Below are 114,075 nucleotides of genomic sequence, written 5' to 3' on the forward strand. Positions count from 1 at the left end.
GACCGGGACTATGTGTCCGTCACCGTCCACAGCACCACCCCCGCCACCGAGGGGGACAACTCCGCCCTGCGGGCCGAGAGCTATCAGGAGCTGGTGAACATCCTCACCTATCTGGTGTCCCAAAACATGCCCTCCGCCTCCATCCGCCTGTATGAGAGCGAGGACGTCCAGGCGGATTTAGAGCGGGCCTGCGTGGAGGTGGCCCAGGAGTATCCCCTGGGGGCCTATGCGGTGGACTATATCCAGTATCACGTCTCCCCCATCCTCTCCTATCACGAGGCGGAGGTGCAGATCACCTATCGCCGGACCAAGGAGCAGATGGACGCCATCGTCTCCGCCACCGGCATCACCGCCATCCGCAGCCAGCTGGAGTCCGCCCTAGAGCAGTTCTCCCCGGAGTGTACCCTGAGCATCAGCTATTTCGACGGGGGCGTGGAGGACATCCAGGCTCTGTTCCGCCAAGCCTATTTCGCCGTGCCCGACGCGGCGGAGGACCTGCCCGACGTGTCCGTGTCCCTCTATCCCGACAGCGGGCGGCAGCGCATCGTGGAGCTGGAGCTGAACTATCACCTGTCCCAGGAGGAGCTGCTCCGGCGGCAGGAGACCACCCGCTATCAGTGCCAGGAGCTGGCCCGGGACCTGAAGAGCTACACCGGCGACCTGCGCATCTCCGCCGCGGGACAGACCGTCCTGCGGGTGTGCAGCTACACCTCCGACGGGGGCAGCACGCCCTATCTGGCCCTCACCGATGGCCGGGCCAACAGCCAGGGGCTGGCCCTGTTCATGGCCGCCCTGTGCCAGCAGCTGGACGTGGACTGCATGGTGGTGGAAGGCAGCCAGAATGGCCGTCCCCACTTCTGGAACGTGGTATCCACTCAGAACGGCTGGCGGCATCTGGACCTGGCCATGGTGGAAAACTGGATCTCCCCCTATCAGACCGACGCCCAGATGACCGCGGCGGGCTATGTCTGGGACGGCCAGTCTGTCCCCCAGTGCCCCGCCCCCTTCCCCGCGTCGTAACTGCATTTAGCCCAAAAAATCGGGCCGGCGGCGGCGCTGCAAAACAGCGTCTCCGGCGGCCCAAAATTTTTTCGATTTATGCTTGACATTTTTCGATTCTCTGCTATAATAATCACTGTTGTTGCGAGTGTAGCTCATCTGGTAGAGCGCCACCTTGCCAAGGTGGAGGTAGCGAGTTCGAGCCTCGTCACTCGCTCCAAAATCGACAAGTTTCAAAAGAAACTTGTCGATTTTTTATTTTATTCAATCGTTTCTTTCCGCAGCAGATCTTTGAACAAGACGCTCATGTAATCGCTGCGGCCATAGAGGATGCGGTCAACGTAGACATTGCTGCCCTGCACGCGGTAGAACACCATGTAGCTGCCGCTGACAAGAAACCGATGATTCGTTCCAACATCTGCGATAGAGGACAGCGGGGTCCCCATCTCTGCAAAGTTTTTCAGCTGGTCGACTGCGTCCAGAATGCGGTCAGTCACGCGCTCTGCGGCAGAGCGATTTTGAAGCTCTGATACGATGTAGTCCCAGATATCATCCAGATCACGGCGGGCCTCGGTCGAGTAATAAATTCTATTCTTCATTCGCTCTTGCGCTTCAGATGCGCCCTCACCTCGTCCGGCGTCAGCCAGCCTTCCGTCTCGCCGGAGTGGCGGCCTTTTGCCAGCTCATTCATCAGGCGGATGGTCGCCTGCGCTCTCTCATAATCCTGCATATCCACAATGGCGTACCGTCCGCGTCCGTTCTTTGTCAAAAAAACAGGAGCGCCCACAGCCACGTCGTGCAGGACCTCGCTGTAATTGCGCAGGTCGGAAATGGGTTTAATGTTCGGCATATCCATCAGCTCCTTTCAGGCATAGTATATCCCATGCTGCTGTAAAATTCAACAGCAAGTTTGCAGCACATAGGGCCTGTTCGTCTTATTTCTCCCCCAAAAAACTTTTTTCATTTTGTACTTGACATTTTTCGATTCTTTGCTATAATAATCACTGTTGTTGCGAGTGTAGCTCATCTGGTAGAGCGCCACCTTGCCAAGGTGGAGGTAGCGAGTTCGAGCCTCGTCACTCGCTCCATTCGGGGCACCCAATCGGGTGTCCTTTTTTATTGTTTTGGGCCCTCTCCGCCCAGTGTGCGCACTGGGCACTCACCCTATCCCTTTTGTCCCTTCGGGACATTTCCCCTTGACAAGGGGAATCGGCCCCACAGGGGGAGGCAAGTGAGACGCGAGGAACGGATTGCCGCGTCGGGCTTGTGCCCTCCTCGCAATGACAAGTCCCCGCCTTGGCTCTCCCTTTGGGAGAGCTGGCACGGCGATAGCCGTGACTGAGAGGGCCACCCCATCTATAACAACAGCCGCAGACGTTTTTCTACGCCTGCGGCTGTTTTGCTTTATTTGCCCAGTTTCTTTCTCAAATCGCCCAGGCGGTTCAAGGCCTGGAGGAGGGTGTCCTCCTTCTTGGCGAAGTGGAGGCGGATCAGGTGGTTCACCGGCTCGCGGAAGAAGCTGGAGCCGGGGACGGCGCCCACGCCCACCTCCCGGGCCAGGTCCTCGCAGAAGGTGAGGTCGCTGTCATAGCCGAACTCAGAGATATCCAGCAGCACGTAATAGGCCCCCTGGGGATCGGTGTGGGCCAGCTTCAGGTCGTCCAGCCCCCGCAGGAACAGGTCCCGCTTGCGGGTGTAGGTGGCCTGAAGCTCGTCATAGTAGTCCTGGCCGAAGCGCAGACCGGGGATGACCGCCTCCTGGAGGGGGGCGGCGGCCCCCACGGTGAGGAAGTCGTGGACCTTTTTGATGCGCTCGGTGATCTCCTCCGGGGCGATGGTATAGCCCAGCCGCCAGCCGGTGATGGAGTAGGTCTTAGACAGGGAGGAGCAGGAGATGGTCCGCTCCCACATGCCGGGCAGGGTGGCGAAGTAGACGTGCTGGTGGGGGGCATAGACGATGTGCTCATATACCTCGTCGGTGATGACATAGGCGTCATACTTCCGGGCCAGGTCGGCGATCAGCTCCAGCTCCTGGCGGGTGAAGACCTTGCCGCAGGGGTTGGAGGGGTTGCACAGGATCAGGGCCTTGGCCCCCTGGCGGAAGGCGTCCTCCAGCACCTCCGGGTCAAAGTGGAACTCCGGCGGGACCAGGGGCACATAGATGGGCTCGGCCCCGGACAGGATGGCGTCCGCCCCATAGTTTTCGTAGAAGGGGGAGAACACGATGACCTTGTCCCCCGGGTCCACCACCGTCATCATGGCGGCCATCATGGCCTCGGTGCTGCCGCAGGTGGCCACGATCTCCCGCTCCGGGTCGATGGTCCGGCCCATGAACCGGCTCTGCTTCTCCGCCAGGGCCTGGCGGAAGCCGGGGGCGCCGCAGGTGATGGAGTACTGGTGAAAGTCCTCATAGGACACCTGGGCCAGCCGGTCCAGCAGGGCCTTGGGCGGGTCGAAATCCGGGAAGCCCTGGGACAGGTTCACCGCCCCATAGCGGTTGGAGATACGGGTCATCCGGCGGATGACGGAATCGGTAAAGTCCGCCGTGCGGCGGGACAGGTCCTTCATGGTCGTTCGCTCCTTCTGTATGTCTGTGTGTCAGTTCTGGGTGGCCTGGGTGGCGCTGCTCACGCCAAAGTCGAAGAACTGCCCTCTCCCCTGCTCCAGGGCCCGCTGATAGACCACGCTGGCGCAGCCGATGTCCATGGCTCCCGTACCGATGGGGATGCACACCAGGCGCTCGCCGGGCTTACGCTCCAGCTGGACTTTTCCGGCGGCCAGCTGGCCGATGGTGCAGGTGATGCTGCTCTCGTTCAGCTTGCCCTGGCTCACCAGCTTGGACAGGGCGCCCCGGTGCATGGTCTGCTCCACGTGGTCCACCACGATCTTGTCCGCGTGGAGCAGCACCGCGTCCTCGCACTCCTGATAGGAGCCCATGGGGAAGACGATGGTGTCAGGGGCCAGCCACTCCTCCTTCAGGAATTCGTCCTTAGACTGGGTGACGCAGATCACCGCGTCCCCCTGGGCGGCCTGGATGGGGTCGTCGCACAGGATGATCTTGCCGGGGACCACGTCCTGCATGTCCGCCTGGAAGCGCTCCAGGGCGGGGCGGGACACGTCATAGATGCGCAGCTCCTCAATGTCGAACAGGGTGGCGATGGCCCGGGTCTGCATGTGGCCCTGCATCCCCGCCCCATAGATGCCCAGGCGGATGGGGCGGCGCTGGCTGCTGCCGTGGTTGAAGAGATATTTCAGGGCCACGGCGGTCTGGGCGCCGGTGCGCATGTTGGTGATCAAGGCGCCGTCCAGCACGGAGATAAAGTTGTTGATGTGGGGATTCACCAGCATGATGAGGGAGGAGCAATAGGGGATATTCCGCTTCTTCCGCTCCCCCAGATTGCCTCCGGCCCACTTCAGCCCGGCCACATCGGCAAAGCCCACATAGGCGGGCATGGCGTTCATAAAGCCGTTATACGGCGGATAGGCAGCCGACTCGCCCAAGTCCAGGTTCACCTTAGAGGGGTTGACGACGGTGCCGTCCCCCATGCCCTGGAAGGTCTTTTCCACGGCGGCCACCACGTCCTCCATGGGCAGCAGCGCCCGCACGTCCTGTTCGCTCAATAATAAGGTCTGTCCCATTGTACTCCGTCCTCTCTCACGCGGTCAAGTGTGCCCGGGCCTCAGGCCTGGGGCAGCAGGTCCTGGTCCCAGCCGGCGGGGGTGTAGAAGCCCTTGCACTGGTCGTTGTACACAGCCAGGGTCTCGTCAGACTGATAGGCGTCCACCACCTTGCGGAACACCTCCACCTTGGCGGGGTCGCTCAGGTCAGCAGTGCGGGCGGCGATCAGGTTCCAATAGTCCTCGATGTCCAGGCGGTCATCGGCGAAGATGGCGTCGCTGGCGGCCAGGCCGAAGTCCAGGGCGTAGTTGTTGTTCACAATGGCGGCGGTGACGTCGGGCAGGGTGGAGACGATGACGTTAGCCTTCAGCTCCTTGATGGTCACGCCCACGTTATAGGTCTGGATGTCGTCCACGGTGGGGTTAAAACCGGCGTTGGGGTCCAGGGTGATGATCCCGGCGGACTCCAGCACCTTCAGGGCGCGGCCGCCGTTGGTCAGGTCGTTGGGGATGGCGATGACGTCGCCGTCCTTCAGCTCGTCCACAGAGGAGATCTTGTCGGAGAACAGGCTCAGGGGGGCGATGAAGGTGTTGCCGATGTTCTGGATCTCATAGCCATAGCTGTCGATCTCACCCTGGAGATAGATGCGGTGCTGGAAGGCGTTCAGGTCGATCTCCCCGTCGTTCAGGGCCCGGTTGGGGGTGACATAGTCAGAGAAGTTCACCAGCTCCAGGTCGATGCCCTCCTCGGCCAGGGTGGCCTTGGCGGGGGCCCACAGGTCCTCGTTGATGCCGCCCACGATACCCAGCTTCACGGTGACAGGCTCGGCGGTGGAAGCATCGGCGGAAGAGCCGGAGGCGGCGCTCTGGCTGCCGGAGGTGTTGGCGTTATTGCCGCCGCAGGCGGTGAGGGTCAGGGCAGCCAGGGCGGCGGCCAGGGCAAGGGCGATGGTCTTTCTCAGTTTCATGTTTGATTCCTCCAATGATCTTTGTTTTTCTCTTTATGCTTACAGGATACTTACAGGGTCAGGGCCAGGCGATAGTTCTCGTCCATGGTCTTGCAGGAGGCGGCGAATTCTTTCTGCTCCTCCTCCGTCAGGTTCAGCTGGATGATATCGGCCACGCCCTCCCGGTTCAGCCGGGCGGGGACGCTGGCGTACACGTCGTGCTGGCCATACTGGCCGTCCAGCAGGACGGAGATGGGCAGGATGCGGTCCTCGTCGTGGAAGACGGCCCGGACCACCTCGGCAATGGACACGCCGATGCCGAACTCGGTGCAGTTCTTGCCCTCCATGATGCGCCAGCCCCCGGCCTTGCCCGCCGCGGCGATGGCCTTCAGGTCCAGGGCGCCATAGGTGTCGGGCCGCTCCTGGCGCAGCTGGGCCAGGGGCTTGCCGCCGATGGTCACGGCGGACCAGGGGACCATCTGGCTCTCCCCGTGCTCCCCCAGGGCATAGGCCACAATGGACTTCTGGTCCACGCCGGTGGCCTGGGACAGGGCCCGGCGCAGGCGGGCGGAGTCCAGGGTGGTGCTGGTGGAGAAGATGCGCCCGCTGGGCCAGTTCAGCTTGGTCTGGATGTAGTGGGTCACCACGTCGGCGGGGTTAGAGATGTTCACGATGATGCCCGAGAAGCCAGAGGCTTTGATGTTCTCCGTCACGTGCTTCATGATGGCGATGGTCTGGCGCAGGGTGTCCATGCGGGTCTGGCCGGTGGCCAGGTCGGGCAGGGGGCCGGCGGCCACGATCATCAGGGGGGCGTCGGCGGCGTCGGCATAGGTGCCCACGCGGACCTTGGCCCGGCTGGGCAGATAGGCGGTGGAGTCGGTCAGGTCCAGGGCCTGGGCCTGGGCCTTCTTCTCGTCCACGTCGATGTAGACGATCTCGTCCACCAGACCCTGGGCGATGAGGGTGAATCCGGCGTGGGAGCCCACATGGCCGGCCCCAATGATGACTACTTTCCGATTTTGCAGCTGCATAATCTCTCTTCCTTTCTCAACTTGTCAGTGGGTGTTCTTCTTGGCCACCCGGCTGCCGATCAGCTCGATCAGGCACACCAGCAGCACCAGCACCAGCACCGTGACGTTTGTGATATCCTTCATGTTCCGGTCATGGCCCAGGGTGACGGCAAAGTCGCCCAGGCCGCCCGCGCCCACCGTTCCGGCCATGGCCGTCAGGTTCAGCAGACTGATGGCCGTGATGGTGGTGCCCCGGGCGATGGCGGGGATGCCCTCCCGCAGATAGACCCGGAAGATGATCTCCAGGGGGCTGGAGCCCATGGACAGGGACGCCTCGATCAGGCCCTTGTCCACCTGGGCCAGGGCGCTCTCCACCTGGCGGGCGAAGAAGGGGACAGAACCGAATACCAGGGGGACGATAGCGCCCTTCACGTTGATGGTGGTGCCCATAATGGCCCGGGTGACGGGCATGACCCAGGTGAGCAGGATGATGAAGGGGATGGAGCGGAACAGGCTGATGAGCTTGTCCAGCACCTGATAGACCAGGCTGTTTTCCAAAATGGCCCCCCGCTTGGTCACGGTGATGAGTACACCCAGGGTCAGACCCAGGATAAAGCAGATGATGCCCGACCAGGCCACCATGACCAGGGTCTCTTTCAGGGCCTGACCAAAATCGGGCAGGCGCTGGGCCACGTTGGGCAGATAATTATTCAGCAGCTCTTGCATCCCGGATCACCTCCACGCCTACATTTTTTTCGATGAGATATTCGATCGCCTGTGTGATCTGCTCCCGCTTGCCGCCCATGATGGCCACGGTGCCGCCGATGGGGGCGTCCTGGACGATCTCGATGTCGGCGAAGATGATGTTCACCGACACATGGAATCGCTCGGTGATGGAGGAGATCAGCGGCTCTGACACGTTCCGCTGGACATAGGACAGCCGGACGATCAGCTCCCCGGGATTCAGGCGGGTCACGGGGGAGTCGGCGGCGATGAGCTCCTCGATCTTTTGCAGGTTAGACGTGGTCTTGATAAAGCTCTGGGTGATGGGCTGCTTGGGAGCAGCGAAGATGGAGAAAACCTCCCCCTCCTCGGCCACCTTTCCGTGCTCCATCACGGCCACCCGGTTACAGATCTCCTTTACCACCGCCATCTCGTGGGTGATGACCACCACCGTCAGGCCCAGCTGCTGGTTAAGCTGCTTGAGCAGGCGGAGGATGGAGTTGGTGGTCTGGGGGTCCAGGGCGGAGGTGGCCTCGTCGCACAGCAGCACCTTGGGGTCGTTGGCCAGGGCCCGGGCGATGGCCACCCGCTGCTTCTGGCCGCCGGAGAGCTGGCTGGGATAGGCGTTCTCCTTATCCGCGATGTCCACCAGGGCCAGCAGCCTGCGGACCTTTTCGGCCACCTGCTGCTTGGAAAGGCCGCTGCCCCGCAGGGGATAGGCCACGTTTCCGAACACGGTGCGGGAGGGCATCAGGTTGAAGTGCTGAAAGATCATGCCGATCTTCTTTCTGGCCTGACGCAGCTGGGCGGGGGTCAGACTGGTCATCTCCTTGCCGTCCACCACCACGCTGCCCTGGGTGGGCCGCTCCAACAGGTTGATGCACCGCACCAGGGTGGACTTGCCCGCCCCGGAAAAGCCGATGATGCCGAATATCTCCCCCTCCCGGATCTCCAGGGAGACGTCCTGCACCGCGTACACCGGATGCTCCGGCGTGCCGAAGGTCTTTGACACATGGGAAAACGAGATCACGTTTACTCCTCCTCCATACGAAACAAAAAGCAGGGAGCCAAGCGGCTCCCTGCTTTGAAATGCTCCTTGATGCTCCCCCGGAAATGCCCGGGGAAACGGACCAATTCTATTTCGCAATGCTGCGGCAGGCAACCATTTGGACGCACAAAGTCATGGGCATCGGCATAGCCATGTCCATCATCATACCAGTGAACATTCGACAAGTCTTGCCAGTCATGGTGCGTCCTCCTTTTCCCTACCAAGTTTATTGGTATGATACCACCCCAGCCGGGGTTTGTCAATGCGCTTTTGTCAGAAAAAGCGTTTTTGTGAAAGTGCTAAAATCAAAAAGACGTTTTCCCATGTTCTCCGGCAGGTTTCACAGTTGCCCCGTGGGGCCGCCCTCTTTCAGGCGGCCCCACGGGTCTTGTTTTGCTTTAGTCGGCGAACAGAGGGGTGGACAGATAGCGGTCGCCGGTATCGGGCAGCAGGGCCACAATGGTCTTGCCCTTGTTCTCCGGGCGCTTGGCCAGCTGGATGGCCGCCCACAGGGCCGCGCCGGAGGAGATGCCAACCAGAACGCCCTCCTTCTTGCCCACCAGCTTGCCGGTGGCAAAGGCATCATCGTTCTCCACGGGGATGATCTCGTCATAGATCTTGGTGTCCAGCACGTCGGGGACAAAGCCGGCACCGATACCCTGGATCTTGTGGGCTCCGGCCACGCCCTTGCTCAGCACGGGAGAGGCAGCGGGCTCCACGGCCACCACCTTCACGTTGGGATTCTGGCTCTTCAGATACTCGCCCACGCCGGTCACGGTGCCGCCGGTGCCCACGCCAGCCACGAAGATATCCACCTTGCCGTCGGTATCCTCCCAGATCTCGGGGCCGGTGCTGGCCACATGGGCGGCGGGGTTGGCGGGGTTGACAAACTGGCCGGGAACAAAGCTGTTGGGAATCTCCCGGGCCAGCTCCTCGGCCTTGGCGATGGCACCCTTCATGCCCTTGGCGCCCTCGGTGAGGACCAGCTCGGCACCGTAGGCCTTCATCAGCTGGCGGCGCTCCACGCTCATGGTCTCGGGCATGACGATGATAATGCGATAGCCCCGGGCGGCGGCCACGCTGGCCAGGCCGATGCCGGTGTTGCCGGAGGTGGGCTCGATGATGACGGAACCGGGCTTCAGGGCCCCGCGCTGCTCCGCGTCGTCGATCATGGCCTTGGCCACCCGGTCCTTCACAGAGCCAGCGGGATTCAGATATTCCAGTTTGCCCAGCACCCGGGCCTGAAGGCCCTCGGCCTGCTCCAGGTGGGTCAGCTCCAGCAGGGGGGTCTTGCCGATCAACTGGTCAACAGAAGTATAGATCTTGCTCATGATAATTTCCTCCTAAATATTCGTCAGGCGGTTTCGCCATTTGTTCTGATAGGATATGTAAATACGTTCAGCTGATTGAAACGTGTCGATTTAGGTCCGACATCGGATGATGTGATTGCTCTTCATTTTTATTACCAACCTTTCGCATAGGTTTATATGGATTATAGGACCGTAGTCTCATTTTGTCAAGGGGTATCTTTCAATTTTTCAAAAAATTTGTTTTCCCTACCTCCCCGGTATTTTTTCTTTTTCCGGTTGATTTCCCATTAACCATGCTGTATAATAGGTAAATAAACTGGAGGAATGGTACATGCTGATTTCAACCAAAGGGCGCTATGCCCTTCGGGTCATGATCGACCTGGCAGAGCACCAGAACGCCGGCTACATTCCCTTAAAGGAAGTGGCCCAGCGGCAGGGGATCTCGGAAAAATATCTGGAGAGCATCATCAAGCTGTTGGTAAAGGCCAACCTGCTCAACGGCGTGCGGGGCAAGGGGGGCGGCTATCGCCTGACCCGCACCCCGGACAACTATACCGTGGGCAGCGTCCTGCGGCTGACAGAGGACTCACTGGCTCCTGTTTCCTGCCTGGAACCCGGAGCCCCGGTGTGCAGCCAGTCGTCCGAGTGCCGTACCCTGTCCATGTGGCGGGGGCTGGACAAGATCATCAACGACTATCTGGACAACATCACCATCGCCGATCTGATCCAAACCGACTCCCCGGGAGATTTTTACGTCATCTGACGACCCGAACCAAAAACAAGGTCCGCAAGCAGAACATACGCTTGCGGACCTTGTTTTTTAGTGCTTCAACTGAACTTTTTTGCCCCTGGACTGGACATAGAGGGTCTTGCTCTTGAAGTAGTTCACCGGGTCCACCCGGCTGCCGTTGACACGGACCTCGAAATGGAGGTGGTTGCCCGTGGACGAGCCGGTGGTGCCCACCCGGCCCACCACCTGGCCCTGCTTCACCGTCTGGCCCTGGGACACGCTGCGGGAGCTCATGTGGGCGTACAGGGTGCTGGTGCCGTCGCTGTGGCCCACCACCACATAGTTGCCATAGGAGCGGTTGCGGGTGGAGGTGATGACCACGCCGCTCTTAGAGGCCAGAATGGCCGTGCCCGCCGGGGCGGGAATGTCGATGCCCGTGTGGTTGTTGGCCTTGCCGGTGATGGGGTGGATGCGGCTGCCGAACAGAGACGTGAGCGTGTTATAGCCGTTCAAGGGCCACAGGAAGCCGGACTCGCTGGGCACGTTGGCGATCTGGGAGGCCAGTTCCTTCTCCTTCTTGCGTATCTCCGCATCCATGGCGGAGGCTGCGGCCTCCAGCGCTTTGATGGCGGCCTGGGCCTCCTGTTCCTGACCCTGGATGTCGGCGATGACCTTGTTGATCTCCGCCTCCTGGTCCTTCAGCTCCTGCCGGGCGGCCTCCTGCTCCTTCTTGGCCGACTCCAACTCGGCCCGGCTGGCCTCTAAGCTGGACTTCTCCTCCTCGATCTGGGCCTGAAGGGCCAGCAGGCTCTCCATGATGCTGTTGTCATAGTCGATGATCTCTTCCACCATCATAAAGTTGTCCAGCAGGTCGGTAAAGTCGCTGGAGCCGAAGAGGATGGACCAATAGGAGGTCTCGCCCTCCTCCTCCATCACCCGCACCCGCTGGCAAAACAGGTCATACTGCTCCTTCTCTTTGGCCTCGGTCTCGGCCAACTCGCTGGCCTTTTGGCCGATCAGGCCCTCATAGGCGCTGATCTGCTGCTGCAGGTTGCTGATTTCCTCCTGGATGACGTCCACCTGCTGCTCCAGGTTGTCCTTCTTGTCCAGAGCGTCGCTTTTGTTGGCCTGGATGGTTTTCAGCTGACTTTGCAGGTCTTTTTTCTGCTGGCTCAGCCCCCTAGATTTCTCTCTCAGGGCGTTGACCTCCGCCTGGGTCACGGCTCCGGCCTCCATCACCATGGCCGGACCGGACATGGGCAGCAGACAGGCCAGCACCAGCAGCAGACACAGGCCCTTTCTGCACCGGGCCAGCTGCTTTTTCAATGCGTCTTTCATCTCTGCCCGCCTTTACCCCAGGAAAATATCCGCCGCGATGGGCAGCAGCAATGAGAGGATCATCACCACGGCCAGCACCGCCATGATGAACCGCTGTCTTTTCTCTCGCTTCATGCTTCCATTTCCTTTCTCTTCGTCAAACCTGAAGGAACTTGCGGATGGCCAGCAGAGAGCCGCCCACGCCGATGAGGGCACCGGTGCCGCAGAACACCCCCAGGATGTTCCTGGCCATGGAGCCATAGCTGAGCATGGTGAACAGGGACAGGCCGTTGCCCTGGATGACCACCTTGCCCACCATCTGATACAGGCCCCATTGGGCAAAGAAGGCGATCAGCGCTCCCGCCAGCCCCAGGATCATACCCTCCACCACGAAGGGCCACTGAATAAATGCGTCGGTGGCGCCGCACATCTTCATGATGGCGATCTCCTCCCGGCGGTAGAACGTTGCCAGCTTGATGGTGTTGGCGATGATGAACAAAGACACCACCGCCAGGATACCGATGAGCACCAGGGCTACGCCGGTGGCGATGTTCCGCACCAGCACAAAGCCCTGGGCAATGGCAATGGCCGCATTTACTTTCGCCACGCCGGGCACCTGCCCCACCAGCTTGGTGGTCTCCTCCATCTGCTCAATGTTTTCCACGTGGATGCGATAGCGGTCCCGCAGCACGGTGGCGGGCATGGAGTCCAACAGGTCGTTGTGCTCCCGGCCCTCCAAAAACTCGTTCAGCGCCTCCTCCTTGGAGACGAAGGTCACCTGTGACACGTTGGGCACCGCCTCGATCTGGCTTTGCAGGGCCCGGGCCTCCTCCTCGGAGTAGCTGTCGTCGATGTAGGCCAAAAATTCGTTCTCTTTCTCCAGGTCCCCCAGCATGTGGTTCAGATTCACCGCCAGCAGGGAGAAGGAGCCCATGATCAGCAGACAGGCCACGATCATACACACGGCGGCAAAGGACATAAAGCCGTGGGTGAAGATGGAGTGGAACCCCTCGCTGAAATAATATCCCGCATTAAACTTTCTCGCCATTGTAGTACCCACCTGTCTCGTCGCTGATGATCCGTCCTGCCTCGATGGCCACCACACGCTTAGTAAAGCGGTTGACCAGTGCCTTTTCGTGGGTCACCACCAGGACGGTGGTGCCCAGTTCGTTGATGCGCTCCAGCAGCATCATAATTTCCAGGGAGCGCTGGGGGTCCAGGTTGCCCGTGGGCTCGTCGGCGATGATCATGCTGGGGTTGTTCACCAGCGCCCGAGCGATGGCCACGCGCTGCTGCTCGCCGCCGGAGATCTGGCCGGGATAGCGGTCCGCCTTCTGCTCCAGGCCCACCAATTGCAGCACATAGGGGATGCGCCGGCGCAGCTCCCGGGGGGAGGCGCCGATGGCCCGCATAGCAAAGGCCAGGTTTTCGTACACCGTTTTCTTTTCGATGAGCCGGAAATCCTGGAAGATGATGCCCAAGGTCCGGCGCATATAGGGGATCTGCCGGGGCGCGATGTTGCTCAGGTTATAGCCGTTGACCATCAGCCGCCCCTGGGTGGCCGCAATCTCGCCGGTGATCAGCTTGATGACGGTGGACTTGCCGGAGCCGGAGGGCCCCACCAGAAAGACGAACTCCCCGTCGTCGATCCGCAGGTTCACGCCCTTCAGCGCCTTTGTGCCGTTGTCATATTCTTTATATACATCAATGAGACGTATCATTCTCGTCCTCCGGGCTGGTGGCTCCAGCCGCATTTCCCAAAGTTTTTCCCGATCCCGCTCCACCCCGCCCGCTCCGGCGGGGCCACGGGACAATTCGTTTTCAGTGTATCACAGTTCCTGCATTATGTAAATGACAAAATCAGCGGAAAAGGCCCTCTATTCTCCCTTCTTTCCGGCCTGTCTGCCGCTATATCGTGTTACCGTTTTGTTTCTTTTGTAACTATATTGTAACTTATTTGCCGCCCGATTGCAAGGGGGAATTTTCCTGGTCGAAAGAAGAGACGAATGGGCGGGACAAAAGTTCCGGCTAGACGCAAAAAACAGGCTGCTGCAATCACGCAACAACCTGTTTAGAAAACTTAGATTCAGGACTCGATGCCCCGGGAGATGAGGTACTTTTTGACCATCAGGGCCACCTTGAAGGTGATGGCGTCGTCGAACTCCCGCAGGTCCAGACCGGTGAGCTTTTTGATCTTCTCCAGCCGGTAGACCAGAGTGTTCCGGTGGACGAACAGCTTTCTGGCCGTCTCGGACACGTTCAGGTTGTTCTCAAAGAACTTGTTGATGGTCAGCAGGGTCTCCTGGTCCAGGGCGTCGATGGGGTTCTTCTTAAAGACCTCCTGAAGGAACATCTGGCACAGGATGGTGGGCAGCTGATAGATCAAGCGGCCGATGCCCAGGTTCTCATAGTTGATGACGGTCTTCTCCGTCTCGAACACCTTGCCTACGTCGATGGCCACCCCGGCCTCTTTATAGGCCCGGGCCAGGTCCCGGATGTGGCTGACCACGGTGCTGATGCCGATGACCACCTTCACGCCCAGCTCCTTGGTCACGGCGGCGGAGATCTGCTTGGCGATCTTTTGCAGCTCCTTCACGTCCGCCCCCTCGGGCAGCTGTTTGATGAGGGCCACGTCGCTCTCGTTGATGGAGATGACGAAGTCGGTCTGCTTGTCGGGGAACAGATTCTGAATGACGTCGATGGTGCTCACGTCGGTGGGGCCCAGCTGGCGCACCAAAAAGGCGGCCCGGGGACACTCCGACACAAAGTGCAGCTCCTTGGCCTGGGTGTAGATGTCACCCAGAAGGATATTGTCAGAGATGATATTCTTTACGAAGGTGGCCTTGTCGTGCTTCTCCTCGTAATAGGTCTTGGCCTCGTTAAAGGCCACCACCGCCATGGCGCACAGGGATTCGGCGACCTCGTCCTCTCCCTTGACAAAGGCGGCATAGTCAAACTGGGCGCCCCATCCGGCCAGGGGCCGCAGGGTCTTGCCTTCAAAATAAGCCGTGCCGTTGTCGGCAGCATTCACCGCTTCCACCGCACCAGGCCAGTTCTCTCCAATACAAGTCAACTCGCTGCACGCCACAACGATGCCGTCGGCGTCGATCACGCCCACGGTACGACTGACGTTGTCCTTCATCTGGAGAACAACCCCCTGGAACATCCTGCTTGACACATCCATCCCTCCTAATATTTCTCTCACTGTCTCACTGTTTTTTTATTATAGCGAATTCCCCTCCCGTTTGGCAAGGGGTTTTTGCTAAATTTCCACGATTTTTTTGTGGAAAACGCCCAAAGGAATCAAAGTTCTCCCCGCAATGCGGCGATCTCGTTCTCTGTGAGCGTCCGCCACTGGCCGGGTTTTAGTTCCTCTTCCAGTTTCAGGGGGCCCATGGACAGGCGGTGCAGGGCGGTCACCGGCTTTCCACGGGCGGCCAGCATCCGCTTCACCTGGTGATACTTCCCCTCCCGCAGGGTGACCAGACAGGAGGAACCGTCCCCCAGGGGCTGTAATCCGGCGGGCAGGCAGTGCAGCCCGTCCCCCAGCACCATGCCCGCCGCCAGGGCGGCCACGTCGCTCTGGTCCACCCTGCCCTCCACCTGGGCCAGATAGACCTTGTCCACGTGCTTTTTGGGGGAGAGCAATTCGTGGCCCAGGGGGCCGTCGTCGGTGAGCAGCAGCAGGCCGGTGGTGTCCTTGTCCAGCCGCCCCACGGGGAACAGGCCCCGCCGCCGCAGATGCTCCGGCAGCAGGTCCAGCACCGTCTTCTGCTTGGGGTCCCGGGTGGCGGACAGCAGCCCGGCGGGCTTGTGCATCAGCACATAGACGAAGGGGGCGCAGTCCACCCTCTGGCCGTCCACCTGGATGTGGGCGGCGGCGGGATCGAACTTGTCCTCCGGCTTGGCCACCGTCATGCCGTCGGCCCGCACCCGGCCATGGCGGACCATGTCTTTTATCTCCTTCCGGGACCACCGCCCGGTGGAGGAGAGTATCTTATCCAGGCGCTCCAGAGCCATGGCGTTCTCCCTTCTCTCGTCTGCTTCTCTCGTCTGTCTGTTCTCCGGCATAAGCCCGCCCCCGGGGGCATACCCTATAGAGACATAGGGACAACGCCCGATCAGGAAGGAGCGATCTGCCGTGTTCATTTTTACCGCAAAGGTCCCCCGGCGCAAGCTGGCCCTGGGGGTGACGCTGGCGGCCCTGGCCTGCTGCTGTCTGTTCGCCCTGGACCTGGGGCCCTCCCCCGCCCAGGCCGCGGCGGCCTCCGCCCCCGGGGTGAAGGGGGTGCGCACCAACCAGGACCGGGTGGACTTTCTCCGCTCCTTCGGCTGGGAGGTGGCAGAGGAACCCCTGGCCACCCAGGAGATGGTCATCCCCCAGGAATTTGACGACAGCTATGCCCAGTATATCGACTTGCAGCGCCAGCAGGGCTTTGACCTGGAGCGCTACGCGGGCAAGCGGGCCAAGCGCTATACCTATGAGATCCTCAACTACCCCTCCGGGGAGACGGGGGTGCAGGCCAATCTGCTGCTGTACAAGACCACCGTCATTGGCGGCGAGGTCCTCTCCCCCCGCTTAGACGGCTTTCTCCACGGCCTGGCCATGCCGGAGATCGGGGACGCCGGGGGATAACTCACTTCCGGTCCAGGATGTGGACGTTCAGGTGGTCATAGGTCATCTCCACCCCGTGGCGGTCAAAGGCCTCCCGGACCCCCTCCTGGATGGCGTAGTACACTGTCCAATAGTCGGCGGCGGTGGTCCAGGCCCGCACCACATACTGGATGCTGCTGGCCTGATAGTCGGACAGGTGGATCTCTGGCGCGGGTTCGGCGATGATCTGGGGAATATCCTCCAGCACCTCGCCGATGGCCTGCTTTACCGTGGCGGTGGGTGCGTCGTAAGAGGCGGTGAAGTTCAGGTCCACCCGGCGGCGGCCCAGGATCGTATAGTTGATGATCTTGGTCCCGGACAACTGGCTGTTGGGCACAAAAATCTCTTTTCCGTCGATGGTGAGGATGGCGGTGTAGGACAGGTCGATGGCGTGGACGGTACCGGAGATGCCGTCGGCCTCCACATAGTCCCCCACCTGGAAGGGGGTGGTCACCAGCAGCATGATCCCCCCGGCCACATTGGACAGGGTGTTCTGCAATGCCAGGGACACGGCCAACCCGGCCACGCTGAGCATGGCCACCAGAGAGGTGGTGTGAATGCCCACGTCCTCGGCCACCATCAGCACCAGGATAAAGGCCATGGATATCTTAGCAACGCTGTGGATATAGCGGCTCAGGGATTTCAGGGACTTGGACCGGGCCAGCACCCGATCCAGCAGCTTTAAAACCACCCGGATGACCACCACGCCCACCAGGATCAGCAGCAGGACATGCACTACCTTGTCCATTGTCAGCGCCCCCAGGTTCAGCTTGAGTCCCAGGCCGCTTAATACCGCATCTAGCTTCATCTCTTCCCTCCGTTCTCCCATATTCCCCAGCTTTGCCTGCATGTTAGAATGGAGAAATTATATCAGCTTCAAACCTGCCGTGCAAGTGGGAAAACAAAATGGAGCAAGAACATAAGTCAGGGGACGGTTCCCGTGATCATCGCCTGACCATAGGACCCGTCCCCCTAATTGCATTGTGTGTTAATGTCTCAGATCCAGCAACGCCCTTTCAGCCGATTTACTCTTCCGGTATGACAGCTTCGGCAAAAAGAGCATCGTTAAATGCGGCGCGAATTTGCTCCACAGTCCAGTCAACCGGATAGTAGTCTTCAGGGTCCATAACATTGTACGAAAAATTGTTGCATGAGAATGAATCCTCACGCCACTGGGGACCCAAACTTTCCACATAATCTTTGACCTGGAACCCATGAAGTACGTCAGCCCAGGTTACGACAGCACATATCACATCGTCTTCATGCATCAGTACGTCTGCTCTCAACCTGGTCTCAAAAGAATAATCCTCCAACAAATAATTGGATAACGAAAACCAACGGACAGTATACTGGGTATTCGGTTCCAACTGGATATGATCTCTCACTAATATGTTGTGGAACGCTGCGCCATAAAGTGATTTAATTTCCTGTGACATAAAATGGCTTCCCAGCAGAGGCTCTCCTGTCGGTTCATACACATCCGTACTAGTCCAACATTGTATAGCATCCCACCCATATTCGCTTAAATACTCCTTTGCTACCTGCTGCCTGTGCCATTCGATCAAATTGTTAAAGGCGTCATACCTTACATTGATGCCAATGATCAAAAGAACGATGATGCATAACGCAGGCAACAAGTATTTGAGCTTAAAAATCTTTGACATAACAAAGGCCCTTATGTAATATTTACAGACGCTTTCAATGTTTTACTTCCTAAAGGTAAGGTTTTATATACACCATGGGCCCCACCATTGTCAGCCAAATATGCCATAGTCAGATTTGCAGTGGCTGTGAATGTAACAGACTTATCGCTCCCAGAGACGTAAGAGAACGCTCCTTTCAATACTGCGGCATTATTGGTGTCTTTGGGTCCCTTATTGGCCCAAAAAATATTAGGAGCTTCGTATTGCGTACCTATGTATTCTCCCGTAAATTTTGTGGAGTTATCACTCTTATAAGTTTTTACTTCACTGAATACAAACTTAAACTCGGAAAAAGAGTAATTTCTAGGATCTACTAGATCTGCAAGACTCGCTCCACCAGTATAAACCGGAACAGGAAACGTGACAGAGTGTGTTGAACTATCAGGTGCACACGTAACAGCCATACAATTACCACTAGTCGATGATGACTGAAGGGTAATCGTTGCCTTATTAAAACTGACGGCTAGAATATTATTATCTAATTTCTTAGCCATCTCTGTGAGCTTCACTGCATCCGCAGAAACTTTAGCATACACAAGACCATTGCTACCTTTTTTCATTTCTAAAGGCGTAAAAAGGCTCAATGCTGCGGCACTTGAACTAAAGTACACCGTATCTCTATAATTTGCATCAATCGGACTAGTAGCAGTAACAGCAGTATTAGTGCGGTCATTTTCAATAATAGGTTCCGGGTCCGAAGCGGCTGTAGCCTGAGCCGTTGCCAAGTCATTCAGCAACTGGTGCCTGTCTGTAAATGTACCGAATTCGAGCTGGATTGGAACAGATTCATCAGTAAAAGTTCCTAATGTCGAAAACATGAAAACATCTTTGCTTTGGTAGTCAACATTGACCGCCGCAGAAAAATACTCATCACCAGCAACGCCACTTACCATGTACAAAGCTAGATCATTCTCTGTACTTTTAAAAAATTCCGGTCCTGAGGCATTGATGGGAAGCAGTTCGTCATTCAGAGTGATCGTACCGTGAATGCTGCAATTTCCATTTTGGTCAAGAGATAACGTTCCCTCTAAACCTGAAAAGTTGATATCAATACTATTGTAAGTGCTGTTGGTATCATGCGTATCAACAGCGGTCAACGGAAGTTCTACCGAGACCGGCGTATTTTGGCTGTGCTCACTGCTTGCAGATGTTGCACAAATCGAAGCAGAAAAGATGATAGATAATGCCAGGAGAGAACAACAGATACGTTTAACTATATATATCCTCCTTTATGTTGTTAAGAAATATAGGCAGCGACTTTCTGTTGAAAAACTATCCTGCATTGGAATCAGCCTCCTTTATTTTAATGTGTATTTAAGACAGCACTTTGTTTTCACTTTTTAACAAAATTTTTGCAGGAAGTATCTCTCTTTATGTTCATTATAACTGATTTTTGGCGGCTGTCAATCCCTAAATCGAGGATTTTTTTGCAAGATAGAAATAGGGCGAAAGCGTTTTTTCGCTTTCGCCCTGTGTGTCATTTGTCCAGATGCTCTTTCATGCACCGGAAGGTCTCGGGACTGATGTCGTGCTCGATCTTGCAGGCATCCTCCGCCGCCACCTCTGGCGTCACGCCCATGTGGATGAGCCAGTCGGTGAGCCAGCGGTGCCGCTCGTAGATCTCCTGGGCCACCTGTTCCCCGGAGGGGGTCAGCTCCAGCCGCCCGTCCTTCTCCATAACAATGTGGCCGCTGGCCTTTAAGATGGACATGGCCCGGCTGACGGAAGGCTTGGAATAGCCCAGGTGCTGGGCCACATCAATGGAGCGCACATAGCCCTTTTCTTTTTGCAGCATCAAGATGGCCTCTAAGTAGTCCTCGCCTGATTCATGCAATGCCACGGATGCGCCTCCTTTCTTCTCCTGCTTGGGAGTAGAAAGTTAGCCAGCGCCCCGCGCTGGCCAACTTGTCTTTTGACAAATGCCCGACTAACGCAAATCAGATCATCAGATCATCAGATCAATAGTTCATCTGTCTGCGGCGGGACAGGTTCATGGTGCCGTCCTGCATCTGGTCCAGGCTGTCCAGGCTCTTGCCGGTGCCAAAGGCCACGCAGGAGATGGCGTCGTCGGCCACATGGGTCTCGATGCCGGTGTGAGATTCGATCAGCTTGTCAAAGCCCCACACCAGAGAGCCGCCGCCGGTCATCACGATGCCGTTGGTAGAGATATCGGCCACCAGCTCCGGGGGGGTGCGCTCCAGAACGGCGTGGACGGCCTCCAGAATGCGGCTGGAGACCTCCTCAAAGGCCTCGATCATCTCGCTGGAGGAGACGGAGAACACCCGGGGCAGGCCGGTCATCAGGCAGCGGCCCTTGATCTCCATGGTGACCTCCTCAGGACGGGGGAACACGCAGCCGATGGTCTTCTTCAGCTCCTCGGCGGTGCGGTCGCCGATGAGGACGTTGTGCTTGCGGCGGATATACTTCACCACAGCCTCGTCAAACTTGTCACCGGCGGTCTTGATGGAAGCGGACTCCACCACGCCGCCCAGGGAAATGACGGCGATGTCGGCGGTGCCGCCGCCGATGTCCACCACCATGTGGCCGTCGGGCTTGGTGATGTCGATGCCCGCGCCGATGGCGGCGGCCACGGGCTCCTCAATGAGATAGGCCCGGCGGGCGCCCGCCTGGATACCGGCGTCCACCACGGCGCGCTCCTCCACCTCGGTGATGCCAGAGGGGACGCAGATGAGCAGACGGGGCTTGAACAGGGAGAAGGTGGTCACCTTTTTGATGAACTCCTTCAGCATCCGCTCCGTCATGTCATAGTCGGAGATGACGCCGTCCCGCAGGGGACGCATGGCTACGATGTTGCCGGGGGTGCGGCCCAGCATGGCCTCGGCCTCGGTGCCCACCTTCAGCAGCTTGCCGGTGTTCTTGTCCATGGCCACCACCGAGGGCTCCCGCAGGACCACGCCCTTGCCCTTGATATATACCAAAACAGAAGCGGTACCCAGGTCGATACCAATGTCTTTCGTGAACAGGCTCATATTCTATGTTCCACCTTAAAATAAAATATATCTTTAGTATAGCCCGTTTGGGCGGTTTACTTCCAGTATGATTTATTATAGCGGTTCGGCCCTGGGTTTTCAACCGTTTTTTCCTTAATTTTTTATGACGGTCTGGCCTGGGCCAGGGTGACGCACCACACCTCTGCCGCCCCCGCCTCCAGCAGGGTCCGGGCGCACTCGGACAGGGTGGCCCCGGAGGTGACCACGTCGTCGGCCAGCAGTACCCGTTTTCCCGCCACCTCCGCCCCGGACAAAAGCGCATAGGCCCCCAGGGCGTTGGCCCGGCGGGCCTCGGCACTGTCCAGCCCGGACTGGGGGCGGGTGTGCCGGGCCTTGACCAGGGCGGCCGCGGCAGGCAGCTTCAGCCGCTCCGCCATGGCCCGGGCCAGCAGTTCCCCCTGGTCATAGCCCCGCTCCCGGCGGCGCTTTCGGCTCAGCGGGGCCCAGGTGACGAGATCCGCTGCCATCTCCGGCCTGTCCTGGACGCACTGGGCCATCAGCAGGCCAAAGGGCCGGGCATAGGCCCGCACCCCGGAAAATTTATACCGGTGGATTGCCTCCCGCACCGCGCCCCGGTAGGCCAGGGGCGAGCAGCAGCCTTGGATGAAGTCCACCTTCCGCTCCCCCGCCCGGCCAACCAGCCAGGGCAGGCTCTTCTGGCAGGCGGGACACACCGGGTCGGCGGGCGTCTCTAAAATGCTCTGGCAGAAGGGACACTTGGGCGGAAACAGCAGGTCCAGCAGGTCGTCCAGCAGCTTCATTCCGAATTCCTCCCCCTGTGGGAAACGCCGCCGGTCTGCGGCAGGGCAGACCGGCGGCGTCGGGCCTTTCTTACATGCTCTTGAGCTGCTCGGTGAGCTTGCTCACCAGCTCAGACAGCTTGACGGAGCGCTCCCGCTCCGCCTCCACCACGTGGGCGGGGGCCTTGTTCACAAAGCCGGGGTTGGCCAGCTTGGCGTTCAGCTTGTCCAGCTCGGCGGAGTTCTTCTTCAGTTCCTTCTCCACCCGGGCCTTCTCCTTCTCCAGGTCCACCAACTCACCCAGGGGGATGAACATCTGGGCCACGTGGGTGACCACGCAGACCATACCGGCGGCCTCGGGAGCCTGGTCGGCGGGGACGATGGTCACGTCGCTGGCATAGGCCATCTTCTTCAGGAAGGGCACGCCCAGGGCGAAGACGTGGCCCTCGTCGGTGGCCACGGTGAGGTGGGCCTTCTTGCTGGGGGGCACGTTCATCTCGCTGCGGCGGGTGCGCACGGCGCGGATGGCGTCCATGATCTGCTCCATGGCCTGCTCCTCGGCGGGGAAGTTCAGCTTCTCGCTGGCCTGGGGCCAGTGGTCCAGCATCAGGAACTGGGCCTGGCAGCCCTCCTCGTGGGGCAGAGCCTGCCAGATCTCCTCGGTGATGAAGGGCATGAAGGGGTGCAGCATCTTCAGCATCTGGGTCAGCACATAGCACAGCACCTGCTGGGCCCGGACCTTGCTGTCCTCGTCCTCGCCCTGGAGGCGGGTCTTGGTCAGCTCGATATACCAGTCGCAGTAGTCGTCCCAGATGAAGTCATAGATCTTCTGCGCCGCCACGCCCAGCTCATACTTGTCCATGTTCTCCGTGACCTCAGGGATGCAGCGGTTCAGCTTGGACAAGATCCACTTGTCCTCCAGCTCCAGCTTCTCGGGCAGGGCGCAGTGGTCGATGGTCAGGTTCATCTTCAGGAAGCGGCTGGCGTTCCAGATCTTGTTGGCGAAGTTGCGCATGGCCTCGCACCGCTCGGTGTAAAAGCGCATGTCGTTGCCGGGGCTGTTGCCCGTGACCAGGTTAAAGCGCAGGGCGTCGGCGCCGTACTTGTCGGCGATCTCCAGGGGGTCGATGCCGTTGCCCAGGCTCTTGGACATCTTGCGGCCCTTGTCGTCCCGGACCAGGCCGTGGATGAACACGGTGTGGAAGGGGGGCCGCTTGGTCTGCTCGCAGGCGGAGAAGATCATCCGGGCCACCCAGAAGAAGATGATGTCATAGCCGGTGACCAGCACGTCGGTGGGATAGAAATAGTCCAGATCAGGGGTCTTGTCCGGCCAGCCCAGGGTGGAGAAGGGCCACAGGGCGCTGGAGAACCAGGTGTCCAGCACGTCGGGGTCCCGGTGGATATGCTTGGAGTGGCACTTCTCGCACTCGGTGGCGTCGGTGCGGGACACGGTCATGTGGCCGCAGTCGTCGCAGTACCACACGGGGATCTGGTGGCCCCACCACAGCTGACGGGAGATGCACCAGTCGTGGACGTTCTCCATCCAGTTGGTATAGGTCTTGGCAAAGCGGTCGGGGACGAAGCGGGTCTCCCCGTCATACACCACCCGCAGAGCCTCCTTGGCCAGGGGCTCCATCTTCACGAACCACTGGGCGGAGATGATGGGCTCCACGTCGTTGTGGCAGCGGTAGCAGGTGCCCACGTTGTGGGAGTAGTCCTCGATCTTCTCCATCAGGCCCAGGGCCTCCAGATCGGCCACCACGGCCTTGCGGGCCTCGTACCGGTCCATGCCCTGATACTTGCCGCCGTTCTCGTTCACCTTGCCGTTGTCGTCCAGGACACGGATGGTCTCCAGATTGTGGCGCAGGCCCACCTCAAAGTCGTTGGGGTCGTGGGCAGGGGTCATCTTCACGCAGCCGGTGCCGAAGTCCATCTCCACATAGTCGTCTGCCACGATGGGGATCTCCCGGTCCATCAGGGGCAGGATGCACTTTTTGCCTACCAGGTGCTTATAGCGGTCGTCGTTGGGGTTCACGGCCACGCCGGTGTCGCCCATCATGGTCTCGGGCCGGGTGGTGGCCACCACCAGATATCCGGAGCCGTCGGCCAGGGGATAGCGCATGTGCCACAGGTGGCCGGGCTTGTCCTGATACTCCACCTCGGCATCGGACAGGGCGGTGACGCAGTGGGGGCACCAGTTGATGATGCGGCTGCCCTTGTAGATAAGGCCCTTCTCATACAGGTTGCAGAAGGTCTCCCGCACGGCCTTGGAGCAGCCCTCGTCCATGGTGAACCGGGCCCGGTCCCAGTCGCAGGAGATGCCCATCTTCTTCTGCTGCTTGACGATGCGGTCGCCGAAGCGCTGCTTCCAGTCCCACACCCGCTCCAGGAACTTCTCCCGGCCCAGGTCATAGCGGGTCAGGCCCTCCTTGGTGCGCAGCTCCTCCTCCACCTTGATCTGGGTGGCGATGCCGGCGTGGTCGATGCCGGGGACCCACAGGGCGGCGTAGCCCTCCATCCGCTTAAAGCGGATCAGGATGTCCTGCAGGGCGCAGTCCATGGCGTGGCCCATGTGCAGCTGACCGGTGACGTTGGGCGGGGGCATGACGATGGTAAAGGGCTTCTTCTTGGGGTCCCGCTGGCCGCGGAAGCAGCCGGCCTTCTCCCACTTCTCATAGATACGGGCCTCAGCCTCCTGGGGCTCGTATACCTTGGGCAATTCCATGCTCATTTCGGATTCTCCTTCCAGATATGCGGCGCGTCTCGCCGCTTGCTTGTGTGTTTGTCTGGTTTTCAGGGCTTTTTGCCCACCCACAGGGCCTTGTGCCCCGTCTTCTCCTCCAGCAGGGCGCGCAGCTGGTCCGCCGTGCCCCCGTGGAGGTTGGCCTTGTCAAAGATCAGGCCCTGGCCGGTGACCAGCAGGTAATAGAAGTTCCCCGCCGTCTCATACAGCCAGCCGCAGTTTTCATAGGGATATTTGGCGCTCTCCTGCCCCTGGTTCACCACCACGGCGTCCCGCTCAAAGCGGAAATCCGCGCTGGAGCGGATCTTGGGCATGGACCGGCCCGCGCCCCAGGCGGAGATGGTGTAGAAAAACACGCTCCACCCGCAAAGGGCCACCCCAAAGCAGCACAGCAGCAGGCATATGACCACGCTGCCTTTCTGCACCCCCAGAGTCAGGCCGCAACCCAGGCTGAGCAGGCCCGCCACCAGGGAAAAGCCCCGCTTGAACAGGGTCTGCTTTTTGGCAAAGGTCTTTCCCGCCACCCGCTGGAGCTCCTCCAGATGGGGCTGGTCATAGTCGGTGTGGGTCTTCATGGTCACGCTCATGGCGTCTCCTCCTTTTTTCTCCCGTTTGTCCATAGAAAAACGCCCCGAGCCGCAATGGGCTCAGGGCGAACTGAAAGCAAAGTCCGTGGTACCACCTGAGTTTGGACAGACCGTCCACACTTGTGTCCCCGGTAACGGGGGGTCCCGCCGTCCCTTACTGTCTCTTTCAGGGCCGGAGCGCAAAAGCCACCTTCTCCCCCGCCGGCGGGAACTTGCACCGTCCGTTCCCTCTCTGTACGGCTGCCTGACCCGGGGATACTCCTCTTTCGCATTGCTGTTTCCTGTTGCAGGGAATATTATATGAAATCTCCCCGCCGCTGTCAAGGAAAATACTCGATTTCTGCCTTTAGCGGGTGTTTTTCTGATACAGAACGTTCAGCCCCTTCAGCAGCAGATCCTTATCCAGGGTGATCTTCCGGCGGCACAGGGGCACTACAAACTGGGACATACCGCCCGTGGCCACCACGGTGGTGGGGTAGCCCAGCTCCTCCTCCACCCGGTCCAGCATCCCGTCGATCATAGCGGCGGCACCGAACATGATGCCGCTGCGCATACAGTCCACGGTGTTCTTGCCGATGACCTGCCGGGGCCGGTCCAGGCGAATACCAGGCAGCTGGGCGGTGCGGGAGGTGAGGGCCTCCATCGAGATGCGCACACCGGGGATAATGCAGCCGCCCAGGTAGGCGTTGCCCTTGCCCACCACCTCGATGGTGGTGGCGGTGCCCATATCCAGCAGGGTCAGGGGAGGCTCATATTCGGCCAGGGCGGCCACAGCTACCACAATGCGGTCGCTGCCCACCTGGGATGGGGTGTCCATCTGGATATTCAGCCCCGTCTTGATCCCCGGGCCCACCACCATGGGGGGCTTTCCGATGACCTTGCGCACCCCGGTCTGCACCGAGTTGAACACCGGGGGCACCACCGAGGAGATGATGCAGCCCTTGATGTCCCCCGGCTTGGTATCAAACAGGGACAGGACGTTCTTGATATCCACCCCGTATTGGTCCGAGGTCTTGATGTGGTCGGTGGCGATGCGGGCTTCAAAGGCGATCTTGTCGTCACGAATGCCGCCGATGACGATGTTGGTGTTTCCGATGTCAATGGCCAGGAGCATAGTTTGCTTCACCTCAGGAAAAAATCTCTTAACGAAAACTTCTCTGCTATCAGTTTTCCCCGTCCCCTGCCGGGGACGGGGAAAGGATCAAGTTACCCGCTTGTTTCAGTTCTCCGCCGTACTGCGGCCCATGGGCATGCGGGCCACCACGTGGATGAGCACCTTACCGATGGCGGTGACCAGCACCAGAGCGGCCACGGCCTCGGCAATGCTGGAGCCGGTGATGACGGCCATCACCAGGCCGAACACCGCCTCGATGCCCACGCCCATGGCCTTGGCGTACTCAGGACGCAGCAGAAAATAGATGCTGCCCATCACGCACACGGTGTTGGTCCAGGCGCCGATGAAGCCCACGATGGGCAGGGCCACCAGGTCGGGGGCCTTTACCTTCTTCAGGCCGATCCACAGCCAGCCGGATACCAGGCCGATCATGGCCCGGCAGCCCACAGCCACCCAAAGGGCCTTCACTGCGCCCGCCAGAGAGGTGCTGAGAAAGGGGGAGAAGGCGAAGGACAGCAGCGCCGGGGCGATGGTGTTGTTGATCATGGAGCAGATGCCGAACACACAGCCCAGAATGGTCCCCGCCAGAGGCCCCAGCAGAATTGCACCCAGGATGACCGGGATGTGGGTGGTGGTGGCCTTGATGATGGGCAGCTGGATCATGCCCAGGGGCGTGTTGGCCAGCAGAATGACGATGGCAGCCATCATGGCCACGCCAACCATCCAGTGGGTGTCGTGCTTACGGGTTTTCATATTCAATTACCTCCTGCTGCCGCTCTTCCAATTCAGAAGATGCAGCGCATAATTTTAGAGAGGGACAGGGAGTTGGTCTCGCTTGTCCCTCTCTATTCGTATGATTATACAGGAAGTTGTCCCCGTGCGCAAGGTCAAAATCAGAGGATATTACGGGTATTATCGTGGGATGTTGCCCAATTTTGCTCTCAGGCTTCAGGACAGCAGGATGCGGTCGTTGTCCAGGTCCTTGCCTGCCCCGGCCTTGAACTGCTCCAGCAGGTCGGTGACGGTCATCTTCTCCCGCTTCTCTCCGCTGATGTCCAGCACGATATGGCCGCTGTCCATCATCAGGGTGCGGTTGCCCAGCTCCAGGGCGTTTTTCATGTTGTGGGTCACCATCAGGGTGGTGATCTTGTGCTGCTGCACCACCCGGCGGGTGATATCCAAAACTTTTTCCGCCGTGGCCGGGTCCAGAGCGGCGGTGTGCTCGTCCAGCAGCAGCAGCTTGGGGGGCACCATGGTGGCCATCATCAGGGTCAGCGCCTGGCGCTGGCCGCCGGACAGCAGGCCCACCGGCTGGCTCATCCGGTCCTCCAGCCCCATGTCCAGCACGGCCAGCTGCTCCCGGAAAAAATCCCGGTCCTTCTTACCCACCCGGGCAAAGAAGGCGTTCTGGTTCTTGGCCGTACGGAGATAGGCCAGGGACAGGTTCTCCTCAATGGTCATATGGGGGGCGGTGCCCTTCATGGGGTCCTGGAACAGCCGCCCGATCTCCCGGCTGCGGCGGTACTCCGGCTTAAAAGTCACGTCCTCCCCGCCCAAAAGGATGCTGCCCTCGTCCGCATAGAACACCCCGCAGATGGCGTTGAACAGGGTGGATTTGCCCGCGCCGTTAGAGCCCACCACCGTGGCAAAGTCCCCGGGGGCCAGGTGCAGACTCACTTTGTTCAGGGCCCGCTTTTCGTTCACCGTGCCGGGGTAAAAGGTCTTGGATACTCCCTCCAGTTTCAGCATACCTTGGCACCTTCTCTCTTCTTTTTGGCCGCCAGCTTCTGCTTTTGCAGGGCGACCATCTTCCGGCCATAGGGGGTGGCGATGGCCACCGCCACGATCAGGGCGGACACCAGCTTAAAGCCCTCGGTGGGCACGATCTTGGTGCTGATGGCCACGGCGATGATCAGCCGGTACAGCACCGCGCCCAGCACCACGCCGAACACCCGGCGGGCAATGGACCCCCGGCCCATCAGGCTCTCGCCGATGACCAGGCTGGCCAAGGCCACGGTGACCATGCCGGTGCCCAGGTTGATGTCGCAGCTCTTGTTCAGCTGGCCGATGAGGCAGCCGGCCAGGCCGGTGAGGGAGTTGGCCAGGCACAGACCCACCGTGATGGTGAAGGCGGGGTTGATGGAGGAGGCCCGGACCATGTCCGCGTTGTCCCCCGTGGCCCGGATGGACAGGCCCAGCCGGGTGCGGAAAAAGGCGGCGATGAGCACACAGACCACCAGCAGGATGATGGCCAGCACAATAAGCTCATGCCACTTGGCCCACCAGTCCGCCGCGACGAGTCCTTTGGCCAGGGAGAACAGGCTGTCGCTGCCATAGATGGACAGGTTGGAGGACCAACCCATTACCGCCAGGTTCACCGTGTACAGACCGGTGTTGACGATGATGCCGGCCAGGATACTCTCCACCCCCAGGCGGGTCTGGAGAAAGGCGGTGACAAAGCCGGAGCAGGCCCCGGCGGCCATGGCGGCGGGCAGGGCCAGCAGCGGGTGCCCGGCCAGGGTGACCGTGGCTCCCACGGCAAAGCCCAGGGTATAGCAGCCGTCGGTGGACAGGTCGGCGATGTTCAGAATGGAAAAGCTGATGAACAGGGCCAGGGCCACCAGGGAGTAGATGGCTCCCACCTCCAGGGCGGTCTGGAGGGCGGTGAGGGATAGCAGCATAACGTACCTCCTGCGAGAAGCGGGCGCTGCGGAGTCCGCAGCGTCCGTTGCGCTCTCTTTGTTTTTTTGAAAGATCAGCTGAAGCTCTTGGCGGTGGTGATCTCCTCCACGCCGATGTTCAGGGTAGCCAGGGCGGCCTTCACGTCGTCCAGGTTCAGGCCGATGGCCTGGCAGGTCTCGGTGTTCACGGTGGCGGTCTCGTTGGCCAGGATGGCCACGGGGGTGGTGGCGGGGTCGGCGCCGTTCACCAGCAGGTCGGCCACCATGTCGGCGACCTTGGTGCCCAGCTGGGTGTAGTTCACGCCATAGCCGAAGAAGGCGCCGTTCAGGGCGAAGGAGTCAGCGCCGGTGTAGTGGGGGATCTTGGCGTCGTTGAGCTTTTCAAAGATAGCCAGCTCGGCGCTCATCACGGTGTTGTCGGTGGGGGTGAAGATGGCGTCCACCTTCTCGCCGATGAGGGAGTCCACAGCGGAGCTGACCTCGTCGGTGTTGGTGCCGGTCTTCTCCACATAGGCGATGTTGTGCGCGTCCAGATAGGCCTTGGCCTCCTCAATGGGGGTTCTGGAGGAGTCCTCAGACTTGGAATACAGCAGGCCCACCTTCTGGGTGTCGGGGTTCACGGCCAGCATCATGTCGAAGATCATGTTGGTGTTCAGGGCGTCGCTCACGCCGGTGATGGTGCCGCCGGGGGCGTCCATGCTGCTTACCAGCTTGGCAGTGACGGGGTCAGACACGGCGGCGAAGACAATGGGGATGTCCTTCTCGGTGACCACCGACTGCATGACCTGGGCGGCGGGGGTGGCGATGGGGACCACCACGTCCACACCGTCGTCCACCAGCTGGGCGGCGATCTGGTTCAGGGTGGTGCTGTCGCCCTGGCCGTTGAAGGTGTAGTCGGCGTAGTTAAAGGTCACGCCCAGCTCGGCGCTCTTGGCGTCCAGCTCCTGCTGCACGCTGCTCTCGATCTGATCCAGAGAGGCGTGGTCCATAAACTTGACGATGCCCACCTTATACTCTTTTCCGCCTTCGGCCTGGCTGGCGCTCCCGGCAGAGCCGGAGGCAGAGGCAGAACCGGCGGCGTTGTTTCCGCCGGAGCAGGCGGCCAGAGACAGGGCCATAGAGGCGGCCAGAGCGGCAGAGAGCACTTTTTTGACAATGTTTTTCATGGGGATTTCCTCCAAAATTTTATTTGGCGGCAGATGATCGGGCCGTGCCACCGGCCCGGATTTCGGAATATGGACTGAGCTGTTTTTTGAGGAAATAAAAAAACGGCTCCTTATCCCACCATGGGACAAGAGCCATACTCCTGCGATACCACCCAAATTGACGTTTTGGAAACGTCCGCTCGCTTCACGCGCCATCACGCGTGCCCGATGGATAACGGGTGGGGACCCGTCGGCATCTACTTGGTCTCCCGTTCAAGCCGCCCTCGAAAGGCCATTCGTCCGGCTGCGCCCCGCCCCGCTCTCACCACCCGGGACTCTCTGAAGGTTTGCTGTGCCGACTACTAATCTTTCTCACAGGTTTGTGCTGTTCGATTGTGCTCATTATACCACCGCCCCGCCGTTTGTCAACCCCCTTTCGCAAGATTTTTCTGCAATACGAAACAGGGGCGGCCCAAGGGCCGCCCCATAACTCCTAACTTCTAACTCCTAACTCATCCCTCGCCCAAAAGCGCCACCGCTCGGTCGATCACCTGACCGGCGGCGTCCTCCTTGCCCATCAGGGGCAGCTCCTCCGCCCCCTGGCGGGTGATGACGGTGAGGATGTTGGTGTCCACGCCGAAGCCCGCGCCGGACACCTTCAGGTTGTTGGCGCAGATCATGTCCACCTTTTTCTTTTCCAGCTTGGCCTGGCTGTTGGCCACCATGTCCCGTGTCTCCATGGAAAAGCCGCAGATGACCTGTCCCGGGCGGCGGTGCTCCCCCAGCCAGGCCAGGATGTCGGTGGTGCGCTTCAGGGGGATGGACAGGTCCCCCTCCTTCTTCTTGATCTTATCCCCGCTGTAGTCGCAGGGGGTATAGTCGGCCACGGCGGCGGCCTTGAAGATAAGGTCACTCTCCTCCGCCCGGGCGGACACGGCCTCGAACATGTCCTGAGCGGACACCACGTCCACCGTCTCCACAAAAGGCACCCGGTCCAGGTCGGTGGGGCCGGAGATCAGGGTCACGTCGGCCCCCCGCTCCATGGCCCGGCGGGCGATGGCATAGCCCATCTTGCCCGTGGAGTGGTTGGTGAGATAGCGCACCGGGTCCAGGGACTCCTGGGTGGGCCCGGCGGTGACCAGCACCCGCTTGCCCTTCAGGTCGTGGGGGAAGGCGATCTCCCGCAGGATATACTGGAGCAGGTCCTGGGGCTCGGGCAGCTTGCCCGCCCCCACCGCGCCGCAGGCCAGACGGCCAGAGGCGGGGGCGATGACCTCCCACCCATAGCGGCGGAGAATGTCCAGGTTGTCCTGGGTCACGGGATTCTCATACATGTGGGTGTTCATGGCCGGGGCGATGAGCTTGGGGCAGGTGCAGGCCAAAACGGTGGTGGTGAGCATGTCGTCGGCCAGACCGTGGGCCAGCTTGGCGCACACGTTGGCGGTGGCCGGGGCGATCATCACTAAATCGGTGCGGTCTGCCAGGGCGATGTGCTCCACCTGGTGAACAAAGTTCCGGTCAAAGGTGTCCACCATCACCTTGTTGCCCGTGAGCTGTTCAAAGGTCAAAGGGGCGATGAACTCCGTGGCGTTCCGGGTCATCACCACCTCCACGCTGGCGTGGAGCTTCACCAGGGCGGAGGTCAGATAGGCGGCCTTATAGGCGGCGATGCCCCCGGTGACGCCCAGCAGGACGGTTTTTCCCTTTAACATAAGCAGGTTCCTCCCAAAAAACGGGCCGCGGTTCAAAACAGACCGGCCCGCAGCGTTTTTCCCCATTATACCCGGTATTTTTCCCGGTGTAAAGCGGGGTTTTTCCACCGGAGCGAGAAAAGTGTGGAAACTTTCGGGCAAAAGAACAGGCGGGTCTCCGAAGAGACCCGCCTGAAAGGCGACTTTTCAGTCAGAGGGGACGGGTAAAATTACTCGTCGACCTCGATAACCACGCCGGAACCCACGGTGCGGCCACCCTCACGGATAGCGAAACGCAGGCCCTTCTCGATGGCGATGGGGGTGATCAGCTCCACCTTCATGTCGACGTTATCGCCGGGCATGCACATCTCAGTGCCCTCGGGCAGGGAGATGATGCCGGTCACGTCGGTGGTACGGAAGTAGAACTGAGGACGATAGTTGTTGAAGAAGGGGGTGTGACGGCCGCCCTCTTCCTTGGACAGGACGTAGACCTGGCCAACGAACTTGGTGTGGGGGTGAATGCTGCCGGGCTTGCACAGCACCTGGCCGCGCTCCACGTCGGTCTTAGCAACACCACGCAGCAGGGCGCCGATGTTGTCGCCGGCCTCGGCGAAGTCCAGGGTCTTGCGGAACATCTCCAGACCGGTCACGACGGTGGACTTCTTCTCGTCGGACAGACCAACGATCTCCACGGTCTCGCCGGTCTTGACGATACCACGCTCCACACGGCCGGTAGCAACGGTACCACGGCCGGAGATGGTGAACACGTCCTCGACGGGCATCAGGAAGGGCTGGTCGTCGCTGCGGGCGGGGGTGGGGATATAGTCGTCAACGGCGTCCATCAGCTCCTTGATGCAGGCATACTCGGGAGCGTTGGGGTCGTCGGACTCGCAGGTCAGAGCGTTCAGAGCGGAACCCTTGATGATGGGCACGTCGTCGCCGGGGAACTCGTAGTTGGACAGGGTCTCGCGGACCTCCATCTCCACCAGCTCCAGCAGCTCCTCGTCGTCGACCTGATCGCACTTGTTCAGGAAGACAACGATGGCGGGCACGCCGACCTGACGGGCCAGCAGGATGTGCTCCTTGGTCTGAGCCATGGGGCCGTCGGTGGCGGCGATGACCAGGATAGCGCCGTCCATCTGAGCAGCGCCGGTGATCATGTTCTTGATATAGTCGGCGTGGCCCGGGCAGTCAACGTGAGCATAGTGACGCTTGTCGGTCTCATACTCAACGTGGGCGGTGTTGATGGTGATACCACGCTCGCGCTCCTCGGGAGCCTTGTCGATGCTGGAGTAGTCCTCGTACTGGGCCTGACCCTTCAGAGCCAGATACTTGGTGATGGCGGCGGTCAGAGTGGTCTTGCCGTGGTCGACGTGACCGATGGTGCCGATGTTAACATGGGGCTTGGTACGCTCGAATTTAGCCTTAGCCATTGGAATTTCCTCCTTATGATGCAGATATAATATGGTATGCGGGGCTGCACTTATATCAGGAACATTTTATCCTATTCCGTCCATAAATGCAACCCCATTTTCCAGAATTCAGCGACCGGGTTTCCGGTCAGCAATTACTCCTGGTTGCGGCCGCGCTCGGCAATGATCTTGTCGGCGATGCTCTTGGGGATCTCCACATAGCTGTGGGGCTCCATGGAGTACTGGCCGCGGCCCTGGGTGCTGGAACGCAGATCGGTAGCATAACCGAACATGTTGGCCAGGGGGACCAGGGCGTCGATCTGGGTGGCACCGGGACGGCTCTCCTGACCCTGGATCTGGCCGCGGCGGCTGTTCAGGTCGCCGATGACAGTGCCCAGGTAATCGTCGGGAGCGATGACGTCCACCTTCATGATGGGCTCCAGCAGCACGGGGCTGGCCTTGCGGCAGGCCTCCTTAAAGGCCATGGAACCGGCGATCTTAAAGGCCATCTCAGAGGAGTCGACCTCGTGATAAGATCCATCATACAGGGTGACCTTCACGTCCACCACGGGGTAACCGGCCAGAACACCGGCCTGCATGGCGCCCTGGATACCGGCGTCGACAGCAGGGATATACTCCTTGGGGATGGCGCCGCCAACGATGGCGTTGACGAACTCATAGCCCTTGCCGGACTCGTTGGGCTCCACACGGATCTTAACGTGACCGTACTGGCCCTTACCGCCGGACTGACGGGCATACTTGGTGTCCTGCTCAACGGACTTCTTGATGGTCTCCTTATAGGCGACCTGGGGAGCGCCCACGTTGGCCTCCACCTTGTACTCGCGGAGCAGACGGTCCACGATGATCTCCAGGTGGAGCTCGCCCATGCCGGCGATGATGGTCTGACCAGTCTCCTCGTCGGTGTAGGTCTTAAAGGTGGGGTCCTCCTCGGCCAGCTTCATCAGGGCGATGCCCATCTTCTCCTGGCCGGCCTTGGTCTTGGGCTCGATAGCCACGCGGATAACGGGCTCGGGGAACTCCATGGACTCCAGGATGATGGGGTGCTTCTCATCACACAGGGTGTCGCCGGTGGTGGAGTTCTTCAGGCCGATAACGGCGCAGATATCGCCGGAGTAGCAGCACTCGATATCCTCGCGGTGGTTGGCGTGCATCTGCAGGATGCGGCCAATGCGCTCCTTCTGCTTCTTGGTGGAGTTCAGAACGGTGGTGCCGGTGTTCAGCACGCCGGAGTAAACACGCACGAAGGACAGACGGCCAACGAAGGGATCGGTGGCGATCTTAAAGGCCAGAGCGGAGAAGGGAGCCTCGTCGGAAGCGGGACGCTCGTCCTCCTCGTCGGTATCGGGGTTCACGCCCTGGATAGCGGGAATGTCCACAGGGGAGGGCATGTAGTCCACGATAGCGTCCAGCAGCTTCTGAACGCCCTTGTTCTTGTAAGAGGTACCGCAGGTCACGGGGACCAGCAGGTTCTCGATGGTGCCCTTACGCAGGGCCTTGCGGATCATATCCTGGGGAACAGGCTGCTCGTCCAGGACCAGCATCATGATCTCCTCGTCCAGGTCGGCGCAGGCGTCCAGCAGCTTGGTGCGGTACTCCTGGGCCAGCTCCATCATATCCTCGGGGATGGGCTCGACACGCATGTCCTTGCCCAGCTCGTCGTAATAGATGTCGGCGTCCATCTCCACCAGGTCGATGATACCCTTAAAGGTCTCCTCACTGCCGATGGGCAGCTGGATGGGGACGGCGTTGCACTTGAGACGATCGTGGATCATGTTCAGAACGTTATAGAAGTCAGCGCCCATGATGTCCATCTTGTTGACGTAGATCATGCGGGGGACCTTATAGTGGTCGGCCTGACGCCAAACGGTCTCAGACTGGGGCTCCACGCCGCCCTTGGCGCACATGACGGTCACAGAGCCGTCCAGCACGCGCAGGGAGCGCTCCACCTCGACGGTGAAGTCCACGTGGCCCGGGGTGTCGATGATGTTGATACGGGTCTGGGGGAACTGATCCTTGGTCCCCTTCCAGTAACAGGTGGTGGCGGCGGAGGTGATGGTGATACCACGCTCCTGCTCCTGAGCCATCCAGTCCATGGTAGCGGTACCCTCGTGGGTCTCGCCGATCTTGTAGTTGACGCCGGTATAGTACAGAATACGCTCGGTGGTGGTAGTCTTGCCCGCGTCAATGTGGGCCATGATGCCAATGTTCCGAGTATTCTCCAGAGAAACTTTTCTAGGCATACTTTGACTCCTTTATTACCAGCGATAGTGGGCGAAGGCCTTGTTGGACTCGGCCATCTTGTGGGTATCCTCGCGCTTCTTCACGGCGGAACCGGTGTTGTTGGCGGCGTCCATGATCTCGCCGGCCAGACGCTCCTTCATGGTCTTCTCACCACGGGCGCGGGCATAAGTGGTCAGCCAACGCAGACCCAGGGTCTGCCGCCGCTCGGGGCGAACCTCGATAGGCACCTGGTAGGTGGCGCCGCCCACACGGCGGGCCTTGACCTCCAGGGAGGGCATGATGTTCTCCAGAGCCTGGGTGTAAACCTCCATGGGCTCCTTATCGGTCTTCTCCTTGATGATATCGAAGGCGCCGTAGACCACCTTCTGGGCCACACCCTTCTTGCCATCCAGCATGATGCTGTTGGTAAGCTTGGTAACCAGGACGGAGTTGTAAAGCGGATCGGGCAGAACCTCCCGCTTGGGCACATTTCCTCTTCTGGGCACTTTGCTTCCCTCCTTCATATAAAAATGATTTCATAGGTACTCAAACTGTGTCTCACAGTCCGTGTAATGCCTGTCCGAGGTCTGCCCTATATATAGGGAAACGCTCGGCAAGGCGGTTGCCTTGCGCGGTAGCGCACAATGCAAATTCAGGTCAAGTCAGAAAAGACTTGAGGGGTGAAAACGGGTCATGCCGTTTTCGTGACCGGAAGGATCTTACTTCTTGCCGGCCTTGGGACGCTTGGCACCGTACTTGGAACGAGCCTGCATACGGCCATTCACGCCCTGAGCATCCAGAGTGCCGCGGATGATGTGGTAACGCACACCGGGAAGGTCCTTGACACGGCCGCCGCGGATCATGACCACGGAGTGCTCCTGCAGGTTGTGGCCGACGCCGGGGATATAGGCGGTGACCTCGTAGCCGTTGGTCAGACGCACACGGGCGATCTTACGCAGAGCGGAGTTCGGCTTCTTAGGAGTGGAAGTACGAACGGCGGTGCACACGCCTCTCTTCTGAGGAGAAGGCAGGTCGGTGGACTTGTTCTTCAGGGTGTTCAGACCGTGCTGAAGGGCGGGAGAGGTGGACTTGTAAGTCGCCTGGCTGCGGCCCTTGCGAACCAGCTGATTAAAAGTAGGCATGGTTTTCCTCCTTTCCAAAAATCTGCCCCATTGGGGGCATGTAATATATTTTAACAGAAAAGGCAAGCCTTATTCCATTAAAACCAAATGAATTTGCGCAGCTTACCGCACCAGGGCGGCGGCGGCGCTTTTCACGGCGATGCCGCAGGCGGCTCCCAGGTCGGCCATGGAGACGTCGTGCTCCACCGGGACCTGTCCCTCCTGGGCCAGCCGGGCCAGGGGTTCTACCACGCGGGGGTCCGCGTCGCAGGCCAGGAATACTTTGCAGGCGCGGCCATCGTTCAGCGCGCGGCGGACCTGCTTGGCGCCCACGACCTTGTTGACGCTGCTCAGTTCAGATACCATTTCGGTGCCCTCCTCTCCCCCGGCAAAGGCAGGGGTCGTTTCATTGGGGAAAGGGCGCAAAGCCCCCTATCACCGCAATTTCAGATTATAACAGACTGTCAAGCCCCCGTCAAGCACAAATCCACAAGAATTCCACAAAGTTTTCCACCCTGCCCCTCCGGTTTTCGTAAAAAACAGGAAACCGGCCTGTTTTCTCCCCTTCTAAGCCGCTTTTTGGAGGCCGCAGCGCATAGCGCCCGCCCTGACCGGGCATACTCTTCTCCAGGTATGAGAGGAGGCGAGGAACATGACTGCCCACGTAAACGACGCCTGCATCGGCTGCGGGCTGTGTACCGGGGTCTGCCCCGGCGTTTTCACCATGACCGAGGAGGGCGTGGCCGCCGCCCGGGACGAAATTTTCCCCGAGCAGGAGGCCCAGGTCCGCCAGGCCGCAGAGGACTGCCCCGTCAACGCCATTGAGGTGAGCTGAGCACCCTTTGGCAGGTTCGGACGCAGGATATCCAGCACAACGCTCAACGCACAGAACAGACCAGCCGCCCGGTCACATCGATCAGGCGGCTGGTCCGCTTTTTATTCCATCTCTATATGATTAGAGGTAAGGGGCGATTTGGTCGTGGAGAGCCTTCTTCTCGTCCTCGTCCAGGTCGATCAGCGGGGCGCGCATGTGGCCGCCGGTCATGCCGCGCATCTGCAGAACGGCCTTGAAGATGCCCATGTCCGCGCCGCTCTTCATGATCTCGCAGATCTCGTTGGCGGTCTGCTGTTCCTTCAGAGCGGTCTTCATATCCCCGGCCAGATAGGCCTTGTACACGTTCACAAAGTGCTCGGGCATGGGGCCGGAGCAACCGGACACGGTGCCCTCGCACCCCATGACCAGGGCGGGCAGGAACAGGCGGTCCGCGCCGAACAGGACGGAGAAGTTGCCGTCGTTCAGCAGCAGATAGTCCTTCAGCCGAATCATATCCGCATAGCTGTACTTAATGCCCACGATGTTGGGGCAGGTCTTCAGCAGCTTGGCCACCAGCTCGGGCTTCAGGTCGTTGGTGGCGCACTGGGGAATGGCATAGAGATAGATGGGGAAGTCCTTGGAGACGCTGGCGGAGACCTGCTGATAATAGCGGATCATGGCCTTGTCCTTGATGCCGAAGAAGCCGGGGGTCACCACGCCGATGCCGTCCACGCCGATCTTCTCGGCGTGCTGGGCCAGGCGGATGGTCTCCTTCAGGGTCATAGCGCCCACATGGATAAACACGTCCACGCGGCCCGCGGCGGCCTTCAAAACGGTCTCGGCCACCAGCTCCCGCTCCTCGGGGGTCATGTTGAACATCTCGCCCGTGGTTCCGCAGGGATACAGGCAGTTCACGCCCTTCTGGATCAGGAACTCCACCTGCTCCTCCAGGGCCTTCACGTCCACCTGGTCGTGCTCGTCAAAGGGGGTGGTCATCGCGGTGATGACGCCTTTCATTTTTTTCATATTCGTCTCGCTCCTTATCGATTGATCCAGTTTTTCGGTTCTTTCCCGTTCAGGCTGTCTATGACTGCCTGGGCGGCCATCATGCTGATGTTGTGATAGGTCTCCACCGTCTCCGCGCCGGTGTGGGGGGTACACTGAATGCCGGGGGTGTGGAGGATGGGGGCGTCCATGGGCAGGGGCTCCTGCTCATACACGTCCAGCGCCGCCCCAGCCAGGTGCCCGCCGGTCACGGCGTCGATCAGGGCCTGGGTGTCCACCAGGGCTCCCCGGGCCGTGTTGATGAAATAGGCGCCCTGCTTCATCTTGGCAAAGGCGGCCCGGTCCATGATGTGCCGGGTGGCGGGGATGCTGGGCATATGGATGCTGATGACGTCGCTCTTGGCCAGCACCGTGTCCATGTCCGTCAGGGTCACGTGCAGGTCCCGGGCCTTCGCCTCGTTGGGATAGGGGTCATAGGCCAGCAGTTCCACCCCCATGCCAGACAGCTTTTTGGCCACCCGGCCGCCGATGTCGCCAAAGCCCAGGATGCCCACCGTTTTGCCCAGGATCTCTTTTCCCACGGCCCGGGCCCACTCTCCCTGGTCCAGCTTTTGATTCAGCTGGGGGATGCTGCGCAGACAGTTCAGGATCATGGCCACGCCCAGCTCCGCCACCGCGTTGGCGTTGAGTCCGGCGGCGTTCACCACCTGAACGCCGTGGCGCTTGGCCGCTTCCAGGTCGACGTTGTCCACGCCCACGCCGAAGCGGGCCAAAATTTTCAGCTTCGGCGCGATCTGAAAGACCTGCTCGTTCCACTGGTCCATTCCGATGATAGCCCCCTGGATGTCGGGGGCCCAGACTGCCAGCTCCTCAAAGGAATAATAGGGCATGTCGTGGTCGTTCAGGATCACATGATGTCCGTTGTCCTCCAAAAGCCGGATGGCGTCCTGACACAGCGTCTGAAAGTGGGAGGCGGTGATCAAAATATTTCCCATAAATGTCCTTCTTTCTCACACCAGAGCCAGCTGGCGGCGCAGGGCGGCCACGCTGTTTTGATACTCCGGCTCGGTCAAATAGACGGGGCTGGGCTCGTCGGTCAAAAAGACCTTGCCCCAGTCCTTTCCCCCCTGATATTTGGGGACGATATGCACATGGAGATGGGTCCCGGTGTCGCCAAAGACCAGATAATTGATCTTGTCCGGCTGATACAGCCGGGTCAGGGCCTGGGCCGCCTGATAGACGCTGTCCATCAGGGCGGCGTACTCCTCCGGCGTCAGGTCTGTGATCTTCTTCACATGGCGGCGGCTGGCCAGCAGGAGCCTGCCTGGGTGGGTCTGGTCCCGGTGGAGATACAGCCTTCCACCGGGCATCTCCCCCACGGCGATCAGGTCGGGCCGAAGCTCCGCCCCGCCGCAGAATTTACACGCGCCGCTCATGCCTGCTCACCCTTTTTGGCCGCCTTGCGCTGCTTCAGATGGGCCAGCACAAAGGGATAAATCAGGGACAGGAAGGCGATGATGATGAACACGCAGGAGATAGGACGGGTGAAGAAGGTGGTCCAGTCCCCCGCCGACAGCACCATGGCCCGGCGGAAGTTCTTTTCCAGAATGCCTCCCAGGATCAGGCCCAGAATAATGGGCGGGATAGAGAACTCCATCTTAATAAGGAAGAAGCCCAGGATACCGCACAGGATCATGAGATAGATGTCGCCCACAGTGTGGTTCACGGCGAAGGTGCCCACAAAGCAGAAAACGAAGATCAGCGGCGTGAGGACGATGCTGGGGACGGAGGATATCTTGGTAAAGATACGGATACCGGCAAAGCCGCACAGGGCCATGAACGCGTTGGCGAAGAACAGGCCGACAATGATCATATACACCTTGGCGGGCTGCTCGGTCATCAGCAGAGGGCCGGGGGTGATGCCCAGCATCATCAGACAGCCCAGCATAATGGCGGTGCAGGCGTCGCCGGGGATGCCCAGGGACAGCAAAGGGATCAGTGCGCCGCCGGAGATGGCGTTGTTGGCGGATTCGGGCGCAGCGATGCCGTCGGGTGCGCCGTCGCCAAACTGCTCCGGGTGCTTGGACCAGCGCTTGGCCTCGTTATACCCCACCCAGGAGGCGATGTCGCCGCCGGTGCCGGGGATGGCCCCGATCAGCGTGCCGATCAGGCTGGACCGGATCAGCGTGGGGAAGATGGTGACCAGGTCGCTCTTAGAGGGCAGCACCCGCTCCAGCTTGGTGTTCACCTTGGCCCGGGTGGTGCCAAAGCTCTCCTGCACGTTGATCAGGCCCTGGGAGAAGGCGAACAGACCGATCAGTACCGGGATGTTGGAGATGCCGCCGGTGAGATAGACCGTGTCAAAGGTAAAGCGATAGGCTCCGGTGGTCACGTCCACGCCTACCGTGGCCAGCAGCAGACCGATCAGTGCGCCCATCACGCCCTTCAGCACGTTCTCGCTGGACACGCTGGCCACCACGCTGATGCCGAACAGGGCCAGGGCAAAGCTCTCCTGGGCGCTGAACTTCAGGGCAAAGCTGGACAGGATGGGCGAGGTCCACAGCAGCATCACCGCAGAAAACAGTCCGCCGAAGGTGGAGGCGGTGGTGGAGATGGACAGGGCCCGCCCGGGCTGGTGGTGCTTGTGGGCCATGGGATAGCCGTCCAGGCAGGTAGCAGCGGAGTTGGCGGTGCCCGGGGTGTTGATCATAATGGCGGTGATGGAGCCGCCGTAAATGGCTCCGCAGAAAATGCCCAGCATCATCAGCACGCCCAGGTTCCCGTTCAGGGACAGGGCCACCGGCAGCATAATAGACATGCCCATAACGGAGGACAGTCCGGGCATCACGCCCACAAAAATACCGCACAGCACGCCGCCCAGAATGGACAGCAGTCCCATGGGCGTCAGTACAAGGGCCAGGCTCTGTGTAAAGGCTGCAAACATATTTTGTGACCCCCTCCTTTTAAAACAGCACGCCCTGGGGCAGGACAACATTCATGACCAGCGCGAACAAAACATAGATAAAGCCGGTGATCCCCAACGTGGTCAAAAGGATCCACATCGGGCGGCGCTCCCCCATGGCCAGCATAGTGGCCGCCACAAAGACCAGCGTGGCGGGGATGAAGCCGAAGAAGTGCAGCAGCACTGCATAGGCGATCATGATCACAAAGATGATGAGCACGCAGTGGACCCCTGCGGTAGCAAAGTCGATGAGGGGAGCCTCCGGCGCTGTGGCCTTCTTGGCCTCCAGGGCCGTCTGCACCAGCAGGATAACGGAGCAGAGAATCAGTCCGCCGCACAGCATAATGGGCCAGAACGCCGCGCCGGGGTCGCCCACGTTGCCGCCCCGCACGTCAAAGTTCAGGGACAGATGGATGCCCACGGCACTGGCCGCGATCAGCAGGATAGAAAGAATGGTGTTATATTTTCTCACAAGCAAAAACTCCTTTGCCAGAAAAAGCTGGAGCGCCGGAAGGTTTGGCCCGCCGGCGCTCCAGAACGTCATAGGTCACGCTTGACCGAAGAATTCATGGCGGGACGCTTCACAGCTTTTTACTGGTTGCCCAGCAGTTCGTCATACAGCTCATACTGCTGCTGCAAAAACTCCTTCAGCTGCGCCTGGTCCATGTTGGTGGTCTGCATCCCCAGGCTGTCCAGGGTCTGGGCAAAGCTGTCGCTGTCCACACCGGCGCGCAGCTTCTCGCTGAGATAGTCCTGAATGGCGCTGTCCACGCCGGCGGGGCAGGAGATCACACAGAAGCCCATGAACTCAAAGTCGATCTGGTCGGGATAGATCTCCGCAAAGGTGGGGACGTCGGGGAAGGCCTCCAGGCGGTCATTGGCCAGCACACCGATGATCTTGGCGTTACCGGCGGCCACCTGAGCGGTAGCGTTGCAGGCCTGGGCAAAGGTGGCGTCGATGTGGCCGCCCACAACGGCGGTGACGCAGTCGGCGCTGCCCTCATAGGTCACGTTGGACACGTCGATGCCCAGGGCGTTCTCCATGGCGGTGATGGCCAGGGTGGGCGCTGCGCCGGTGCCGGTCTCGCCCACAACGATCTCGCCGGGGTGGGCCTTGGCATAGTCCACAAACTCCTCCAGGGTGGAGTAGTTCTCATTATTGCCGATGATCAGCACGAAGGGGTCCCGCAGAGCGCAGGCCAGGGGAGAGAAGGTATCCAGGGTCATGTCGGTGTTGCCCAGGACCATGTTGATGATAAAGTCGGTGTTCACCACGCCCAGGGTATAGCCGTCGGCCTTGGAGTTGGCCACCTGGGTCAGGCCGATCAGACCGCCGTTGCCGGTGACATTGGACACGGAGAAGTTCACGGGCACGTCCTTCACGCCGTCCAGCACGCCGCGGACGGACAGGTCAGTGCCGCCGCCGGCGGAGTATTGCACCACTACGTTGATGTTCTGCTTGGGATAGTCCAGCTCCGCAGCGCTGGAACCGGCCTGAGAACCGGAGCCGGAGCCGGAAGCGGCGGGGGTCTTGCTGCTGCCGCAGCCTGTGAGAGCCGCCACCAGCATCATGGCCGACAGGGCCAGAGCCATTGCCTTTTTCATCGTTTTCATCATTCTTTCCTCCTTAAAATTTGATCCAGATCTCTGGACCTTTTCACTCAAGTCAGCTTTTCGATGCATGCCCGAAGATACGCCGCAGACTGCTTCATGCCGATGGCCGCGTCCGGGATATCCTGGGGGTGCCATCTCCGTTCATATTCCAGCGAGAGCCATCCGTCATAGCCCCGGTCCTTCATGGCCTGAAGGATGGCGGGCCATGGGACGATCCCCTCCCCCACGATCCGGGTGATGACGTTCCGCTCCTCCTCTTTTGGGTGGGACACATCGGAGGAGGTAAAGCCCGTGTTTCCGGCCCGAAACACCAGATCCTTTACGTGGGTGTGATAAATTTTTGAAAACTGGAGGGGCAGGGCCTCCTCCCAGGGTTCGTTTTCCGTAAAGGTCAGGTTGGCCTGGTCATACAGGATACCCACCGCCGGGTGGTCAATCTCCCGGGCAATGGAAATGCTGTCGGCGGCGGACACCGTCATGGTGTTGAAGTGGTTCTCCATGACCAGCTTGACGTTGGCCTTTTGGGCCGCATCCCCCAGACGGCGCATACTCCGCACCAGGTTGGCCCGCTTTGCCCCGTCTGGGTCGGTGTCCGTCTGGGCGTAGTTCCCGGCGTAGATCCTGATGTACTTCGCGCCCAGGATCTCGGCATACCCGATGACCTTGCAGATGCCCTGGATCTCCCCCTCCCGCACAGTCGGGTCCAGGTCGTTAAATTTGGAGTAGTAGGGGGTCAGGGCGATGATGCGCAGTCCCAGGCGGTCCGCCAGCTCCCGCAGCCGTTTCAGCTCATCGGAGTCCGCATCCTGGGGGATGCCGCAGCGGTATCCGTCCTGTACCACGATCTCAGCCCCGTCCAGGCCGAGCTTGTGGAACAACTCCAGCGCCTCCGGCAGGGTGTACTCCGGGGTGCCCATGGTGTGCCCCGCGATTTGGAACAATTCAGATCACCTCATTCCAGGCCGGGCAGCCCGGCAGTGGTCAGAATGCGGTGCATCAGCTCCTGGGTCTTATAGGCGTCGGCGCCGCTGGTCAGGGGCTGCTGATCGTTTTTCAGGCAGTCAAAGAAGTGGTCCACCTCCTGGGTAAAGCCCATCTTGTCCACCACCTTGGCCCAACCATAGGCCAGGGGGGTCATAGAGGTGGTGTGGGACTGCTCGTTGTCGGTGACGGTGATGGTGTCGGGGCAGTTGACCAGCACGCTCTTGTTGTGGCCGTGCATCTCCAGGGTCTCCACCCACTGGCCGGAGGCCCGGTCCGCCACCAGCATGGCCACGGAGCCGTTTTCAAACTGGAGCTGGGCGGTGGTCAGCGTCTCGTAGAGGGGATCGGTAAATTTGGAACACGCATCCACCTTGACGCACTCGCCGCAGAAATAACGCAGGATGTCCACCATGTGGATGGCGTTTTCCAGTGTGGCCCGATATTCGCTGGCGGGGCGGTTCTTCTGGGCGATCAGCACGTCAGGGGACATCTGGCCATAGACCTCCTTGGCCTTGCGGTAGACCGGGGCATAGCGGCGATTGAAGGCGATCATCAGCTTTTTCCCGGTGCGGGCGGCGGCGTCCGCCATGCTGTAGGCCTCTTTCAAGGTCATGCCCATGGGCTTTTCACAGAAGACATCCACACCGGCCTCCAACAGGCGGACTACCTGTTCGGCATGGACCGTTTTGGGGGACAGGACGAAAGCACAGTCCAGACCCAAATTCAGCAGCTCGTCCATGTTATGTACAGCGTTTTGGATGGCATAGCTCTTCTGGGTGCGCTGCACGCTTTCGATGTGCTCGGCAAATGCGCCCACCATCTCCACGTCCGTGCGGGCGGCCAGAATGGGCAGATGGGCGATGTGGGCGATGGAGCCCACGCCAATCAGACCGACACGATACTTTTTTTCCATATGCTCAAACTCACTTTCGTTGCTGCCGCTCAGGATTTGGCCAAAAAGCCGCCGTCCACCGCAATCGTAAATCCATTTACATAGTCAGAGGCATCAGAGGCCAGGAAGATGGCCGCACCGGCCAGGTCCTCGGGCACGCCCCACCGCTCCATGGGGATGCGGGTGTTGGTCTCGGCCATGCGGGAGGGTTCCGAACGCATGGGGGCGGTCATATTCGTGACCATATAGCCGGGGGCGATGCAGTTGACGTGGATGTTATACTTGGCGGCCCACTCGTTGCACATGTGCATGGTGATGTTCCGCACGGCGGCCTTGCTGGCCGTGTAAGGAATGACCTTGATGCCGCCCTGATAGGAGGTCATGGAGCCGATGTTGATGATCTTTCCGCCTCCGCCCTGCTTGATGAACTGGCGGGCCACCGCCTGGCACATAAAGAACAGCGCGGTCAGGTTCACATCCAGCACGTCCTGCCAGTCCTTGCGGTCGATGTCGATGGCCATCACCCGGCGGGTGATCCCGGCGGCGTTGACCAGAATGTCCAGCTTGCCGAAGCGCTCCACCGTCTGCTTCACGATCTCCTCCGGGGCGTTCTCCTCGCTCACGCTCATCCGAATGTTCAGATACTGGCGGCCCAGGGCCTCGATCTTCTCCCGGGTCTCGCTGTCGTCAGAGCGGCCCACGCAGACGATGTCGGCGCCAGCCTCCGCCAGGCCGATGGCGATCCCCTGGCCCAGGCCGCGGGTCGCGCCGGTGACAATGGCCACCTTGCCCTTCAAGCTGAACTTATCAAACGTAGACATTTTACCACCTCATAGCAATCGTTCAAATTTTCAATACAAAGATTTTTTATTTAATGTAATCGTTTTCTTTGCGAGTGAAAGAATATCAAAAATCAACTGAATTGTCAACACCATATTGGTATAATCAACTTTTTGCACGATTTCAAAGACGATAAATTGGGCACAATGACAAGATACCCCCGACAAAACCGGAGGTATGTTCACAAAAAGCCCGGTCTGTCCTGTAAAACAGACCGGGCTCTGGACGGATCATAGATCAGCGCGGGGAAAGATGGGCGCAAAAAAACCGCAGCGGAAACTCCGCTGCGGTTTTTTTGTCATACAGTAAATTACTGCTGGGCCTGGGCCTCGACCTTGCCAAACGTGTGACCGTTGTAGGTCAGGCAATTTTTGCACATCCGGTGAGGCAGCCGGTAAGCCCCGCACTTGGGACAAGTCACGATACCGGGAGTCTCCAGCTTCCAAACGGAGCTGCGCCGCTTATCGCGCCGGGCCTTGGACACTTTTCTCTTAGGAACCGCCATGGGTGACACCTCCTTCGGTTTGCGTGCCAATCAAGGCACTTCGACTACTCACTCAGTTTTGTTATCCAACAGCTGCGCCAGGGCCGCCAATCTTGGATCTACTTCAGGTTTGCACCGACAGGGCTCCTCATTAAGATTTACCCCGCAGCCGGCACACAGCCCTTTGCAGTCGTCTGAGCAAAGGTTTTTGGTATCCATCGCAAGCACAAAGGCTTCGGTCACCACCTCGTCCAGGTCCAGCTCTGTGCCGTCCAGCAGAAGGATGTCGTCGTTTTCTTCATCCTCCAGCTCCTGGGCCACCAGACTGTTCAGCTCCACCACTTTTTCCCGGGTAAAGGGCTTTCCGCAGCGGTCACAGACCAGGTCCAGTTCAGAGCGGGCCGTCCCCTCCAGAACCAGAGCGCCCGCGTGGTTGGTCACGCAGCCCTGGGCCTGAACAGGCCGGACGATGGGCTTCCGCCCGTAAAACTCCAGGTCAGAGAGATCCACCTGAAGCTGGAAAGGCGCCTTTGCGTCGGGAATATGGATGACATTTCTCAGATCCAGACGCATGGTTTTCCTCCCCGGGTCTCACCCGTACTCGCATAATGGTACGCAACGTATTATAAAGAAAGTGGCGCGGAATGTCAAACTTTTTTTGAAAAAATTTTTACGAGTTTAAAACGGGCCGAAAAACCAGGCCACAGGCGACCCGGGTCCCGGTTGACAAAACGGCGGTTTTATGGTGGAATTACCAGGCAGACCGGCGCGGACAGACCGCCGGTGCAGAAGGAGCGCCACAGCCATGAAAGAGTTTACCATCCAGAAAAACGACGCCGGGCAGCGGCTGGACCGCTGGCTGGCCAAGACCCTGCCCCTGCTGCCCGCCCCCCTGGCCCAGAAGTATATCCGCCTGAAGCGGGTGAAAGTCAACGGAAAGGGCTCTAAGCGGGATGTGCGGCTGAACGTGGGCGACCAGCTCCAGCTGTACATCAACGACGAGTTCTTTGACCGCCCCACCCCGGAAAACGCCTTTCTCTCGCTGTATCAGCCCAAGCTGAACATTTTATATGAGGATGACCAGATCATGCTGCTGGACAAGCGCCCCGGTCTGGTGGTCCACCCCGACGAGCACGAGCGGGTGAACACCCTGCTCACCCACATCCAGGCCTATCTCTATCAGAAGAAAGAGTGGTCCCCCTACAAAGAGAACTCTTTCGCCCCCGCCCTGTGCAACCGCATTGACCGGAACACCGGCGGCATCGTCATCGCCGCCAAGACGGCGGAGGCCCTGCGGGTGATGAACCAGAAGATCAAGGACCGGGAGCTGAACAAGTATTACCTGTGCGTGGTCCAGGGGCGCATGACCCCGCCTAAGGGGAAGCTGGAGGGCTTTCTCTTTAAGGACGAGGTGAAAAAGCAGGTCTATGTGACGGACCGGCCCCAGCCGGGAGCCAAGACGGCGGTGACCCTCTACCGCACCCTGGCATCAGAGCACGGCCTGTCCCTGGTGGAGTGCGACCTGATCACCGGGCGGACCCACCAGATCCGCGCCCAGTTCGCCCACGCCGGACACCCCCTCATCGGGGACGGCAAATATGGCCGGGAGCGGGAGAACAAAAAGTATGGCCGCCACGGCCAGGCCCTCTACTCCTATCGCCTGGAGTTCCACTTTACCACCGACGCCGGACCCCTGGCCGGGCTGGATGGGAAGAGCTTTCAGGTGGAGAATGTGGATTTTGTTTCGGAGTATTTTCCCAACTATCATTGGAAATAGACCGAAGCCCATTGACTTTTTCCACAACTATGATAGAATGGCCCTATCAGGCAGTGTTTTGTATGAAAAACGCCTGTAAATCTTAAATTTTTATGAAGAAGAGGAGTGTCTGGAATGAAAAACGTGTTCCGCACCGCCCTGTGTGCGGCGGTGATGACCGCCGCCGTCTGCGTCCCCACCTTCGCCGTGAAGGCGGACGCCCCCGTCCCCGCCAAGCAGGGGGACTTCTATGTGCTGGCCAACGATCAGTATGTCACCTTCACCGACGCGGTGCCCCAGATCAGGAACAGCCGGTCCTGTCTGCCCTTTGTGGCCGTATTCCAACAGCTGGGCTTTTCTGAAAGCGACATGACCTGGGATGCTGCCACCCGCACCGTCACTGCCACAAAGCCCGATGTCACCTATACCCCCTTCAACGGCGGCGAACCCCGCCAGGGCGACGTGACCGTGCGGCTGACCATTGGCTCCAATACCTTCAGCGTCCAGTATGAGGGCGACACCACCGCCGCCCCCATGACGGGCGCCACCCAGGTGTCCCGCGACTTCACCAGCGAGATCGCTCCCTACATCGACCCCGCCACCAACCGCACCTATATCCCCTTCGGCCTGGTGGCCGATGCCCTGGGCTATAAGGTGGGCTGGGACGCCGACCAGAAGGCCGTCATCATCGACGACGTGGATGCCATTCTGACAAATAACCAGGCCACCTATCAGCGCATGGACGAGTACATGGCCTACGCCAAGTCTTTCACCCAGCAGGACCAGAAGGTCACCGGCAGCTACAGCGCCGTGCTGGACGTGGACTCTGAGGACGCGGACATCGGCCCCATGAACGTGGACGCCACCCTGAAGGGCGACTATACCATGATTCAGCAGGGCCAGAGCGCCGTGCAGTTCAAGACGGGCATGACCGCCGACGCCAAGATCGCCATCAACGGCCAGGACGTGACCCAGGCCATCCTGGGCGACACCGGCGTCAAGCTGCCCCTGAGCCTGGATGTGGAGCTGCGGGGCGATGTGACCAGCGGCCTGTTCTATGTGAACATGACCGGGCTCAGCGACCTGACCGGTATCCCCGACCAGACCTGGTATAAGATGGACCTGAAGAGCATGTTTGACCAGATGAGCGACACCACCGGCATGAGTTATGATACCCTGATGCAGCTGAGCGCCGCCAGCGCCGACCAGGGCTTCCAGCAGACCCTGGCCGACATCCTGAAGAACGCCCCTGTCACCAGCGTGAACGGCACCACCGCCGACACGCTCCGCCAGTTGAACGACATGCTGGCCGACAGCTCCTTCAAAAAGTCCGGATCTGACTATGTGAGCACCATGACCGAGGACGGGGCCACCGTGAAGTTCACCCTGAACTACAGCGGCAATAAAGTCGTCGGCTATGCCGTGGACATGAAGGCCGACATGGATGATATGGGCAGCATGACCATGACCGTGGGCATGAAGGATAAGACCCTGAACGCCAACATGGCCTTCACCGTGGACGACGGCGAGGGCAGCCTGGTCAAGCTGACCATGACCATGGACGGCGCCTATCAGGCCACCAGCCAGAAGCCCAACACCCAGCCCCCCGCCGGGGCGCAGATCGTGGATCTGCTGGGCGACGTGGAAGGCAGATAAACCCACATATATCAAACGCGCGGGCCTCAGTTTGGGGTCCGCGCGTTTTTTTGACGCAGAAAAGCATTACCTTTTTTCTGAATCTGTGGTATAATCGTCTTGGAAACAATGGCCGCCCACCCGTGGACCCTTTGGGACGGGGCACGGGCCGGACGAAGGAGGAACTCTTATGGAAAAACGGATCATCACCGTCAGCCGTGAGTTTGGCAGCGGCGGACGCAGCGTGGGCAAGGCCCTGGCCAAGCGCCTGGGCTGGAAATATTACGACAAGGAACTGGTCAAGGCCGTGGCGGAAAAGACCGGCTTTGACCCCCGGTTCATCGAGGAGCGGGGCGAGTTCTCCGTGGGCAAGAGCCTGCTGTCCTATGCTCTGGCGGGACAGGGGATGCCCGGGGTGATGAACGGCATGTCCGCCTCTGACTTTCTGTGGTGTATGCAGCGGGAGGTCATCCTGAAGCTGGCGGAGGAGGGCGGCTGCGTCATCGTGGGCCGCTGCGCCGACTATATCCTGCGGGAGCGGGAGGACGTCTTCAACGTCTTTGTCCACGCCCCCATGGCCTATCGGGCCGACCGCATCGTCCGCCTGTATGGCGAATCGGAGCGCAGCCCGGAGCAACGCCTCCAGGACAAGGACAAAAAGCGCCGGGTGAACTATAAGCACTACACGGGCCGGGACTGGGGCGTGTCCCAGAACTATCACCTGTCCCTGGACAGCGCCGCCATCGGCGTGGACCACTGCGCCGACGTGATCCTGTACGCCATGGGCCTGGACCCCGCCAAGCTGCCCATGCCGGAGGGGGAGAAAATGGAGCACACTTAATTTCATCCGATAAAATTTTCAGGCCCGGCCTGTGCAGAGATCGCACAGGCCGGGCTTTTTGTCAAACAAACATGATGGACACAGCATTCTTTGTTTTCTTGGATAAAGAAAACGATTTCAATTGACGCATAGAACTTTTGATGATATGATGATTTATATTGAGTTGTAAATTCACGATTATGAGGGGGAGACATATGGCGGCGACGTTAAAGGATGTGGCTGAACTGGCCGGCGTCAGTATCGCAACGGTGTCACGGGTGCTGAACGACCCGGAGAAGGTGGCGGAAGGGTCCAGACTGAAGGTCATGGCAGCCGTGGAAAAGCTGGGATACTCCTCAAATTTATTGGCCAAGAGTCTGCGTCAGGACGGGCTCAACGCCGTATACGTGCTGCTTCCCAGCCTGAGCGACCCCTATTTTGCCCAAATGCACCAGGCCATTTCAGACGTTCTGTTTTCCTATGGTTACCTGATGCTGTCTGCGGCCACCGAGGGCAGTCTGGAGCTGGAGCAGGAATGCCTGGCCAAAGTACGCTCTCTCAATCCCTCCGGCGTTTTGATGTACACCGCCCACCCCACCGTTCCCGAGGGCTGGTCGTCCTACCTCACCGAGGCCCCCATGCTGTTTCTCTCCGGGAACCGGCTCGTGGGCGAGAAAAAGAACATGACCGCTCTCTCCATTGACCGCCGGACCATCGGGGCCCAGGCCGCCGCCTATCTCTGGGAGACCGGCTGCCGGAATTTCATTTACCTGTGCGACGGTCCCAAGCATTTAGACGGAGAATATTGGGCGGGCATTCAGTCGGTGGCGGAGACGAACGGCGGCTCCTGCCGGCTGTGCTTCTCCAGCCGCTCCATCGAGGACGCCGCCCGTGAGCTGGACAAGGTTTTAGATCCGTCGGCCCCGGCGGCGGACTGCGTCCTAACCCAAAGCAATCTTCAGGCGGCTGGGGTACTCTCCGCCCTTCGGGCCCGGGGGCTGGCCGTGCCGGAGCAGGTGTCGGTGATGAGCTTTGAAAACACGGAGCTGGCCTGCCTGACCACCCCCCAGCTGTCTGTCATCGGGCCGTCCAGCTATCAGATCGGCATGATCGGGACGATGGAACTGCTGAACCAGATCAGCGCCCAAAAGGGCGGCCAGCTCCGTCCCAACGGGACGCTGGATCTAAAACTGATTTCAAGGGGGTCCACCCATGCTAGAGTATGAAACGCCGCAGATCCTGTCCCTTGGCGTCTTAAATGTAGACTTTGTCATGGAGCTGGGGCCCGAGCGGGTGGGTAAGAAAAAGATGGGCAAGCAGATCTCCATCAGCGCCGGCGGCCACGGATGCTCCCAGGCCATCGCCGCCGTGCGCTGCGGCGTCCCTGCCGCCGCCATTGGCCGCGTGGGCAGCGACGCCTTCGGTCAGCAGATCATCAGCACCCTTCAGGCAGAGCACGTCAACTGCGACTTTTTGACCCAGACTGACAACGCCCACAGCGGCCTGGCCACCATCATTGAGGAGGCGGGCCTGGACAACGTCTTCATCGACTTTCTGGGGGCGAATTTTCAGCTGACCAACGAAGACATCGACCAGTGTCTCAGCGCGGTGGAGCAGGCCAAGCTGGTGATCATCCACATGGGTCCAGCTGCCATGGACGTGGCCACCCACATGATCGAGCTGGCAGACCGGTGTCACACCCCCGTCCTGGTCAATCCCACGGCCTATGCCGACATTCCAGACCACCTGTGGGAAAAGGTGGACTATCTGGTGCTGAACATGTCCCAGGCCGCGGGACTGTGCGGTCTGAAGGAGGAAAATTCAAAGACGGCGCGCATCGCCGCCAGCACGTTTGGCGGCCGGGTCCGCAAGGCCGTCATCGTCCACATGGACGGCAACGGCGTCCTCATCGCCCAGGACGGCATTCTGCGCACCCTGGACCAGGGGGCCTCCTATCAGATCGTGGACTACTCCGGCGCCACCCCCTTCTTCACCGGCGTATTCGGCGCCGAGCTGGTAAAGGGCAAGAGCATCCAGGCCGCAGCCATCAAGGCCCACCGGGCCGCGATGCTCTGCATGGAAAAAGTGGGCGTCTACGCCGCCTTTCCCACCGTCGAGCAGCTGGAAGGCATCTGATTTTTATAAGCGAAACTCCCCTGGTTTTGGCCAGGGGAGTTTCTTATGTCCTCATCTGATGATAAAAATCCAGCGTTCCGAAGCCCCGCTCCAGCTGGGTCTGGACGTAGTCCTCGGTCAGGCGGGAGAGGGCGCCCAGGTCCTCTCCCCCCAGGCGGAAGGAGAACAGGCGCTTGTCGTCGCCATAGACCACGTGGCGCATGGCGGCCAGCATCCCCGGCGTCAGGGGGACCCAGCCGTCGCCGCTCTCCCGGCAGGCGGCGCAGCAGAGCACACCCTCCTGTAAATGGAACCACCCCTGCTCCGGGTCCTCCTCCCCGCACAGGGCGCAGCCCTCGATGAGGGGCTCGTACCCCGCCAGGCACATGGCCTTCAGCTCGAACACCGCCTTGATCTGCTCCGGGGGCCGGTCCAGACATTCTAATGCATGGAGGCTGTTCAGCGTCAGGGACAGCAGCCCCGGACTGGGCATCCCCTCCACCGATAGCACCTCGGCCATCTCGGCGAAGTAGCAGGCCAGGGCCAGCTTGTCCAGGTCCTGGCGCACCCCCAAAAATTCCCGCAGGGTGGACGCCTCGGTGACCGACCACTTGCCCATCCGGTCAGACAGCACCAGCTCGGACCAGCACAGCAGCTGGCAGGCGGCGGCGATGGCACTGCCTTTCTTCCGGCAGCCCCTGGCCCGGGCGGATAGCTTGCCCATGTCCGGGGTGAGCAGGGTGAGGATCTTATCCGAGTCTTTATAGTCCACCGAGCGCACCACCAGCGCCTTCGTCACGGTGGGCATGGGCAGCGCCCCCCTTCTGTGCTTCTTCTGTGCGGCTGTTACGCCTTGTCGCCCTTATAGCCGAAGTTCTGGATGGCCGCCGGGTTGTCCCGCCAGTTCTCCTTCACCTTCACCCAGGTCTGGAGATAGACCTTGGTGCCCATAAAGCGCTCCATGTCCTGCCGGGCCAGGGTGGACACCTTTTTCAGCATACTGCCGCCCTTGCCGATGATGATGCCCTTGTGGCTGTTCTTCTCGCAATAGATGGTGGCCTCCACCTCCACCACCTCGTCGTCCCGCTCGGCAAAGCGGGTGATCTCCACGGCGGTGCCGTGGGGAATCTCCTTGTCCAGGCACAGCAGCAGCTTCTCGCGTAAGATCTCCGCCATCATCTGCCGCTCCGGCTGGTCAGAGGTCATGTCCTCCGGGAACAGCTGGGGCCCTTCGGGCAGATAGCCCTCCAGCACGTCCAGCAGCTCGTCCACGCCCTCGCCGGTCTTGGCGGAGATAGGCACCACGGCCTGGAACTGGTGGGCCTGCTCATAGGTCTGGATGACCTCCAGCAGCTTCTCCTTCTTGTCCAGGGTGTCCACCTTGTTGATGACCAGCACGGCGGGGCAGCGCAGGGTCTTGATGCGGGCGATGAGCTGCTCCTCCGGCGCGCCCACGTTGGGGATAGGTTCCACCAGCAGCATCACCGCGTCCACGTCAGCCACGCTCTCCTTCACCACGTTGACCATATAGTCCCCCAGGCGGGTGCGGGCCTTGTGCAGGCCGGGGGTGTCCACAAAGATGAACTGGCTCTCTCCCCGGGTGCGCACGCCGCAGATGCGGTTGCGGGTGGTCTGGGGCTTATTGGTGACGATAGCCACCTTCTCCCCCACCAGGGCGTTGGTCAGGGTGGACTTGCCCACGTTGGGTCGGCCACAGATGGTGATGATGCCCGATTTCTTGATCTCTGCCATATATGTTTCCTCTACTTTCTTAGCTTCTCGTTCTCCGTATATCTTACTCGCTTGTCATCGCGAGGAGGGCGCAGCCCGACGCGGCGATCCGTCCCCCCTTCGGGTCACTCCTCCCGGCGGATGCCCAGGCCGTTCAGAATGGCCTCCTCCCGGGCGCGCATCTGGCGCTTCATGGGGCCCTCGTCCAGGTGGTCATAGCCCAGCAGGTGGAGCACCGAGTGGACCGCCAGATAGCTCACCTCCCGCTCCAGGCTGTGGCCATACTCCTGGGCCTGGGCCGCCGCCCGCTCCAGGGAGATGCACATATCCCCCAGGGGACACAGCCCCGTCTCCGGGTCCAGGTCCTCCTCGTCCTCGGGAGGCTCTCCCGGGGTCAGCTCGAACATGGGGAAGGACAGCACGTCGGTGGCCCGGTCAATGTCCCGCATGTCGGCGTTGATCTGGCGGATACCCGCGTCGTCGGTGAGCAGCACGCTGATCTCGCAGGGCAGGGCCACCCCCTCCGCCGCCAGGGCCGCGGTGATGACCCGCCGCAGGCCCTCCTCCAGGCCCTGGGGCACAGCGACCTCCGCGTCGATCAAAATCTGATGGTCCATGATCCTCTCTCCCTCTTCGATCAGGCAGCCTGCGTCCTCCCCGTCATTGCGAGGAGCCCCAGCGGGGCGACGCGGCAATCCGTTTTTTGTTTCAAGTTATTATAGCTGATTTTCCCCCGCTTGACCAGTCCGGGCCTGGAATATTTTCCGCCTCTTGCGATCTTGCCGGAAATTCCGGCTTTTTCTCCCCGTTTTCCCTCCATTTTTCTTGGGCGCACCCTTGCAATCATTCCGTCATTCCGGTATAATATTATGGAATTATTTTCAGCACAAGCCGGCCTCCGGCAGAGTATATAGGAAAGCGTGATCGACTTTGAAGTATGATTTTACCGCCATTGAAAAGAAGTGGCAGACCAAGTGGAAGGACGAGAAGACCTTCGCCTGCCAGACCGGAGAACAGGACAAGCCCAAGTTCTATGGCCTGGTAGAGTTCCCCTATCCCTCCGGCAACGGCCTGCATGTGGGCCACGCCCGGCCCTACACCGCCATGGACGTGGTGGCCCGCAAGCGCCGCATGGACGGCTATAACGTGCTGTTCCCCATCGGCTTCGATGCCTTCGGCCTGCCCACGGAGAACTTCGCCATCAAGAACCACATCCACCCCGCAAAAGTGACCCACGACAACATCGCCAACTTCTCCAAGCAGCTGCACATGCTGGGCTACTCCTTCGACTGGGACCGTGTGGTCAACACCACCGACCCCAGCTATTACAAGTGGACCCAGTGGATCTTCCTCCAGCTCTATAAGCACGGCCTGGCCTATAAGACCACCATGCCCGTGAACTGGTGTACCAGCTGCAAGTGCGTCCTGGCCAACGAAGAGGTGGTGGAGGGCGTGTGCGAGCGCTGCGGCTCCCCCGTCATCCGCAAGGAGAAGAGCCAGTGGATGCTGAAGATCACCGCCTATGCCCAGCGGCTCATCGACGATCTGGACGACCTGGACTATATCGAGCGGGTGAAGATTCAGCAGAAGAACTGGATCGGACGCTCCACCGGCGCCGAGGTGACCTTCAAGGCCACCACCGGCGAGGACATCGTGGTCTATACCACCCGGCCCGACACCCTGTTCGGCGCCACCTATATGGTCCTCTCCCCCGAGCACGCCCTGGTGAAGCAGTGGCTGGACGCGGGCAAGCTGGCCAACGCCGACGAGGTCGTGGCCTATCAGAAGGTGGCCGCCTCCAAGTCCGATCTGGAGCGCACCGAGCTGAATAAAGAGAAGACCGGCGTGGAGCTCTCCGGCGTGAAGGGCATCAATCCCGTCAACGGCAAGGAGATCCCCATCTTCATCTCTGACTATGTCCTGTCCACCTATGGCACCGGCGCCATCATGGCCGTGCCCGCCCACGATGACCGCGACTGGGAGTTCGCCAAGAAGTTCGGCTGCGAGATCATCGAGGTGGTCGCCGGCGGCGAGGACGTGCAGAAGGCCGCCTTTACCGCCAAGGATGACACCGGCATCCTGGTCAACTCCGACTTCCTCAACGGCCTGACCGTGAAGGAGGCCATCCCCGTCATCACCAAGTGGCTGGAGGAGCAGAAGATCGGCCACTCCAAGGTGAACTACAAGCTGCGCGACTGGGTGTTCTCCCGTCAGCGCTACTGGGGCGAGCCCATCCCCATGGTCCTGTGCGAGAAGTGCGGCTGGCAGCCCCTGCCAGAGGATCAGCTGCCCCTGCTGCTGCCCGAGGTGGAGAGCTATGAGCCCACCGATGACGGCGAGTCCCCCATCTCCAAGATGACCGACTGGGTGAACACCACCTGCCCCTGCTGCGGCGGCCCCGCCAAGCGTGAGACGGACACCATGCCCCAGTGGGCCGGCTCCAGCTGGTATTTCCTGCGGTATATGGACCCCCACAACGACAAGGCCCTGGCCGACCCCGAGGCCCTGAAGTACTGGTCCCCCGTGGACTGGTACAACGGCGGCATGGAGCACACCACCCTGCACCTGCTGTACAGCCGCTTCTGGCACAAGTTCCTCTATGACATCGGCGTGGTGCCCACCAAGGAGCCCTATCACAAGCGCACCTCCCACGGCATGATCCTGGGCGAGGGCGGCGAGAAGATGTCTAAGAGCCGGGGCAACGTGGTCAACCCCAACGACATCATCGAGCAGTATGGCGCGGACACCATGCGCACCTATATCATGTTCATCGGTGATTTCGAGAAGGCCGCCGCCTGGTCCGCCAACGGCGTGAAGGGCTGCAAGCGCTTTTTGGACCGCGTGTGGAACCTGGCCACCGACCAGGAGCACACCGGTGAGGAGTACTCCAAGGTCAACGAGGCCGCCGTCCACAAGGCCATCAAGAAGGTGTCCGAGGACATCGAGGCCATGAAGTTCAACACCGCCATCGCCACCCTGATGGCCCTGGTGAACGACTTCTATGCCAACGGGGCCAGCCGGGGCGACATGAAGGCCCTGCTGCTCATGCTCTCCCCCTTCGCCCCCCACATGTGCGAGGAGCTGTGGGAGATGGCCGGTTACGGCGGTCAGGTCTGTCTCCAGTCCTGGCCCAAGTACGACGCCTCTAAGACCGTGGCCGCCACCGCCAAGATGGCCGTCCAGGTCAGCGGCAAGGTCCGGGCCAACATCGAGGTCCCCGCCGACGCCGCCGATGCCGACATCGTCGCCGCCGCCCTGGCCGAGCCCAAGATCGCCAAGCTGGCCGAGGGCATGGACCTGGTGAAGTCCATCGTGGTCCGGGGCAAACTGGTCAGCCTGATCTTCAAACCCAAGGCCTAAATCAGGGCGGGAGAGCCGGATCTTTCTCCACAGTCCATGAAAAAGTGTATATTCACACAATATTTACACTCTGACGGGAAAACACCTCTTGACAGAAATCCCGCCAGCGCATATAATGGTACTGTTAAAGCCATATAAATGGCCCTTACGTGGCAGGGGACGCCCCGCCGCGCCGGAGGGAGGGAAATATAAATGTCGGAAGTCCGTGTAAGAGAAAACGAGTCTCTGGAGAGCGCTCTGAAGCGCTTTAAGCGCAGCTGCGCCAAGTCTGGTGTGCTGGCCGAGGTTCGTAAGCGTGAGCACTACGAGAGTCCCAGCGTGAAGCGCCGCAAGAAGTCTGAGGCTGCCCGGAAGAACAAGAAGAAGTTCTATTGATCTTCTCCCCTTCCCAGCTCAGTCGGCGTAATACCCGATCATAAAACCGTGTGACGTGTTTCGTCACACGGTTTTTTTGCTCTTCGTAGATAAAACCAGACCCAGCCGCCCAAATACAGGCGGCTGGGTCATTCTTCAGCGTGTCGATAAACCCTTTTCTGTCATTCCGAGGAGCGCAGCACCCGCAAGGGGTACGCCCCCCTCGTTTCCCTTGGCTCCCCCTGTGGGGGAGCTGGCACGGCGTGAGCCGTGACTGAGAGGGCAGCCTCCCTTGTCAAAGGGAGGTGGCACGGCGAAGCCGTGACGGAAGGATTCCGACTCTCGGAAAGCTGTCCTAAGAACGGAATCCCTCAGTCAGCTTCGCTGACAGCCCCCTTTAACAAGGGGGCCAAGGGACGGGGGTTACGGATTGCCACGTCGGCCCGTTGGGCCCCCCTTTTTGTCCCTTCGGGACATTTCCCCTTCACAAGGGGAATCGGCCTCGCAATGACAGGCTTTTTTGACAGTCTCAGTCTTATAGTTCGGTTTCCGGCGGCTCTTCCGCTGGCAAGTTTCTGCGGCGGACGTCCTCCCGCAGCATCTGATAGGCCGCGGCGGCCAGGGGGACAGCCAGAAGCATCCCGCCCACGCCCAGCACGCCCCCGCCGATGGTCACGGCGGCCAGTACCCACACCCCGGGCAGGCCGATGGAGGCCCCCACTACTCTGGGGTAGATGAGATTGCCCTCCAGCTGCTGCAGCACGGCGATGAACAGCAGAAACAGCAGCGCCTTTACCGGGGAGGCGGTGAAGATCATAAATGCCCCCACCCCTGCGCCAATATAGGCCCCGGCCACGGGGATCAGGGCGGTGAAGCCGATGAGGGTGCCCACCATGGTGGCGTAGGGGAAGCCCAGCAGCAGCATCCCGGCCATGCACAGCAGTCCAAGGATCACCGCCTCGGTACACTGACCCACCACAAAGCGGCGGAAACAGCCGTTCACCGTGTTCAGCACATACATCACACCCCCGTACCATCTCTCCGGGAGATAGGTCCGCAGGACCCGGGCACACTGACTGCCCAGGCGCTCCTTGCCCATGAGCAGATAGATGGAGAAGATAAAGCTGACCAGCAGGTTAAAGGCAGTGGACACCGCCGAGGACAGCAGGTTGAGCATGGACCCCATCACGCCGCTCAGGCTCTGGCTCAGCCACTTGCCCACCGTCTCCAGGGCCTGCTTCCAGTCCACCGAGCCATCGGCCAGAGAGGCCCCGTAGCTCTCTAATAGCTGATCCAGACCCAGATTCCGGTCCAGCAGCGTCTGGTTCAGCTGCTCCACCACCGGGGCGGCCTGCTGGGCCAGCAGGCCCACGCACTGCACCAGCTCGGGCAGGACCATCCGCACCACCAGGGCCAGGATAGCCGCCAGGCTGGCATAGGCCAGCACCAGGCTCACCGGGCGGGACAGGCTGCCGCCCCGGGGAAACAGCCTGCTCTCCAGCATAGACATCAGGATATTCACGGCATAGGCCATCACCGCCCCTAACAGCAGGGGGGCCGCCGCCTGAAGCCCCAGCTGCGCCACACGGCAGAAGGGTGTCCAGTAGTGGATGGCCAGATAAAGAGTAAACAGCATCCCGCCCAGGGGCAGCCAGCTCTTCCAGTTTTGTTTCACGCAGACCTCCTGTTCTGGCTCACAGCCCCTCCATCATGTTCACCCGGATATAGCCGCCCTCCACGTTGGTCTCCGCGATAAACTGGGGCACGGCAGGGACCATGATCTCCCGCTCGCCCCCCCGGATGACATACACGTTTCCGGCGGGCAGGTCCATAATGTCGGCGATCTTGCCCAGCACCGCACCGGTCTGGGCATCCCGGGCCTCCAGGCCCATGATGTCGGCCAGGAAGAAGCTGCCCTCGGGCAGCTTTACGTCCGCCCGGTCGATATACAAAACGGCGTTGCGCATGGCCAGGGCGCTGGGTACGTCGGTGACACCCTCCAGCTTTAAGATGACCATGTTCTTGTGGACCCGGGCCCGCTCCACCTTGATGGGCCAGTGGGAGCTGTCCACATACAGGGTCTTGAACTTGCACAAAAAGTCCGGGGAGTCGGCCCAGGGCTGGACCCGCACCTCTCCCATGACGCCGTGGGTGTTGGTGATCTTGCCGATCTCAAGGTATTGTTCGGGCATGGTGTTGTCCTCCATTCGTTTGGATGATGATATGAAAAACAAAGGCGCGGGACCAAAGCCCTGCGCCTTTGTCTTAATCCACGATCTCTACAGAGACGCGTTTGCCTGACCGCTGAGCCACGGAGCGCATCAGGATACGGATCTCCTTGGCGATGCGGCCCTGACGGCCGATCACCTTGCCCATATCCTCAGGGGCCACCCGCAGCTCCAGAACGGTCTCGCCGTCGCCCTCTACCTGGTTGACGGAGACCTGTTCCGGGTGCTCCACCAGATTCTGGGCCACATAGGTCAGAAGTTCTTTCATGGCTTGTAAAACCTCCAGCCTTACAGGGCGCCGGCCTTTTTCAGCAGATCACGGACGGTCTCAGTGGGCTGAGCGCCAGTCTTGATCCAAGCCTGAGCGCGGTCCACGTCCACCTTCAGGTCGGCGGGATGCACGACCGGGTTGTAAGTGCCGATCTCCTCGATGAAACGGCCGTCCCGGGGATAACGGGAGTCAGCCACCACGATGCGATAGAAGGGAGCCTTCTTGGCGCCCATGCGGCGCAGTCGGATTTTGACCATTTATATTCACCTCCACATAGTTCGCTGAATTTATAGGAAAGCGCGCAGACGCGCGGTTCCAACCAAAGTTGTCCGGGCCGGGCCCGGGTCTCAGAAGGGCAGGCCGGGGAACTTGCCCCCGCCCATGCCGGGCATCATGCCGCCCAGGCCGCCCATGCCGCCTTTTCCGCCCTTTTTCATCATCTTGCGCATGTTCCGGGGCATCTTGCCGCCGGAGAACTGCTTCGTCATGGTCTGAAGCATGTCAAACTGCTTCAAAAGGCGGTTCACGTCCACCACTTGGGTGCCGGAACCGGCGGCGATGCGCTTTTTCCGGCTGGAGTTCAGGACGTTGGGGTTCTCCCGCTCATAGGGGGTCATGGACAGGATAATGGCCTCCATCTGGCGGAGCATCCCGTCGTCCATGCCCACGCCCTCTAAATCAGAGGCTTTGATCCCGGGGATCATCCCGATGATATCGCTCAGGGAACCCATCTTTTTCAGCTGGGTCATCTGCTCGTAAAAATCGGTGAGGGTAAACTTGTTTTTCCGCAGCTTCTCCTGAAGCTCCATGGCCTTCTTCTCGTCGAAGGACTGCTCGGCCTTTTCGATGAGGGAGAGCATATCGCCCATGCCCAAGATACGGCTGGCCATTCGGTCGGGGTGAAACACCTCGATCTGGTCCAGCTTCTCGCCGGTGCCCACAAATTTGATGGGCTTTCCGGTGACGGCCTTGATGGACAGGGCCGCGCCACCTCGGGCGTCGCCGTCCAGCTTGGTGAGCATCACGCCGTCGATGTCCAGGGCGTCGTCAAAGGCCTTGGCGGCATTCACCGCGTCCTGGCCGATCATGGCGTCCACCACCAGCAGGATCTCGGTGGGACTCACGGCGGCCTTGATGGACTTCAGCTCGTCCATCAGCGCCTCGTCCACATGGAGACGGCCTGCGGTGTCCAGAAACACCATGTCGTTGCCGTGCTTCTCCGCGTGGGCCACAGCGGCCTTGGCGATGTCCACCGGGTCGATCTGGCCCATCTGGAACACCGGCACGTCCAGCTGCTCGCCCACCACCTCCAACTGCTTGATGGCAGCGGGCCGGTATACGTCGCAGGCGGCCAGCAAGGGGCGCTTCCCCTGCTTTTTCATCATGCCCGCCAGCTTGGCCCCGTTGGTGGTCTTGCCCGCACCCTGAAGACCCACCATCATCACAACGGTGGGGGGCTTGGGGGCGATGGTCAGCTTGGCGCTGGAGCCGCCCATCAGCTCAGTCAGCTCCTGGTTGACGATCTTTACGATCATCTGGGCCGGAGACAGGGCCTCCAGCACGTCGGCGCCCACCGCCTTCTCCGTGACCTGGGCAATAAACTGCTTGACCACTTTATAGCTGACGTCGGCCTCCAGCAATGCCAGGCGGATCTCCCGCATGGCCTCCTTTACGTCGGCCTCGGACAGGCGGCCCTTTCCCCGCAGCTTTTTAAAGGCGGCGGCCAGCTTTTCGGTAAGTCCTTCGAATGCCATGGGGTCACTCCTTCAGCAGGGTCTCGGTCTGTTCCACGATCTGTCCGGCCAGCCGCTCCAGCTCCTCGTTGTCATAGCCGGCGGCTAGCTCGGCCACCCGCTGGGCGTTCTGACGCACCTGCTCCAGCTGCGTCTGCATGGTGTGAAAGCGCTTGATCAGCCCGGTCTTGTCCTCCAGCTCGGTGAGCACGGCCTCGGCCCGGACGATCACGTCCCGCACGCCCTGTCGGGTGATGTTATAGTTCTCGGCGATCTCTCCCAGGGAGAGGTCCTCGTTGTAATAGAGGTCGTAAAACTCCTTCTGCCGATCTGTGAGCATGTCGCCGTAAAAATCGAACAGCATGGCCATGCGATAGGCTTGACTTTTCAAGAGCTTTGACCTCCCTTACGTTCCAGTTGTAAAGCCCAAAAACTTTACAAACGGAATCTTACCATGTTCCCCTCCTCTTGTCAAGTATTTTTCCTTGTCATTTCGCCCGGATTTTTTGTGGGATTTGCCAACGCCTTTGTTGTGTGATATGATAGCCCTTACCGAACAGGGGCCAGACGCCCGAAAATCTGATATTTTATTATTAAAGGTGGCACAGCCATGGAAAAGCTATATGAACAGGACGCCTATCTCCAGGCGTTTGACGCCCAGGTCCTCTCCTGCGTCCAGGGCAAGGGGGGCTGGGACGTGATCTTAGACCGCACCGCGTTCTATCCCGAGGGGGGCGGACAGCCCTATGACACCGGGACGCTGGGGGGCGTGAAGGTCCTCCAGGTCCACACCCGGGGGGAAGACGTGGTCCACACCTGCGACGGCCCCTTGGAGCCGGGCAGCCGGGTCTCCGGGCAGATCGACTGGGACCGGCGCTTTGACCTGATGCAGAACCACTCCGGGGAGCACATCGTCTCCGGCATTGCCAACGCCTGGTGGGGCTGCGATAATGTGGGTTTTCACATGGGCAGCGACTTCATCACCATCGACCTGAACACCATGATCGACGAGGAGCAGCTCCACCGGCTGGAGGCGGCGGTGAACCGCTATCTGTGGCAGGACAAGCCCGTGGTCATCACCTACCCCACCCCGGAGGAGCTGGAGACGCTGGACTATCGCAGCAAAAAGGCCCTCACCGGCCAGGTGCGCATCGTCACCTTCCCCGGGGCGGACGTGTGCGCCTGCTGCGGCACCCATGTGTCCTCCGCCGGACAGATCGGGCTGGTGAAGCTGGTGTCCGTCCAGAAGTTCCGGGAGGGCGTGCGCATCGAGCTTTTGTGCGGTGGCCGGGCCCTGGATTATCTCAGCCGCATGGAGGGGCAGAACAAGGCCGTGTCCAATCTTCTGTCCGCCAAGCCCGGCGAGACCGCTCAGGGGGTGCAGCGCCTGCTGGAGGAGAACGCCGCCCTTAAATCCCGCATTCTCACCATGGAGGAGCAGCACTTCGCCGCTCTGGCCCACGGCTGCGCCGGGGCGGGGGACGTGGTCCTGTTTGAGGACGACCTGTCCCCCGATGCCCTGCGGCGGCTGTGCGACGCGGTGCTGGGCGAGTGCCAGGGCCGGTGCGCCTGCTTCTCCGGCAGCGACGAGGCGGGGTATAAATACGCCGTGGGAGAGCGGAACGGCGATCTGCGTACCTGGGTCAAGACGTTGAACCAGACGCTGAATGGCCGGGGCGGCGGCAAGCCCGACTTCGTCCAGGGCTCCCTCCAGGCCCCCCGGGCGGATATTGAGGCCTTTCTGGCAGAATAATATCCCCCAAATTTCAGTTTAGGAGTTTTTGATTCATGCGGGTCCAACTATCCGACCACTTTACCTATCCCCGCCTGCTGCGGTTCACTCTGCCCTCCATTACCATGATGATCTTCACGTCTATCTACGGCGTGGTGGATGGGCTGTTCGTCTCCAACTTCGTGGGCAAAACAGCCTTCGCCGCCGTGAATTTTATCATGCCCCTGCTCATGGGCATGGGCGCCCTGGGCTTTATGGTGGGCTCCGGCGGCAGTGCCCTGGTCTCCCGCACCCTGGGCGAGGGGGACCGGAAAAAGGCCGAGCGCATCTTCTCCATGCCGGTCTATACGATCTTAGCCGCCGGGGTGGCGCTGACCCTGCTGGGGCAGCTGTTCCTCCGGCCCATCGCCGCAGCCCTTGGGGCAGAGGGCGAGATGCTGGAAAACTGCGTGCTCTATGGCCGAATCGTCCTGCTGTCCACCGGGCCCTTCATGCTGCAAAACGTGTTCCAGAGCTTCTTCGTGGTGGCCGAGCGGCCCCAGCTGGGCCTGACGGTGACGGTGGCGGCGGGGCTGACCAACATGACGCTGGACCTGCTGTTCGTGGGTATCTTAGGCTTCGGACTGCCCGGGGCGGCGGCGGCCACGGTGCTCAGCGAGTGTCTGGGCGGCCTGGCCCCCATGGTCTACTTTTTCAGCCGGAACACCAGCCTGCTCCACTTAGGCCCCACCCGGTTCGACGGCTGGGCCCTGTTCCAGACCTGCACCAACGGCGCGTCGGAGCTGATGACCAACCTGTCCATGTCCCTGGTGAACATGCTCTATAACCTCCAGCTCATGCGCCTGGCGGGGGAGAACGGCGTGGCCGCCTATGGGGTCATTATGTACGTGAACTTTATTTTCGTGTCCATCTTCCTGGGCTACTCCATGGGCTGCGCCCCGGTCATCGGCTTCCACTTCGGGGCCGCCCACCAGGACGAGCTGCACAACCTGTTCCGCAAGAGCCTGACCCTGGTCACCGTCACCGGCTGCGCCCTCACCCTCATCGCGGCGGGGCTGGCCGCCCCCCTGTGCCGTCTGTTCGTGGGCTATGACCCGGAGCTGTTTGCCCTCACCTGCCGCGGCCTGCGGCTTTACTCCCTGTCCTTCCTGCTGGTGGGCTTCAACATTTTCGGTTCCGCCTTCTTCACCGCCCTGGGCAACGGCGCGGTGTCCGCCTGCATCTCCTTCCTGCGCACCCTGCTGTTCCAGGTGGCCGCCGTTTTGCTGCTGCCCCTGATCTTGCAGGTGGACGGCATCTGGCTGGCCATCGTGGCCGCCGAGACCCTGGCCCTGGCCGTCACCGTCAGCTTCTTCCTGCGCAAGCGGGAGCACTACGGCTATGCGTAAGGCGTCTGCGCCCCTCGATCTTCATATTGTGAAATTTTCAAAAGGAGGCAACACTTTATTATGGAACTTACGAACCTCTTTAGCATTTTGGGGGTTATTATCTATTTTTGTTTAGCTGTCAAAGATTTTAGAAAAAGTGATTGGGGGATAAGAAAAAGAGATATTATATTCTGAAAATCGAATTAAGTGGCAACGAAAAAACGCCATTTTAGAGTTAGGCGTGGCAATTTTCGGAACACTATCTTTGTGGACATACAACATATTGAAGATGTATCGGATATTTTTGATATTTGGCATTGTTACACTAGGTATTTTCTTCTGTCCCTATTGCATATAACTGCCATAAAAAAGCAGTAGCGAAACGCCACTGCTTTTTCATATCTATCTAAGATCAGTGATTAGTGTTTGTCCAAGATGTAGGAAACACATCCATTCCAAAAACTTTATACATCATCCACCGTCCCATTGAAGATTTTCCCCAATCTTGAACAGTATATCCTTCTGTCTTCGGATCAGAATTTCCAGAAATATCAAGGTAGCAATATGTTCCATCAAGACGGCCGTGCTTTCCTCTGCCTATCGGTTGGGTTGGGTCTCCATGAAGTTCCTGGTTGTAATATGTGCATCTAACAGTTTTTGTTATTGCAACCGTTAGAACACCAGTAAGGGAACCGCTTAATATTCCATATGCACCTAAACCACTTACTACGTCAGTCATCAAGTCCGCTGGGTTTGCATAGAACGCCCAAATGGAAATCAGTGTTGAAATCCAGTTGGACAATGTTTTTGCAGTGTCTTTGTAAAAAGTATAAGGTTGATTTATATGTTGTTCATCAATGACATAACAGTTAATTGAAAAAATTTCTTCTGTCCCTACACTACGATAATGCATATAACCAAGAGTACGTTTGCTTGCGCTTGCACTAAGACCAGAGTAGGGATCATTGTTGACAAGTGGACTGACCATCGTTTCTGTGTCGTTTTGAACGATTTCCTCCTCGGTTGTAACGGTACCATCATCGTTATAGAATTTGTGATTAACGATACCGCTTCCAGCTATTGAGGTGTGTTCTTCGATAAGCGTATCGTCATTGTATTGGTAGATGGTGTATGAACGATTTCCGTTATCTTTATATGATACTGTAACTGTTGCGGTATCGTTGCTGCGGGTTGCAGCAGAACCAGTTGAGCCAATTTCTTTGAAAACGATGATGCCATTGATTCCAGGTGCCGTTTGCGAAATGTCCCTTTCTGCGGCAACTGTAACGGGTGAAAGCGTGAAAATCATAGCTAAACAGAGTATCAGGGATACGGTTTTCTTCATAAAATTACCTCCTCATATGACCGGCTGGTTTGTATAGGAAAACCGCGCGCGGCTTCCTTTAGTAAATTATAACAAAATATTGTGTAATTTTAAGAAAAATTTATATATTTATCTTTTTGCACGTGTAATATATCATCGGCAACCATACCCCCAAAATTTTTTCAAAAAATCGAAAATTCCCTCTTGCATTTCTATTTTTCCTGTGTTATACTAGCGTAGCGCTCGACAGAGTGTTGCGTGAAGCGCGGGAAATGCGGCTGTAGCTCAGTTGGATAGAGTGACTGGCTACGAACCAGTAGGTCGGGGGTTCGAATCCCTTCAGCCGTACCAAAGAAGCTCCATGTCCTGCATGGAGCTTCTTTGTTTCCACCCTTCCCTCTCTCTGAACTGTGTAAAATCAAATATGCGGCTGTAGCTCAGTTGGATAGAGTGACTGGCTACGAACCAGTAGGTCGGGGGTTCGAATCCCTTCAGCCGTACCAGTCGTTGCGAACTTTACATGGTTTGCAACGACTTTTTTAATATTTGTTCTTTCTTGAGGAGAAATTGACATGAGCACCTTTGCTAAAATCAAATTGGGTTTGGAAGAAGCTATTGCATACGAAAAGGGCGAGCTTTCCACGGACAGATAATGTACAATAACTTGCGCAAATTGGAAAAAGCATAAAAGAAGACATAGCTTGCAGGCTCTGGTAGAATGAAGTTACCACACAAACATTCGAAAGGAGACAGCAAACTATGTCCGAGAAAATTGTACAGCTGAATGAGGAAATTATCAAGGGGCAGCTCAAAGAATTAGTTCGAGGAAGTGTAGAAGAAACCCTGAACGAACTGCTGGAAAAGGAGGCGGAGTCGCTGACGCAGGCGGCCCGCTACGAGCGCAGCGAGGCCCGTCAGGGCTACCGCAGCGGTCACTACGACAGGAACCTTACCACGACCTCTGGCGACGTCACGCTCCACATGCCCCGGCTCAAGGGCGTATCCTTCGAGACTGCCATCATCGAGCGGTATCGCCGCCGGGAAAGCAGCGTGGAGGAGGCGCTCATTGAGATGTATCTGGCAGGCGTCTCCGTGCGCCGTGTGGAGGACATCACGGAGGCACTGTGGGGCAGCAAGGTTTCGCCCGCCACCATCAGCGAGCTGAACAAGAAAGCCTACGTTCACATCGAGGACTGGCGCAACCGCCCATTGCAGGGCGGGCACTATCCATACGTCTACGTGGACGGTATCTACCTGCGCCGCAACTGGGGCGGAGAGTACGAAAATGTTGCTGTTTTGGTGGCGATCGCCGTGAATGAGGACGGTTTTCGTGAGGTTTTAGGCGCTGCCGAGGGCATGAAAGAGGACAAGGCCAGTTGGGTCAGTTTCTTCCAGTGGCTTCGTGGACGCGGACTGGACGGCGTGAAGCTCATCGTCGGGGACAAGTGTCTGGGTATGTTAGAGGCCGTGGGCGAGGTGTTCCCGGACGCCAAATATCAACGCTGCACGGTGCATTTCTACCGCAATGTTTTCTCTGTTGTGCCCAAATCCAAGGTCAAAATTGTAGCGAAAATGCTCAAGGCGATCCACGCCCAGGAGAGCAAAAAGGCCTCCCGCGAGAAGGCAAAAGCCGTGGTCGCCGAGCTGCGCGCCATGAAGCTGAAGGAGGCCGCCAAGAAAGTCGAGGACGGCATTGAGGAAACGCTGACCTATTGTGACTTTCCCAGCGAGCATTGGACGCGCATCCGTACCAACAACGTGATCGAGCGGCTGAACCGTGAGATCCGCCGCCGAACCCGCGTGGTGGGGACGTTCCCTGACGGCAACTCCGCCCTGATGCTGGTCTGTGCCCGCCTTCGCCATGTGGCAGGTACCCAGTGGGGCTGCAAGAAATACATGAATATGAAGCACCTGGAGGCGGCTCTGGATGACGCCTCTATTGCCGGCTGACTTCACTCAGCCGGAGCCTGCAAACAATTTTGCGCATAAATCTTGACGGGACCCACGGACATCGGACACTATAATCAGATAATTTTAAAGGACAGACCGACAAATCATCAGACTGTCCTTTTCGTTAAAAAATCAAAATATGGTGCCGACAGAAAGAGCCTGTGAGCGAACATAGGCGACACTTCGCCCTGACTTCAAGCGGGTCAGATAGCCCTCATCCGTCAACTTCTTCAGTGCAGCAAAGATCGAGGAGCGGCTGGCGCTGGGGCAGCCCGCGACTGCCTCCGCGCTGGTAAATTTCCCGACCTTGGCATCCGCATACGCCTTGACCACATCATAAGCGGTGCTTTTCGTGCCGCTGCTCTGCATCAAGCCCACCCGCTCTTCAAACTCCACATAACAAGAAAGGATCACTTGCAGCATATAGCGGATAAATGGCGTATAGTCGTTCTTCTCCTCATGCCAGCCAAAGTCCGCTCCCTCCAAGACATCATAGTATACGTCCTTTGTCTTTTCGATTTCCTTCTCTACGCTGATATATTTGCCTACTTCAAACCCATTTTGATAAAGAAGCAGCAACGTCAGCAGGCGGCTCATACGTCCGTTTCCATCATTAAACGGATGGATACAGAGAAAGTCGCAGATAAAGGCCGGGATCAGGATCAACGGATCAATGACTTCTAACGCCAAGGCGCGGGCATAGCTGCTGCAAATGGCCTCTATCGCCGCAGGCGTTTCATGGGGCGCCACCGGTGTAAATCGCGTGACCTGAGATCCATCCGGTCTGGTCTCATTGATATAGTTCTGCACATTTTTAAAACTCCCGCCATAGGAAAGGCCCGTGCGCTTAAGCAGATCACGGTGGATCTGCAAAATGTAAGCAGGGCGCAGAGGGATAAACGCATGGCTTTCGTGGATCGTATTCAGTACATCCCGATAGCCCATGATCTCTCTTTCGTCCCGGTTGCGTGGTGTCGTTTTGTCCGACACCAACTGTTTCATCCGGGTGCTGGTGGTCACAATGCCCTCGATCTTATTGGAAGCCTCTGTGCTCTGGATACGGGCAACCTCTACCAAACGGCTTAATTCCACCGGCTTCTGTCGGACATACAGGTCTTGCCGTCCCTTATACTCGTGTATCTTTGCCACATAGGAGAGTATCTCTGCGTCCCACTTCTGCTGTGCCAATTTGGTATAGTCAAAATTTCTCATGACGCCCTCCCCAGATCGATTTGTCCAACCAACTTCTAATTAGTCCAAAGTATACCCACTTTTGGACCTATTGTCAACGTCGTTGGACTAATTGTGATGACCGGCATATTTTTCCTAAACACCCGCCCCCAGCAGCACCGCGTGACCTCGCGGCGCTGCTGGGGGCTTTCTGTTATCCGTTCAAGATCTCGTCCCCGATCTGTCGGGCGGTCTCCTCCACCAGGTCAAAGTCCACATAGGGGTTATACAGGGCCTCCAGTCTGTCGTGCATGGCTTTGGCCTGGGACAGGCTGGCCACGGCCTCGCCCATCAGGGCGGCGGAGACCTTTCTGGCAAAGCGCAGCCGGGGGCGGTCCCGGCGGAGGACGTCCCCCTCCGCCGCCCCGTCCAGGTGGATGCGCCGGTCCGCAGGCCGGGTCAGGGGTGTCTCCCCCGCAGTGCTGACAAAGGCCAGCCCCCGCTGGGGCACCAGCAGATGGGCCAGACGGTTGGGGGCCATGGGGTCGGGGCAGACCACCGCGTCATAGCCCCCCTCCACCGCCCCGGCCAGCAGATGGATGAGCAGCTCGTGGGCCAGGCCGTCCCGGTCAGAGAGCTCATACACCCGCCCGCACTGGGCGAAGGCGGTGTCATAGAGACACAGCACCCCCTTGTGGGTCACCGCCCCCAAAAAGCGCTGCTTCACCCTGCCCTTCTGTCCCCCGGACCGGGGCCGCAGCTCCCGGGCCATGATGCCCCGGGCCCGGCGGGCCAGCTTCTCCCCCGCCGCGTCGGTGAGCAGGGCCGAGCGCATATCCTCCCGCAGCCGCTCCGCAGCCCCCAGACAGCGATAGGCCCGCTGGTAACAGGCGGGATAGCCCTCCATGGCCCCCATGATCTCCTCCCGCACGTCCTGTAACCCGGCGGCGTCATAGCTCCGGCCCAGGTTCACATACCGCTCCACTACTGCCGGATACTTGGCCTCCACCACGTGGGGTGCCGTGCCGTCCACAATAGCCACCCCCAGCTGGGGCAAAACTAAGCCGTCCAGGGAGTCCGGGTCCCCGGAGCACAGGATGTACTCCGTCTCCAGCCCCGCCTGCTCCATCCGCTCCCCTACCCGGCGCATCAGGGTGGACTTGCCGCAGCCCGGCCCGCCCTTTAAGATGTAGACGGCCCGGGCCCGCTCTAAGTCGATGAGCTGGGGATACAGAGAATAGAACCCGTCCGGGGCATTGGCTCCCAAAAAATATTGCACGCGATGTTCGTCCATTGGCTCTGCCTCCGTTTCTTTCAGATGACAGACCAGCCTATGCCGCCCTTTCCCCGCCAGTGCGGCCATTTTATGTGGGAAAAACGGGCAAAAATGGTCGAAAAATCGTGAATATATCCATTGACAAGAAAAAGGGACTAGGGTAGAATAGGGCGATAAATGAAGGAAAACTTGCACAACGAAAGGGAGCCCGTGCAAACTTGCAATTTCGTATCACGAAACCATGGAAAGCACGGGGAAAAGTTGGAGGAAAGAGCTTGTATGCGTAATTTTGAGACAAAGATCCAGGAGCTGAAAACTTCTGTCCTGACGGAGGTCTCCCGCCTGACTTGGGAAGACCGCACCCAGACCGGAATTTTGGATATCCCCGAAAAGATCATCCCCGGCCCCGGGGCCAGCCTGCGCTGCTGCATCTATAAGGAGCGGGCCATCATCAACAGCCGGGTGAAGCTGGCCATGGGCGGCGACAAGGCCAACCCCTGCGTGGTGGAGGTGCTGCCCATCGCCTGTGACGAGTGCCCCGTCACCGAGATCACCGTGGGTGACTCCTGCCGCGGCTGTCTGGCCACCCGCTGCGTCCACGCCTGCCCCAAGGACGCCATCTCCATCGTGAACCACCGGGCCCACATCGACCACAACAAGTGCGTCACCTGCGGCCGCTGCGTCAACGCCTGCCAGTACAGCGCCATCGTCAAGACCCAGCGCCCCTGTGAAAAGGGCTGCCCCGCCGGGGCCATTTCCATGGGCCCGGACAAGAAGGCGTCCATCGACATCAACAAGTGCATCTCCTGCGGCAACTGCGTCTATCAGTGCCCCTTCGGGGCCATTCAGGACAAGTCCTGGATCATGGACGCCATCCAGATGCTGCGGGGCAGCGAGCACTGGGGCTATAAGACCTACGCCGTCATCGCCCCCTCCATCGCCGGGCAGTTCGCCCCCGCCAAATATGGCCAGGTGGTGGCCGGACTGAAGGCTCTGGGCTTCTCCGGCGTGGCCGAGGTGGCCCTGGGCGCCGACATGGTGGCAGACCGGGAGTCTGACGAGCTGGCGGAGAAGGGCATTCTCACCTCCTCCTGCTGCCCGGGCTTTGTGGGCTATGTGAAGAAGAAGTACCCCCAGCTGGACAAGTACATCTCCCACACCCCCTCCCCCATGGTGATGATCGGCCTGTATCTCAAGGAGAAGGAGCCCGACGCCAAGGTCATCTTCATCGGGCCCTGCGTGGCCAAAAAGAAGGAGTTCCAGCTGGGCCGCACCATGAACGCCATCGACTGCGTACTGACCTATGAGGAGCTGTATGCCCTGTTCGAGTCCAAGGACATCGACCTGACCCAGCTGGAGGAGGCCCCCCTGGACGAGGCCAGCCCCTTTGGCCGGAACTTCGCCCGCAGCGGCGGCGTGACCCAGGCCGTGGCCCAGGTGATGAAGGAGAAGGGCGTGGACTTCGACTTGAAGCCCGTACCTTGCAGCGGCATCGCCGAGTGCGAGATGGCCCTGCTGAAGCTGAAGCTGGGCAAGCTGGAGGGCAACTTCATCGAGGGCATGGCCTGCGACGGCGGCTGTGTCCAGGGTGCCGGCTGCCTGGTCCGCAGCCCCCGCAACCGCATGGATGTGGAGAAGCACGCCAAGCAGGCCGATGGCCGCACCATCCTCCAGGCCGTGGCCGCCAGCCGGGGCGAGCAGCCCAAGCAGGAAGCTGCCAAGACGGAGGCCCCCAAAGCCGAGGCTAAGCCCGCCGCGAAAGCCCCCGCAAAGCCTGAAGCCGCACCTGCTAAGTAAATACTGATATACAAAGAGGGACGGTTCCTGTGATTTGAAAAATCATGGGAACCGTCCTTTTTATTATGTTTCGCCATAAAAATCAGTCTCTTCCACGCCGTCCCACGCTCCAATGAGCCGCATGTCCGCCTGGTTGGGCGTGGTGAACGCGTCGAAGCGCCAGCCTGCGTCGGTGTTGACCAGCGTGACCGGATAGGTGCGCGTGTACTCATAGCGCGTCTCCAGCCGCCTGTCCCGCTCCTCCTCAGTCTCGTCCCGGCGGGGATAGGGGTAGGAGTAGTGCGCCGTCACCGTAAAGTCGATCCGCTGGTCCGTCTGTGCGGTCAGCGCGAATTCGTCGGGAATGTTGTCATTGTAATACTGGTCTCCATAGGCGCAGTCCAGGATGAAGAGCCGACCATCGTACTCCATGTAGATCGGCCCGTTGCCGCTGTCGTTGCAGGCAGACCAGAGCGCATCGGTAAACAGCCCGTGGACGACCCGGTCAAAGTCGGCCCAGGACCGCCAACGGCTGTTGGAGCTGACGTAGGTGCAGTCGGAGCCGTCCGGCGTGTACTCGTCATGCTCTGTTTGACCGTCTTGGGCGGGAAAGGCGTCATCAATGCCGGTGGTCTCCCCGTCGAACATGGCGCTGTAGAGGGCAAAGGCCCGCCGGTAAAGGGTCTGCTGCTCCTCCGTGAGAAACTCCGGCGCAGCGCGGAGCCGTGCCGCGTCACTCAGCTGGAGGTCGGCATCGGTCAGAGCATCCAGCTGCGCGGATGGCCCCGGCTTTGCCGCGCAGCCTGCAAGGAGCAGGAACAGGGCCGCCGCAGAAAGCAGTTTACACGATCTTCGTCTCATCTAAAAACCTCCCAACCGCTCTTTTATCATAAGTATACCATATGCCCGGTTGGAATCAAGCGTTCATTTTCCGTTTTAACGGATATTTATATTTACTATTCCCATATAGCGGACTTATAATGTGTTTGTGCAGTACGCTGCATCAATACAGGTGAAGGAGCGCTCGCTATGGAAGAAAGAATTTACATCGACCCCAAGGAAATGCTCAAAGGCTTTGACGACGGGATCAACTGCGCCATGTGCGTATTTGGTACCATGGCCCCAAAGCTCGGTTTTAACCGGGAGGAGGCGCGCCGGATCGCGGCGCTCATCGGCGGCGGGATGGGCCGCTCCGAGACCTGCGGCTGCGTCACCGGCGCTTACATGGCCCTGGGCTATAAATTTGCCAACGACCAGGCCGGTGATGTGGACAAGCTGAACTACGCCAAGGGGAAACGGGAAGCGTTCAACAAACGGTTCATCGAGAAATTCGGCAGCCTGAACTGCTGCGATATGCTGGGCGGCCTGCACAACTGCCGCCCGGAGGAGCTGGCGGTCATCAAAGAGCAGAATCTGTATGAGACCATCTGCACCCGGGCCGTCAACTATGCCTGTGCCCTCACCGAGGAGCTGCTGGACGAGGGCTGATGAATCTTAGCATGAAAAAAGAGCCGGGACCGGCTCTTTTTTCATGTCTGTGTGTTATCGTGTCTCTCCCGTGCGCATATACGCGACCATTTCCGCCGGACTCATGCCATCCAGACCCAGGTCCTTCATGGTGTAGCCCTGCTGATAATAATCCGTCTTCATCATGATGTTGCTCAGTCCCGTCATAGCGTGGAGGACCGGCGTGTCCAGCTGGAACAGCTTTGCAAAGTTGATGGCGGTCACGCAGCCCACCGGTACATCCTCGGTGATATAGCGGGACTTCAGCTCGAACCGCGCACCCACAGGGGCGGGCAGCCAGGTGTTCAGATCCAGCGGCTCGGTGAAGGGAAGTCTGAAATCCGGGCCATAGAAGAACTGTCCGATCAGCCCCATGCGGGAGGACACCAGCGCGTCCTTCTCCACCGGGCAGATGCCAACACCAAAGGCCTTTGTGATCTTTACCAGGTCCTCGTAATAGGCATACTGCACCTCGCCCACGGCGGGGGAGCAGCCGAAGGCATAGATGTCATAGTACACGTCGGGCGCACCCAAATTGGGGACAAGACCCCAGTTTTCTATCGCGCCGGTGTTCATCACCACGCTGGGGATGTGCAGCAGGGGGTTCACGTTAGAGATGCTGATATCCAGGGCGGTGTCGCCGTGGACCAGCTCCGTGGCGTCCAGGGCGGGGATCTCCTTGCAGCGCTTGAGATACTCGTCATAGTCGCAGGAGGGCAGCGTGTCCACCCGGATCTCGTTCTCCCGATAGGTGATGTTGACCACGTCCGTCTCCGTCTCCAAATTGTTATACTCCACCAGCCGCGCGCCATATACCAGGGAGTCGTATCCGGCGACGATCACCCGTGTCTTGATCCCCTTCTCCTTCATAATGCGCCGCAGGATCAGGCTGCCGAAGTTGTCCGGGAAAATGCTCACCGTCTGGCCGTCCTCCAACAGGGGGGCCAGCTCCTCAAACACCTGCTGGAACCCCTGGGCCTGCACCGAGATCAGGATGTGGTCCGCCCCGTGGACGGCCTCCGCCATGTCATAGGTCACCATATCCAGCACGGCGGTCCCGCTCCGCTTGAAGTGCTCATAGTTCATCTCCAGTCCTTCCAGGCGGATGCGGCGGCTGTTCAAAATGCCCTTTACTTTATTGTTATACCGGGTAAACTCGAACATTCTCACCTCAGCGCCGCCCAGCTTGCAGTCCGCCGCCAGGGCGTGGGCGCCGTTGCCAGCACCGATAACAGTAATTACAGCCATAGTGAAACTCCTTTCGTCTTGTCTCCAGCCGTCAAGCCTTCTCTGCGGCGGCCTTTTTGTCCTGGGACTTCAGCATAAAATAGCGGATGATAATGACCGCGCCGCTCAGGGCCCCGGCATAGCCAAAATAGGTCATGATGTAGTTGATCAGCGCCTCATAGGGAATAAACAGGACCACAAAGTATACCACCACGCCGCAGGCCACGATAAACGCTCTGTAGGGCAGGGACTTTTCATTGGACCAGAGCATAGACGCACAGGTCCACAGGATGGGGCACATGGTGGAGTAGATCGCCAGCATAATGATCACAGAGAAGACGATGCCAGCGCCGCCGATCAGGTGGTTGGCCAGGACCAGGTTCGGGATCGCCGCCACAGAGCACTCGGCGATGTTGCCCAGATAGTTCAGCCCCAGCAGGATGCAGCACAGGCCATAGGACAGGGTGCTGAGCATCATGATCCGTCTGGTGTCCTTCTCCCGATAGGGACTCAGCTCGTGGCCCAACTGGGCCACATAGGCCATGGGGATCAGGATACAGGTGCCCGTGTAGGAGATAGCGGAGAGGAGGATGCTGTGTCCCGCCCGGTTCACCGTGATGGCCCCGCTCTCTAACAGGGCGACGCTGTCCTTGATCTGAGGGAAGGTCCAAAAGGCGGAGACGATGCCCAGGATCAGGGAAAAGCCAACCACAACAGGCCCGATCTTGCCGATGATGTCTACCATCTTCTTCAGCCCCAGCAGCGCCGTGCCCACGGAGAGGATCACCGCAATGGCGTTGCCGATGGGGCGGGGCAGCCCAAACTGCTGATTGAGTACGTTGCCAAAGCCGGAGATCATAAAGAAATAGCAGCCGAGATTATAGGCCCACACAAAGAAGCTGAGGAGCTTGCCCCCTGCCTTGCCGCCTACCACCTCGTAAAGGGCCTTGATGTCCGCTGCGTTGCGGGTGCGTCCAATATAACAAACGCCCACATAGGTCAGCGCCAGAAATACGATGAAGATGACGCCGATCTAGAAGCAGCCGCTCACAGAGCCCCAGTTGGAAAAGAACTGCATCGTCTCCTGTCCGCTGGCAAAGCCAGCGCCGATGAGATATGCCAATATCGCGCCCGCCGTGTTGATCGTGGTCGCGATCCCCATTTTTTTCGTGGTTTCCATGCTTTACCTCCCTGTTATGTTCTTCTTTGCGGTTTGGGTAAGGAAAGGTCGCCTTCGTTGTGTTGTCCGAAATAAAGTTCGTATGTCCGTTATTGCGTATCAAAAGCATAAGCCAAAAAACTATACATGTCAAGTAAATTTTTCCTTGATTCTTTTAGCGCAATTTGCTAAACTCAAAGCAGCACAAGAAAAATCCACTTGCTTTTGCAGCATTCCAGACACCCATCGATCAATAAAACGGAAAGGTAGAACCATATGAGCCAAGGAAAAGATGAATTTATCGGCATCGGCGACAATCTCAAGCGCCTGCGTGGCCGCATGGGGCTCAGTCTCAGCGAGGTCGCAAATATGACCGGCGTGAGCAAAACCATGCTCAGTCAGATCGAACGATCTGAATCCACCCCCACCATCTCCACCATCTGGAAGATATCCAACGGCCTGAAGGTCAAGTTCGACACCCTGTTGGACACCACCCCCACCCATCTGTGCGATATCCGCCGGATCGCGGACGTGACCCCCCTGTGCGACAAGTCCGGCCTGGCCGAAAACTATTGCATGGTCCCCTTCTCCCCGGTCACGGGATACGAGTTTTTCTACTGCACCTATAAGCCCAGCTGCTCCTATCACTCCGACGGGCACAAAAACAGCCGCAGCGAGCTGATCTTCGTCTTTGAGGGAGCCATCGATCTGGAGATCGAATCCAAGACCTATCATGTAGAGGCGGGCAGCACCATCACCTTCGACGCCGCCAAGCCCCACAGCTATGTAAACAACGGGGACCGGGACGCAAACTTCTGTTCTCTCGTCAGCTACGAATGAGGTAAATTTTAATCGTCCTGCATATCGGACGATAGTTCGTTATCATTGTACACAAATTGCTTCTCCCGAAATTGTGGCGTTTGAACAAACTTCGCGTGCCGAGGAAAATTGTGTATTGACTATCTCTACAAGACGTGCTAGTCTGTTGCCGAGGTAAGGGAATTATTTTTTTACGCTGGTTGTCCGTTATAGCGAATGTAAGTCCGCAACAATGAACAAGCCGACACTCGGCAAACTAGAAAAGGGAGTTCGTTGATTATGGCAAAGAACATTTACGTACAGCTTCTGGAAAAAGAGCTCATCCCCGCCTGTGGCTGCACCGAGCCAATGGCTTTCGCCCTGGCTGCCGCCCTGGCCCGCAAGCACGCCCCCGGCGAGATCAAGGAGATCCACCTGAAGGGCTCCGGCCTGATGGTGACCGGCGTCCAGGCCGTTCTGATCCCCAACTCTCACGGCAGACACGGCGGCTTTATCTCCACCGCCATGGGTGTTGTCGCCGGTGACCCCGACATGGACATGGAGGTCCTGACCAAGATCACCGACGAGGATCTGGAGAAGGCCGAAGCTCTGGTCAACAGGCTGCTGGCCGCCGGGGCCTTTACCCAGGACCTGGAGGTGGACGTGCCCTCCATCTATCTGTCCACCAACATCGTCACCGATGAGCACAACGCCACCGTCGTCCTTCAGAACGAACACAACGGCATCTGCTATGTCGAGGCCGACGGCAAGGTCCTGCTGGACATCCGGGACATCAACCCCATCACCGAGGCTCTGAAGAAGAACAACGTGGACAAGTCCATCCTGACCATCCCCAACATCGTGGAGTTCTGCAACACGGTGGACCTGGCGGAGCTGGACCACATCCGCTATGCCATGAAGCTCACCCAGGATATCTGCCAGGACGGCATCGACAACCCCCTGGGCATGCAGTGTGGCCGCGTCCTGCTCCAGAACATGGAGAAGGGCTTGGTCGCCAAGGACGAGTATACCTACACCCTGGCCTGGACCATCGCCGGTCTGGACGCGCGCATGGGCGGCACCAGCTACACCGCCATGAGCAACACGGGCAGCGGAAACCAGGGCATCATCTGCACCATGGCCCCCATGGCTGCCGGTAAGTGGCGCAAGGAGTCTGAGGAAAAGATCATCCGCGCCGTCACCCTCTCCAACCTGATGAACATCTATCTGGATTACCGTTCCAATGAGTATGCCCACCTGTCCCCCGAGTGCTACTGCGGTGGTGTGGCGCCCGCTGCCGCCGCCTGCGGCGTGGCCTATCTCCGCGGCGATTCCGCCCAGGTCCTGAACGACATCGTCCGCACCGGCCTCGGCAACCAGGCTGGCATCATCTGCGACGGCGCCAAGCCCAGCTGCGCCTTCCGGGCCTACACCGGTCTGTTCGCCACGCTGCACGCCATGCTGCTGGCCGAACAGGGCATCGCCACCGGCTCCACCGAGGGCATTGTCCACGAGTCTGCCGACGTCACCATCGACAACATCTATCGTCTCCAGAAGGAGACCATGAGCCACACCGACGAGTTCGTCTGGAAGATCAAGCAGGAGCAGAAGACCATCTGCTGATCCTCCCCCGTTTCCGTCATCCGTCAAGATATGACCGAGCCCCCTGTCACACACAGCTGACAGGGGGCTCGTTTTATTGTTTATTGCTCTTGTGCAGGATACATCTCCGCCACCTGGGCCAGATACTCCCGCATCTCTTCCACCACGTCCTGGGGGCCGATGATCTGGGCCAGGGTGTGGAAGCCGAAGACCCAGGCGAAAAACTGGGGGCTGACCACCACGTCGGCGGTGACGGTGAAGTGGTCCGGGCCGTCGGGGACCAGCACCGCGTCCCGGCCCAGCCGGTCCAGCACTGCCCCCACCATGCGGTTGTCAAAGCGCAGGCGTACCCGCCGCTCGTCGCCGCTGAACATGCCGAAGACTTTGCGGGCATAGACGGCCATGTCCAGGGCCTCATAGGCCTGCTTGCCGTCCCGCTCCGTCTCCAGCACGGCGATGTCCACCATCTTGTCCACCCGGAAGTGCTTGATGACCTGCGCCTGGGAATCGTAGGCTACCATGTAATAGTTCTCGTCGTCCCAGGTGAGTGCGAAGGGGCTGACCTGATAGAAGTCCCCCTCCCGGCGGAACCGGCGCTTCTTGTCCACGGTATAGTCAAAATAGCGGAAGCGGATCTGCCGGTTCTGGGCGATGCCGCTGTGGATCTCGTCCACGTTATAATAGATGGACTCGTTCATGGTCTTGATGCGGTTGGCCACAAAGACCTGGCGGCTGAGCTGCCGGGCCTGATAGACGCTGGCCAGGCTCTCGATCTTTTTGATGAGGGAGACCGTCTTCTTGTGGGTGATGAACTTGGAGGACTGGACGCTGTCCACCAGCAGCTTCAGCTCGGGCAACTGAAAGTCCCGGTCCCCCACATAGTAGCCATAGACACCGCCGCCCTTCACCTGGATCACGTCCAGGCCAAACAGCCGCAGGGCCTCGATATCGTCATAGATGCTCTTGCGCTCTGCCGGAATATCTTTTTCCGCCAAACAGTCGATGATCTGATTCACCGTCACCGGATGCTCCTCATCCGAACAGCGCAGCAAAAAGTCCATCACATACAGCAGCTTTAACTTTTGATTGGAACTACGTGGCATGGGGGTCGCCTCCTTCGGGTGGGCTCAACGCCCGTTATTTCATCTGTTTTGGGTCATACCTGTTGCTCGATATGCCCAGCGGCCATTTTCGCGGCATTTCACAAGGTTTCCCCTTGCCACCAGCCCCATCAAGATCCGATTTGCCGTTGCTGCTGACACGCCGCACAGTGCCCGCACGTCGGCGTTCATAATATAGTCGTGGGTTTTCAGGTACTCTTGAATCTTGTTCCAACGCGTCGCGGCTTTATCCGTTTTTCTATCGCTTATATCATCGCTCATTTTATCACTCATATTGATGGCGTCCATGAGCGATGCTTTGATGGCGGAGAGCATGAATTCGATGAACGCGGTGGACTCGCCTGCATCGTTGCTGGCGTTGATGGCATCGTAGTATCCCTGCTGGTGGTCGTGGATGATGGATTCGACCGGCAGCCATGCAAACACAGGATTCCATTTAGAAAGCAGCAATGTATGCCAGAGCCGCCCAACACGGCCATTGCCGTCGGCAAAGGGGTGGATCAACTCCAGCTCATAGTGAAATACACAGCTGCGGATCAGCATGTGTATGTCGCTGGTTTTGGCCCATTCCAGCAGTTCCATCACCAAATTTGGAACGTACTGGGGGAGCGTTCCAAAGTGCAGCACACGACCTTCTTGGTCCACCACACCCACAGGTCTGGTGCGGAACATTCCCGATTCCTCCACCAGTCCCCGGGTCATGATGCCGTGAGTCAGAAGCAGATCATCCACGGAATAGGGGTCAAGCTCGTCCAGACGCTCGTATATTTCGTAGGCGTTCTTGACCTCAGCAATGTCCTTTGGCGGAGCCAGTACCGTCTTGCCGTCCAGCACCGCCGTGACCTGATCCAGCGTCAGCGTGTTCTGCTCGATGGCTAGGGAGCCGTGGATGGTGCGGATGCGGTTTGTTCGTCGCAGCGTCGGGTTGGCAGAAAGCTGATTCGCGCCGGACAGCTTGCCCACCAACTCGGCAATGTCGGCCACATCGCTGATGATCGCATTGGTGATCGTAAAAGGCGGCTTTTTGTTTCTCATGGCTTCTCTCCAAAATTGACCTTTTTTAAGAAATAGGGTATAAACCGATTATAGCACACCCCGCTCCGCTTTATCAATCATCCACCCGCATAAGGACATTCCCTCCCCACATACCCTTCGGCAGGGGGTGTTATGATGCTGTCTCCGGCGATTTATTTGCTTTTGCACGGACTATTTTTTACGCTGCGCCTGTCGGGCGGGGGCGGGTCCTTTCCCCGGCCCCTGAAGGCGGAGGAGGAGCGGGAATATCTCCGGCGCTGGGCCCAAGGGGATCTGGAGGCCCGGAACAAGCTGGTGGAGCACAACCTGCGCCTGGTCGCCCACATCGTGAAAAAATACTATTCCCAGTCCGGGGACCAGGAGGACCTGATCTCCATCGGCACCATCGGACTCATCAAGGGCATTTCCACGTTCAAATCGGACAAAAATGTCCGGCTGGCCACCTATGCCAGCCGGTGTATCGAAAACGAGATCTTGATGCACTTTCGCGCCCAGCGGAAGCTCCAGGGGGAGGTCTCCCTGGCGGACACCCTGGAGACGGGGGGTGAGGGCGGCTCGTTGTCCCTGATGGACGTGATCGCCGTGGACGACACCATGCTGGAGGACCTGGACACCCGGGACGCCTGCCGCCGGGTGCGCCGGTGCGTGGACGCCTGCCTGGATGACCGGGAGCGCCGGGTGATCGTCCGCCGCTATGGCCTGGATGACCACCCGCCCCAGACCCAGCGGGAGATCGCCGCCCAGTGCGGCATCAGCCGCAGCTACGTCTCCCGCATCGAAAAGCGCGCCCTGCAAAAGCTGGAGGCCGCCATGGACGGCTGGCGGCCCGGGTAAAAGCGCATAAAAAACAGAAACAGCCGCGGCAAAAACCGCGGCTGTTTCCGGCGAAGTTACTGCTCCGCAAACACACGATAGAGGAAGGTGACGATCTGAGCGCGGGTGCAGCTGTTCTTGGAGCCGAACAGGCCGTTGCCCACACCGTCAGTGATATCATTTGCTTTGGCCCAGGCCACGGCGGCGGCGAAATAATCGCTGCCGGACACGTCCTGGAAGCCTGCGCTGCCGGTGACGGCGGGGGAGCCCGCCGCGCGGTAGAGGAAGGTCACGCCCTGGGCGCGGGTACAGGTGGCGTCGGGGCTGAACTGGCCCGCGCCAGTACCGGAGGTGACGCCGTTCTCAATGGCCCAGGCCACGGCCTTGGCGTAATAGGCGTCGGCAGGCACGTCGGTCATGTTGACCGCGCCCTTGGGCTCGGGAGAGCCCGCGGCCCGCCACAGGAAGGTGACGATCTGGGCCCGGGTGCAGGACCGGTCAGCGCCGAACAGGTCATTGCCCACGCCGCCGGTGACGTTGTTGTCCTTGGCCCAGGTCACGGCGTCATAGAAGTAGTCGCTCCAGGTCACGTCCTGGAAGGGGGTAGACTCCCGGGTGTAAACTGCCTGGATGTCCACCTGGCTGTCAGGCTGGACGAACGTGAATACGCTGTTGCCCTTAGCCGTGACTTTGATTTGGTTGCCTTTAGCGTCAGTGACCAGAACTTCCTTCACCACATAGCCCGCTTCGGGCTTCACGGTGATGATGACCACGTCGCCCTTGGCGGCAGCTTTCTTGCTGGAGTCCACGCCGCTGGGGGTGGTGACGGGATAGGTGGGGGCGCTGTCGCTGCGGTCACTGCCGGAGGAGGGTACCGTGATGGTCAGCTGGGCGGCAGCTTCTTTGGTCAACTGATAGTTGTCAGCGCCGGAGAACTCGGTCTCAGCCATGTTGGTCCAGGTGATGGTGTAGGTACCGGCGGGGGAGTCCTTTGTGACCGCCGCGCCGGTCTTGTCAAGGCAGGCAAAGACAGGCTGGACGCTGGGGGTCAGGACGTCGCCGCCCACAAGGCCGGTGTAAGCCAGCTGGAAGGTGGGGAGGTCCGCGCCCTTGGTCAGGCTGACCGCCTTGGGGGCCACGGTGGCGGGCCGCTTGGCGATGGTCACGGTCAGACTGCGCTCGGCCACGTCGGTAAAGTCGTCGTCCCCCTGGACCTTATAATAGACAGTATAGTCGCCTGCGTTCACAACGGAGGGGATGGACTGGCTGTATTCGCCATCTGTGCCCAGCCGGTACAGCAGCGTGCCGCCGGAGGTGCTGCCGCCCTGGACCAGGCCCTGCGCGGAGGCGTTATACACCAGGGTGTTGGCCGTGGGCTCGGTGACAGTGGGGACAGTCTTATCGTTCACCGTCAGGGTGATGGTGACAAGATAGTCCATATAGTTGGCGTCCGTCACCTTCAGAACGACGTCGACGGTCTTGCCCACCAGGTTCTTGTCATTCTGGAACGTGAAGTCCAGCGTTTTCAGTCCGACAACCATGGTGTTGGGGACCAGCACGTTATCCGGGTCGGCGACGCTGTCAAGCACCACGCTCTGGGGGTTCTTTTCCAGACAAGTGGTCAGGTCCACGCTGCCAGTCATTCCATACTTGGCAGAGCTGTCAGCCGTTACATTAGCGTGGGCGGCTTTGGAGATGGTAAAGGTCACAGACACGGGGTCGAAGGTATAGTTGCCGTCCGGGGACATCTTCAGCGTCAGGGTGGCCGTTCCGGCGTTGACATTGTCCGTCAGCTCCACAACATAGTCGTGCGCGGTCAGCACATTGCTGTCATTGCTGGTCACAGTAAACTCCGGCGTGATGGGCTGGCCGGTGTAGACATAGTTCTTGCTGGTATCTACAGTGACGGTGGGCTGAGCGATGCGCTGTGGGGTAATGGTATAGTCATAGTAGATGCTTACGCCGCCAGCCGAAATGGTCGCCCGATAGTCGCCCATATTCACGGGAGCGTCGGTGGTCTTGGCACCATAGGTCCCGTCGCTCTGCTTTCTGGCATATTCAATGGTGGCGGTCAGACCGCTGGCCGCGATCTCACTGGGGGAACTATACTGATAATACAGCACGACAGGTTTGGGGTTCCCATCGTAGGCAGTGTCCGGCTGGTTACTTGACAGCACCTGCAAGAAATTCAGATTATTCATGGGGCAGGGATCGTCACCCGTTCCGCTGCAACGGGCCAAAATGCAGGGAAGGCTCTGGTCAGCGCTGTATTTCCAGATATGCTTGTGCGGCGGGACACGCAGGACGGTCTTCTTCGAGGCAGTATCATAGAAGAGCTCGTAGTCGCTGTTGGCCGAAACAAAGTGGTTGCTGTAGTCAGTCGAATTGGCAGAGATAACAATGGCCGGGTCAAGTTTATCTGGCGTGTAATAGGAGCTGATGTAGATGGGGGCGGTATTATTCAGGCCGCCCGTGCTAATTTTAATAGGATGGACACCAGATGAACTGTACCCCAGAAAAATATCGCAGATATTGCTGGTGTTGCTGCCGCCATAATTGCCGCTGATCTCAATGTCTCCAGAAAGAGTCATTGTGCCGCAATTGACCACACCGCCAGCAACATGACTGTAAACGGTCGTGCCAAAGGAGTTGTTGCAAATGGTGCCGCCGGTCATGGTCATAGTGCCGTCATTGAACACGCCGCCGCCGTCCCAGATGCCATATCCGCGCTTATTGTTGTCAATATGGCCGCCAAACATGTTAAAAGTGCCGAGATTCCAAACAGCGCCATTCTGATAGGTCTCGTTTTCGGTGATAGTACCGTCATATAAATTGAATGTTCCATTGCTGCCGACATATACGCCGCCGCCGCCGTAGCCGGTGCCGCCGAACCAGTCTTCGTTGCCGGTAATGCTGCCGCCGTACATGTTAAAGGTGCCATAGGTGTACACACCACCGCCGTGATAGGCGTGGTTATCCGTGAGGATACCATTGTAGAGGGAGAATCTCCCCTTGGAGGAGACATATACGGCTGAACCGGCATAATTATATTCTGTCCCATCATTGCGAAATTGTCCGGTTGCGGGGTGCCGTACACGGCCTGCATCCTTGCAGTCCGTCAGTTCAAAAGAACCACCCACACTGATGACACTACAGTTATTTGCGATTTGGATCGTGTGACCATTGAGACACAAAGCGGTATTATCAGGAGCTTCCCATGATCTCTTATTAGCCGTCAGTTCTACGTCGTGATTCAGGTAATAGTTTCCGCTTTCTTTGGGCAAAGAGTTGGAAGCTGTGTATGTCTCACTTTCCCACTGCTCCGCCGCCAGTTTGTCCGTCCACTCGATGAACGTCACGTCCTTTTCCGTGTGGTCGCTCACGTCCTTGTGGGTGGCGCCGCACAGGTCGTGGGTGTGCTCTTCCGCCTGGGCCACGGGGGCGGCCTGGATCTGGGAGAGCGCCTCGGGGATCACCTCCGGGGTCTCAGGCTCCTGAGGGGTCTCCTCGGGGGTCTCTGGAGTCTGCTCCTCCTCAGAGGGAATTTCTGTCTCGGGGGGGGGACCTGGAAGTCGTTTTGGTCATCCTGAGGCTGGTCAGCCGGGTCCTGTTCGGATTCTTGCTCCGGCGTTTGCTCCGGTTCTTGGTCGGGCTGGTCCTCGGGCTGCGTCTCCTGCTCCTGCTCATCCTCCTGGGGGTCCAGGGTGATGGCCACGGGCAGGGCGGTTTCCGGGTCGGCGGGCAGGGTGACGGGGACGCCGGGGTCCTGCTCCTGGCGCTCCTCGGCCTGGGGCTGCTCCGTCAAAGGCTCCTGCTCATCCGCCGCCATGGCCGACCAGGGCAGAAGGCTCAGCACCAGCACGGCGCTGAGAAAGCCGCTGAAGATCCGCTTTTTCATGGGTGGGTACCTCCTTTATGTTCACCTATTTTGGTTTCGCACGCTGTAAACGCGGGGGGTGATCTGATATGCTCCAGCATAGCACGCCCCGCCCTCTGACGGGGGCTCATGTCATGAAACGTCGATTTTTCGACGTGAAATGTAGGGCAGGTGCTTTTTTGAACAAATAGTTCGAGCCCGCCCTCTCGATATGAGAGGACGGGCTCGATCCGCTTATTGGTCACGCTTGCTGGGACAGATAGAGGAAGGTGACGATCTGAGCGCGGGTGCAGCTGTTCTTGGAGCCGAACAGGCCGTTGCCCACACCGTCAGTGATATCATTTGCTTTGGCCCAGGCCACAGCGGCGGCAAAATAATCGCTGTCGGACACGTCCTGGAAGCCTGCGCTGCCGGTGACGGCGGGGGAACCCGCCGCGCGGTAGAGGAAGGTCACGCCCTGGGCGCGGGTACAGGTGGCGTCGGGGCTGAACCGGTTCTCGCCGGTGCCGGAGGTAATACCGTTCTCAATGGCCCAGGCCACCGCCTTGGCGTAATAGGCGTCCTGGGGCACGTCGGTCATGTTGGCCGCGCCCTTGGGCTCGGGAGAACCGGCGGCCCGCCACAGGAAGGTGACGATCTGGGCCCGGGTGCAGAACCGGTTAGCGCCGAACAGGTCATCGCCCACGCCGCCGGTGATGTTGTTGTCCTTGGCCCAGGTCACGGCGTCGTAGAAGTAGTCGCTGCGGGCCACGTCGCGGAAGGGACCGCCCGCCTCCACATAGATGGCCTGGATCTCCACCTGGCTGTCGGGCTGGACGAAGGAGAAGGTGCCGTCGGCGTTGGCGGTGACCTTGATCTGGTTGCCCTTGGCGTCGGTAACGACGATCTCCTCCACGGCAAAGCCCGCCTCGGGCTTCACGGTGATGGTGACCACGTCGCCCTTGGCGGCGGTCTTCTTGCTGGCGTCCACGGTGCTGGGGGCGGTGACGGGATAGGTGGGCGTTCTGCTGCCACCGCCGCCGCCGGAGGAGGGCCGGGTACTGACGGTCAGCTTGCCGTCCACATAGGCCAGGTCATAGTTGCCGCTGGCCGCCGCGCCGCTGGCGCGGATGACGGTCTTGCCGGTCTTGGTCATGTCAGGCTCCGCCTGCTGGCCGTTTTCGTCCACATACTGCACCGTGGGCAGGGTGGTCAGGGCGTCGCCGTTCACCAGACCCTCGACGGTATAGCTGTCCGCCCCCAGCTCCGGGGCCGCGTCGCCGACATAGGCGCTCTGGTTTTTGGCCGTGATAGTCAGCTCGGCTCGGGCCACCGTCAGGGTGTAAGACGCGCTGGCGCTGACATAGTCCGCCGTCTCGGCGGCAGTGGCCGTGATAGTCGCCTCGCCCGCGCCCACGATGGTCACGTGACCGTCGCTGTCCACGGTAGCCACGCTGGTCTTGTCGCTGGTATAGGAGACCGTGCTCCCCTCCGCCGCGCCGGTGGCCGCCACGGTGAAAGGCTCGTCGCCATAGGTCTTGGAGATCAGGCCGTCGCCGAACTTGAAGTCGGGCTGGGGCAGTTTGTCCGTCACGGTGTACTTGCCGGGGACGAACGTGATGGTATAGTTGTTGCCGAGGGACAGGTCGCCCTGGGAGATAGTGTACTGGTCACTCAACTGGTCCTTGTTTGCGTTGGTGGCCAGCTCGCCGGTGAAGGAATCGCCAGCGCAGGGCGCGGGGTCACAGGTATAGGTCAGCGCCGCCAGGGGCTGGCCGATGCGGGTGACCTGATCCTTCGCCGTCACGGTGACGGGCTTGGGATCGATTTTGAAGGAATAGGTCAGGTCACCGTTCAAGCAGAGAATAACACCTGGATTTGAGCTTGCTGGGACGTTCCATTTCCCACTCTGTATAACATCCTGGGTCAGGTAATAGAAGCCATTGCCACGAATTTCACTCAGCGAAGAAACAGGCGTCCATTCTGTAGTCACATGTCTGGAGCTATGGTTGTCGACATTACACACACCTGCCGCGCAGGCATCGTGATTCTCGTGCGTCTCCGCCGCCTGCACCGCCACGGGCGCAGTCTGCACCTCGGGGACTACCTCCGGCGCTATCTTCGGCACCTCCGGGGTCTCAGGATTCTCTGGGGTCTCCTCTGGGGTCTCGGGGACCTGGATGCTGGGCTGGGGGTCCGAGTAAATATCTGGGTCCTGGGGGGGATTGGAAACTGGTCTGGAGCTCCTGCTCCTCCACCTGGGTCGCCGGGTTCTCTGCCGCCAGGGCGGCCCAGGGCGTCAGGCTGAGCAGCAGCGCGGCGCTGAGGAACGCGCTGAAGATCCGCTTTTTTATGGGTTGGCTACCTCCTTTATTTGCGGGGTAAACACGGAATGCTATATCATGGTGATGATAGCACAAGCGCTCCCCCGGCGGGGGCGGATGTCATGAAACGTCCTGATTTCGACATGAAATGTAGGACGGTTGCTTTTTTGACAAAAATATGTTATATTTCAGTAAAGTCCTTGTGAAATAAGCGCAGGGACGCCCCGGCTCCGGCTGGGAAAATTTGAAACGGAAAAGAGGGATACCATGAAACTGGCAGCTGATTTTCGCGCCCAGGCCAGACAGGCTCTGCGGGGCAAGTGGCCCATGGCGGTGCTGGCCGGACTGCTGGCCACCCTGCTGGGCGGGGCGACGCAGAACGGACCGGAGATCAAATTCAACCTTGACCTGGGCAGCGGCACGGGCCGGGCCAGCCTGAACTATGTGGGCCGGGAGCTGGCGTCTGTGGGCACGGACTTTCACCTTCAGTTCAACGGCTGGCTGGCCGGGGCCGCGGTGTATCTGACGGTGGTGGCCGTGGCGCTGGTGGTGCTGCTGTTCGTGGTGGGCAGCGTGGTGGGCGTGGGCTATTCCAAGTTCAACCTGGACCTGGTGGACGGGCAGGAGGCCAACATCAATCGCCTGTTCAGCTATTTCTCCTGGTGGAAGACCGCCGTGGCCGCCAGCCTGCTCCAGGGGGTGCTCATCCTGCTGTGGTCGCTGCTGCTCATCATCCCCGGCATCGTGGCCTCGCTCAGCTACGCCATGACGGACTATATCCTGGCCGAGAACCCGGACCTGACGGCCAGCCAGGCCATCCAGCAGTCGAAAGAGATGATGCAGGGCAACCGCTGGCGGCTGTTCTGCCTGCAGCTGAGCTTTATCGGCTGGAGCATCCTGTGCCTGTTCACCTTCGGCATCGGCAATCTGGTCCTGAACCCCTATCAAAAGGCCGCCGAGGCCGCCTTCTACCGGGAGGTCAGCGGGACCGGGCGGGTGTACGACGTCCTGTGACCCCGCAAATTCATCCCAAAGTATGAGAGATAGTTTGAGCCCGCCCTCTTGGTATGAGAGGGCGGGCTCAACTCGCTTATTCGGCCACGCTCACCGGGCCATAAAGAGGAAGGTGACGATCTGCGAGCGGGTGCAGCTGTCCATGGAGCCGAACAGGCCGCCGCCCACGCCGTCAGTGATATCGTGTTCGTTGGCCCACGCCACGGCCTGGGCGAAATAGTCGCCGTCGGTCACGTCGTGGAAGTCCGCGCCGCCCTGGGCCGCGGGGGACCCGGCTGCCCGCCACAGGAAGGTGACGGCCTGGGCCCGGGTGCAGGGTGCGTCGGGGCTGAAGAGGTTTGCGCCAGTGCCGGAGGCGATGCCGTTTTCCACCGCCCAGGCCACCGCTGTGGAATAATAGGCGTCGGCAGGCACGTCGGTCATGCTCACCTGGCCCTTGGGCGCGGGAGAACCCGCCGCCCGCCACAGGAAGGTGACGATCTGTCCCCGGGTGCAGGGGTCGCCGGAGCCGAACCGGTCCTGGCTCACGCCGCCGGTGATCCCGGCCCCCTTGGCCCAGGTCACCGCGTCATAGAACCAGTCCTCCGGGGCCACGTCGGTGAAAGGCTGTTCCGGGGTGCTGGGGACGTCAGGCGTGGTGGGAGTGGTGGGAGTAGAAGGAGCAGCGGGCGTGCTGGGTCTGCCGCCGCCGCCTCCGCCGGAACCTCCGCCGCCGGAGACCGGGTAGAGGACGATGGTCCCGGTGGCAGTCTCATAGTGGGCCGTATCCGCCGGGGTGAAGGTCCACCCGTAAGCGGTGTTGGCCGCCACCGTGGTTTCCAGGGGCAGGTCCCAGGTCAGCGTGCCCTCGGGCCAGTCGCTGGCCGCCGCCAGACCCGCGTCCGCCAGGGTCTTGCCGCTGGTGGAGATCAGGGTGAACTTGGGCGTGCTGTCCAGGGTGATCTTGTTCACGGTGATGGTCACCGTGCCATCGATGAAGGGCAGATAGGCGTCATCATAGCTCGTGAAGGTCCAGTTGGTGGTGTAGGAACCCACCTCGGGCGTGGCCTCGGGGTAGTCCCAGGAGAACCGGCCATCGATGGGGTTTTTCTCGCTGTCCCACAGGTTGCCGGAGATGGTGATGTCGCCCAGCTTCTCGCCATACGTCAGGGTGTCACGGCTGAGGGTAGGTCTGCCGCGGGGCACAAGTTGCTCTTCCGGGTAGAAGGACACGGTGTAGAGGTAGTCGCAGTTGCGGCTGGAGATGGTGACCGTGCAGTTCACCTTGCTGCCAGCGGGGGCGTTGTGGGCGATGTCATAGCTGACCATGCCGTCCAGCACGCTGAGGTGGTCGATCACGCCGCTGACGCTGCCCTCGTTGAGCTGCACGGCGGTGATCTCCGCGTCGGCGGGCAGATTGGCGTTGATCTTTCTGAAATAGTCCAGCGTCAGATAGCCCATTTGGTCAAGGCCAGCTTGCAGCCAGACGCTGCCGGGGTTATAGGGGTTGACCGGCTTCTGCTCCTTGTTGATGGCGGCGGTCACGCCGGGGAAGTCGGCGCTGGAGAACGCCTTGCTGCGGCTGCCGTCGGAGAAGGCGTAATTCTCGTTCAGGGTGACGGTGAATTGGACCGTCTTCCCCTCCCCCGCCTCCGCCGAGTCATAGGCCGCGCCGGTCACGGTGTAGAGATTGTCGGGCAACTGAAAGGTCGTGGGGGCCGAGGAGCCCTCGACGTGCCAGTCAGAAATGGAGACGTCGGCGGCGTCAGTGCCGTCGTAGTCCTTGCGGATGTCGCCGTCGAGGTCAAAGCCCACAGGCAGCGGGGCCACCGTCCAGGTCTTCTCCACCGTGCCGGTGAAGTTGCCCGTGCCCGCCACCGTCAGAGTGTAAGTCCCGGCGTCGGTGGCGGTGTTGCCGGTGAGGGTATAGTTGGCGTCCGCCAGCGGCTGGTCTTTCCAGGTCACAGTCACGCCCTGGGTCTGCTCCACGCCGGAAGAATAGTCGGCATTAGGGAGGAACGTCAGCTGATTTTGCTCCAGCGCCACCATGTCGGCGGTGAGGGGAGCGGGCTCGATTTCAAAGGAGGCGGTGCCGGAGTAGATAACACCATCCTTGGAACAAGACACGGTGACGGTATACTGCCCCGCATCGCTGGGCTTCTCATTCAGCAGCGTGCCGTCCGCCTTGGCGTAGGTGATAGTGAGGGATGTAACTCCCTCGGGCAGAACGGCCTCAGGGCCGCTTGCGTCCTCGCCATAGGTCCAGGAATCCATGGTGACGTCAATGTGCTCCCCCTGGGCCATCAGGTTGAATACCATGGGGATCTGGTTATAATTGCGGCTGCTCAGTCCAACGGTGATGCTGCCCACCTGCCCAGGCTGTTTGACCTCGGCCAGGGAATACAGAGTAATGTTCAGTTCGCCGTTCACAACCACAGCAGACTTGACGAATCTGGAATTCTCAAAGTGGATACCATACTGATTGACCGCCAGGTCCCCGCCGCTTCGAACGTTCTTCAAACAGTCGGCCAGAACTACCGTGTAGATCTCCTCATCAGAGGAGAGTTTGACATCGACAGGGCATATGACGGACTGACCGGCACCCAGGTCCTGGGCCTTCTGGATGGTCAGACCTTTGCTGTTTCCAGAGGAGCCATAGTTGTCCGTTTCAGGGAAGTTGCCCTCCAGAATGTAGTCACCGGCGTCGATTGGTGTTCCATCGATTGGGGTATCGCTGATTCTTTTGTAAAGATATGTTCCGATGCGATCATTATAGGTCTTGGTAGCTTCATACCATTCATATTCGACAGCGCGATAGACAGCATCGTCATTGACCTCTTCTTGTGTCTTGGAATTGATGATGCCGATATCGTCTTTGGTGGGATTGGCAATCGGGCTGCCGGTAAATTTCAGGGTGTAAGGATAGCCTTTCCAATTGATACTAAGCCCGCTTTTCTCCACTGTCACGTCAACAGTAGTCGTCGCGCTGTCCATCTCGTTGCAGCCCACATAGTTCACGGTCAGCGTGTGCTTTCCCGCGCCCAGGTCCTGGGTGTCGACGGTGAAGTTAACGCCGTATTCGTCGTACACTTTCCGCTCACTGATCTCACGGCCTTGTTCGTCGCAGACCACCACATAATTCTCGGCGGGTTCTGTCTCGGCGCTATAGGTGCTCATGCCGGTGGGCTCGACTGAAACGGAAACAGTAAATGTCTCGCCGTAGTCAAAGGTCGTTTCCGGGTTTCCGCCTCTCCAAGTATTGGCACTGATCCTCGTGCCGGACTTGACCACGGTGGCGGTGTAGGTCTTGCTGGTCAGCGAGGTGCCCTGGTAGGTGAGCTTCACGCAGGCCGTGTGGATTCCCACGGGGCACGCCGCAAAGATATCGTCCAAGTAAATGAATTCTTCTGCTTCTTGTTCGGATTTCCAAGTCTCAGTGGCGAATTCTTTGCCGTCCACATAGTACGTCACAGTGGCCGGTTTGTCTTCGCTGACCGTGTCCCTAAACGAGACTTCCATAGCAATCGAAACGGTCATACCGGCATAACCATAGGGAATCACATAGCCGTCCACTTGCTCCGGCTCGTCCAGGGTGATGGCCGGTGTTTCCTTCTTGGTGGAGATCCGTCTCGCGACGTCATCGCCGTCGCCGACATAATAAGTTCCATCTCTGAATTCAACCGTGTCGCCAGCGGCTCCGTTTTCATCAGGAGAACCATAAATCGTCCCTTCATAGTTGATTGACGAGCCTACTGCTTTTTCTGACCCGGAGATGGTCACAGTTGCGCCGTTGTCAATTTCAACAGTCCCCGTCACACCGACCTTCGCGCCGCTGATCACAGTGGTGCCTTCGGCGGCAATCAAATTACCCGTGATAGCAGCATCGGCATTTGCGAGTGCGGTTAAAGTAAAATCATCTTTTGTCCCGACCCGAACATTGCCAATAATCGTGCCGTTTTCAAGCAACAAGTGTCCACCAATATTAAAATATCCATCGTCGACAACTATGATGGAGTGGTGCTCCATTTTAATTGTCAACGGGTTCGCTGTGGACATGCCTTCAACTTCTGCATCTTTAAGTAATGTGATAATTCCGTTTCCAACATCATCATAATCGTTTGCGTCAATGGCATCTTCAAGATTATCGTAGAACAGTGGGTCAGAATCGTCAAAAGTCAGACTGGCTACTGAACTTTCGGTTTGTTTGGTGTGGTCTTCTCCGTCATCCCACGCCCAAACCGTCGTCGGCAGCAGGGAGAAACACAAAGACATCGCAAGTAAGACACTGAGCAGTCGTTTTTTCATGGGGGTCTCCTTCCTATGGGGGGATCACAGGTCCTCTGGGATGAGCCAGAGCTTTTTGGCGGCGGTTTTGGCCTCGCTGCGGCGGCTGACGCCCAGCTTGTCCAGGATGTGGCTCACGTGGGTCTTGACGGTGGTCAGCTTCACGTCCATGATCTGGCCGATCTCCGCGTTGCTCTTGTCGGCGCACATCAGCCGCAGCACTTGCAGCTCCGCCGCCGTCAGCGTCTCGTCTGGGGAGAGCCGGGGCTGGAGGAACCGGGGGTAGCAGGCCGCCTGGGCGCGGACCTGGTTCATCAGACGCTTGTGCCACCTGGCGCCGCCCGTCCACTCCAGCTGCTCCAGCAGGGGCAGCACCGCCACGCCATAGACGCTGACGGTGCGGATGAATTGAAACTCCGCCGCCGTGTCCAGGGCCTGCGTCAGCTCCTGCCGCCAGCTCTCGTCCCGCTTTCGGAAGAGGGCGATGGCGCACAGGACCCGCAGATGGATGCCGTCGATGTGCCGGGCGCAGGTCTGGACATAGGGCCGCAGTGGGGCCAGCGTCATCAGGGCCGCGTCGGGCCGTCCGTCGGCCAGCTCCACCATGGCCTGGGTCAGGTATTGATAGCGGCGCATCACGTCCAGATGCACCGGGTCCCGGGGGGCCTTGTCCCGATACCAGCCGTCGGCCTCGTCCAGGCGGCCCAGGTGCAGATCCAGGCGGCAGAGCACGGCGTCCATGTTGGGCAGAAAGCGGTCCAGCTCCCGCTGGACAAAGCGCTCCCGCAGGGTGGCGATGGTCCGCCGGGCCTCGTCCCCCTGGCCGCAGAAGAGCTGACTGCGGGCAAGCAGGGCGGTGGCGGCAAACTCCATGTCCGGGGTGCCCCGGGTGCGGATGTCCCCCATGCGGGGGATCAGGGTGAGCATCCGGCGGGAGATGTCCTCTCCCTTTTCAAACTTGCTCTCGGCGATGGCGCAGTCGGCCAGGCCCACGCCGTCGTGGCCCAGCACCGCCTCCACCGGGACCCGGAGGGTCTGATAGAGCAGGTCGTCTTTTTTGCTCCAGGGGGAGAAGTCCTTGCCGCCGTTCATGATGCTGGGCAGGGTGCTGGTGACGGAGAAGGGCGGCAGAGCCACCTCTTTGTTGGTCATCAGGCGGAACACCGCGGGAAAGGTCTCCGTCAGGCTGTCTACACTGCGCTGGGGCAGGGAGATGTCCAGCCAGGCCAGGCGGCTGCGGGCCTGTTTGCCCGCCGCGTCCTGCCGGGGGCAGCTCTGGGCGAACTGCCGCAGTTGGTCGTACCAGTATTCCGAGCCGTCGTAGTCGACGGCCAGGGCGCACAGCATGCTCATCCCCTGCATCAGGGCGGGGGAAGCGAGGATCTCGCTGTGGGGCAGGGCCCGGTAATACTGCTCCATCTCCCGGTAGTGGCCCATGCCGGGGTGAAGCTCGGCGTTTCGGATGAGCAGCTCCGACACCTTGGAGTGGTCCCCGCCTTTGGTGTAGCATTCTAAAGCGTGGGGATAGTCCTCCTTCAGCTCGTAATACAGTCCGCCCCGGCTGAACAGGGCCCGGCGCTTCTCCTGGGGATATTCCCGGTCCATCTCCCACAGGAGGAAGGCCCGGAACTGGGGCCAGAAGTGGAAGCGCTGGATGCCGTCATACCGGAGCATGGTGGTGTTCCGCTGGAGCCAGTCCAGCAGCTCCCCGGCGTGGGGGTCGCCGCTGACCACCCGGGCCATCTCCAGGTTGAAGGTGTCGAACAGGGCCATCTCCAGCAGAAAGCGGCGGATGTGCAGGTCGAAGCGGCGATAGATGGCCGTCTCGAAATAGAGGAAGACCTCCCGAAAGGACTGGGACACAATGTCCGGGCCGAAGGGCGTGCCCCCGGCCATGTTCCGGGCCGTGACGGCCACACCCAGGGGATAGCCGATGGACTCCTTTAAAATGCCGCTGACCTCGGAATCGGTGACGGCCACGCCCTCCTGCTGGAACAGCTGGCGGATGTCCTCCCGGCCAAAGAGCAGGTCGTCTGGCTCCAGCACCGTCATCAGTCCGGCATAGCGAAAGGCCATCAGGCAACCCGGCGGCGCGCCCCGGGACAGCACCACAAAGCGCCGCTGGGGACTGGTGCGGATGAGGGTACACAGGGCCTGCCACTGCTCCTCCTCCTGCATCAGCTGGGCGTCGTCCAGCAGCAGGACTTCCCAGTCCTGCGACTGGGGCGGCAGGGAGAAGTCTGGCTGGTCCGGGGTCAGGGCCAGCACCCGTTTCCCGTCCAGCAGCGTCTGGGCCAGGGTCGTCTTGCCAAAGCCGCAGGGGGCGCTGAGAAACAGCACCCGCCCCCGGTCCCAAAAGTCCTGGAACTTCCGCCGGATGCTGTTTTTTACCACAATGGTCTGCATCATAGGCATCCCCCCTTCCCGCATGCCGAGCAGCATTCCCGCAGGGGCCCCTGCGGGACAAGGGGGATATCCCCCTTGTTACAAGTTCCTCGACATATTTCGCCGTTTTTCTAAATTATAACAGCACGCTTGGAAGTTGTAAATCATACCAAAGTATGAGACGAAAATTTTTCTGCCGAAAAAGTGATGAAAATAAAACAAAATAGCGCACAGGGCCAACTTATTTCAGCCCTGTGCGCGAAAAATTTTTTTGATAATAATTTATATGGCCCCAAAAGCGTGTTAACCGCCCGGCGGCCACCGAGCGGTTAACGGGAAAAAACTCTTAACTGTTCAGGGCTGACCGCCATGCGGCAGTGCCCTCGTCTGTCTATATAATAGCCTGTTTTGCAGAAACTGTCAACGGTTTTCTTCCCGACACCCGAATATATTCCTCCCACCCCAAAGGCGAAAAACACAGCCTGTGATACCATTTCGATCCGCTTCATGGTATAATGTCAAAAAGCGTCTCTCCGCGTCGTGCTTTTTCACCGAGAGAGAATGGGGGTCACCATGGCTGTTCAACTAAGTTCTTCCTATTTAAAGCGAAGCTATCAGCTTTTGGCCAAGCTGTGCGTCGGCGAGATGGGTGCAGTTCAGGCTTTTGAGCGCTCCGGCGACATCGTCTATAAATGGGCCAGGAAGAAATTTAAAAATATTTTTCGGCAGATACCAGCTGAAAAAACAACGCTGGATGACAAGCGGGACGGGAACGAGATCGGCGTGATCGTCGACCAGGACCGGGCACGGTTCATCCTCCGGGCCGTCCACCCCGACGCCAACATCCCAGGGCGCATGTGGATCACCGACGTGCAGCTGAACCGGTCTGGGAACGACTGCCTGCTGGCCGTGCGGCTGTCGGTGACCTCCCTGCAATCCTGCACGCAAGAGGTCCCCTTCAGCCGCCCCATCTTCGTGCGCTCCATCCTCAAAAACGTCGGCATCGCCGACGTCATCCAAATATCCGGGCAGAAGCACCTGCTCCAGACCCCGGCCGACGTGGACGCCTTCCTCCGCTTTCTCGCCATGCCGGAGCGGCACATGCCCGTCGTCCTGCTGACCCCCTGCGTCCGCGAGGAGGACGCCCTCTGTAACGGGTACATGATGGACGCCGACCAAATGGCCGACGACCTGACCGGCGTGGCCCACGTCTTCCAGATCAGTCTGGATGTCAACGACTATCTCACCGACTGCATCGGCAAGCAGTGGTCGGCCTTTAACGGCGCCGTGCGGACCTATTACCCCGGGGTCTCCTTCGACGGCTCGGACTACTATCAGCACCCCCTCCTCACCCAGCAGAGCATCCGTCTGCGGGGGGTGTTTCCCAGCGATGACCCCCAGCTGTGTATGCACGAGATCGAAGAGTATGTGCAGCGGTACGTCCTGGCCCAGCGCGTTGCCTGGGAGGAGCGTGGCTTCGACTTTTACCTTGCCGCCCACCAGCAGCTGCTGCAGGAGCAGCGGGCCTCCAGCGAACAATCACAGGACGAGCTGATCTCCTCCTTTGAGGAGCAGCTGGAGCAGCTGAAAAAGCAGAACGATGAGACCATGTCCCTGGCCGATTCCTATGCAAACGACTGTGCGCTCTGTAAGGGAGAAAACGATCAGCTGCGGCAGCGCATCGGGCGGCTGACGGCTCAGATATCCGTCCTCCGCACCCAGCTTCAGCAGTGCTCCGGCCAGGCCATGGAGCAGACCGTCCCGGAGGACGGCTCCTATGCCGACATTGAGGACTGGATCGGACGGTATTACCCTGACCGGCTCTTCCTCCACCCCCGGGCGGCCCGGAGCCTGAAGAGCGCCGCCTATGAAAACGTCAAGCTGGTATACCAGTGCCTGAAGCTGCTGGCCTCCTCCTATTACGACTACTGCACCGGCCAGGGGACCTATGAGCGCTTCATCGACGCCTGCAAGCAGGTGGACCCCGGTCTGGCAGAGGGCGGGTCCATCACCGACGCCGCCGCCGGGATGCAGGGGGACTCCTATTTCCTGCAATACAACGGGAAAAAGCGCAAACTGGAGCGGCATCTCACCAAAGGGAACAGCAAGGACCGGCGCTATTGCCTGCGGATCTACTTCTTCTGGGATGACCAGGACCAGGTGGTGGTCATCGGCGACCTGCCCCACCACCTGGACACCAGCACCACTTAAATCAGGGGGCGCACCGTGAAACAAGCCATCGCCTATTACCATCTCCCCGGCCTGTTCGAGTTTTATGAACTCTACCGGGTCTTTCTGCCCCTGTTCCGGGCCCGCCGGGAGTATTTTTACCCCTGGTTCCGGATCGGCTCCATCTACGGCGCTCCGGCGGACTGCCTCTGGGGCGGCGGACGGGTGGGCTGTGGGGAGCAGGACCCCCGTGCAGTGCTGGACCTGATGGCGGAATATGATATCTCCGCCCGGCTCACCTTCAGCAACTCCCTCCTCCGGCCCGAGCACCTCTCCGACCCCAAGTGCAACGCCCTGGCCCGGCTGTTTGCCGGGTATGGCGGCCCCAAAAACGGGGTCATCGTCCACTCGGACCTGCTGCTACGCTATTTACAGGCGGAGTACCCCGGCCTCTATTTCGTCTCCTCCACCACCAAAGTGCTCACCGATTTCCCCTCCCTCCGGCAGGAGCTGGACCGGGCGGCCTTTCGCTATGTGGTGCCCGACTTCCGCCTGAACAAGGCCCTCCCCCAGCTGGACGCCCTGCCCCAGGGCTTAAAAGACAAGGTAGAATTTCTGTGCAACGAGTGCTGCTTCTTCGGCTGCAAGGATAGAAAAGCCTGCTACCGGGCGGTCAGCCGGAAAAACCTAGGGGAGCCCGGCCCGGAGCACCGCTGCGCCGCCCCCGACGCCGCCGGGGGCTACCGCTTCTCCAAGGCCATGGAGAACCCCGGCTTCATCGGCGTGGAGGACATCCAGAATATCTATCTGCCCATGGGCTTTTCCAATTTCAAGATTGAAGGCCGCAGCCTGGGCAGCGCCCTGGTGCTGGAATTTCTCCTCCACTACCTGACCCGGCCCGAATACCAGCTCCACGTGCGGGAGGAAATTTACCTGGACAACATGCTGGACCTGTTTTAAAATCCAGCCAAACAATTTCATACTGAATACTGAAATATCGGGAGGTGCGCCATGAAAACTCGCTTTGTCACTGGAAAGTTAAAGATCCTCGTCATCCTGTTCGTCATCGCCGCGCCGATTTTCTGGTATTGGTTCTGGGGGTGGGGGACCCTTCACATCATCGACTTTTCCGCCCAGGACGTGGAATATGTGAATATCAGCTGTTCCCACCTACGTAAAATCGGGACAGTCCGCGACCCCGAGGAGATCCAGGCTCTCATCGACGAAGCAAACTCCATGCAAAACAGGGGGACCAGCCTCAAAAAACTGATCCACGGCATCTTTCAGGGCGGAGGCGTCTTATACGACCTCGATTTCTATCTCACCGACGGGACTGAATTTTTGTTGGTCTTCTTTTCCGACGACGCCTATGGTCCGGTGTCAAATAAGCGCCTGAGCTATTGGTATTACTCCCCCACCGGAGAGCAGATCAACGGTCCCATGTGCCAGGGTTCTCTGGAGGTATACGCCCGGCTGTTTGAAAAGTACAACCAGGTCTCCCCGCCGCTATAAAACAGTTGCATCTCCCGCACTTTCCCTGGAAAAACGGCTCAAGATTTATCTAAATATCTTCGAGTTGATGCGCGGTTTATCCCGTGTTATAATATTACAAATATCTCGATATTAGGAGGAACATCATGGGAACACGTCAGGTCAGTATCAGAGCAGACGAAGGTCTTTTCTTGGGGTTGGCCAAGCAAAATATGCTGTTTCACCAGTGTATTTTTGAATTATGCGATAATGCAATCGCTGCCGCTGTCGATGGTAGAAAACCCAATATCGATATCTTTTTGAATCCAGTTGCTGATGACCCAGACAAAGTTGATGTTTGGGTGTGTGACAACGGAAGAGGAATGGACGATCAGCAGCTAGAAACCGCTCTTCAACCCGGAAGGGTACCTACATCCAACAGCAGACTAAACGAGCACGGATTTGGGCTGAAAAATTCTTTGGCAACATTATCTGGCGGAAATGGTGAGTGGACCCTTTGGACGAAAGCGTCGGGCAAAGAACCCTGCAAGGTTTCTGGTCCGTTTTCTTCCACAATGGAAATCGTAAGCGGTGCATTCTTTCCCTCTGAAGCGTTCCTCCCCTCAGATTCCTCCACAATTATCTTTGTCCGGGTCAAGCTCTCCTTTTTGCGTACCGTCCAGGGACGCGGTGGCCCCAGCAGTAATTTGTCTTCTCTCAGAATGTGGCTTATCGAGCATTTAGGTGTCACATATCGAGGGTTTCTGGAACAAGATCCTGAAACGCAAGACACCTCCGCACGTATCAAAGTATCTATCAATTCAGACACCAAGGTAGTTCCCCCCGTTCCGGTTCCTTTTGGAAATGTGACTACAAAGTATATCGATGTGACCCTGGGAACAAGTACGTTCCGCCTCATCTATAAGTTTGGCACTCTAGATGAGGAACTCCGGGACCAGTTGTTATACAAAAATGAAAAAGCTAAATACTATTATCAGAATAACCAAACGACACAGGGAATCGACATCCGGCTAGGGCGCCGTGTAATTGCCACCCGACAATTTGAAACAATTTGGAAAACAAGCAATGGTAAAGCCCCTTTGACACGTCACAACAATTATAATGACTTTCTCGGAGAACTTTTAATTCCAGAGGATATTCCAAGGGGTATCTTAACTACTGTCAATAATAAGACAGACTTTAATTTGGACGACCCGAATTGGAATATTATCTTTGATGAACTGAACTCAAAGTACAGACCTCCCGAAAAAATCCGCGAGACCACAGAAGCAGGTCTGCGGGACAAGTGGAAGTCCATGCTCCAGAATACAAACCCCGACGATGAAATTACCTCCGAGCAGTCTGTATGGCCTAGCGGCACCAGGATCGATGTTTACAGGAAGAGTGCTATCGATCACTCTATCATTATCTATGAACTGAAAGCAGGAAAAGGCGCCCCAATTCATTTATACCAGCTAAAAATGTACTGGGACGGATTACTGCTACAGGGAGAACAGCCAAAAGAGGCAGTTTTAATGGTAGAAGACTACGATGAAAAATTGCAGGAAATGGCAAATATAATGAATCAGATGCCGACTCCCAATCTGAACAACTCCCCCAGTCTCCCGTACAATTTTAAAATCGAGAAACACCGTGATAAAGGACTGGCCTGAGTTATTTTAACTTACTGCCCTGATTTTCCCATAGCATAACCTTTCGTATCATAACCGCTTTATCAGAACCCTCCGCCTCAGTCGTATTATCTGGGACGGAGGGCTTTTCTTCAGCTCTTGATCTAAGGCAGAACGGCAAGAAATATATCTTCTGGATATCATGCTTAATTTTTAAAATCCAGTTGCATCTCCCGCCCTTTCGTGGTAGCCTTTGGTCAGCAACACAGGAGGTCTTTTTATGAACAAACTTCAGCTTTGGGGCGCGGTGTGTCTCTCCGCCGCCCTGCTCTCGGGCTGCGGGTCCGCTCAGGGAACTGAAAGTTCCGCCAGCGCCAGCGGGAGCGACGGCTCTGGATTGGCCAGCAGCTCCGCCCCGGCGGACAACTCCTTCGCCCTCTCCCCGGAAAAGCAGCTTCAGGTCATGGCCGACCACGTGCAGGACTGGCAGGTGGCCGACGAGTGGGACTGGTGGGGCTATACCGTGGCCGACCTGGACCAGGACGACCAGCTGGAACTGATCGTCAGCCAGATCCAGGGCACCGGAGGCTATACCACCAACACCGTCTGGCAGGTCAATGATGACGGCTCCGGCCTGAGCCAGGTCAAGACCCAGGACAGCTGCCAGCCCGTGTTCCAGCCGGACGATTTCCAGGGCACCCCCACCTCCACCCTCCGGGCCTATCAGAACCAGTCGGACGGTGTTTTCACTTATATTCTGGAGGACTCCAACAAGGACGGCGCCGCCCACTACTACCAGAGCAAGCGGGCCATCGCCCTGAAGGACGGGGCGCTGAAGGGCTTCTTCCTGGGCTATCAGAACACGGAGTACGATGAAAACGGCCAGGAGCAGGTGACATACCAGGACGCCCAGGAGCAGACCATCTCTCAGCAGGACTATGACCAGGTGGAGCAGCGCTACTTCGGCGATTTTCAGCCCTGTACGGCCACCCTGTCCTGGCTGGACTGCGTCCCTGGCGACCAGCTGGCGGGCACCAATCTGCCTGACCGGCTGGCTGAGTGCTGGCAGGCCTTCTCCATCGCGGCGGACGCCTGACGAAATGCCCGTCCCATTTTTCCCCTCGACATTTCTCTTGTCATCTGCTACAATAGCAGTGGTGGAAAAGGAGGCATTCTATGTCGCATTTGCAGCGCAACCAAACAGAACCCATTGATCAGCTCTTCCAGGGCATTCTTTCACTGAAGTCGGTGGAGGAGTGTTACACCTTTTTCAGCGATCTGTTCACCGTTCAGGAGCTCACCGCTTTCGCCCAGCGCTTTCAGGTGGCCGGGCTGCTGCTGGACGGCAACACCTATGAGATGGTCCGCAATCAGGTCCCGGTGAGCAGCTCTACCATCACCCGCATCAACACCGAGCTGCGCTATGGCTCCGGCGGCTATCAGCTGGTATTGAACCGCCTGAAGGAGCTTCAGGACCAGGAGCCCGCTCCGGCTCCCGCTCCTGTCTCGGCGAAATAATAAAAGAACCGTTTGACTGCAACGAAAACAGTCAAACGGTTCTTTTTTATGGCTTCCCCACCCCCTGCGGGGCGGGAAACCGGAAATCAGAAATGCTTACAGGAAGATATACTTCAGGATGAACAGCAGCGCCAGTACATACATCAGCGGAGTGATCTTCTTGCCCTTCCCGGCGGCCAGGTTCAGCAGGACATAGGAGATGACGCCCATGGAGATGCCCTCGGAGATGCTGTAGAACAGGGGCATGGCGATGATGGCCAGGTAGGCGGGGATGGCCTCGGTCATGTTGTCCAGGTCGAAGCGGATATCGGTCACGGTGCCCACCATCAAAAAGCCCACCATGATCAGGGCGGGGGCGGTGGCGAAGGAGGGGATGGCGGTGAAGATGGGGGCGAACAGGGTGGAGATCAGGAACAGCACGCCGGTGACCATGGCGGTCAGGCCGGTGCGGCCGCCCACGGCCACGCCGGAGGCGGACTCCACAAAGGTGGTGGTGGTGGAAGTGCCCAGCACGGCGCCGGCGGAGGTGGCGATGGCGTCGCTGAGCAGGGCGGGCTTGATGCCGGGCAGCTTGCCGTCCTTATCCAGCATGTCCGCCTTGGTGGCCACGCCGATCAGGGTGCCCAGGGTGTCAAACAGGTCCACGAACAGGAAGGAGAACACCACAACGATGAAGTTGATCAGGCCCACGGCGCTGAAGTCCACGTTGAAGCACTGGCCAAAGGTCTCCCCCAGCTTGGAGAAGTCGGTCATGCCCAGGGTGGGGAACAGGCTGTAGAACCCGGCCTCGGGGGTGGGGACATAGATGCCGGTCACCTGGCACAGCATACCCAAAATCCAGGTGAGCAGGATGCCGTACAGGATGGCGCCCTTGAAATTGTGGATGTAGAACACAGCCATGAGGAACAGGCCCACCAGCGCCAGCAGGGCGCAGATACCTGAGGTGTGGAAGTTCTCGGTGAAGCTGGTGATGGTGACCAGGGTGGAGGAGTCCACGGACAGACCGGCGTTCTGAAGGCCGATGAAGGCGATGAACAGGCCGATGCCCACAGACACGCCCCGCTTCAGGGTGAGGGGGATGGCGTTGAAGATGGCCTCGCGCACGTTGGTCAGGGACAGGACGATGAAGATCAGGCCCTCGATAAACACGGCCAGCAGGGCCACCTGCCAGCTGTAGCCATAACCGGCCACCACGGTGTAAGCCATATAGGCGTTCAGGCCCATGCCCGCAGACAGGGCGAAGGGCAGGTTGGCCATCAGACCCATGCACAGGGTGCCCAGGAAGGAGGCCAGGGCGGTGGCCAGCAGCACGGCGGTGCTGTCCATGCCGGTGGAGCCCAAAATGGACGGGTTGACGGCCAGGATATAGGCCATGGTCATAAAGGTCGTGATACCGGCCATGACCTCGGTTTTGACGTCTGTCTTATGGGAAGACAGCTTGAATACGCGCTCTAACATGAAATTCTCCCTTTCTTTTTCTCTGCTCTCTCTTTTGGGGCGTTACTTGCCCTCATAGGCGACCACGGTCTCCGTGGGATACCCGGCCAGCCGGTCACGCCCGTGGAGGCCCTTCAGCTCCAGCAGGCAGACCACCTTGACCACCTTGGCCCCCAGTCCCTCCAGCAGTTGCACCGCGGCCTCCAGCGTGCCGCCGGTGGCGATCAGGTCGTCCACCACCACCACCCGCATCCCGGGGGTGATATCCTCCTTGTGGACCTCGATCTCCGCCGAGCCATACTCCAGGTCATAGGAGATATGGGCGGTCTCCCGGGGCAGCTTGCCCCGCTTGCGGATGGGAATGAACGCCTTGTGCAGGTTATAGGCCATGGGCATTCCGAACAAAAAGCCCCGGGACTCCAGCCCCACGATGGCGTCGAACTGAACGTCGCCGATGCGCTGGGTCATCTCGTCCACCGCCAGGCGCAGTCCGTCCGCGTCCCGCAGCACCGAGGTGATATCCCGGAAGATGATCCCCGGCTTGGGATAGTCCGGGATGCTGATGATGTAATCTTCCATCTTGCTCATGTGTCCTCTTCTCTCCTCCCCGGCCCAAAAGGCCGAATATTTCAGCGGCGTTTCCACCGCCATGCCTTTTTCCCGAAAAGACAACAAGAGTATTTTATCAAATCTGCGCCGCAATGCAAGGGGGAATCGCAGATTTTCTCCCCCCAGCGCCGGGTTTTCATTCGGTGAAAGAACCGGACCAGTCCCAGCCGGTCTTTTCATCCTCCTCGGTGATGGCCCGGACCACCCGGCAGGGGTTGCCCACGGCCACCGAGCCGCTGGGGATGTCCTTCACCACCACGCTCCCACCGCCGATGACCACGTTGTCCCCGATGGTCACCCCCGGCATGACCTGCACCCCAGCGCCGATCCACACGTTGTTCCCCGCGGTGATGGGATAAGCGTATTCCAGCCCCCGGTTGCGGCGCTGAAAATCGATGGGGTGCCCCGCCGTGTGAAAGCCGCAGTTGGGGGCCACGAACACGTCGTGCCCAAAGGTCACTTTGCCGCCGTCTAAGATCACCAGGCCGTGGTTGGCGTAAAAGTTCTCCCCCAGCTCAATGTTATAGCCATAGTCGCACCAAAAGGGTGCCGTGATACAGAAATGCTCCCCAGTCTTCCCCAACAGCCGACGCAGGAGTTTCTGCTGGCCCTCCACGTCAGACGGGCGCAGCTGGTTAAAGTCATAGCAGAGCTCCTTCGCCCGCACCCGCTCCGCCAAAAGCTCCTTGTCATAATTAGCATCATAAAGCATCTGCCGCTGCATCTTCTCTTTTTCCGTCATAATATTTTCCCCGCAGTCGTTGGTTTTCTAGGATCAGTCCTATCTTATTACGATTTTCAACTAGTACAAGTGTCTCAAGCATCAAAAAGACGGCCCCGCTGCTCTTAAACAAGCATTGCGGTGCCGTCTTTTTTCTGTTTTCAGCCGAGCTTTACTGCTCCTCGCTGCGGAAGTTTTGCAGGGCGCGGGCGTCCTCGGCGCGTTTTTCTTCGATGGACTCCTTCAGCAGCATGTCCTTCACCTTCATCAGACGGATGGTGTTGGAGCGCTCGTTTTCGTCCAGTTTCATGGTGATATATTTGATGTTGGCCTGCATCTCGGGGATCTTGACATATTCCAGGGCGTTCACCCGGCGGCGGGTCTTTTCGATCTCCTCGGCCAGCAGCTGGCTGGTCTTTTCCACCTCGGCCAGGCGGAGCATATCCTGGAACACGCTGGACATGGCATCCACCGCGTCGTCCAGCTCGCCGCTGGTCTGGGCAAAGCCATAGGGATAGACCTCCCCGGCGTTCTGTCCGGTGGTCTTGAAGTGGTATCGGGGCACGTCCACCGACATCACGTTCTGAAAGGTCATGTCCAGCTCCACGCTCTGCTTGGGATAGAGCAGGGACTGCTGGAGCATCTCCGGGGACATGAGGGCGGCGGCCACGGTAAAGGAGCCGTGGGCCCGCATCAGGCCCTCCTCCACCCGGCGGCGCAGGGCGCGGTTTTCCCGCACCACGTCCATGAACTGCTTCATCAGCTCGTCCCGCTTGTCCTTCAGCAGCTTGTGGCCCCGCTGGGCCGTTTTCAGGCGGCCCTTCAGTCGGGTCAGCTCCATGCGGGTGGGATTGATGGTCGTGGAAGGCATTTCGATCCCTCCTTAGTCTTTCTTGGGCAGATACTTGTCGATCATCTCCGGCTTGATGCGCTTGAGCTCGCTGCGGGGCAGGATGCTCAGCAGCTCCCAGCCCAGGTCCAGGGTCTCTTGAATGGAGCGGTTCTCGTCGGTGCCCTGGGAGACATAGCGCTTTTCAAACTCGTCGGCAAACTTGGCGTACAGCAGGTCGGTGGGGGACAGGGCCGCCTCGCCCAGGATGCTCATCAGCTCCTTGTTCTCCTTGCCGGTGGCATAGGCGGCGAAGAGCTGGTTCATGGTGCCGGAGTGGTCCTCCCGGGTCTTGCCCTCGCCGGTGCCCTTGTCCTTCAGACGGGACAGGGAGGGCAGCACGTCCACCGGGGGATTCACGCCCCGACGATAGAGCTCGCGGGAGAGGATGATCTGCCCCTCGGTGATATAACCGGTCAGGTCTGGGATGGGGTGGGTCTTGTCGTCCTCGGGCATAGTCAGGATGGGGATCATGGTGATGGAGCCCTCTTTGCCCACCTGGCGGCCCGCCCGCTCGTACATGGTGGCCAAGTCGGTGTACAGATAGCCGGGGTAGCCGCGGCGGCCGGGGACCTCTTTCTTGGCGGCGGAGATCTCACGCAGGGCCTCGGCATAGTTGGTGATGTCGGTGAGGATGACCAGCACGTGCATCCCCTTCTCAAAGGCCAGATACTCTGCGGCGGTCAGGGCCATGCGGGGGGTGGCGATGCGCTCCACGGCGGGGTCGTTGGCCAGGTTGGTGAACAGCACGGTGCGGTCAATGGCGCCGGTGCGCTTGAACTCGCTGACGAAGAACTCCGACTCCTCAAAGGTGATGCCGATGGCGGCGAAGACCACGGCGAAGTTGGACTCCCCGTCCAGCACCTTGGCCTGGCGGGCGATCTGGGCGGCCAGGGCCGCGTGGGGCAGGCCGGAGCCGGAGAAGATGGGCAGCTTCTGGCCGCGGACCAGGGTGTTCAGTCCGTCGATGGTAGAGATGCCCGTCTGGATAAACTCGTTGGGATAGTTCCGGGCGGCGGGGTTCATGGCCATGCCGTTGATGTCCCGGTATTCGTCGGCCAGGATGGCGGGGCCGCCGTCGATGGGCTGGCCCATGCCGTTGAACACCCGGCCCAGCATGTCGCCGGACACAGCCAGCTGGAGGGGGTGGCCCAAAAAGCGGATCTTGGACTGGGCCAGGTTGATGCCGGCGGAGGCCTCGAACAGCTGGACCACGGCGGAGTCGCCGTTGACCTCCAGCACCTTGCAGCGGCGGACGGAGCCGTCGGCCAGCTGGATCTCGGCCAGCTCGTCATAGGTGACGCCCTGCACCCGGTCCACCACCATCAGGGGGCCGGAGATCTCTCGGATGGTCTTGTATTCACGAATCACAGCGCGTCCTCTCCCTTCTCGGCAATGGCCGCCAGCTCCTGCTCCATCTCGTCCTGGATGGCCTCATAGGTGGTCTTATACTGGTCGGCGGGGACAGACTTGGCTCTGCCGATCTTCTCACGGGCGGGCACGGCGAACAGCTCGGCCAGGTCGCCGCCCCGCTGCTGGGCCGCCCGGCACTCGTCCTCATACTTGCGGATCATGGCCAGCATCCGGGCCTGGCGGTCATACTCGGAATAGGAGTCGATGTCCACAAAGGAGTTCTGCTGCAAAAAGTCCTCTCGGATCATCTTGGCGATCTCCAGGGTGATCTGGTCCTTGGCGGACAGAGAATCCTTACCCACCAGCTGGACGATCTCGTTCAGGCTGGCCTCCTCCTGAAGGGTGGACATGGCCCACTCCCGGTTTTTCAGGAAGTCCTTGCCCAAATGCTCGTCATACCAGGGCTGCAGGCTGTCCAGATACAGGGAATAGGAGTTCAGCCAGTTGATGGCGGGAAAGTGGCGGCGATAGGCCAGGGAGGCGTCCAGGGCCCAGAACACCTTGACGATGCGCATGGTGGCCTGGGACACGGGCTCGGACAGGTCGCCGCCGGGAGGGGACACGGCGCCCACGGCGGTCAGGCTGCCCCGGCGGTCCTCGTCAGAGCCGATGCAGGCCACAGAGCCCGCCCGCTCATAGAACTGGGCCAGACGGGAGGACAGATAGGCGGGATAGCCCTCCTCGCCGGGCATCTCCTCCAGTCGGCCAGACATCTCGCGCAGGGCCTCGGCCCAGCGGGAGGTGGAGTCAGCGATGACGGCCACGGCATAGCCCATGTCCCGGAAATACTCAGCGATGGTGATGCCGGTGTAGATAGAGGCCTCACGGGCAGCCACGGGCATGTCAGAGGTGTTGGCGATGAGCACCGTGCGCTTCATCAGCGACTCGCCGGTGCGGGGGTCCACCAGCTCGGGGAACTCCCGCAGCACGTCGGTCATCTCGTTGCCACGCTCGCCGCAGCCGATATAGACCACCAGATCCACGTCGGACCACTTGGCCAGGGCGTGCTGCATCACCGTCTTGCCCGAGCCGAAGGGGCCGGGGATGGCGGCGGTGCCGCCCTTGGCCACGGGGAAGAAGGTGTCCACGATGCGCTGGCCGGACTGCAGGGGGATGGTGGGGGGATACTTGTGCTTATAGGGGCGGCCCACACGGACGGGCCACTTCTGCATCATGGGCAGCTGGACCTTTTCGCCCTCCTCCGTCTCCAGCACGGCCACCGTCTCGGTGACGGTGAACGCGCCGGACTGAATGGACACGATGGTGCCCTTCATCTTGGGGGGGATCATGATCTTGTGGAGGATGGAGGCGGTCTCCTGCACGGTGCCGATGACGTCGCCGCCCACCACCTTGGTCCCGGGCTGGACGGTGGGGGTAAAGTCCCACTTCTTCTCCCGGTCCAGGGCGGGGACCTCCACGCCGCGGGGCAGGTTGTTCCCCTGCACCTTCTCCATGATGACCTCCAGCGGGCGCTGGATGCCGTCGTAAATATTCTCTACCAGGCCGGGCCCCAGCTCCACGGACAGGGGGGAGCCGGTGGTGACCACCTTGGCCCCAGGGCCCAGGCCGGAGGTCTCCTCATAGACCTGGATGGAGGCGGAGTCCCCACTCATGGTAAGGATCTCACCGATCAGGCGCTGCTCGCCCACACGGACCACGTCGGCCATGTTCGCCTCCTCCATGCCGGTGGCAACCACCAGCGGGCCGGAGACCTTGACGATCTTTCCCATAGGTTTCAATACCTTCTTTCGGGTAGATTTTCTAGTAATTGCAATGCGTTCAGGTTCAGGAGATGTCTGCGCCAACGGCACGCTCCACGGCAGTTTTCACGTTGGCCATACCGATGCCCAGACTGCCCTCCTTGCCGGGGATCAGAATAATGGCGGGGGTCAGGGCGTCTTTATACCGGGCGATGTCCGGCCCCATTTTGGCGGCCAGCTGCTCGGTCATATAGATGATGGCGTAATTCTCTTTGGCCATGCGGTGCAGGGCCAGGTGGCCCTCCTCCGGGCCATCGACGGGGCAGACCTCCAGCCCCAGGGCCTGAAAGCCCAGGACGCTGTCCGCGTCGCCCATCACGGCGATCTTGTACATGTGGTCTCCCCCTCCTTACACATAGGTCTCGCGCAGGCGGCGGCGGATCACGTCGCCCTCCAGCTTGGCCGCGCGCCCGGCGAAGATGGTGCGGATGGCGGTGAACTCCGCCTCCCGGGCGTAGAGATAGCCCACCACCGGCTCCTCCCCAAAGGGGACCCGGCGCTCCGAGGCCAGATAGGCGGTGACCGCATCGTCACAGGCCCGCTCGAAGTCAGTCATGGCTCCCGCTCCCGGATGGGCCAGCTTGGCCCCCAGCTGGGCGGCCTGGGCCAGACTCCCGGCGGCAAACAGCTCGCCCAGGGCGTCGGCCCGGGCAGCGGCGATGCTCTGCTCGGACACGCTGCCGCCGGGCAGCAGCACCTGGCGCAGGAATTCCGGCTCCCGGCCCATGCGGTGGACCCGCACGGCGGTGCGCAGATTGGCCACGTCCACCAGCAGCTGGACATACCGCTGCAAAAAGCGGCTGTCCAGGTCCCGGGCCAGCTGGGCCATCTCCTCAAAGCAGGCCCGGTCTAAGATCAGGTCAGCCTGCTGTGGGTCATGGCTGTCCTCCAGCAGGGCCTTGGCCTGGGTCATGGCCTTTTGAAAGGCGGGGGAACAGCCCCGCAGCTCCTCCCTGCGCCAGCCCTCCGTCAGCTGGGCGGGGTCATAGCGCCCGCCGGGCAGCAGGATGGGCTGGGGGTCCCGCCCCATGGCGGCGGCCTTGAGCAGGGTCTTTGCGTTGTGATAATCGTATTTCAGCTGGAATATCTCTACCAGCCTCCGGTCGGGCACCGCCGACTCCATGTCCCGGAACACGTCGGCCCGGGCGGCGGCCAGAGCCTGGTCCAGACTGCCCCCCTCGGGGTAGCCGCACTCGGCCAGGACCTTTCTGGCCTCGCCGTCGTCGGCGGCGTCGATCATGCGGTCCATCCGCTCCCGGGTCAGCAGGCGGTTCTCCATGGCCCGGATGCGGGCCGAGACAGAGAGATAATCCGTATCTTTTCGGTGGGACAAGGTATCCCTCCTCCCTCTTATAAAACTCTAATCGGATGTTTGCTCCGGCGTTACTCCGGGAACAGGACCTGGGCCACCTGCTTCTCCAGCTTCTCCCGCTGGAGGCGGACCAGCGTCTCAAAAGTGCAGTTGATCTCTACGTCGTTGTCCAGCATGACAAAGCCGCCCCGCATCTTTCGGGTCTCCTGGGCCAGGGTGAGAAGGCCGGTGCCGGTGACCATGGCGGCGGTGGAGTTGACTACCTTGCCCAGCAGAGCGCCAACCTTTGTGTCGGCCAGCGCACCGGGCAGCTCGGGGGCCACCCCCTTCACCAGACATTCGTTGGCGGCGATGACCACCTGCTTGCCCACCCGGGCGCGGTCGGCCTCGGAGAAGATCAGCTGCTCCTTCCCGGTTTCAGAGGCCTCCACCGCCAGGCGGGTGAGCAGGGCGATGTAGTCCTCCTCGGGCAGGGAGCACAGCTTGTCCAGGGCCAGGTCAAAGGCCTCGCCCAGTACCTCCTGCTTGGCGGCCAGGGCCAGCTTGCGCTTTTCCATCTGGGCGGCGGAGCTCAGCCGTTCCAGCCGCTCGTCGGCGGCCTTCTGTCCCCGGGCCAGGATGTCGGCGGTCTCTTTGTCCGCCTGGGCCCGGGCCTGTCGGGCGATGGCATCCGCCTTCTCCTGGGTCTGGGCGTTGAGCTGGTCGATGTCAGCCTGGGCATCAGAGAGGATCTTGGCGGTGATTTTTTCGATTCCTTCCATAAGGCAAGTCCTTTCCAGGCGATCAGGCGCTGATGTTGATGATCATCAGCATGGAGGCCAGCAGAGACAGGATGGCATAGAACTCCACGGTGATGCACAGCACCATGCCCTTGGACCAGTCGTCGGGCTTCTTGGCCAGGATGTTGATGGAGCCGGCGGCCACGCGGCCCTGGGCGATGGCGGAGAACAGGCCGCCCAGCGCCATGGGCAGGCAGGCCACGAAATACTGCATACCCTGGGCCACAGTCAGTTGGGGCAGAACGCCGGACAGCAGGCCCATACGGAACACGGCGAAGAACCACACCACCAGACCATACAGGCCCTGGGTGCCGGGGATGACCTGCAGGATCATCACCTTACCGAACTTGCTGGGGTCCTCGCACAAAAGGCCGGTGCCGGCCTCACCGGCCAGGCCGGTGCCCTTGGCGGAGCCGATGCCGCTGAGCACCGCCGCCAGGCCGGCGCCCAGCAGGGCCAGGGCCAGGCCGCCGATGCTGCCCAAAACCGTCATGCTCTGGTAAACTTCCGTCATCTGAGAGAGATCCATTTTTGTTTCCTCCTTAATCTTTGACCACGTTATAGTATTTGGTGTTCAGGTCCAGGGGGCGGAAGGGCTTTCCGCCGTCCTCATAGAATTTGTTGAAATACTCCAGGCACTGCAGGCGCAGGTCGTGGACATAGCAGCCCAGCAGGTTCAGGGCAAAGTTCAGCGTGTTGCCCGCCATGGAGATGATGATGAAGATGAACACGTTGCCGGGGATGGCACCCAGGGTGTTGAACACCTGGGCGATGACCGACCCGGCCAGCATCAGCGCCATCAGTCGGGAATAGGACAAAATGTCTCCGAAATATCCGGTGACGTGGTTATAGAGGGAGCCGAAGATCCCCGTGACCTTGCCGAAGCCCTTTTCGGTCAGCACCGGTCCGGCCACCACCATCACGCCGCCCAGGATGATCACCAGATTCGTGACCTTCAGAATGGCCAGCGCCAGTCCGGCGAAGACCACCCACCAAGTCACTTCCTCCCACACGGCGTCCATGATCTGGCCGTGCTTGAGCTTTTTCACAAAGCTGATGGCCATGCCGGTGAGGATCTGCACAAAGCCCAGGCACATGGCCCCCACCAGGATCATCATGGTGTCGTTCAGGGGGGTGAATAGGGCGGGCAGGGCGAAATCATTGCTGACACCGGTAAGGGCGAACAGCTGGGTGAGGAAGTCGCCGAAGAAGCCGCCGGTAAGGGCTCCGAAAAGGAATGTGCTCACACCGCACAGCCCCAGCAGGCCGAACAGGTGGCCCATGGTGCCGCCGGGCTTCTTCTTTTTCAGCACGATCAGCGAGGCCAGCATCATCACCAGTCCATAGCCCATGTCCGCCATCATCATGCCGTAAAACAGGATGAAAAAGGGGGCCATCAGGGGGTTGGGGTCCAGGGAGCCATAGGCGGGCAGGGAGTACATCTCCGTCACCATGTTCAGGGGCCGGGTGAGCCAGTTGTTTTTCAGCTTTACCGGCACGGCGGGGTACTCCTCCGGGCTGGGCTCGGTCAGCTCCCACGCCGTGAGGAAGGGGGCCAGTGCCTCCTGCACTGCCTCCCGCCGCTCCGCAGGGAGCCAGCCCTCTAAGTAGAAGGTCTGACTGGTGTCCAGCAGGCGCTGGCGGGATTCCTCCCGGCGGACATCTGCCTCCGCCCGGTCATACAGGCGGCGCAGGGCGGGGCGAAGCTCGCCCATGCCGGACAGCTTCTTCTCCGTCTCCGCCAGCTCCTGGTCCAGGGCGGCAAGCTCCTCGTCCAGCCTTTGCAGATTCTCCGCCGCCGTGCCCGACCACTCCTTCAGGCTGGCTCGGGACCAGCCCACATCCTTCAAAGCGGCCAGCACCGCCTCGCTCTGGCTGGCGTGGCACACCAACAGGCAATATTGGGCGTTTCGATTGGAAGATATCCTGGTCAGCTCTGACAGCTCACCGGCGGCCAGGGCCGCCCCCTGGGCGGCATCGAAGTCGGCCTCCGGGGGCAGGGTGCCCATCTGCACCGTTACCTGGGCGGTGGACTGGGTATCCAGGGGCAGGTCCATGGTCCGCCAAGGCTCCAGCTGGGCCTTTTGGGCCAATAGCTTGGTCTGCTCGCTGTGGATGGTGTTCACCCGGCGGAAAGCGCCGTTCACTTCCTCTGCCCCCTGCCGGGCCTTGTCGGCCTGGGCCTGGTCAAACAGGTCGGCCTCGTCCAGACTGGGCTTGGGAGATAAGAACTTCTCTTTGGCCGGGGCATATTTTTTCAGGACATACAGTGCGTGGTCGGCCTGATTCTGCTCCTCCCTTGCGGCGCCCAGCCGCTGGGTGTCCGGGCGGCTGAGCTGCTCCCGCAGGCGGGCCAGACTGTCTGACTCCTCCGGCGGGGCCTGCCCGGACTGGGGCTGGTCGTCAGGCAGGACGGCCTGGTCGATCTCCACGCAGCCCAGTCGCTGGAGCCTGCGCAGGATCTCTTCCCGGTCCTCCGTCATGGCGATCAGCCGCACATGATCCATTTTCACGATAGCCATCAGC

105 protein-coding genes, 4 tRNA genes and 2 other annotated features (2 of these 111 only partly in view) are annotated in these 114,075 nt (G+C 59.7%); of the genes, 30 read left to right on the forward strand and 79 right to left on the reverse strand.

The genetic code is table 11. The annotated features are described in order from the left end of the window. Positions 1–1,020: the 3' portion of a hypothetical protein gene (locus ACSAMP_RS13680; protein WP_457800819.1), read on the forward strand. 69 nt of this gene lie to the left of the window's left edge; only the last 1,020 of its 1,089 coding nucleotides appear in the window; its start codon lies off the left edge, out of view; the stop codon is at positions 1,018–1,020. 123 nt (positions 1,021–1,143) lie between these two features. Next, a tRNA-Gly gene (locus ACSAMP_RS13685) sits at positions 1,144–1,219 on the forward strand. A 40-nt stretch (positions 1,220–1,259) separates the two neighbouring features. On the opposite strand, the gene ACSAMP_RS13690 is transcribed toward ACSAMP_RS13685, so the two are convergent. Then, positions 1,260–1,598, reverse strand: a complete 339-nt coding sequence (locus ACSAMP_RS13690) for a type II toxin-antitoxin system RelE/ParE family toxin (protein WP_457800820.1) — start codon at positions 1,596–1,598, stop codon at positions 1,260–1,262. Next, a complete protein-coding gene (locus tag ACSAMP_RS13695; protein ID WP_186877832.1) occupies positions 1,595–1,849 on the reverse strand; it encodes a type II toxin-antitoxin system prevent-host-death family antitoxin in 255 nt (84 codons plus the stop codon). Before ACSAMP_RS13695 ends, ACSAMP_RS13690 begins: the two co-directional genes overlap by 4 nt. Before the next feature lie 162 nt (positions 1,850–2,011). Here ACSAMP_RS13695 and ACSAMP_RS13700 point away from each other — a divergent pair. Then, positions 2,012–2,087 (forward strand) — tRNA-Gly (locus tag ACSAMP_RS13700). A 316-nt stretch (positions 2,088–2,403) separates the two neighbouring features. Here ACSAMP_RS13700 and ACSAMP_RS13705 read toward each other — a convergent pair. The 7 genes from ACSAMP_RS13705 to cysK form a co-directional block, all read right to left on the reverse strand. Continuing rightward, a complete protein-coding gene (locus ACSAMP_RS13705) occupies positions 2,404–3,567 on the reverse strand; it encodes a pyridoxal phosphate-dependent aminotransferase (RefSeq protein ID WP_457800821.1) in 1,164 nt (387 codons plus the stop codon). Positions 3,568–3,597: 30 nt separating this feature from the next. After that, entirely contained in the window at positions 3,598–4,638 is a 1,041-nt protein-coding gene (locus ACSAMP_RS13710; protein ID WP_457800822.1) for an ornithine cyclodeaminase family protein, read from the reverse strand. Positions 4,639–4,679: 41 nt separating this feature from the next. Further along, positions 4,680–5,585 carry a MetQ/NlpA family ABC transporter substrate-binding protein gene (locus tag ACSAMP_RS13715; RefSeq protein WP_457800823.1) on the reverse strand — a complete coding sequence of 302 codons (906 nt, stop codon included), beginning with the start codon at positions 5,583–5,585 and terminating at the stop codon, positions 4,680–4,682. A gap of 50 nt (positions 5,586–5,635) precedes the next feature. After that, positions 5,636–6,595 carry an L-lactate dehydrogenase gene (locus ACSAMP_RS13720; protein ID WP_457800824.1) on the reverse strand — a complete coding sequence of 320 codons (960 nt, stop codon included), beginning with the start codon at positions 6,593–6,595 and terminating at the stop codon, positions 5,636–5,638. Between the two features lie 24 nt (positions 6,596–6,619). Then, a complete protein-coding gene (locus ACSAMP_RS13725) occupies positions 6,620–7,300 on the reverse strand; it encodes a methionine ABC transporter permease (RefSeq protein WP_441795448.1) in 681 nt (226 codons plus the stop codon). Beyond that, the gene (locus ACSAMP_RS13730) at positions 7,281–8,327 is read right to left on the reverse strand and encodes a methionine ABC transporter ATP-binding protein (protein WP_457800825.1); all 1,047 of its coding nucleotides are present in this window, start codon (positions 8,325–8,327) and stop codon (positions 7,281–7,283) included. The genes ACSAMP_RS13725 and ACSAMP_RS13730 overlap by 20 nt, the downstream gene beginning before the upstream one ends. 416 nt (positions 8,328–8,743) lie before the next feature. Next, complete coding sequence (cysK, locus tag ACSAMP_RS13735) at positions 8,744–9,676, reverse strand: cysteine synthase A (protein ID WP_457800826.1); 933 nt, start codon at positions 9,674–9,676, stop codon at positions 8,744–8,746. Between the two features lie 310 nt (positions 9,677–9,986). On the opposite strand from cysK, the gene ACSAMP_RS13740 reads away from it, so the two are divergent. Beyond that, the gene (locus ACSAMP_RS13740) at positions 9,987–10,418 is read left to right on the forward strand and encodes an RrF2 family transcriptional regulator (protein WP_457800827.1); all 432 of its coding nucleotides are present in this window, start codon (positions 9,987–9,989) and stop codon (positions 10,416–10,418) included. 57 nt (positions 10,419–10,475) lie between these two features. On the opposite strand, the gene ACSAMP_RS13745 is transcribed toward ACSAMP_RS13740, so the two are convergent. The 5 genes from ACSAMP_RS13745 to ACSAMP_RS13765 all read right to left on the reverse strand — a co-directional run bounded on the left by ACSAMP_RS13745 (position 10,476) and on the right by ACSAMP_RS13765 (position 15,773). Next, positions 10,476–11,723, reverse strand: a complete 1,248-nt coding sequence (locus ACSAMP_RS13745; protein ID WP_457800828.1) for a murein hydrolase activator EnvC family protein — start codon at positions 11,721–11,723, stop codon at positions 10,476–10,478. 136 nt (positions 11,724–11,859) lie between these two features. Continuing rightward, the gene (gene ftsX / locus ACSAMP_RS13750; protein ID WP_457800829.1) at positions 11,860–12,750 is read right to left on the reverse strand and encodes a permease-like cell division protein FtsX; all 891 of its coding nucleotides are present in this window, start codon (positions 12,748–12,750) and stop codon (positions 11,860–11,862) included. Then, positions 12,734–13,423 (reverse strand): cell division ATP-binding protein FtsE, encoded by a 690-nt coding sequence (gene ftsE / locus ACSAMP_RS13755; RefSeq protein ID WP_441795442.1) that lies wholly within the window; start codon positions 13,421–13,423, stop codon positions 12,734–12,736. Before ftsE ends, ftsX begins: the two co-directional genes overlap by 17 nt. Before the next feature lie 365 nt (positions 13,424–13,788). After that, positions 13,789–14,880, reverse strand: coding sequence for a PucR family transcriptional regulator (locus tag ACSAMP_RS13760; RefSeq protein ID WP_457800830.1), 1,092 nt, complete (start codon positions 14,878–14,880; stop codon positions 13,789–13,791). 125 nt (positions 14,881–15,005) lie between these two features. Then, on the reverse strand, positions 15,006–15,773 hold the full coding sequence (locus ACSAMP_RS13765) for a pseudouridine synthase (protein ID WP_457800831.1): 768 nt from the start codon (positions 15,771–15,773) through the stop codon (positions 15,006–15,008). Between the two features lie 70 nt (positions 15,774–15,843). Between ACSAMP_RS13765 and ACSAMP_RS13770 the strand changes: the two genes are divergently transcribed. After that, on the forward strand, positions 15,844–16,338 hold the full coding sequence (locus ACSAMP_RS13770) for a DUF4830 domain-containing protein (RefSeq protein ID WP_457800832.1): 495 nt from the start codon (positions 15,844–15,846) through the stop codon (positions 16,336–16,338). A gap of 1 nt (position 16,339) precedes the next feature. Here ACSAMP_RS13770 and ACSAMP_RS13775 read toward each other — a convergent pair whose 3' ends face one another. From ACSAMP_RS13775 to ACSAMP_RS13865, 19 genes are all read right to left on the reverse strand, one after another. Beyond that, a complete protein-coding gene (locus ACSAMP_RS13775) occupies positions 16,340–17,164 on the reverse strand; it encodes a mechanosensitive ion channel family protein (protein ID WP_457800833.1) in 825 nt (274 codons plus the stop codon). A gap of 217 nt (positions 17,165–17,381) precedes the next feature. Continuing rightward, positions 17,382–18,020: a hypothetical protein gene (locus ACSAMP_RS13780; RefSeq protein ID WP_457800834.1), complete on the reverse strand. Its 639-nt coding sequence runs from the start codon at positions 18,018–18,020 to the stop codon at positions 17,382–17,384. A gap of 11 nt (positions 18,021–18,031) precedes the next feature. After that, positions 18,032–19,156, reverse strand: a complete 1,125-nt coding sequence (locus tag ACSAMP_RS13785; protein WP_457800835.1) for a hypothetical protein — start codon at positions 19,154–19,156, stop codon at positions 18,032–18,034. A 380-nt stretch (positions 19,157–19,536) separates the two neighbouring features. Beyond that, a complete protein-coding gene (locus tag ACSAMP_RS13790) occupies positions 19,537–19,899 on the reverse strand; it encodes a metal-dependent transcriptional regulator (protein ID WP_457800836.1) in 363 nt (120 codons plus the stop codon). Positions 19,900–20,017: 118 nt separating this feature from the next. Beyond that, positions 20,018–21,049, reverse strand: a complete 1,032-nt coding sequence (mreB, locus tag ACSAMP_RS13795; RefSeq protein ID WP_186877846.1) for a rod shape-determining protein — start codon at positions 21,047–21,049, stop codon at positions 20,018–20,020. A gap of 122 nt (positions 21,050–21,171) precedes the next feature. After that, the gene (locus tag ACSAMP_RS13800; protein ID WP_457800837.1) at positions 21,172–21,831 is read right to left on the reverse strand and encodes a ComF family protein; all 660 of its coding nucleotides are present in this window, start codon (positions 21,829–21,831) and stop codon (positions 21,172–21,174) included. Positions 21,832–21,901: 70 nt separating this feature from the next. Further along, positions 21,902–24,541 carry a valine--tRNA ligase gene (locus tag ACSAMP_RS13805; RefSeq protein WP_457800838.1) on the reverse strand — a complete coding sequence of 880 codons (2,640 nt, stop codon included), beginning with the start codon at positions 24,539–24,541 and terminating at the stop codon, positions 21,902–21,904. 62 nt (positions 24,542–24,603) lie between these two features. Then, a complete protein-coding gene (locus tag ACSAMP_RS13810; protein WP_441795434.1) occupies positions 24,604–25,140 on the reverse strand; it encodes a hypothetical protein in 537 nt (178 codons plus the stop codon). 58 nt (positions 25,141–25,198) lie between these two features. Further along, positions 25,199–25,421: a binding site (T-box leader), on the reverse strand. Positions 25,422–25,486: 65 nt separating this feature from the next. Then, positions 25,487–26,254, reverse strand: coding sequence for a type III pantothenate kinase (locus ACSAMP_RS13815; protein WP_457800839.1), 768 nt, complete (start codon positions 26,252–26,254; stop codon positions 25,487–25,489). A 105-nt stretch (positions 26,255–26,359) separates the two neighbouring features. Further along, complete coding sequence (locus ACSAMP_RS13820) at positions 26,360–27,007, reverse strand: ECF transporter S component (RefSeq protein ID WP_457800840.1); 648 nt, start codon at positions 27,005–27,007, stop codon at positions 26,360–26,362. Between the two features lie 195 nt (positions 27,008–27,202). Next, positions 27,203–28,003 (reverse strand): ABC transporter ATP-binding protein, encoded by an 801-nt coding sequence (locus tag ACSAMP_RS13825; protein WP_238044904.1) that lies wholly within the window; start codon positions 28,001–28,003, stop codon positions 27,203–27,205. Next, positions 27,997–28,935 (reverse strand): ABC transporter permease, encoded by a 939-nt coding sequence (locus ACSAMP_RS13830; RefSeq protein WP_147562729.1) that lies wholly within the window; start codon positions 28,933–28,935, stop codon positions 27,997–27,999. The genes ACSAMP_RS13825 and ACSAMP_RS13830 overlap by 7 nt, the downstream gene beginning before the upstream one ends. Positions 28,936–29,009: 74 nt before the next feature. Next, on the reverse strand, positions 29,010–30,101 hold the full coding sequence (locus ACSAMP_RS13835; RefSeq protein ID WP_441795429.1) for an ABC transporter substrate-binding protein: 1,092 nt from the start codon (positions 30,099–30,101) through the stop codon (positions 29,010–29,012). 118 nt (positions 30,102–30,219) lie between these two features. Then, positions 30,220–30,465 (reverse strand) — a binding site (T-box leader). A gap of 127 nt (positions 30,466–30,592) precedes the next feature. Further along, positions 30,593–31,792, reverse strand: coding sequence for a bifunctional phosphopantothenoylcysteine decarboxylase/phosphopantothenate--cysteine ligase CoaBC (gene coaBC / locus ACSAMP_RS13840; protein WP_457800841.1), 1,200 nt, complete (start codon positions 31,790–31,792; stop codon positions 30,593–30,595). A gap of 209 nt (positions 31,793–32,001) precedes the next feature. After that, positions 32,002–33,204, reverse strand: a complete 1,203-nt coding sequence (gene tuf, locus ACSAMP_RS13845; RefSeq protein WP_147562732.1) for an elongation factor Tu — start codon at positions 33,202–33,204, stop codon at positions 32,002–32,004. 134 nt (positions 33,205–33,338) lie between these two features. Next, a complete protein-coding gene (gene fusA / locus ACSAMP_RS13850) occupies positions 33,339–35,444 on the reverse strand; it encodes an elongation factor G (protein WP_441795426.1) in 2,106 nt (701 codons plus the stop codon). A gap of 15 nt (positions 35,445–35,459) precedes the next feature. Continuing rightward, positions 35,460–35,930 (reverse strand): 30S ribosomal protein S7, encoded by a 471-nt coding sequence (gene rpsG / locus ACSAMP_RS13855; protein ID WP_186877857.1) that lies wholly within the window; start codon positions 35,928–35,930, stop codon positions 35,460–35,462. A gap of 213 nt (positions 35,931–36,143) precedes the next feature. After that, positions 36,144–36,566: a 30S ribosomal protein S12 gene (gene rpsL, locus ACSAMP_RS13860; protein ID WP_147562735.1), complete on the reverse strand. Its 423-nt coding sequence runs from the start codon at positions 36,564–36,566 to the stop codon at positions 36,144–36,146. A gap of 102 nt (positions 36,567–36,668) precedes the next feature. After that, positions 36,669–36,911 (reverse strand): ribosomal L7Ae/L30e/S12e/Gadd45 family protein, encoded by a 243-nt coding sequence (locus tag ACSAMP_RS13865; RefSeq protein WP_276854701.1) that lies wholly within the window; start codon positions 36,909–36,911, stop codon positions 36,669–36,671. Between the two features lie 286 nt (positions 36,912–37,197). Here ACSAMP_RS13865 and ACSAMP_RS13870 point away from each other — a divergent pair, with 286 nt between their 5' ends. Next, complete coding sequence (locus ACSAMP_RS13870) at positions 37,198–37,380, forward strand: ferredoxin (RefSeq protein ID WP_276854698.1); 183 nt, start codon at positions 37,198–37,200, stop codon at positions 37,378–37,380. Positions 37,381–37,500: 120 nt separating this feature from the next. Here the strand turns inward: ACSAMP_RS13870 and ACSAMP_RS13875 are convergent, their stop codons facing one another. The 11 genes from ACSAMP_RS13875 to ACSAMP_RS13925 all read right to left on the reverse strand — a co-directional run bounded on the left by ACSAMP_RS13875 (position 37,501) and on the right by ACSAMP_RS13925 (position 46,713). Further along, positions 37,501–38,385, reverse strand: coding sequence for a dihydrodipicolinate synthase family protein (locus ACSAMP_RS13875; protein ID WP_457800842.1), 885 nt, complete (start codon positions 38,383–38,385; stop codon positions 37,501–37,503). A gap of 14 nt (positions 38,386–38,399) precedes the next feature. Then, positions 38,400–39,359 (reverse strand): phosphoglycerate dehydrogenase, encoded by a 960-nt coding sequence (locus ACSAMP_RS13880; protein ID WP_441795424.1) that lies wholly within the window; start codon positions 39,357–39,359, stop codon positions 38,400–38,402. A 15-nt stretch (positions 39,360–39,374) separates the two neighbouring features. Next, entirely contained in the window at positions 39,375–39,800 is a 426-nt protein-coding gene (locus ACSAMP_RS13885) for an HIT family protein (RefSeq protein ID WP_441795423.1), read from the reverse strand. Beyond that, positions 39,797–41,308 (reverse strand): tripartite tricarboxylate transporter permease, encoded by a 1,512-nt coding sequence (locus ACSAMP_RS13890; RefSeq protein WP_457800843.1) that lies wholly within the window; start codon positions 41,306–41,308, stop codon positions 39,797–39,799. Before ACSAMP_RS13890 ends, ACSAMP_RS13885 begins: the two co-directional genes overlap by 4 nt. Before the next feature lie 19 nt (positions 41,309–41,327). Continuing rightward, the gene (locus tag ACSAMP_RS13895) at positions 41,328–41,798 is read right to left on the reverse strand and encodes a tripartite tricarboxylate transporter TctB family protein (protein ID WP_457800844.1); all 471 of its coding nucleotides are present in this window, start codon (positions 41,796–41,798) and stop codon (positions 41,328–41,330) included. Positions 41,799–41,917: 119 nt separating this feature from the next. Beyond that, positions 41,918–42,940, reverse strand: coding sequence for a tripartite tricarboxylate transporter substrate binding protein (locus ACSAMP_RS13900; RefSeq protein ID WP_457800845.1), 1,023 nt, complete (start codon positions 42,938–42,940; stop codon positions 41,918–41,920). Between the two features lie 47 nt (positions 42,941–42,987). After that, entirely contained in the window at positions 42,988–43,881 is an 894-nt protein-coding gene (locus ACSAMP_RS13905) for a sugar phosphate isomerase/epimerase family protein (protein WP_457800846.1), read from the reverse strand. A gap of 11 nt (positions 43,882–43,892) precedes the next feature. Beyond that, positions 43,893–44,837: a Gfo/Idh/MocA family protein gene (locus ACSAMP_RS13910; protein WP_441795419.1), complete on the reverse strand. Its 945-nt coding sequence runs from the start codon at positions 44,835–44,837 to the stop codon at positions 43,893–43,895. Positions 44,838–44,866: 29 nt separating this feature from the next. Continuing rightward, positions 44,867–45,637 carry a 2-dehydro-3-deoxy-D-gluconate 5-dehydrogenase KduD gene (gene kduD / locus ACSAMP_RS13915; RefSeq protein WP_457800847.1) on the reverse strand — a complete coding sequence of 257 codons (771 nt, stop codon included), beginning with the start codon at positions 45,635–45,637 and terminating at the stop codon, positions 44,867–44,869. A gap of 329 nt (positions 45,638–45,966) precedes the next feature. Then, a complete protein-coding gene (rpmF, locus tag ACSAMP_RS13920; RefSeq protein ID WP_147563917.1) occupies positions 45,967–46,161 on the reverse strand; it encodes a 50S ribosomal protein L32 in 195 nt (64 codons plus the stop codon). A 48-nt stretch (positions 46,162–46,209) separates the two neighbouring features. Further along, positions 46,210–46,713 (reverse strand): YceD family protein, encoded by a 504-nt coding sequence (locus tag ACSAMP_RS13925; protein WP_441795416.1) that lies wholly within the window; start codon positions 46,711–46,713, stop codon positions 46,210–46,212. 232 nt (positions 46,714–46,945) lie between these two features. Here ACSAMP_RS13925 and ACSAMP_RS13930 point away from each other — a divergent pair, with 232 nt between their 5' ends. The 5 genes from ACSAMP_RS13930 (at position 46,946) to ACSAMP_RS13950 (ending at position 52,487) form a co-directional block, all read left to right on the forward strand. Continuing rightward, on the forward strand, positions 46,946–47,917 hold the full coding sequence (locus ACSAMP_RS13930) for an RluA family pseudouridine synthase (RefSeq protein WP_457800848.1): 972 nt from the start codon (positions 46,946–46,948) through the stop codon (positions 47,915–47,917). Between the two features lie 114 nt (positions 47,918–48,031). Further along, on the forward strand, positions 48,032–49,552 hold the full coding sequence (locus ACSAMP_RS13935) for a copper amine oxidase N-terminal domain-containing protein (RefSeq protein WP_457800849.1): 1,521 nt from the start codon (positions 48,032–48,034) through the stop codon (positions 49,550–49,552). A gap of 169 nt (positions 49,553–49,721) precedes the next feature. Further along, entirely contained in the window at positions 49,722–50,372 is a 651-nt protein-coding gene (locus tag ACSAMP_RS13940; protein ID WP_457800850.1) for a cytidylate kinase-like family protein, read from the forward strand. Positions 50,373–50,566: 194 nt separating this feature from the next. After that, the gene (locus ACSAMP_RS13945; RefSeq protein ID WP_457800851.1) at positions 50,567–51,577 is read left to right on the forward strand and encodes a LacI family DNA-binding transcriptional regulator; all 1,011 of its coding nucleotides are present in this window, start codon (positions 50,567–50,569) and stop codon (positions 51,575–51,577) included. Further along, complete coding sequence (locus tag ACSAMP_RS13950) at positions 51,564–52,487, forward strand: PfkB family carbohydrate kinase (RefSeq protein ID WP_441795411.1); 924 nt, start codon at positions 51,564–51,566, stop codon at positions 52,485–52,487. Before ACSAMP_RS13945 ends, ACSAMP_RS13950 begins: the two co-directional genes overlap by 14 nt. Positions 52,488–52,530: 43 nt before the next feature. Here ACSAMP_RS13950 and recO read toward each other — a convergent pair whose 3' ends face one another. From recO to ybeY, 3 genes are all read right to left on the reverse strand, one after another. Continuing rightward, on the reverse strand, positions 52,531–53,274 hold the full coding sequence (recO, locus tag ACSAMP_RS13955; RefSeq protein ID WP_457800852.1) for a DNA repair protein RecO: 744 nt from the start codon (positions 53,272–53,274) through the stop codon (positions 52,531–52,533). A 38-nt stretch (positions 53,275–53,312) separates the two neighbouring features. Next, a complete protein-coding gene (gene era / locus ACSAMP_RS13960) occupies positions 53,313–54,218 on the reverse strand; it encodes a GTPase Era (protein ID WP_457800853.1) in 906 nt (301 codons plus the stop codon). Between the two features lie 104 nt (positions 54,219–54,322). After that, positions 54,323–54,814, reverse strand: a complete 492-nt coding sequence (gene ybeY, locus ACSAMP_RS13965) for an rRNA maturation RNase YbeY (protein ID WP_441795409.1) — start codon at positions 54,812–54,814, stop codon at positions 54,323–54,325. A 313-nt stretch (positions 54,815–55,127) separates the two neighbouring features. Here ybeY and leuS point away from each other — a divergent pair, with 313 nt between their 5' ends. After that, positions 55,128–57,557 carry a leucine--tRNA ligase gene (leuS, locus tag ACSAMP_RS13970; protein WP_441795408.1) on the forward strand — a complete coding sequence of 810 codons (2,430 nt, stop codon included), beginning with the start codon at positions 55,128–55,130 and terminating at the stop codon, positions 57,555–57,557. Between the two features lie 192 nt (positions 57,558–57,749). Then, positions 57,750–57,932 (forward strand): 30S ribosomal protein S21, encoded by a 183-nt coding sequence (rpsU, locus tag ACSAMP_RS13975; RefSeq protein WP_147563913.1) that lies wholly within the window; start codon positions 57,750–57,752, stop codon positions 57,930–57,932. Positions 57,933–58,446: 514 nt separating this feature from the next. On the opposite strand, the gene ACSAMP_RS13980 is transcribed toward rpsU, so the two are convergent. The 6 genes from ACSAMP_RS13980 to ylxM all read right to left on the reverse strand — a co-directional run bounded on the left by ACSAMP_RS13980 (position 58,447) and on the right by ylxM (position 62,534). Continuing rightward, positions 58,447–59,586, reverse strand: a complete 1,140-nt coding sequence (locus ACSAMP_RS13980; RefSeq protein WP_457800854.1) for an AI-2E family transporter — start codon at positions 59,584–59,586, stop codon at positions 58,447–58,449. Positions 59,587–59,605: 19 nt separating this feature from the next. After that, positions 59,606–60,103: a ribosome maturation factor RimM gene (gene rimM / locus ACSAMP_RS13985; protein ID WP_457800855.1), complete on the reverse strand. Its 498-nt coding sequence runs from the start codon at positions 60,101–60,103 to the stop codon at positions 59,606–59,608. 73 nt (positions 60,104–60,176) lie between these two features. After that, a complete protein-coding gene (locus ACSAMP_RS13990) occupies positions 60,177–60,407 on the reverse strand; it encodes a KH domain-containing protein (protein WP_186877867.1) in 231 nt (76 codons plus the stop codon). Positions 60,408–60,427: 20 nt separating this feature from the next. After that, positions 60,428–60,667, reverse strand: coding sequence for a 30S ribosomal protein S16 (rpsP, locus tag ACSAMP_RS13995; RefSeq protein WP_147564046.1), 240 nt, complete (start codon positions 60,665–60,667; stop codon positions 60,428–60,430). A 90-nt stretch (positions 60,668–60,757) separates the two neighbouring features. Beyond that, positions 60,758–62,164 carry a signal recognition particle protein gene (gene ffh, locus ACSAMP_RS14000; protein ID WP_457800856.1) on the reverse strand — a complete coding sequence of 469 codons (1,407 nt, stop codon included), beginning with the start codon at positions 62,162–62,164 and terminating at the stop codon, positions 60,758–60,760. Positions 62,165–62,168: 4 nt separating this feature from the next. After that, positions 62,169–62,534: a YlxM family DNA-binding protein gene (gene ylxM / locus ACSAMP_RS14005; protein WP_441795404.1), complete on the reverse strand. Its 366-nt coding sequence runs from the start codon at positions 62,532–62,534 to the stop codon at positions 62,169–62,171. 219 nt (positions 62,535–62,753) lie between these two features. Here ylxM and ACSAMP_RS14010 point away from each other — a divergent pair, with 219 nt between their 5' ends. Together ACSAMP_RS14010 and ACSAMP_RS14015 are read left to right on the forward strand one after the other, a co-directional pair. Beyond that, positions 62,754–63,896: an alanyl-tRNA editing protein gene (locus ACSAMP_RS14010; RefSeq protein ID WP_457800857.1), complete on the forward strand. Its 1,143-nt coding sequence runs from the start codon at positions 62,754–62,756 to the stop codon at positions 63,894–63,896. Between the two features lie 35 nt (positions 63,897–63,931). Beyond that, positions 63,932–65,263, forward strand: coding sequence for an MATE family efflux transporter (locus ACSAMP_RS14015; RefSeq protein WP_457800858.1), 1,332 nt, complete (start codon positions 63,932–63,934; stop codon positions 65,261–65,263). 391 nt (positions 65,264–65,654) lie between these two features. On the opposite strand, the gene ACSAMP_RS14020 is transcribed toward ACSAMP_RS14015, so the two are convergent. Continuing rightward, positions 65,655–66,587 (reverse strand): hypothetical protein, encoded by a 933-nt coding sequence (locus ACSAMP_RS14020; protein WP_457800859.1) that lies wholly within the window; start codon positions 66,585–66,587, stop codon positions 65,655–65,657. 253 nt (positions 66,588–66,840) lie between these two features. Here ACSAMP_RS14020 and ACSAMP_RS14025 point away from each other — a divergent pair. The 3 genes from ACSAMP_RS14025 to ACSAMP_RS14035 all read left to right on the forward strand — a co-directional run bounded on the left by ACSAMP_RS14025 (position 66,841) and on the right by ACSAMP_RS14035 (position 68,516). After that, positions 66,841–66,917 (forward strand) — tRNA-Arg (locus ACSAMP_RS14025). A gap of 75 nt (positions 66,918–66,992) precedes the next feature. Then, a tRNA-Arg gene (locus ACSAMP_RS14030) sits at positions 66,993–67,069 on the forward strand. Between the two features lie 256 nt (positions 67,070–67,325). Then, the gene (locus ACSAMP_RS14035; RefSeq protein WP_457800860.1) at positions 67,326–68,516 is read left to right on the forward strand and encodes an IS256 family transposase; all 1,191 of its coding nucleotides are present in this window, start codon (positions 67,326–67,328) and stop codon (positions 68,514–68,516) included. Positions 68,517–68,648: 132 nt separating this feature from the next. Here ACSAMP_RS14035 and ACSAMP_RS14040 read toward each other — a convergent pair whose 3' ends face one another. Together ACSAMP_RS14040 and ACSAMP_RS14045 are read right to left on the reverse strand one after the other, a co-directional pair. Next, on the reverse strand, positions 68,649–69,728 hold the full coding sequence (locus tag ACSAMP_RS14040) for a Fic family protein (protein WP_457800861.1): 1,080 nt from the start codon (positions 69,726–69,728) through the stop codon (positions 68,649–68,651). A 172-nt stretch (positions 69,729–69,900) separates the two neighbouring features. Further along, the gene (locus tag ACSAMP_RS14045; protein WP_457800862.1) at positions 69,901–70,980 is read right to left on the reverse strand and encodes a hypothetical protein; all 1,080 of its coding nucleotides are present in this window, start codon (positions 70,978–70,980) and stop codon (positions 69,901–69,903) included. 261 nt (positions 70,981–71,241) lie between these two features. On the opposite strand from ACSAMP_RS14045, the gene ACSAMP_RS14050 reads away from it, so the two are divergent. Then, positions 71,242–72,759, forward strand: a complete 1,518-nt coding sequence (locus tag ACSAMP_RS14050; protein ID WP_457800863.1) for a 4Fe-4S dicluster domain-containing protein — start codon at positions 71,242–71,244, stop codon at positions 72,757–72,759. Between the two features lie 63 nt (positions 72,760–72,822). On the opposite strand, the gene ACSAMP_RS14055 is transcribed toward ACSAMP_RS14050, so the two are convergent. Continuing rightward, positions 72,823–73,599 (reverse strand): hypothetical protein, encoded by a 777-nt coding sequence (locus tag ACSAMP_RS14055; protein ID WP_457800864.1) that lies wholly within the window; start codon positions 73,597–73,599, stop codon positions 72,823–72,825. Between the two features lie 168 nt (positions 73,600–73,767). Between ACSAMP_RS14055 and ACSAMP_RS14060 the strand changes: the two genes are divergently transcribed. Further along, positions 73,768–74,226 carry a C-GCAxxG-C-C family protein gene (locus tag ACSAMP_RS14060; RefSeq protein ID WP_441795396.1) on the forward strand — a complete coding sequence of 153 codons (459 nt, stop codon included), beginning with the start codon at positions 73,768–73,770 and terminating at the stop codon, positions 74,224–74,226. 54 nt (positions 74,227–74,280) lie between these two features. Here ACSAMP_RS14060 and ACSAMP_RS14065 read toward each other — a convergent pair whose 3' ends face one another. From ACSAMP_RS14065 to ACSAMP_RS14075, 3 genes are read right to left on the reverse strand one after another with little or no spacing between them, the layout of a single operon-like run. Next, entirely contained in the window at positions 74,281–75,492 is a 1,212-nt protein-coding gene (locus ACSAMP_RS14065; protein ID WP_441795395.1) for an NAD/NADP octopine/nopaline dehydrogenase family protein, read from the reverse strand. A 31-nt stretch (positions 75,493–75,523) separates the two neighbouring features. Continuing rightward, positions 75,524–76,465: a hypothetical protein gene (locus ACSAMP_RS14070; protein WP_457800865.1), complete on the reverse strand. Its 942-nt coding sequence runs from the start codon at positions 76,463–76,465 to the stop codon at positions 75,524–75,526. Positions 76,466–76,504: 39 nt separating this feature from the next. After that, entirely contained in the window at positions 76,505–76,651 is a 147-nt protein-coding gene (locus ACSAMP_RS14075; protein ID WP_457800866.1) for a hypothetical protein, read from the reverse strand. 255 nt (positions 76,652–76,906) lie between these two features. Here ACSAMP_RS14075 and ACSAMP_RS14080 point away from each other — a divergent pair, with 255 nt between their 5' ends. Both ACSAMP_RS14080 and ACSAMP_RS14085 read left to right on the forward strand, forming a co-directional pair. Beyond that, positions 76,907–77,470, forward strand: coding sequence for a helix-turn-helix domain-containing protein (locus ACSAMP_RS14080; RefSeq protein ID WP_441795392.1), 564 nt, complete (start codon positions 76,907–76,909; stop codon positions 77,468–77,470). A gap of 258 nt (positions 77,471–77,728) precedes the next feature. Continuing rightward, entirely contained in the window at positions 77,729–79,051 is a 1,323-nt protein-coding gene (locus ACSAMP_RS14085) for an L-serine ammonia-lyase, iron-sulfur-dependent, subunit alpha (RefSeq protein ID WP_457800867.1), read from the forward strand. A gap of 80 nt (positions 79,052–79,131) precedes the next feature. Here the strand turns inward: ACSAMP_RS14085 and ACSAMP_RS14090 are convergent, their stop codons facing one another. After that, the gene (locus tag ACSAMP_RS14090; RefSeq protein ID WP_457800868.1) at positions 79,132–80,133 is read right to left on the reverse strand and encodes a helix-turn-helix transcriptional regulator; all 1,002 of its coding nucleotides are present in this window, start codon (positions 80,131–80,133) and stop codon (positions 79,132–79,134) included. Between the two features lie 39 nt (positions 80,134–80,172). Continuing rightward, positions 80,173–81,186 (reverse strand): Fic family protein, encoded by a 1,014-nt coding sequence (locus ACSAMP_RS14095; RefSeq protein WP_457800869.1) that lies wholly within the window; start codon positions 81,184–81,186, stop codon positions 80,173–80,175. Positions 81,187–81,321: 135 nt separating this feature from the next. On the opposite strand from ACSAMP_RS14095, the gene sigK reads away from it, so the two are divergent. Then, on the forward strand, positions 81,322–82,020 hold the full coding sequence (gene sigK / locus ACSAMP_RS14100) for an RNA polymerase sporulation sigma factor SigK (protein ID WP_441795604.1): 699 nt from the start codon (positions 81,322–81,324) through the stop codon (positions 82,018–82,020). Positions 82,021–82,076: 56 nt separating this feature from the next. Here the strand turns inward: sigK and ACSAMP_RS14105 are convergent, their stop codons facing one another. The 3 genes from ACSAMP_RS14105 to ACSAMP_RS14115 form a co-directional block, all read right to left on the reverse strand. Then, positions 82,077–85,475 (reverse strand): S-layer homology domain-containing protein, encoded by a 3,399-nt coding sequence (locus tag ACSAMP_RS14105; RefSeq protein WP_457800870.1) that lies wholly within the window; start codon positions 85,473–85,475, stop codon positions 82,077–82,079. Beyond that, positions 85,472–85,897 carry a hypothetical protein gene (locus tag ACSAMP_RS14110; protein ID WP_457800871.1) on the reverse strand — a complete coding sequence of 142 codons (426 nt, stop codon included), beginning with the start codon at positions 85,895–85,897 and terminating at the stop codon, positions 85,472–85,474. The genes ACSAMP_RS14105 and ACSAMP_RS14110 overlap by 4 nt, the downstream gene beginning before the upstream one ends. A 220-nt stretch (positions 85,898–86,117) precedes the next feature. Then, positions 86,118–87,713: an S-layer homology domain-containing protein gene (locus ACSAMP_RS14115; RefSeq protein WP_457800872.1), complete on the reverse strand. Its 1,596-nt coding sequence runs from the start codon at positions 87,711–87,713 to the stop codon at positions 86,118–86,120. A 733-nt stretch (positions 87,714–88,446) separates the two neighbouring features. On the opposite strand from ACSAMP_RS14115, the gene ACSAMP_RS14120 reads away from it, so the two are divergent. Next, positions 88,447–89,193, forward strand: coding sequence for a DUF975 family protein (locus ACSAMP_RS14120; RefSeq protein ID WP_457800873.1), 747 nt, complete (start codon positions 88,447–88,449; stop codon positions 89,191–89,193). Between the two features lie 90 nt (positions 89,194–89,283). Here ACSAMP_RS14120 and ACSAMP_RS14125 read toward each other — a convergent pair whose 3' ends face one another. Beyond that, positions 89,284–93,012 carry an S-layer homology domain-containing protein gene (locus ACSAMP_RS14125; protein WP_457800874.1) on the reverse strand — a complete coding sequence of 1,243 codons (3,729 nt, stop codon included), beginning with the start codon at positions 93,010–93,012 and terminating at the stop codon, positions 89,284–89,286. 489 nt (positions 93,013–93,501) lie between these two features. Further along, the gene (locus tag ACSAMP_RS14130) at positions 93,502–95,865 is read right to left on the reverse strand and encodes a helix-turn-helix transcriptional regulator (protein ID WP_457800875.1); all 2,364 of its coding nucleotides are present in this window, start codon (positions 95,863–95,865) and stop codon (positions 93,502–93,504) included. A gap of 549 nt (positions 95,866–96,414) precedes the next feature. Between ACSAMP_RS14130 and ACSAMP_RS14135 the strand changes: the two genes are divergently transcribed. The 6 genes from ACSAMP_RS14135 (at position 96,415) to ACSAMP_RS14160 (ending at position 102,629) form a co-directional block, all read left to right on the forward strand. Continuing rightward, complete coding sequence (locus ACSAMP_RS14135) at positions 96,415–98,052, forward strand: hypothetical protein (protein ID WP_457800876.1); 1,638 nt, start codon at positions 96,415–96,417, stop codon at positions 98,050–98,052. A gap of 15 nt (positions 98,053–98,067) precedes the next feature. After that, complete coding sequence (locus tag ACSAMP_RS14140; protein WP_457800877.1) at positions 98,068–98,970, forward strand: hypothetical protein; 903 nt, start codon at positions 98,068–98,070, stop codon at positions 98,968–98,970. Between the two features lie 51 nt (positions 98,971–99,021). Continuing rightward, on the forward strand, positions 99,022–99,522 hold the full coding sequence (locus ACSAMP_RS14145; RefSeq protein ID WP_457800878.1) for a hypothetical protein: 501 nt from the start codon (positions 99,022–99,024) through the stop codon (positions 99,520–99,522). Between the two features lie 125 nt (positions 99,523–99,647). Further along, entirely contained in the window at positions 99,648–101,153 is a 1,506-nt protein-coding gene (locus ACSAMP_RS14150; RefSeq protein ID WP_457800879.1) for an ATP-binding protein, read from the forward strand. Positions 101,154–101,391: 238 nt separating this feature from the next. Further along, a complete protein-coding gene (locus ACSAMP_RS14155; RefSeq protein ID WP_457800880.1) occupies positions 101,392–102,207 on the forward strand; it encodes a hypothetical protein in 816 nt (271 codons plus the stop codon). Positions 102,208–102,287: 80 nt separating this feature from the next. After that, positions 102,288–102,629 (forward strand): YerC/YecD family TrpR-related protein, encoded by a 342-nt coding sequence (locus tag ACSAMP_RS14160; protein ID WP_457800881.1) that lies wholly within the window; start codon positions 102,288–102,290, stop codon positions 102,627–102,629. A gap of 96 nt (positions 102,630–102,725) precedes the next feature. On the opposite strand, the gene ACSAMP_RS14165 is transcribed toward ACSAMP_RS14160, so the two are convergent. The 12 genes from ACSAMP_RS14165 to ACSAMP_RS14220 all read right to left on the reverse strand — a co-directional run. Continuing rightward, positions 102,726–104,087 (reverse strand): NCS2 family permease, encoded by a 1,362-nt coding sequence (locus ACSAMP_RS14165; RefSeq protein ID WP_457800882.1) that lies wholly within the window; start codon positions 104,085–104,087, stop codon positions 102,726–102,728. Between the two features lie 42 nt (positions 104,088–104,129). Next, positions 104,130–104,654, reverse strand: a complete 525-nt coding sequence (locus tag ACSAMP_RS14170) for an adenine phosphoribosyltransferase (protein ID WP_441795375.1) — start codon at positions 104,652–104,654, stop codon at positions 104,130–104,132. Positions 104,655–104,811: 157 nt separating this feature from the next. Continuing rightward, positions 104,812–105,417, reverse strand: coding sequence for a sugar O-acetyltransferase (locus ACSAMP_RS14175; protein WP_457800883.1), 606 nt, complete (start codon positions 105,415–105,417; stop codon positions 104,812–104,814). A gap of 151 nt (positions 105,418–105,568) precedes the next feature. After that, the gene (locus tag ACSAMP_RS14180; protein WP_441795373.1) at positions 105,569–106,267 is read right to left on the reverse strand and encodes a V-type ATP synthase subunit D; all 699 of its coding nucleotides are present in this window, start codon (positions 106,265–106,267) and stop codon (positions 105,569–105,571) included. A 12-nt stretch (positions 106,268–106,279) separates the two neighbouring features. Further along, positions 106,280–107,656, reverse strand: a complete 1,377-nt coding sequence (locus tag ACSAMP_RS14185) for a V-type ATP synthase subunit B (protein ID WP_441795372.1) — start codon at positions 107,654–107,656, stop codon at positions 106,280–106,282. Then, positions 107,653–109,428 carry a V-type ATP synthase subunit A gene (locus tag ACSAMP_RS14190; protein ID WP_457800884.1) on the reverse strand — a complete coding sequence of 592 codons (1,776 nt, stop codon included), beginning with the start codon at positions 109,426–109,428 and terminating at the stop codon, positions 107,653–107,655. The genes ACSAMP_RS14185 and ACSAMP_RS14190 overlap by 4 nt, the downstream gene beginning before the upstream one ends. 55 nt (positions 109,429–109,483) lie before the next feature. Beyond that, positions 109,484–109,792: a V-type ATP synthase subunit F gene (locus ACSAMP_RS14195; RefSeq protein WP_441795369.1), complete on the reverse strand. Its 309-nt coding sequence runs from the start codon at positions 109,790–109,792 to the stop codon at positions 109,484–109,486. 15 nt (positions 109,793–109,807) lie between these two features. Further along, positions 109,808–110,791: a V-type ATPase subunit gene (locus ACSAMP_RS14200; RefSeq protein ID WP_457800885.1), complete on the reverse strand. Its 984-nt coding sequence runs from the start codon at positions 110,789–110,791 to the stop codon at positions 109,808–109,810. A 50-nt stretch (positions 110,792–110,841) separates the two neighbouring features. After that, a complete protein-coding gene (locus ACSAMP_RS14205; protein ID WP_457800886.1) occupies positions 110,842–111,531 on the reverse strand; it encodes a V-type ATP synthase subunit E in 690 nt (229 codons plus the stop codon). 22 nt (positions 111,532–111,553) lie between these two features. Beyond that, positions 111,554–112,078 carry a V-type ATP synthase subunit K gene (locus ACSAMP_RS14210; RefSeq protein ID WP_227145608.1) on the reverse strand — a complete coding sequence of 175 codons (525 nt, stop codon included), beginning with the start codon at positions 112,076–112,078 and terminating at the stop codon, positions 111,554–111,556. 13 nt (positions 112,079–112,091) lie between these two features. Continuing rightward, positions 112,092–114,071: a V-type ATP synthase subunit I gene (locus tag ACSAMP_RS14215; RefSeq protein ID WP_457800887.1), complete on the reverse strand. Its 1,980-nt coding sequence runs from the start codon at positions 114,069–114,071 to the stop codon at positions 112,092–112,094. Continuing rightward, positions 114,071–114,075, reverse strand: partial view of a hypothetical protein gene (locus ACSAMP_RS14220; protein WP_457800888.1) — the 3' portion only. It continues 310 nt past the right edge of the window; the window shows 5 of its 315 coding nt (coding positions 311–315); its start codon lies beyond the right edge, outside the window; its stop codon occupies positions 114,071–114,073. The genes ACSAMP_RS14215 and ACSAMP_RS14220 overlap by 1 nt, the downstream gene beginning before the upstream one ends.

The sequence above is a fragment of the Flintibacter sp. SJQ-8 genome (assembly GCF_054108085.1).

What these genes read in the sequence shown, in the direction of transcription:
- ACSAMP_RS13690 (WP_457800820.1), bottom strand. Translation starts at nt 1,598, where the DNA reads ATGAAGAATAGAATTTATTACTCGACCGAGGCCCGCCGTGATCTGGAT.
- ACSAMP_RS13695 (WP_186877832.1), bottom strand. Translation starts at nt 1,849, where the DNA reads ATGCCGAACATTAAACCCATTTCCGACCTGCGCAATTACAGCGAGGTC.
- ACSAMP_RS13705 (WP_457800821.1), bottom strand. Translation starts at nt 3,567, where the DNA reads ATGAAGGACCTGTCCCGCCGCACGGCGGACTTTACCGATTCCGTCATC.
- ACSAMP_RS13710 (WP_457800822.1), bottom strand. Translation starts at nt 4,638, where the DNA reads ATGGGACAGACCTTATTATTGAGCGAACAGGACGTGCGGGCGCTGCTG.
- ACSAMP_RS13715 (WP_457800823.1), bottom strand. Translation starts at nt 5,585, where the DNA reads ATGAAACTGAGAAAGACCATCGCCCTTGCCCTGGCCGCCGCCCTGGCT.
- ACSAMP_RS13720 (WP_457800824.1), bottom strand. Translation starts at nt 6,595, where the DNA reads ATGCAGCTGCAAAATCGGAAAGTAGTCATCATTGGGGCCGGCCATGTG.
- ACSAMP_RS13725 (WP_441795448.1), bottom strand. Translation starts at nt 7,300, where the DNA reads ATGCAAGAGCTGCTGAATAATTATCTGCCCAACGTGGCCCAGCGCCTG.
- cysK (WP_457800826.1), bottom strand. Translation starts at nt 9,676, where the DNA reads ATGAGCAAGATCTATACTTCTGTTGACCAGTTGATCGGCAAGACCCCC.
- ACSAMP_RS13740 (WP_457800827.1), top strand. Translation starts at nt 9,987, where the DNA reads ATGCTGATTTCAACCAAAGGGCGCTATGCCCTTCGGGTCATGATCGAC.
- ACSAMP_RS13745 (WP_457800828.1), bottom strand. Translation starts at nt 11,723, where the DNA reads ATGAAAGACGCATTGAAAAAGCAGCTGGCCCGGTGCAGAAAGGGCCTG.
- ftsX (WP_457800829.1), bottom strand. Translation starts at nt 12,750, where the DNA reads ATGGCGAGAAAGTTTAATGCGGGATATTATTTCAGCGAGGGGTTCCAC.
- ftsE (WP_441795442.1), bottom strand. Translation starts at nt 13,423, where the DNA reads ATGATACGTCTCATTGATGTATATAAAGAATATGACAACGGCACAAAG.
- ACSAMP_RS13765 (WP_457800831.1), bottom strand. Translation starts at nt 15,773, where the DNA reads ATGCCGGAGAACAGACAGACGAGAGAAGCAGACGAGAGAAGGGAGAAC.
- ACSAMP_RS13775 (WP_457800833.1), bottom strand. Translation starts at nt 17,164, where the DNA reads ATGAAGCTAGATGCGGTATTAAGCGGCCTGGGACTCAAGCTGAACCTG.
- ACSAMP_RS13780 (WP_457800834.1), bottom strand. Translation starts at nt 18,020, where the DNA reads ATGTCAAAGATTTTTAAGCTCAAATACTTGTTGCCTGCGTTATGCATC.
- mreB (WP_186877846.1), bottom strand. Translation starts at nt 21,049, where the DNA reads ATGAGCCTGTTCACGAAAGACATTGGTATCGACCTGGGTACCGCTTCT.
- ACSAMP_RS13800 (WP_457800837.1), bottom strand. Translation starts at nt 21,831, where the DNA reads ATGAAGCTGCTGGACGACCTGCTGGACCTGCTGTTTCCGCCCAAGTGT.
- ACSAMP_RS13805 (WP_457800838.1), bottom strand. Translation starts at nt 24,541, where the DNA reads ATGAGCATGGAATTGCCCAAGGTATACGAGCCCCAGGAGGCTGAGGCC.
- ACSAMP_RS13810 (WP_441795434.1), bottom strand. Translation starts at nt 25,140, where the DNA reads ATGAGCGTGACCATGAAGACCCACACCGACTATGACCAGCCCCATCTG.
- ACSAMP_RS13815 (WP_457800839.1), bottom strand. Translation starts at nt 26,254, where the DNA reads ATGCTCCTGGCCATTGACATCGGAAACACCAACATCGTCATCGGCGGC.
- ACSAMP_RS13820 (WP_457800840.1), bottom strand. Translation starts at nt 27,007, where the DNA reads ATGAAAACCCGTAAGCACGACACCCACTGGATGGTTGGCGTGGCCATG.
- ACSAMP_RS13825 (WP_238044904.1), bottom strand. Translation starts at nt 28,003, where the DNA reads ATGCTGAAACTGGAGGGAGTATCCAAGACCTTTTACCCCGGCACGGTG.
- ACSAMP_RS13830 (WP_147562729.1), bottom strand. Translation starts at nt 28,935, where the DNA reads ATGCTGCTATCCCTCACCGCCCTCCAGACCGCCCTGGAGGTGGGAGCC.
- ACSAMP_RS13835 (WP_441795429.1), bottom strand. Translation starts at nt 30,101, where the DNA reads ATGAAAAACATTGTCAAAAAAGTGCTCTCTGCCGCTCTGGCCGCCTCT.
- coaBC (WP_457800841.1), bottom strand. Translation starts at nt 31,792, where the DNA reads ATGTTAAAGGGAAAAACCGTCCTGCTGGGCGTCACCGGGGGCATCGCC.
- tuf (WP_147562732.1), bottom strand. Translation starts at nt 33,204, where the DNA reads ATGGCTAAGGCTAAATTCGAGCGTACCAAGCCCCATGTTAACATCGGC.
- fusA (WP_441795426.1), bottom strand. Translation starts at nt 35,444, where the DNA reads ATGCCTAGAAAAGTTTCTCTGGAGAATACTCGGAACATTGGCATCATG.
- rpsL (WP_147562735.1), bottom strand. Translation starts at nt 36,566, where the DNA reads ATGCCTACTTTTAATCAGCTGGTTCGCAAGGGCCGCAGCCAGGCGACT.
- ACSAMP_RS13865 (WP_276854701.1), bottom strand. Translation starts at nt 36,911, where the DNA reads ATGGTATCTGAACTGAGCAGCGTCAACAAGGTCGTGGGCGCCAAGCAG.
- ACSAMP_RS13870 (WP_276854698.1), top strand. Translation starts at nt 37,198, where the DNA reads ATGACTGCCCACGTAAACGACGCCTGCATCGGCTGCGGGCTGTGTACC.
- ACSAMP_RS13875 (WP_457800842.1), bottom strand. Translation starts at nt 38,385, where the DNA reads ATGAAAAAAATGAAAGGCGTCATCACCGCGATGACCACCCCCTTTGAC.
- ACSAMP_RS13880 (WP_441795424.1), bottom strand. Translation starts at nt 39,359, where the DNA reads ATGGGAAATATTTTGATCACCGCCTCCCACTTTCAGACGCTGTGTCAG.
- ACSAMP_RS13885 (WP_441795423.1), bottom strand. Translation starts at nt 39,800, where the DNA reads ATGAGCGGCGCGTGTAAATTCTGCGGCGGGGCGGAGCTTCGGCCCGAC.
- ACSAMP_RS13890 (WP_457800843.1), bottom strand. Translation starts at nt 41,308, where the DNA reads ATGTTTGCAGCCTTTACACAGAGCCTGGCCCTTGTACTGACGCCCATG.
- ACSAMP_RS13900 (WP_457800845.1), bottom strand. Translation starts at nt 42,940, where the DNA reads ATGAAAACGATGAAAAAGGCAATGGCTCTGGCCCTGTCGGCCATGATG.
- ACSAMP_RS13910 (WP_441795419.1), bottom strand. Translation starts at nt 44,837, where the DNA reads ATGGAAAAAAAGTATCGTGTCGGTCTGATTGGCGTGGGCTCCATCGCC.
- kduD (WP_457800847.1), bottom strand. Translation starts at nt 45,637, where the DNA reads ATGTCTACGTTTGATAAGTTCAGCTTGAAGGGCAAGGTGGCCATTGTC.
- rpmF (WP_147563917.1), bottom strand. Translation starts at nt 46,161, where the DNA reads ATGGCGGTTCCTAAGAGAAAAGTGTCCAAGGCCCGGCGCGATAAGCGG.
- ACSAMP_RS13925 (WP_441795416.1), bottom strand. Translation starts at nt 46,713, where the DNA reads ATGCGTCTGGATCTGAGAAATGTCATCCATATTCCCGACGCAAAGGCG.
- ACSAMP_RS13930 (WP_457800848.1), top strand. Translation starts at nt 46,946, where the DNA reads ATGAAAGAGTTTACCATCCAGAAAAACGACGCCGGGCAGCGGCTGGAC.
- ACSAMP_RS13935 (WP_457800849.1), top strand. Translation starts at nt 48,032, where the DNA reads ATGAAAAACGTGTTCCGCACCGCCCTGTGTGCGGCGGTGATGACCGCC.
- ACSAMP_RS13940 (WP_457800850.1), top strand. Translation starts at nt 49,722, where the DNA reads ATGGAAAAACGGATCATCACCGTCAGCCGTGAGTTTGGCAGCGGCGGA.
- ACSAMP_RS13945 (WP_457800851.1), top strand. Translation starts at nt 50,567, where the DNA reads ATGGCGGCGACGTTAAAGGATGTGGCTGAACTGGCCGGCGTCAGTATC.
- ACSAMP_RS13950 (WP_441795411.1), top strand. Translation starts at nt 51,564, where the DNA reads ATGCTAGAGTATGAAACGCCGCAGATCCTGTCCCTTGGCGTCTTAAAT.
- recO (WP_457800852.1), bottom strand. Translation starts at nt 53,274, where the DNA reads ATGCCCACCGTGACGAAGGCGCTGGTGGTGCGCTCGGTGGACTATAAA.
- era (WP_457800853.1), bottom strand. Translation starts at nt 54,218, where the DNA reads ATGGCAGAGATCAAGAAATCGGGCATCATCACCATCTGTGGCCGACCC.
- ybeY (WP_441795409.1), bottom strand. Translation starts at nt 54,814, where the DNA reads ATGGACCATCAGATTTTGATCGACGCGGAGGTCGCTGTGCCCCAGGGC.
- rpsU (WP_147563913.1), top strand. Translation starts at nt 57,750, where the DNA reads ATGTCGGAAGTCCGTGTAAGAGAAAACGAGTCTCTGGAGAGCGCTCTG.
- rimM (WP_457800855.1), bottom strand. Translation starts at nt 60,103, where the DNA reads ATGCCCGAACAATACCTTGAGATCGGCAAGATCACCAACACCCACGGC.
- ACSAMP_RS13990 (WP_186877867.1), bottom strand. Translation starts at nt 60,407, where the DNA reads ATGAAAGAACTTCTGACCTATGTGGCCCAGAATCTGGTGGAGCACCCG.
- rpsP (WP_147564046.1), bottom strand. Translation starts at nt 60,667, where the DNA reads ATGGTCAAAATCCGACTGCGCCGCATGGGCGCCAAGAAGGCTCCCTTC.
- ffh (WP_457800856.1), bottom strand. Translation starts at nt 62,164, where the DNA reads ATGGCATTCGAAGGACTTACCGAAAAGCTGGCCGCCGCCTTTAAAAAG.
- ACSAMP_RS14010 (WP_457800857.1), top strand. Translation starts at nt 62,754, where the DNA reads ATGGAAAAGCTATATGAACAGGACGCCTATCTCCAGGCGTTTGACGCC.
- ACSAMP_RS14015 (WP_457800858.1), top strand. Translation starts at nt 63,932, where the DNA reads ATGCGGGTCCAACTATCCGACCACTTTACCTATCCCCGCCTGCTGCGG.
- ACSAMP_RS14020 (WP_457800859.1), bottom strand. Translation starts at nt 66,587, where the DNA reads ATGAAGAAAACCGTATCCCTGATACTCTGTTTAGCTATGATTTTCACG.
- ACSAMP_RS14035 (WP_457800860.1), top strand. Translation starts at nt 67,326, where the DNA reads ATGTCCGAGAAAATTGTACAGCTGAATGAGGAAATTATCAAGGGGCAG.
- ACSAMP_RS14040 (WP_457800861.1), bottom strand. Translation starts at nt 69,728, where the DNA reads ATGAGAAATTTTGACTATACCAAATTGGCACAGCAGAAGTGGGACGCA.
- ACSAMP_RS14045 (WP_457800862.1), bottom strand. Translation starts at nt 70,980, where the DNA reads ATGGACGAACATCGCGTGCAATATTTTTTGGGAGCCAATGCCCCGGAC.
- ACSAMP_RS14050 (WP_457800863.1), top strand. Translation starts at nt 71,242, where the DNA reads ATGCGTAATTTTGAGACAAAGATCCAGGAGCTGAAAACTTCTGTCCTG.
- ACSAMP_RS14055 (WP_457800864.1), bottom strand. Translation starts at nt 73,599, where the DNA reads ATGAGACGAAGATCGTGTAAACTGCTTTCTGCGGCGGCCCTGTTCCTG.
- ACSAMP_RS14060 (WP_441795396.1), top strand. Translation starts at nt 73,768, where the DNA reads ATGGAAGAAAGAATTTACATCGACCCCAAGGAAATGCTCAAAGGCTTT.
- ACSAMP_RS14065 (WP_441795395.1), bottom strand. Translation starts at nt 75,492, where the DNA reads ATGGCTGTAATTACTGTTATCGGTGCTGGCAACGGCGCCCACGCCCTG.
- ACSAMP_RS14075 (WP_457800866.1), bottom strand. Translation starts at nt 76,651, where the DNA reads ATGGAAACCACGAAAAAAATGGGGATCGCGACCACGATCAACACGGCG.
- ACSAMP_RS14080 (WP_441795392.1), top strand. Translation starts at nt 76,907, where the DNA reads ATGAGCCAAGGAAAAGATGAATTTATCGGCATCGGCGACAATCTCAAG.
- ACSAMP_RS14085 (WP_457800867.1), top strand. Translation starts at nt 77,729, where the DNA reads ATGGCAAAGAACATTTACGTACAGCTTCTGGAAAAAGAGCTCATCCCC.
- ACSAMP_RS14090 (WP_457800868.1), bottom strand. Translation starts at nt 80,133, where the DNA reads ATGCCACGTAGTTCCAATCAAAAGTTAAAGCTGCTGTATGTGATGGAC.
- ACSAMP_RS14095 (WP_457800869.1), bottom strand. Translation starts at nt 81,186, where the DNA reads ATGAGAAACAAAAAGCCGCCTTTTACGATCACCAATGCGATCATCAGC.
- sigK (WP_441795604.1), top strand. Translation starts at nt 81,322, where the DNA reads ATGCTGTCTCCGGCGATTTATTTGCTTTTGCACGGACTATTTTTTACG.
- ACSAMP_RS14110 (WP_457800871.1), bottom strand. Translation starts at nt 85,897, where the DNA reads ATGAAAAAGCGGATCTTCAGCGGCTTTCTCAGCGCCGTGCTGGTGCTG.
- ACSAMP_RS14120 (WP_457800873.1), top strand. Translation starts at nt 88,447, where the DNA reads ATGAAACTGGCAGCTGATTTTCGCGCCCAGGCCAGACAGGCTCTGCGG.
- ACSAMP_RS14130 (WP_457800875.1), bottom strand. Translation starts at nt 95,865, where the DNA reads ATGATGCAGACCATTGTGGTAAAAAACAGCATCCGGCGGAAGTTCCAG.
- ACSAMP_RS14135 (WP_457800876.1), top strand. Translation starts at nt 96,415, where the DNA reads ATGGCTGTTCAACTAAGTTCTTCCTATTTAAAGCGAAGCTATCAGCTT.
- ACSAMP_RS14145 (WP_457800878.1), top strand. Translation starts at nt 99,022, where the DNA reads ATGAAAACTCGCTTTGTCACTGGAAAGTTAAAGATCCTCGTCATCCTG.
- ACSAMP_RS14150 (WP_457800879.1), top strand. Translation starts at nt 99,648, where the DNA reads ATGGGAACACGTCAGGTCAGTATCAGAGCAGACGAAGGTCTTTTCTTG.
- ACSAMP_RS14155 (WP_457800880.1), top strand. Translation starts at nt 101,392, where the DNA reads ATGAACAAACTTCAGCTTTGGGGCGCGGTGTGTCTCTCCGCCGCCCTG.
- ACSAMP_RS14160 (WP_457800881.1), top strand. Translation starts at nt 102,288, where the DNA reads ATGTCGCATTTGCAGCGCAACCAAACAGAACCCATTGATCAGCTCTTC.
- ACSAMP_RS14165 (WP_457800882.1), bottom strand. Translation starts at nt 104,087, where the DNA reads ATGTTAGAGCGCGTATTCAAGCTGTCTTCCCATAAGACAGACGTCAAA.
- ACSAMP_RS14170 (WP_441795375.1), bottom strand. Translation starts at nt 104,654, where the DNA reads ATGAGCAAGATGGAAGATTACATCATCAGCATCCCGGACTATCCCAAG.
- ACSAMP_RS14175 (WP_457800883.1), bottom strand. Translation starts at nt 105,417, where the DNA reads ATGACGGAAAAAGAGAAGATGCAGCGGCAGATGCTTTATGATGCTAAT.
- ACSAMP_RS14180 (WP_441795373.1), bottom strand. Translation starts at nt 106,267, where the DNA reads ATGCCTTCCACGACCATCAATCCCACCCGCATGGAGCTGACCCGACTG.
- ACSAMP_RS14190 (WP_457800884.1), bottom strand. Translation starts at nt 109,428, where the DNA reads ATGGGAAAGATCGTCAAGGTCTCCGGCCCGCTGGTGGTTGCCACCGGC.
- ACSAMP_RS14195 (WP_441795369.1), bottom strand. Translation starts at nt 109,792, where the DNA reads ATGTACAAGATCGCCGTGATGGGCGACGCGGACAGCGTCCTGGGCTTT.
- ACSAMP_RS14205 (WP_457800886.1), bottom strand. Translation starts at nt 111,531, where the DNA reads ATGGAAGGAATCGAAAAAATCACCGCCAAGATCCTCTCTGATGCCCAG.
- ACSAMP_RS14210 (WP_227145608.1), bottom strand. Translation starts at nt 112,078, where the DNA reads ATGGATCTCTCTCAGATGACGGAAGTTTACCAGAGCATGACGGTTTTG.
- ACSAMP_RS14215 (WP_457800887.1), bottom strand. Translation starts at nt 114,071, where the DNA reads ATGGCTATCGTGAAAATGGATCATGTGCGGCTGATCGCCATGACGGAG.